Here is a 112,756-nt window from a genome sequence, read left to right as displayed (position 1 = left end):
CTCGTCCTGCCGGCCGCCGCCGGACTGCTCGGCGGTTGCTCCGACGGGACACGGCCCGAGGGGACGTCCGCGAAGGGTTCGCCGGCCGCCGACGCGACCGCGGCGCTGCGCAAGCGGGCCGCCCGGGACAGCGCGGCACTGCTCGCGCAGTACGACGCCACCGTCGCGGCGCACCCGGACCTCGCGCAGCGACTGCAGCCGCTGCGGGCCGAAGTGGCCCGCCACGCCCAGGCGTTCGGCACGTCGGCACGGGCGGCGTCACCGTCCGCCGCGCCCTCGTCGTCGTCCTCGCCGATGTCCTCCCCGTCGCCGTCGGCCTCGCCGTCCGTCCCCGCAGGGGCCGCAGCCGCGTTGTCCGCGCTGGCGGCGGCCGAACGCATGCTCGCGGACGCCCGGGCGACCGCGCTCCTGGACGCGCCGCCCGAACTCGCCCGCCTGCTCGCCTCGGTGGCCGCCTGCGGCGCCGGGCACGTCCTGCTGCTCAAGGAGCACTGACCCGACCCATGGCACAGCAAGCGCTGCTCAAGGCCGTCCAGGCCGCACTCTCCGCCGAGCACGCCGCCGTGTACGGCTACGGCATCGTCGGCGCCCGCGTCGGCGGCGAACTCGGCGAGCAGGCCCAGCAGGCGTACGACGCGCACCGCGCCCGCCGCGACTCGCTGCGCCGCACCGTCGGCGACCTCGGCGGCGAACCCGTCGCCGCCGAACCCGCGTACGCCCTGCCCTTCGACGTGCCGGACGGCAAAGCGGCCGTGCGTCTCGCCGCGGAACTGGAGGACCGGGTCGCCGGGGTCTACGCGGACCTCGTGCGCGCCGCCGACGCCGATCTGCGCCGCGGGGCGGCCGACGCGCTGCGCGAGGCGGCGGTCCGCGCCGTGCGCTGGCGCGGGGGGAGCGTAGCCTTCCCGGGGCTGGCCGAACGCGCGCGGACGGCAGCGGAGAAGGTTTAGCACCAGGAGGGACGTACCCACGCATGGCCTCGGCACCACAGCCCCAGCACCTGGAACCGCCCGAGCGGCTGGTCCGCACGGTCAGCGCCTGGGAGGGCGAGGCGGGCCGCACCTGGCTCGCCGGCCTCCCCGAGCGCGTCGCGGACCACCTCGCGCGCTGGGAGCTGACGCCGGAACGGGTGCTCTCCCCCGGCGGCCAGATCAGCATGGTCGTCCTCGTACGGCAGGCCGACGACACCCCCGCGACCCTCAAGGTCGGCCTCGTCACCGACGAGACCCGGCACGAGCACGCCGCGCTCGCCCGCTGGGACGGCCGTGGCGCGGTCCGCCTGCTGCAGGCCGACCCCGACGCGGGGGCGCTCCTCCTGGAACGCCTGCACAGCGACGTGTCGCTGCGCTCGCTGCCCGAGCAGAAGGCGATGCTCGAGGCGTGCGCCACCCTGCAGCGGCTCTGGGTCCCCCCGGGCGAGGGGCACCCCTTCGTGCCGGTCGCCGAGCACACGGCGCGCCTGGCGGCACTGCTGCGGGAGCGGCGCGAGCAGCCATACGTCCCGGAGGAGGCCCGGGCCCTGGTCGACGAGGCCCTCGCGGTCCGCGACGAACTGTGCGCGGCCGCCCCGGGCGAGGCCATGCTGCTGCACGGCGACTACCACCACGGGAACGTGCTCGCCGCGGACCGCGTGCCGTGGCTGGCCATCGACCCCAAGCCGGTCGCGGGCGAACCCGCGTACGACCTGGCCTGGCTCGTCCGCGACCGCCTCGAGACGCTGGTCGCCACGCCGGGGTCGCAGTCCGCGGCCCGGCGGAGGGTCGCCAAGCTCTCCGACTCCCTCGAGGTCGACCGGGACCGCGTCCGCGGGTGGGCCCTGTTCCGGGCCGTCGAGGCGGGCGTGTGGGCGTTCTCCGTGGGCGACCGTCAAGGCGGGGAACTGCTGCTGGAGTTCGCGGCCTGGCTTTAGTTCTTGCCGGGGGTGCGTTCTCTGGGGCCCGGTTGTCGTGTGCGACGCCGTCGTGGTTGCGGTTGGGGTTTCTCCCCCGCCCTCCCGCCCGATTGCCCGGCGCGGTCAGTGCGGGCCTGCGCACTGTTGGGTTGGGGTCGGGGTCGCGCCGGCGCACTCCCCCAGCCTTCGGCCGGGGGGACCCCCACAGCGCTCGCGGTTTACGTCCACATCGTTGCGTACCGGGTTCGCCGCTCGTCTCCCCCCGGCCTTCGGCCGGGGGAACCCCCCATGGGCGCACCCCGCCACACCCCCTCCCGTTGTGTGGGCGCATGACGGCCGGTGGGGGGGGTGAGTAAGGCACCTGCGGCAACCCCGGACCGCCTCCTAACCCACCACCGGCCGTTAGTCGCCCCAACCGGCAGGAGGGGGTGTGGCGGGGTGCCCCCACAGGCGACGAGCGGAGCACGCGGCGCCCAATGACGTAGACCAGCGCCGCGAGCGCGGAGGTGGGGGTCCCCCCGGCCGAAGGCTGGGGGCGTACCCCGGCGCAGCACCGACCCACAACGCACGCAGCGCCAGGCGGTCACTGACCACGCCGGGCAATCGGGAGGGCGGGCGGGGGACGCCCGCCGCAGGCGCAAACGAGCCGCACACGACAACGGGCCGCGAGGGGCCCCCCGCATCCGCTACGCGGATACGCGGGAGACCGCGTCCGCCACCGACAACTCCTCGCGCTCCCCGGTGCGGCGGTCCTTGACCTCGACGACCCCGTCCCCCGCGCCGCGCCCCACGACGAGGATCGTCGGCACCCCGAGCAGCTCCGCGTCGGTGAACTTCACGCCCGGCGAGACGCCCGCGCGGTCGTCGACGATGACCCTGACCCCGGCCGCGTGCAGCTTCTCCGCGACCTCGAGGGCCAGTTCCGTCTGCAGCGCCTTGCCCGCCGCCACGATGTGGACGTCCGCCGGGGCGACCTCGCGCGGCCAGCACAGGCCCTGCCCGTCGGCGGTCTGCTCGGCGAGCGCGGCGACGGCGCGGGAGACGCCGATGCCGTAGGAGCCCATGGTGACCCGGACCGGCTTGCCGTTCTGGCCCAGGACGTCGAGCTCGAAGGCGTCGGCGTACTTGCGGCCGAGCTGGAAGATGTGGCCGATCTCGATGGCCCGGTCCAGCTTGAGGCCGGCGCCGCAGCGCGGGCAGGGGTCGCCGGGCTCGACGGTGACGACGTCCAGGTACTCGTCGACCTCGAAGTCGCGGCCGCAAACGACGTTGCGGGCGTGCGTGTCGGGCTTGTTGGCGCCGGTGACCCAGGCGGTGCCGGGGGCGACGCGGGGGTCGGCGAGGTAGCGGACGCCGGTGAGGCCCTGCGGGCCGACGTAGCCGCGGACGAGGTCGGGGCGGCCGGTGAAGTCCTCGGCGGTGACGAGTTCGACCTCGGCGGGGGCGAGGTGCTCGGCGAGCTTGCCGAGGTCGACCTCGCGGTCGCCGGGGACGCCGACGGCGACGATCTCGCCGTCGACCTTGACCAGCAGGTTCTTCAGGGTCGCCGAGGCCGGCACCCCCAGGTGCGCCGCGAGGGTCTCGATGGTGGGGGTGTCGGGGGTGTCCACCTCCTCGACGGCCGGATGGTCCGCACCCTCGACCGGGGGCACCACGGTGGTGACGGCCTCGGTGTTGGCCGCGTAGTCGCACGCGGGGCAGTCCACGAAGGTGTCCTCACCGGCCGCGGCGGGGGCGAGGAACTCCTCGGAGGCCGAGCCCCCCATCGCGCCGGAGACGGCCGAGACGATGCGGAAGTCGAAGCCGAGCCGCGAGAAGATCTTGATGTAGGCCTCGCGGTGCAGCCGGTAGGCCTCGGCCAGGCCCTCGTCGGTGGTGTCGAAGGAGTAGGAGTCCTTCATCTGGAACTCGCGGCCGCGCAGCACGCCGGACCGGGGCCGGGCCTCGTCGCGGTACTTGGTCTGGATCTGGTAGAGGATCACCGGCAGGTCCTTGTAGGACGCGCACTGGTCCTTGACGACCTGGGTGAAGATCTCCTCGTGCGTGGGCCCGAGCACGTACTCCGCGCCCTTGCGGTCGCGGAGCTGGAAGAGCAGGTCGCCGTATTCTCCGGCGCGCCCGGTGAGCTCGTAGTTCTCCCGCGGGAGCAGGGCGGGCAGCAGGACCTCCTGGCCGCCGATGGCGTCCATCTCCTCGCGGACGACGCGTGCGACGTTCTCCAGCACCCGCTTGCCGAGCGGCAGCCAGGTCCACACCCCCGCCGATGAGCGGCGGACGTATCCGGCCCGGACCAGCAGCTTGTGGCTCGCGGTCTCGGCGTCGGCCGGGTCGTCGCGCAGCGTCTTGAGCATCAGCCGGGACATGCGCAGGACCATGGGGGCTCTCCAGGGGGTTTCGTACCGTTGCGCCGAGGATATCGAGCCGTGGTGCGCTCCCGGAAACGCGTTATCGCACGAGCGGCAGGCGGGCGCCCATGACGGCGTACGGGCTGGCCGCGCTGGGGAAGTGCACGGGCCGGGCCAGATCGGTGTAGCCGAGGGCGCGGTAGAGCCGCCGGGCCCGGCTCTCGGTGTCGATGGCGGACAGGATGCTGCGGGGCTCGTCGGCGCCGTCGGTGATGGTGGTGATGAGGGCGCGCCCGATGCCGCGGCCCTGGAAGCCGGGGTGGACGTGCAGCTCGGTGATGGTGAAGGAGTCGTCGAGCCACTCGTCGGTGCCGGTGCGCCGCAGGTAGGGCTCGACGACCGTGGACCACCAGTGGATCCGGCTGTTGGGCATGCCGTACACGAAGCCGGTGAGCCGTCCGTCGGGGGTGAGCGCGCCGAGCGCGCGGACGCCGGGAAAGCACAGGTGCCGCAGCACGATCTGCCGGCGGATGGCGACCTCCTCCGCGCCCAGCCCGAAGGCGACCGCCTGGACGGCCAGTGCCTCGTCCACCCGTGCCGCCAGGTCGATCGGCTCGACCGCCACGTCCTCCATGGGCGGCGACACTACTAGAACAGGACGCTCATGAAGGCGCCGACCTCGGTGAAGCCCACCCGGCGGTACGCGGCCCGGGCGGGCGCGTTGAAGTCGTTGACGTAGAGACTGGCCACGGGGGCCACGTCGCGCAGCGCGTAGTGCAGGACGGCGGCCATGCCGGTCTCGGACAGGCGGCGGCCGCGGTACTCGGGGGCGACCCAGACGCCCTGGATCTGGCAGGCGTGCCGGGTGACGGCGCCGATCTCCGCCTTGAAGACGACCCTGCCGTCCTCGATGCGGGCGAACGCGCGGCCGGCGCCGACGAGTTCGGCGACGCGGGCCTGGTAGAGCAGTCCGCCGTCGCCGGCGAGCGGGGAGACGCCGACCTCCTCGGTGAACATGGCGACGCAGGCCGGCATGATCACGTCCATCTCGTCGCGCCGGACCCGCCGCACGTACGGGTCGGGCTCGACCTGCGCGGGCAGCGCGCGGGTGACCATCAGCGGCTGGTGGGAGCGGACCTCGCGGGCCGGGCCCCAGCTGGGTTCGAGCAGCGACCACAGCGCGGAGGTGGGGGCGGTGGGGCCGACGATGGAGGAGCAGCGGCGTCCGGCGCGCAGCGCCCGCTCGGCGAAGGCGCGCACGGCCTCGGGGCCGGCGCAGATCGGGACGAGGTTGGCGCCGGCGTAGCAGAGCGCCTCGACGCGGCCTCCGGAGTACCAGCCCCACATCTCGCCGCCGAGGCGCCAGGGGTCGAGTCCGGCGACGGCGACCCGGGAGGCGACGAACGCGTTGGACACCGGATCACGGTCGAGCACCGCGAGGGCGGCGTCGAGTTCGCCTGGCTCCATGACCTTGGTCGTCGTGGTCGTCAACACGTGGGGCGCCTCACCGTACGGGCCGCAGCGGTCGGGGGAAGTCCCCGAACCTTACCTCGGGAACGTGTGTTCCGCCCGTGCCCGCCCGTATCCCGGACCGCGGGGGCCCGGGACGCGGGAGGGGATGGTGGGTCAGCTGACGGAGACGGAGGGCTCGCCGGAGGCGATGCCGTCGGCCTCCATCTGCTCGGCGAGCTTCATGGCCTCCTCGATGAGGGTCTCCACGATCTTCGACTCCGGCACGGTCTTGATGACCTCGCCCTTGACGAAGATCTGCCCCTTGCCGTTGCCCGAGGCCACCCCCAGGTCCGCCTCGCGCGCCTCGCCCGGACCGTTGACGACACAGCCCATCACCGCGACCCGCAGCGGGACCTCCATGCCCTCCAGGCCCGCCGTCACCTGGTCCGCCAGCTTGTACACGTCCACCTGCGCACGACCGCACGACGGGCACGAGACGATCTCCAGCCGCCGCTGCCGCAGGTTCAGCGACTCCAGGATCTGGATGCCGACCTTGACCTCCTCCGCCGGAGGAGCCGACAGCGACACCCGGATCGTGTCCCCGATGCCCTCGCTCAGCAGCGCACCGAACGCCACCGCCGACTTGATCGTGCCCTGGAACGCCGGACCCGCCTCGGTCACCCCGAGGTGCAGCGGATAGTCGCACTGCGCCGCCAGCAGGCGGTACGCGTTGACCATCACCACCGGGTCGTTGTGCTTCACCGAGATCTTGATGTCCCGGAAGCCGTGCTCCTCGAACAGCGAGCACTCCCACAGCGCCGACTCCACCAGCGCCTCCGGGGTGGCCTTGCCGTACTTCTCCAGCAGCCGCTTGTCCAGCGACCCGGCGTTCACCCCGATCCGGATCGGAGTGCCGGCGTCGGAGGCCGCCTTGGCGATCTCCTTCACCTTGTCGTCGAACTGGCGGATGTTGCCCGGGTTCACCCGCACCGCCGCACAGCCCGCGTCGATCGCCGCGAACACGTACTTCGGCTGGAAGTGGATGTCCGCGATCACCGGGATCTGCGACTTCCTCGCGATGGTGGCGAGGGCGTCGGCGTCGTCCTGCGAGGGGCAGGCGACCCGGACGATCTGGCAGCCGGAGGCGGTGAGCTCGGCGATCTGCTGCAGCGTGGCGCCGATGTCCGCGGTGACGGTGGTGGTCATGGACTGGACGGAGACCGGTGCGTCGCCGCCGACGGCCACGGATCCGACCTGGATCTGGCGGCTCTTGCGTCGGTCGGCGAGCTTGATCGGAACGGACGGCATCCCGAGCGAAATCGCGGTCATGTGCGTGGCATCCCCAAAGTACGCGGATCGAGGTCCCGGCGGCGTGGGCGGGCTCCGGTCAACGAGACTACGTCACCCCACCCACGCCTCCGACATCGCGCCTAGGTCAAACGCACCGGATTGATGAGATCCGCGGCCATGACCAGCGCCGTGAAGCAGATGAAGATGCCGGCGACCACGTAGGCGACGGGCATCAGCTTCGCCACGTCGAAGGGTCCGGGGTCGGCCCGGCGGAAGACCTTGGCGATGTTGCGGCGGACGGACTCCCACAGGGCGCCCGCGATGTGCCCGCCGTCGAGCGGGAGCAGCGGGAGCATGTTGAACAGGAAGAGGGCCAGGTTGACCCCGGCGAGCAGGCCCACCATCGTGGCGATCTTCTGCGTGGCCGGCAGCGGCAGCGAGAAGATGTCGCCGCCGAGACGGGCCGCGCCGATCATGCCGACCGGGGAGTCGGGCTGGCGCTCGGCGCCGCTGAAGACCGCGTTCCACAGTCCGGGGATCTTGCCCGGGAGCGCCGCGAGGGACCGGACGCCGTCCTCGGCCGTGGTGGCCATGTGGTCGAGCGACTGATCGAAGTCCAGCTTCACCACGCCGTCCGCCGGTGTGAAACCGAGGAACCCGGCCTGGACGTACTGGTCCTTGACGATGCCGCCGTGCCCGTCGGTCTTGACGACCTTGTTGGCGATCAGGTTCGCGTGCAGGTTGATGGTCTTGCCGTCGCGCACCACGGTGATCGTCGCGGGACCGATGGTCTTGCGGATCTCCTTCTGCAGCACCGTCCACTGGCTGTCGTCGACCTTCACCCCGTTGAAGGCCACGATCCGGTCGCGCTGCTGCAGACCGGCCGCCTTGGCGGGAGCGGCCGGGTAGTCGCCGTGGACGCAGGGGTCCTTGGCCTTGAGGGCCTTGGTGTCGGAAGCGGGGACGACGCATTCCGAGACCGAGCCGACGGTCGTCGTCTGGGTCGGGATGCCGAAGCCCATGAAGAGCGCCAGGAAGAGCCCGAAGGCCAGGATGAGGTTCATGAACGGGCCGGCGAACATGACGATCACGCGCTTCCAGGGCTTGCGCGTGTAGAACATCCGGGTCTCGTCGCCCGGCTTCAGCTCCTCGTACGCCGCGGAGCGGGCGTCCTCGATCATCCCGCGGAAGGGCGACGTGGACCGGGCCGCGATCCGGCCGTCGTCGCCGGGCGGGAACATCCCGATCATGCGGATGTAGCCGCCCAGCGGGATCGCCTTGATGCCGTACTCGGTCTCACCCTTGTGGCGGGACCAGATCGTCGGCCCGAAGCCGACCATGTACTGCGGCACGCGGATCTTGAACAGCTTGGCCGTGGAGAGGTGGCCGAGCTCGTGCCAGGCGATGGAGACCAGGAGGCCGACCGCGAAGACGGCGATCCCCAGTGCCCACATAAGTCCCGTCATACGTGTGCCGCCTCCGTCGTCGCCTGTTCCGCAGCCAGTTCCCGGGCGCGGGCCCGCGCCCACTTCTCCGCCTCGAGGACGTCCTCCACGGTCAGGGAGGTTCCCCTGCCGGGAGTGCCGTGCTCCTCGACCACCCGTGCGACGGTGTCCACGATGCCCGTGAAGGGCAGCGTGCCCGCGAGGAACGCGGCCACGCACTCCTCGTTGGCCGCGTTGAACACCGCGGGGGCGGTACCCCCGAGGCTACCGACGTGGCGGGCGAGCGCCACCGCCGGGAACGCCTCGTCGTCCAGCGGGAAGAACGTCCACGTGGCCGCCTTCGTCCAGTCGCACCCGGGCGCGGCGTCGGGCACCCGCTCGGGCCAGCCGAGGCCCAGCGAGATCGGCATCCGCATGTCGGGCGGGCTGACCTGGGCCAGCGTGGAGCCGTCAGTGAATTCCACCATCGAGTGGATATACGACTGCGGGTGGACGACCACCTCAATGCGGTCGAAGGGAATGTCGAAGAGCAGGTGGGCCTCGATGACCTCCAGGCCCTTGTTCACCAGGGTCGCCGAGTTGATCGTCACCACCGGGCCCATGTCCCAGGTGGGGTGGGCCAGCGCCTGCTCGGGGGTGACCCCGGCCAGCTCGCCCTTGTCCCGGCCGCGGAAGGGGCCGCCGGAGGCGGTCACGACGAGCTTGCGGACCTCGGTGCGCGAGCCGCCCATGAGGGCCTGGAAGAGCGCGGAGTGCTCGGAGTCGACGGGCACGATCTGGCCCGGCTTGGCCACGGCCTTCACCAGGGGGCCGCCGACGATCAGCGACTCCTTGTTGGCGAGGATCAGGATCCGCCCCGCCTCCAGGGCGGCCAGCGTCGGGCGCAGCCCGATCGAACCGGTGATGCCGTTGAGGACGGAGTGGCACGGCCGGCCGGCCAGCTCGGTCGCGGCCTCCGGGCCGACCAGGACCTCCGGCAGGGGCTCGGCGCCGTAGCGCTCGGCCAGCGCCTCCCGCAGCGGGCCTTCCGCGTTCACGTCCGCGACGGCGACCGCGGAGACGCCCAGCTGCAGCGCCTGGTCGGCGAGGAGCCCGACCCGGCCGCCGGCGGCGGACAGGGCCACCACGCGGAAGCGGTCGGGGTTGCGCAGGACGACGTCGATGGCCTGGGTGCCGATCGATCCGGTCGAACCCAGGATCACGATGGTGCGGGGGCCGTCGTGGGCGGCGGTGGCCGCGTCCGGTCCGGGCAGCCGCAGATGCGGGTCGGCGAGAGAGTCCGTCATCCCCCCATTGTGTCCGGTCGCCGGCACGGCGGGGGCACCGCCTCCGGGAAGGCGGTGCCCTGTGCGCGGGGGACGCGTCCCCGGTCCGGTCAGCGGATCGGCCGGTGGACGTTCTCCTTGTGCGAGGCGCCCGGGGTGGTGTCGGCGATCCACGGGCCGTCGCTGGAGGGGTCGACGATGCCGGACTCCAGCCAGGTGTAGGCGCCGCCGAGGACCCCGTCGACGACCTTGCGGTCGATGGCGTCGGTGTTGGTCCACAGGCGGCCGAAGAGCTCCTCGACGCGGATCCGCGACTGGCGGCAGAAGGCGTCGGCGAGCTGGTAGGCCTCGCGCCCGTTCTCGCCCCGGGTGCGGAGCATCTCGGCGCGGACGCAGGCGGCGCTCATGGCGAACAGTTCGGCGCCGATGTCGACGACGCGGCCCAGGAAGCCCTGCTTGGTCTCCATCCGGCCCTGCCAGCGCGACATGGCGTAGAAGGTGGAGCGGGCGAGCTTGCGGGCGCCCCGTTCGACGTAGCGCAGGTGGGCGGCGAGGTCGGGGTGGCCCGCCGGGTGGAACGCGGAGTACGCGCCGGGGATCTGGCCGGGGCCGGCCACCAGCTTCGGCAGCCAGCGGGCGTAGAAGCCGCCGGCCTTCATGCCGGCCTTGGCCTTGTCGCCGAGCGCCTTGTCGGGGTCGATGAGGTCCCCGGCGACCGACAGGTGGGCGTCGACGGCCTCGCGGGCGATCAGCAGGTGCATGATCTCCGTGGAGCCCTCGAAGATCCGGTTGATCCGCAGGTCGCGCAGCAACTGCTCGGCCGGGACGCCCCGTTCGCCGCGGGCGGCGAGGGACTCGGCGGTCTCGAAGCCGCGGCCGCCGCGGATCTGGACCAGTTCGTCGGCCATGGTCCAGCTCATCTCGGAGGCGATGAGTTTGGCCAGCGCGCCCTCGATGCGGATGTCGTTGCGGTCCTCGTCGGCCATCTGGCTGGACAGCTCCATGACGGCCTCGAGGGCGAAGGTGGTCGCCGCGATGAAGGAGATCTTCGCGCCGACGGCCTCGTGGCGGGCGACCGGCCTGCCCCACTGCTCGCGGGCGGCCGACCACTCACGGGCGATCTTCAGGCACCACTTGCCGGCCGCGACGCAGGACGCGGGCAGCGAGAGGCGGCCGGTGTTGAGGGTGGTGAGGGCGATCTTCAGCCCGGCGCCCTCGGGACCGATGCGGTTCTCGGCGGGGACGCGTACCCGGTGGAAGCGGGTGACGCCGTTCTCGATGCCGCGCAGCCCCATGAAGGAGTTGCGGTTCTCGACGGTGATGCCCTCGGAACCGGCCTCGACGACGAAGGCGGTGATGCCGCCCTTGTGGCCCTCGCTCTTCGGCACCCGCGCCATGACGACCAGCAGGTCGGCGACCACGCCGTTGGTCGTCCACAGCTTCACGCCGTCCAGGACGTAGGAGTCCCCGTCGGGTACGGCCGTGGTCGCCAGGCGCGCGGGGTCGGACCCCACGTCGGGCTCGGTGAGCAGGAAGGCCGAGATGTCGGTGCGGGCGCAGCGCGGCAGGAACCGCTCCTTCTGCTCCGGGGTCCCGAACATCTTCAGCGGCTGGGGCACCCCGATCGACTGGTGCGCGGAGAGCAGCACGCCGATGGCGGGGCTGGCGGAGCCCACGAGGGCCAGCGCCTTGTTGTAGTACACCTGGGTGAGGCCGAGGCCGCCGTACTTGGGGTCGATCTTCATGCCGAGGGCACCGAGCTCCTTCAACCCGGTGATGACCTCGTCGGGGATCCTCGCCTCACGCTCGATCAGTGCCCCGTCCACCTTCGTCTCGACGAAGTCGCGCAGCTTGGCCAGGAACTCCTCGCCGCGCTGGACCTGCTCGGTCGACGGTGTGGGGTGGGGATGGATCAGGTCGAGCCGGAAGCGGCCCAGGAACAGTTCCTTGGCGAAGCTCGGCTTTCGCCATTCCTGTTCGCGGGCGGCCTCTGCGACCTGGCGCGCTTCGCGTTCGGAAACGGTGGGGCGGGCGGATGCTGCGGACATGGGGGCGTCACCTCGCGTCGGTTACCGACCGGTGCTACTTGTTCGTTAGTACCCCGGTTCCGGCATGGTCACCAGCCCTCGCGCACGGGGCGCGGCGGGCCGGCGGCCTTTTCGACGGCGTTTCAGGCCGACGCGAGCAGCTTCCGCGGCCGCGTGGTGTCCGGGGCGGGGCCGCCCTCGGTGACGGGGCCGGTGAGGTCGGGGACGGCCGAACCGAACTCCGCCTCGCCGGTGCCGTCGGCCGGCACCGGCCGCAGACCCTGACCCCACGTCACTTCCCGGTGGGCCGGGCCGGATTCAGCGAGGGCGAGGCCTGCGGCGCCCGCGTGCAGCGCGCCCCCGGACAGCCCCTGAGCAGGGCCGGGAGGCGGCCCCGGCCGGCGGCGTCGGGCAGGGCCACGACGGTCGGCTCGGTGTCCGCGGCCGACCGCGCGACCCGCAGCGGCGCGGCGTTCTCGGCGGGCACCGGACGCACCGCCGGATCCGCGAGGGCGCTCCACTCCACTCGGGTGAACGCCGGGCTCTCGGGGCTGGGGGGTGGGTGGCCCCCTCCGGGGCGATCGGCAGCCGGCGCCGCATATGGCGTCCCCATGCCGACGCGCGTACGGCGCGGCCGGGGCGCACCGCACATGCGCCCCGGCCGCTGGAAGGGGTGGCTCGTCCTGCCGTGAGGACTACAGAGCGAGACCGGTCAGGACCAGGACCCGCTCGTAGGTGTAGTCGTCCATGGCGTACCTGACGCCCTCGCGGCCCACGCCGGAGTCCTTGACGCCGCCGTAGGGCATCTGGTCGGCCCGGTAGGAGGGGGCGTCGCCGATGATGACGCCGCCGACCTCCAGCTCGCGGTGGGCGCGGAAGGCGGTCTGCAGGTCGTGGGTGAACACCCCGCTCTGCAGACCGAACTTGGAGTCGTTGACCGCCGCGAAGGCCTCGTCGGCGCCGTCCACCTGGTGCAGGGACAGGACGGGGCCGAAGACCTCCTCGGTGGCGATGATCGCGTCCGCCGGAAGGTCGGCGAGCACGGTCGGCTCGTAGGCGGCGCCGTCGCGCCGGCCGCCGGTCAGCAGCTTGGCGCCCTTGCCCAGCGCGTCCTCGACCCACGACTCCACGCGCTCGGCGGCCTTCTCGTCGACGAGCGGGCCGACGTCGGTGGCGTCGTCCGAGGGGTCGCCGGTGACCTGGGCGCGGACCTTGGCGACGACCTTCTCCACCAGCCGGTCGTACACGGACGCGTCGGCGATGACCCGCTGGACGGAGATGCAGGACTGGCCGCCCTGGTAGTTGGAGAAGGTGGCGATGCGGTTCGCCGCCCACTCCAGGTCCTCCTCGGAGGACCAGTCGGCCAGGACGACGGCGGCGGCGTTGCCGCCCAGCTCCAGGGTGGTGTGCTTGCGCGGCACCGAGTCCATGATCTGGTAGCCGACCCGGTCGGAGCCGGTGAAGGAGATGACCGGCAGCCGCTCGTCCCGGACGAGGGCGGGCATGCGGTCGTTCGGGACGGTGAGCACGCTCCACGAACCGGCCGGCAGGTCGGTCTCGGCCAGGATCTCGCCCAGGAGGAGCGCGGAGAGCGGGGTCGCCGGGGCCGGCTTCAGAATGATCGGCGTGCCGACCGCGATCGCCGGGGCGACCTTGTGGGCCACCAGGTTCAGCGGGAAGTTGAACGGCGCGATGCCGAGCACGCTGCCGCGCGGGAAGCGCCGGGTCAGCGCGAGGCGGCCCACGCCGCCCGCGTCGGTGTCCAGGCGCTGGGCCTCGCCGCTGTTGAAGCGGCGCGCCTCCTCCGCCGCCCAGCGGAAGACGGACACGGCACGGCCGACCTCGCCGCGGGCCCACTTGACCGGCTTGCCGTTCTCCGCGGTGATCAGCCGGGCGATCTCCTCGGAGCGCTCTGCCAGCCGCTTCGACACGTGGTCCAGGGCCGCGGCCCGCACGTGGGCGGGGGTCGCGGCGAACTCCGCCTCGACCGCCTTGGCGGCGGCCACGGCCTCCTCCACCTGGGAGGGGGTCGGCACGCCGACGGAGGCCACGACGCTGCCGTCGTACGGGTTCACGACATCGAAGGTGTCCTCGCCGGTGGCGGAGCGGCCGGCGAGCCAGAAGGCGGTGGGGGTGCTCATGCGCACCACGGTAGGGCGGGCGGCACCCGGCCGGTCTTGTCCAGTGCGTCCTGCGGATCCCGCCCTGTGCGACGTTTTGGCAGACCGTGTCAGCCGCCGGACTTGAGGGCCAGCCACAGCTCCATGCGGACGTCCGGGTCGTCCAGCGAGCGCCCGAGGATCTCCTCCACCCGCCGCATCCGGTAGCGCAGCGTGTGCCGGTGGACCCCGAGGTCAGCCGCGGCGGCGTCCCACTGCCCGTGCCGGGACAGCCACGCCCGCAGGGACGCGACCAGGTCACCGCGGGCGGTCGCGTCGTGCTCGCGCAGCGGCCGCAACAGGCCGTCGGAGAAGGCCCGGACCGCCTCGTCGCCCAGCAGCGGCAGCACCGAGCCGGAACCGACCTCGTCGTGCTCGACGAGACTGCGGCCCCGCCGCCGGGCGACCGCCAGCGCGCGCTCGGCCTGCTCGTGCGCGCCCGGGACACCCGCGGCACCCACCGCGGCGGACAGCCCGGCCACCAGGTCGTCGCTCCCGTCGACCGCCGCCACGCAGGCCGGCATCACCGCGCCGTCCGCGGCCGCGAGCACCGTCAACCGGTCCTCGTCCCGCACCGCCAGCACGGGCTCCGCGGCCCGCATCCCGGCCGCCTCCACCCGCTCGGCCAGCAGCCCCACGGCGTCCCCCGCGGCCTCCGCACGCTCCGCGACCAGCACGCGCACGGGGGCGTCGAAGAGCCCGCCGTACGGCCGGCCGGCCACGGTGCGGGCGTGCTCGGGCTCGCCGGCCAGCAGCATCCGCAGCAGCGCGGCGCCCAGGCGCTGCTCGGTGTCCTGCAGCGCGCGGGACTGCTCCAGCGACAGCGTCAGCAGCGCGACGGCGGCATGCACGAGGTAGCGGTCCGAGGTGTCCAGCCGCTCCTCCGTGCCGACCGCGAGGAAACCGCGGGGGCGCCGGCCGGTGCCCAGCGACTGCAGCTCCACGCGGTCCTCCGTACCGGCCGGGCCCGCGACCGCCGCACTGGCCGGGGCGGGCCTGCCGCGCAGCCGCTCCACCTCCCCGGCGAGCCGCGCCGCCCGCCGCCCGGCCCACTCCGGCGCCGCGGCCACCACGGCGCCCGAGGCGTCGTACAGCGCCGCCCAGCCGTTCAGGTGCGCCGCCAGCCGCGACAGCAGCGCCGTCGTCCCGTCCGGAGCGAGCGCCGCCCGGGTCAGCTCCCGCTGCGCCTCGAACCCCGCGGTCACCGCCTTGTACCGGTCGGCGGCGAGCTCCGCGGAGACGGCCTTGCTGATCGCGATGAACGGGGTCTTGTGCGGCACCTCCAGCAACGGCAGCCGGTGCGCGGCCGCCGCGTCCACGAGCGCCTGCGGCACGGTGTCATGGCTCAGCCCCACGCCGAACCCGAGGCCCACGACGCCGGCGCCGGCCAGGCGCGCCACGTACTGGCCGAGCGCCTCGGGCGAGCCGACGTCCAGCTTGAGGCCCGTGGTGAGCAGCAGCTCGCCGCCCTCCAGGTACGGCGCCGGGTCGTCCAGCTCGCTGGTGTGCACCCAGCGGACGGCGGCCTCCCCCAGGCGGTCGCCTCCGGCGAGGACGGCCAGCTTCAGGGCGGGGTTCCGCAGCAGCGAGGCGAGCGTGGGGGGCACGGGCTTTTTCTCCATCTCGGAGTGCGTTCACATCCGATTCTGCCTCACCGTATACCTGCGGTGCGGTGCCGTCTTCGTGTGCGGCGCCGCGGTTGTTGCTGTTGCGGTTTCTCCCCCACCCGCCCTCCCGATTGCCCGGCGCGGTCAGTGCGGGCCTGCGCTCCGTTGGTGTGGGGTCGGTGCCGCGCCGGGGTACGCCCCCAGCCTTCGGCCGGGGGGACCCCCACCTCGGGGCTCGCGGTTTACGCCTACATCGTTCGGCGCGGGTTCGCCGCTCGTCCCCTGCGGGGGCACCCCGCCACACCCCCTTCGGTCGTGTAGGCGACTAACGGCCGGACGGGGTGAGAAGGCGGTCCGGGGTTGCCGCAAGTGCCCCACTCACCGCCCACCGGCCGTCATGCGCCCCAACCGGCGTGAGGGGGTGTGGCGGGGTGCGCCCGGAAGCGACGAGCGGAGCACGCGGTGCCCAACGATGTAGGCGTAAACCGCGAGCGCTGAGGACGTGCGCCGGCGCGGCCCCGACCCAGGCACACGTTGCGCAGGCCCGCACTGACCGCGCCGGGCAATCGGGAGGGCGGCGGGGGATGCCCGCCGCAGGCGCAACGCACCCGCACACGAACGACGGGCCGTACCGCGAACCCCGGTCTGCGAAGCGCAACGCACCCGCACAGAAACCGCTCAGGCGCGCAGATCGACCAGCACCGGAGGCGCGTGCTCCCCGTCGACCGCGGTGAGGGAGACGACCGCGTGCCCCGCAGGGACCGCGTGCGCGAGCTCGGACGCGGACCAGCGCTCGCGCTCGACCCGGCGTACCGTCACCGACTCCGCCGTGACCGCCTTCCCGGTCACCAGGCGCCGCACGGCATGCAGCACCCGCGTGAGCGGCTCGTCCGCGACGATCTGGCGGTTCGTGACGTCGTGGACGTCCACCCATTCCTTGCCCCACACCTCGGCGAACCGTGCGCCGTCCCAGGCCGTGAGGCCGGCCAGGGCGGCCCGGCAGCCGACGGCGCCGAGCAGGGCACCGCGGAGCGCTTCGGGGACGTCGTCCAGCGTGCGCAGCGTGAGCACCGCGCCGGCGTTGGCGGAGCGCATGCGCTGCAGGCCGCGCACGGATTCCGCGGTCACCGTGTGGGAGGCGTCGTCGAGGACGAGGCAGGCGAACAGGGAGCGGTCCTGCCGGGCCGTGGCGCACTCGGCGAACTGGGCGAGGACGAGCCGCGCCAGCATCCGGGAGACCTCGGCGTGGCCCCGCTCCGGGAGGTCGATGCGGACCCGGAGCGGGTGCTCCAGGCCCCGCAGCGAGAACGGGTGGCTGCCGCCGGTGGTGTCGAAGAACCCGGCGAACGCGGGCCGGTCGAGCAGCGCGATGCGGTCGGCGAGCAGGGGGCCCGCGTCGCCGGGCCGGGCGGACTGACGTTCCCGTGCGTCGAGTTCGCGCAGCTGGCCCAGGGCGGCGCCGCCGCGGGCCTGCAGGGCGGAGCGGAGCGCGGCCAGGGCCGAGGGGGTGCCGTCGAGGAGTTCGCGCAGCTCGGGGACGGAGGGGAAGCGGCCGTGGGCGGCGTGGAAGGGCCCGAGGAGCTGGGCGAGTGCGGTGGCGGCGCGGCGGCTGTCGCCGCCGGGCAGCGCGGCGGCGAGGTCGCCGACGAGGGCCTCGGAGAGGAAGCCCGCGGCCTCGTCGGGGTCGGAGGTGCCGCCGTACAGGTCGAGGTCGTACGCGGAGTCGGGATGGCCGATCTTGACGACGACGTCGAAGGACTCGTCCGGTGCGAGCCGTGCCCCCTCGGTGCCGACCACGACCACGGCCGCCCGCCCGGCGAGGGCCTGCAGGCACATCAGCTCCAGCGCGGGCCGCGCCAGGCGCACGGTCTTGCCGGAGCCGGGCGGTCCGACGGCCAGGAGGGACGTGCCGAGCACGGACGGGTCGAGGGCGTAGCCGGCGCCGCGGTGGGAGCGGGGGTTGCGCTCGTCGTCGGGGGCGGCGCCGATGCGGACCTGGCCGGCGAGCAGGTCGTGCCGGGCGGCGCGGGCGGGCAGGTCGCGGGCGCCGGACGGGTGGGCGCAGGCGGCGGCCCCGTACCGCAGGACGGTGTCGGTGAAGGCGGTCAGCCGGCCGGGCTCGGAGCGCACGGACTGCCAGGCACGGGACAGGCGGGCGAAGTCGACGTCGTTCATCAGCCCGGAGCGCGCGTCCTCGGCGAGCCGGTCCGCGGCGTCGGCGGCGCCGCCCTGGCGGAGGGCGGGGAAGGCGGCCGGGTCCTGGGCGGGGTCGGCGGGTTCGCGGCCGGCGGCCGCGGCCTCCTCCTCGCGGGACCGCCGGAGCGGGGTGGTGATGAAGCGGCGCCACAGTTCGGCCCAGCGGCCGATGCGGGCGAAGAAGACCAGCAGGGCGCCGCCGATGAGCGCGTAGTAGAGGTACGAGGCCCACAGGTAGGCGGTCTGGTTGCCGCCCGCCCGGCGCCAGGAGTCGGGGGTCAGGGCGAGCAGCGGCCACAGCCAGTAGCTGCCGAGGTAGCCGTTCCACAGCAGGGACCACAGCAGCCAGCCGCCGAGGAAGGAGATCAGGGCGCCGGCGACGAGCTGGCGGCCCGGCACGGCGTCCGGGTCGGCGGCGGGGCGGGGGCGGTGCCCGAGGCGCCACACACCGGGGGCGGCGGCCGGGCGCGGGGCCCGCAGCCAGGAGAGGAGGCCCGACCCGTCCGGCGTGGCGGCCGGTGCGGACTCCGCCGGGGCGTGCCACGGGGCGCCGCCGGGGCGGACCCCCGGCAGCGGGGGCGGTCCGGGTGGCAACGGGGGCGTGGCCGGGGCCGCGTCCTGGCCGGCGTCGCGCCAGGTGCGGGTGTCCCGCTCGCCGCGTGAAGGGTCGGCGGGACCCGGCCGGGCACCGGGGACGGGCGGCGGTCCGGCGTGCGCGGGCGGGGCGCCCGGCATCGGCCGGGCACCGGGTACCGGCGGCGTGCCCGGTTGCGGGCCGGGGCCTCCGGGCGGAGAGGCCGCGGGCTTCTCGTGCGTACCGTCGCGTTCCATCGCGTGTGCCACCCCTCGCAGGTCCGCACTCAATGTAGTCGAGCGGCCACCGCAGTCTGAAGGATCTTGGCACGCTCATGTCCGTCACGTCGAAGAGGCGTTCCGCAGTGCGCCCTATCGGAGTGTGCGGGGCTCCGCCGTACGGGCTTAGCCTGCGAGGAAAGACCACGGTTCGAAGGAGTACGTCCGCCATGACCGATCTGGCCCAGGAGCGTCGACTCGTCACCCCGATCCCCGGCCCCAAGTCGCAGGAGCTGCTGGCGCGCAAGACGGCGGCGGTCGCGAGCGGTGTCGGCGTGACCTTGCCCGTCTTCGTCACCCGCGCCGGCGGCGGCGTCCTGGAGGACGTGGACGGCAACTCCCTGATCGACTTCGGCTCCGGCATCGCGGTGACCTCGGTCGGCAACAGCGCCGAGGCGGTCGTGCGCCGCGCGTCGGCGCAGCTGGCCGACTTCACCCACACCTGTTTCATGGTGACGCCGTACGAGGGCTACGTGGAGGTCGCCGAGGCACTCAACGAGCTGACCCCGGGCGACCACGAGAAGCGCACCGCGCTGTTCAACTCCGGTGCCGAGGCCGTCGAGAACGCGGTGAAGATCGCCCGCGCGTACACCAAGCGCCAGGCCGTCGTCGTCTTCGACCACGGCTACCACGGCCGCACCAACCTGACGATGGCGCTGACGGCGAAGAACATGCCGTACAAGCACTCGTTCGGCCCGTTCGCGCCCGAGGTCTACCGCATGCCGCTGGCCTACCCCTACCGCTGGCTGACCGGCGCGGAGAACTGCGCGGAGGAGGCCGCGGCCCAGGCGATCGACATGATCACCAAGCAGGTCGGGGCCGAGAACGTGGCCGCGATCGTGATCGAGCCGATCCAGGGCGAGGGCGGCTTCATCGAGCCGGCCAAGGGCTTCCTGCCGAAGCTGGTGGAGTTCGCCCGGGCGAACGGCATCGTCTTCGTCGCGGACGAGATCCAGACCGGCTTCTGCCGCACCGGCCAGTGGTTCGCCTGCGAGGACGAGGGCATCGTCCCGGACCTGATCACCACCGCCAAGGGCATCGCCGGCGGTCTGCCGCTGGCCGCGGTGACCGGCCGCGCCGAGATCATGGACGCCGCGCACTCCGGCGGTCTGGGCGGCACCTACGGCGGCAACCCGGTGGCGTGCGCCGGTGCGCTCGGCGCCATCGAGACGATGAAGGAGCAGGACCTCAACGCCAAGGCCCGCCGCATCGGCGAGATCATGCTCGGCCGGCTGCGCGGCATGCAGGAGAAGTTCGAGGTCATCGGTGAGGTCCGCGGCCGCGGCGCCATGATCGCGATCGAGCTGGTGGAGCCGGGCGGCAAGAACCCCAACGCCGCGGCGACCGCCGCCGTGGCCAAGGCCTGCCACGCCGAGGGCCTGGTGGTCCTGACCTGTGGCACCTACGGGAATGTGCTGCGCTTCCTGCCGCCGCTGGTCATCGGGGAGGACCTGCTGAACGAGGGCCTGGACATCATCGAGGGCGCTCTCGCCCGGCTGTGACCAGGTGCTTCGCCTGCGACCGAGCGTGTACGACACACAGCGTGAAGAAGGTGTGCGGGCCTGATGGCGGGAGGGTGCAACCCCTGCCGGTCGACCCCCCCGGTGACGTACGGTTTCCGCAGATGGATGCAACACCCCGTCTGCGGAAGTCCGCGGGCGACACTTTGCCGGTGACCCCCCATCATCGGCACAGCAGTGCCCTCGCGCACAGCGCCGAAGCCGAAGGCTCCGGCAATCCTCGCCGATCGGTCGGCCGCTTGCCCCAAACCCCCCGGGGCGGGCGGTACGGCGATCGTTCTGGCCGCCCCGGAACTCTCCCCCCTGTTCCGGGGCGGCCAACTTCTCTGGTGGCCGTGGTGTGCACGGCGCTCTTCGGACTGCTGACCTGGCAGGAAGCACTACGAGGGCGCCTGGTGGCCGTGGACGGGCCGGTGCGTGCCACCCTTGCGGGTTCCTCCCCCCACCCCGCGGACCGCTCGGCCGTGGCACGGTTCCTGGCCGACCTGGGCAACTGGCAGGTCGCCGTGCCCGTACTGCTGCTTGCGATGGTCTGCACCACCTGGTGCGCCCACCGGTACCGACGGCCCCGCCCCTGGCTGCCGCCGCTGGCGTACGCGCTGGTGATGGTCGTGGCGCCGCTGCTGGTCGCCCTGGTGAAGCCGCTGGTCGGCCGCGCCGACCCCGGTTCGCCGGCCCTCTCCCCGGGCTATCCCGGGTTCTACCCCTCCGGCCACACGGCCACGGCGGCCGCCGCGTACGGCGGCGCCGTGCTCCTGCTGCTGCCGTGTCTGGTACGCACAGCGGCACGGCGGCTGCTGGTCGCGGCCGCCGTGCTGCTCAACGGTGCGGTGGGCGTCGCCCTGGTCCGCTGCGGCTACCACTGGCCGCTCGACGTGGTGGGGAGCTGGCTGCTGTGCGGCGCCCTGCTCGCGGGCGCCGCCCTGGCGGTCAGTTGTTGGTCGGGAAACCGAGGTTGATGCCGCCGTGGCTCGGGTCGAGCCACCGCTGGGTGACGGCCTTGCCGCGGGTGAAGAAGTGGACGCCGTCCGGGCCGTACGCGTGCGTGTCGCCGAACAGCGAGGCCTTCCAGCCGCCGAAGGAGTAGTACGCCACCGGCACCGGGATCGGCACGTTGATGCCGACCATGCCGACCTCGACGTCGTGCTGGAAGCGCCGGGCGGCGCCGCCGTCGTTGGTGAAGATGGCCGTGCCGTTGCCGTACGGGTTGGTGTTGATCAGCTCCAGGCCCTCGTCGTACGAGCCCACGCGGACCACGGACAGGACCGGGCCGAAGATCTCGTCGTTGTAGACGGACATGCCGGGCTTGACGTCGTCGAAGAGGGTCGGGCCGAGCCAGAAACCGTCCGCGGTGTCCTCGCCGGTGACGGCGTGCTTACGGCCGTCCACGGCAAGGGTCGCGCCGTCGGCGAGGCCCGCGTCGAGGTAGGACGTCACCTTGTCGCGGTGGGCGCCGGTGACCAGCGGGCCCATCTCGGAGGCGGCGTTGCAGCCGGGGCCGACCGTGAGCCCGGCCATCCGCTCCTTGATCTTCTCGACCAGCGTGTCGCCGATCGGGTCGACCGCGACCAGGACGGACACGGCCATGCAGCGCTCGCCGGCCGCGCCGAACCCGGCGTTGACGGCGGCGTCGGCCGCGAGGTCCAGGTCCGCGTCCGGCAGCACCAGCATGTGGTTCTTGGCGCCGCCCAGGGCCTGGACGCGCTTGCCGTAGCGGGTGCCGGTCTCGTAGACGTACCGGGCGATCGGGGTGGAGCCGACGAAGGACACGGACTTGACGTCCGGGTGCTCCAGGAGGCGGTCGACGGCGACCTTGTCGCCGTGCACGACGTTGAAGACGCCGTCCGGCAGCCCGGCCTGCTTCCACAGCCCGGCCATGAAGTTCGCGGCGGACGGGTCCTTCTCGGAGGGCTTGACGACGACGGTGTTGCCCGCGGCGATGGCGATGGGGAAGAACCACATCGGCACCATGGCCGGGAAGTTGAAGGGCGAGATGATCGCGACCGGCCCGAGCGGCTGGCGGATCGAGTAGACGTCGATGCCGGTCGAGGCCTGCTCGGTGAAGCCGCCCTTGATGAGCTGCGGGATGCCGCAGGCGTACTCGACGACCTCCAGGCCGCGGGCGATCTCGCCGAGCGCGTCGGAGTGCACCTTGCCGTGCTCGGAGACGATGATCGCCGCCAGCTCGTCGCGCTGGGCGTTGAGGAGCTCGCGGAAGGCGAAGAGCACCGAGGTGCGCTTGGCCACCGAGGCGTTCCGCCACTCCTTGAACGCGGCGGCGGCCGCACCGACGGCCTGGTCGACCTCGGAGATCGACGCGAAGTCCACCCGACCGGTCACGGCCCCGGTGGCGGGGTCGTACACGTCCCCGTGCCGCTCCGCGGTGCCGGTCCACGTCTGTCCGGCGATCCAGTGCGTGATGTGCTTGTCGGTCACGGCGGACCTTCCTCTCCTCGTCTCCTGCCAGTCTCGCCAGCGGGCAGGGCCCCCTCAAGCACCAAGGTGTCGGCGTCGGAGCCGGGAGCTTTACAGGTCGTACAGCTCGTCGGGGTGCTCCATGCCCTCCATGAGGTCCAGCCGGATGTCCTGCGCCCAGTCGAAGGCCCAGCGCTTGACGGCGGCGACGGCCGCGCCGTCCAGTCCCTGCGCCGCGTACGCCGCGTCGTCGGCCTCGACGAGCTTGTCGAGGCGGTCGGCGAGGAGGCGCGGCTGGAGGTCCTCGTCGAGGTGGACGGCCATCGTCAGCAACTCCCCCGGCGTGAACCAGGCGGTCAGGGCGTGGACGTCGACCAGGTCGCGCACGGTGGCGCGGTCGGCGACGGCGGCCACCTTCAGGGCGGCGCAGTCCTCCAGCGCCACCACCGGCACGGGCCCGGACAGGCCGAGGCCGACACGGACCGGGGGACGGGAGAGCGGCTGCTTGGCGACGTGGACCGTGTGGCCGGCGTCGCCCGGCGAGGTGACCCCGAGGTGGGCGGCCAGCGGTGTGCCGGGCAGCGCGACCACCTCGTAACCGGCCCCGGCGTACGCGGCCGCGAGCGCGGCACCGATGTCGCCGGCCGGTGTGGAGCTGAAGGTCACCAGGTCGAGGTGGCGGGACGGGCGGCGGTCGAAGCCGTGCGCGATCAGCGCGAGACCGCCCGCCACGGCGAGGCCGTGGCGCCCGCAGACGGGCAGCGCGGTCTCGACGAGGTGCGCGAGGCCGGGCGTGAGGTCCATGTCAGCCTGCCGCGGCGGCAGGCGCGGGAGCGGGCGCGCGCCGTGGCGCACCCGGGTATCCGGGGCCGCTCCGGGGCCGGCCGCGTTCCGTGCGGATCATGGCACCAGTGTCGCGCACGGGGGCGTACGGGTGTCGGGCCCCCGGGCGCGCGATCACTCGCCCGGATCACGGCCGCGCCGTCCCGCCAGGTGGGCCGCCGCCTCGTGCATGGCCAGCTCCAGGACGCCGGGGTCCGTGAGGTTGCCGGTGCCGTCCGGCGGCACGAGCCAGCGGACTCCGCCCGTGGCGCGGCCGGGGTAGGGGACCACGATCCAGGTGCCGGGGCCCGCGGTGCGGACCCCGGTGCCAATCCAGCGGGCGGCGGTGCCCGGGGGCACGAAGTAGCCCATGCGGGAGTCGCCGAAGTCGGCCAGGACCGGGCCCGGGCGGTCGACGAGACGGGTGAGGACGTCGAGCGTCGGGTAGCCCAGTTCGCCGGTGAGGATGAGGACGTCCCACAGCCGCCCGGCGGGCAGGAGCGTCACCCCGAGGGGGTGCCGCTCCCATTCCCACCGGGTGGCGTCGGGATCGGGTGCCACGGAAACCAGCCATTCGACCGCGCCCCGCGCGTCTGTGCCCACCATGCCGGTTCCTCCGTTCCGTGTGTGCGCTGTCGTGCTGTCACGCGGAGAGAGGAGGCCGGGCCCGGATCATTACGCGGGTTTCACCACGCCCGATGGGGTGATCCGGTCCACAGGGTGCGCAGGGGGTGCCGCAGGGGCGGTCAGCTGTCGAAGCCGAGGCCGAGCCGGTCCATCGTCTTGAGCCACAGGTTGCGCCGGCCGGCGTTGCGGTCGGCCCGGTCCAGCGACCACTTGGTGAGGCCGATGCCCGCCCATGCCAGGGGCTCGGGCGGGAAGGGCAGCGGCTTGGTGCGGACCATGCGCAGTGCGGTGCGCTCGGTGCGCTCGCCGGAGAGCAGGTCGAGCATGACGTCCCCGCCGAAGCGGGTGGCGCCGACGCCGAGGCCGGTGTAGCCGGCGGCGTAGGCGACCTTCCCGTCGTGGGCGGTGCCGTAGAAGGCGGAGAAGCGCGAGCAGGTGTCGATCGCGCCGCCCCACGCATGGCTGAAGCGCACGCCCTCCAGCTGCGGGAAGCAGCGGAAGAAGTGGCCGGCGAGCTTCAGGTACGTCTGCGGGCGTTCGTCGCGGGCGGTGTCCAGGCGGCCGCCGTACGGGTAGATGGCGTCGTAGCCGCCCCACAGGACGCGGTTGTCGGCGGTGAGCCGGAAGTAGTGGAACTGGTTGGCGCTGTCGCCGAGCCCCTGGCGCTTCTTCCAGCCGATCGCGCCGAGCTGCTGCGGCGTCAGCGGCTCGGTCACCAGCGCGTAGTCGTACACGGGGACGATGTAGGGACGCACCCGGCGCACCAGCGAGGGGAAGACGTTGGTGCCGAGCGCGACGTGCCGGGCGAAGACCCGCCCGTACGGGGTGCGCACGGCCATGCCGGAGCCGTTGCGGGCGAGCTGGGTGGCGCGGGTGTGCTCGTAGACGCGTACGCCCAGCTCCTCGCAGGCCCGCCGCAGGCCCCAGGCGAGCTTCGCCGGGTGCAGCATGGCGACGCCCCTGCGGTCCCACAGCCCGCCGGCGAAGGTCGGCGAGTCGACCTCGGCACGGACCTGGTCACGGTCGAGCAGCTCCAGTTCGACGCCGTGCCGGGCGGCCTCCTCGGCGGAGGCCTGGAGGTCGTCGAGCTGGTAGGGCTCGGTGGCGACGTCGATCTCCCCGGAGCGTTCGAAGTCGCAGTCGATGGAGTAGCGGTCCACCGCCTCCTCGATGCCGTCGAGGTTGCGGTTGCCCAGCTCCTCCAGTCGCCCGAACTCCTCGGGCCAGCGGGCGAGTCCGTTGGCCAGGCCGTGGGTGAGGCTGGCGGCGCAGAAGCCCCCGTTGCGGCCGGACGCCGCCCAGCCCACCTCCTTGCCCTCGATCAGGACGACGTCACGCCGCGGGTCGCGCTCCTTGGCGAGCAACGCGGTCCACAGCCCGGTGTAGCCGCCGCCGACCACCAGCAGGTCGCAGTGCTCGTCGCCGACGAGGGCGGAGCCGGCCTGCGGCCTGCCGGGGTCCTCCAGCCAGAACGGTGTCGGCTGCGCGTCGGCGAGCGAACGGGCTGGATCCATGGGGTCTCACACCTTTGCGGATGCGGTCGGCGGATTAACTATGGGCTTTCCTGCGGCGGCTGAGCAGCTGTCCGACGACGACGCACAGCACCGCCACGACGAACATCAGCGTGCCGATGACGTTCACCTGGACGGGCAGGCCCTTCTGGGCCGCGCCCCAGACGAACATCGGGAAGGTCACGGTGGCCGGGCCGGCGTTGAACTGCGTGATGATGAAGTCGTCGATGGAGATCGCGAAGCTGAGCAGCGCTCCCGCCGCGATGCCGGGCGCGGCGATCGGGAAGGTGATCCGCCAGAAGGTCTGCCACGGGGTGGCGTACAGGTCCTGGGCGGCCTGCTCCAGTCGCGGGTCCATGCTCATCACGCGCGCCTTGACCGCCGTCACGACGAAGCTGAGGCAGAACATGATGTGCGCGATGAGGATGGTCCAGAAGCCGAACTGGATGCGCATGTTGAGGAAGAGGGTGCCGAGCGAGGCGCCCATGACGATCTCGGGCATCGCCATCGGCAGCCAGATCAGGCCGGTCACCGGGCCGCGGCCGCGGAAGCGGTAGCGGCCGAGCGCGAAGGCGACCATGGTGCCGAGGATCGTGGCGCCGATGGTGGCGAGTACGGCGATCTCCAGGGACAGCGACACCGAGTCGCACATGTCGCCGACACCGCAGGGGTTGGCCCAGGCGTCGAGCGAGAAGTGGTTCCAGGAGTAGTTGAAGCGGCCCTTGGGCTGGTTGAAGGAGAAGATCAGGACGATCACGTTGGGGATCGTCATGTAGGCGAGTGCGGCCGCGGCGGCGAAGACCACGAGGCGCCGTCGCACCCAGTTCAGCACGGGCATCAGACCAGTTCCTCCGTCCCCGCCTTGCGGATGTAGACGGACACGATCACCAGGATCGCGGCCATGAGCATGAAGGACAGCGCGGCGGCGGTCGGGTAGTCGAGCACCGTGAGGAACTTGGACTGGATGACGTTGCCGATCATCTGCTCGCTGGGGCTGCCCAGCAACTCGGCGTTGATGTAGTCGCCGGAGGCGGGGATGAAGGTGAGCAGCGTGCCGGCCACGACGCCGGGGAGCGAGATCGGGAAGGTCACCTTGCGGAAGGTGGTGAAGGGCCGGGCGTACAGGTCGCCCGCCGCCTCGTGCAGCCGCGGGTCGATGCGCTCCAGCGAGCTGTAGAGCGGCAGGATCATGAAGGGCAGGAAGTTGTACGTCAGACCGCACACCACCGCGAGCGGTGTGGCGAGCACGCGGTCGTCGGCGGTGATGCCCAGGGACGCGGTGACGCTGAGGATGTGCAGCTTGTCCAGCACGGTGACGACGTAGCCGTCGTCCGCGAGGATCGTCTTCCAGGCCAGGGTGCGGATCAGGAAGCTGGTGAAGAACGGCGCAATGACCATGACCAGCAGCACGTTCCGCCAGCGGCCCGCCTTGAAGGCGATGGTGTACGCCAGCGGGTAGCCGATCGCCAGGCACAGCACGGTGGCGATGCCGGCGTAGATCAGCGAGCGCAGGTAGAAGACGTCGTATTCCTTGAACGCGTCCCAGTAGGTCGCGAAGTGCCAGGTGACGCGGTAGCCGGTCTCCAGGGAGCCGGTCTGCACCGAGGTCGAGGCCTGGTAGACCATCGGGGCGGCGAAGAAGACCAGCAGCCACAGGATGCCGGGCAGCAGCAGCCAGTAGGGGACGAGTCTGCGCCGCCGGGCGGCGGCGCCGGCCGGGACCGGCGGGGTCTCCTCCGGCGCCCCGGCGGGGGCGGTGGACAGGGCGGCCATTACGCGTTGACCTCCCCGGCCTCGATGTCCTGCGCGGCGTCGAGACCGAAGGTGTGCGCGGGGCTCCAGTGCAGCACCACCTCGGCGCCGGGGACGAGACGGCCGTCGCGCTCGACGTTCTGCGCGAAGACGGCCAGCTCCGGGCACCAGGGGCTGTTGACGACGTACTGGGTGGAGACGCCGATGAAGCTGGCGTCGACGATCCGCCCGGTGATCTTGTTGCGGCCCTCGGGGACCTCGGCCGCGTCGTCGGCGTGGACGATGGAGATCTTCTCGGGACGCACCCCGGCGAGGAGCTTGTCGCCCGCCTGCACGGAGGGGGCGCACCGTGCGGTGGGCATCGCCAGACGGCCGTCGCCGACGCTGAGCAGCAGGTCGTCGCCGCTGGTACCGGCGACCTCGGCCTCGATGAGGTTGGACTGGCCGAGGAAGTTGGCGACGAAGGTGGTGCTGGGGTTCTCGTACAGGTCGGTGGGCGCGCCGAGCTGCTCGATGCGGCCCGCGTTCATCACGGCGATGGTGTCGGCCATGGTCATGGCCTCTTCCTGGTCGTGCGTGACGTGCACGAAGGTGATGCCGACCTCGGTCTGGATGCGCTTGAGCTCCAGCTGCATCTGGCGGCGCAGCTTCAGGTCCAGGGCGCCCAGCGGCTCGTCGAGGAGCAGCACCTTGGGGTGGTTGATCAGGGCACGGGCGACGGCGACGCGCTGCTGCTGGCCGCCGGAGAGCTGGTGGGGCTTGCGGCGGGCGAGATGACCCAGCTCGACGAGGTCGAGCATGTCCCCGACCTGGCCCTTGACGGACTTGATGCCGCGGCGGCGCAGGCCGAAGGCGACGTTCTCGTAGATGTCGAGGTGCGGGAAGAGCGCGTAGTTCTGGAAGACCGTGTTGACCGGGCGCTTGTACGGCGGCAGACCGGTGACGTCCTGGTCGCCGATGCGGACGGTGCCGCTGCTGGGGTCCTCCAGACCGGCGATCATGCGCAGCGTGGTGGTCTTGCCGCAGCCGGAGGCGCCCAGGAGGGCGAAGAAGGAGCCCTCGGGGATGGTGAGGTCGAGCGGGTGGACGGCCGTGAAGTCGCCGTAGTCCTTGCCGATGCCGGTGAGGGTCACGGCGCCGCCCGCGGAGGCGGGGTCCTTGCCGCCGGCCGGCTCGGTGAGCGGTGCGGTCTGCTGGGTCATGTCGTCAGATCCCTAACTGCGGTGGCCGGTCAGGCGCCGATGAGCTTGGCGAACTTGTCCTCGAAGGCGGTCTCCTCCTTGGAGGAGAGCGACCGGAAGGGATGGGCCTTCGCCTTCATCTCCGCGTTGGGAATGATCAGCGGGTTGGTGGCCACGTCCTTGTCGATCTTGAGGAGTTCCTCGTAGACGCCCGTGCAGGGCGTGATGTAGTTGACCCATGCCGCGAGCTCGGCGGCGATCGCGGGCTGGTAGTACCAGTCCATGAGCCGCTCGGCGTTCTTGCGGTGCTTGGAACCCGCCGGGACCAGCATGTTGTCGGTGGAGTAGATGTAGCCGGCGGGCGGGATCACGAACTTGATCTCGGGGTTGTCGGCCTGGAGCTGGACCAGGTCGCCGGCCCAGGCGACGCAGGCGGCGATGTTCCCCGAGGCGAGGCCGTCGGTGTACTCGTTGCCGGTGAACTGGCGGATCTGCTTGTTGTCCACGGCCTTCTGGACGCGGGCCACGGCCGCGTCGAAGTCGTCCGCGGTGAAGGACTCCGGCCGCTTGCCCATGTCGAGCAGGGTCATGCCTATGGTGTCGCGCATCTCGCTGAGCATGGCGACGCGGCCCTTGAGGTCGGGGTCGTCCAGCAGCTGGGAGACGCTGCCGACCTTCTTCCCCTTGGTCGCCTTCTCGTTGTAGGCGATGACGGTGGCGATGCCCTGCCAGGGGTAGGAGTGGGCGCGTCCGGGGTCCCAGTCGGGGTTGCGGAAACGTTGCTCCAGATTGGTGAACGCGTTCGGCAGGTAGGTGGGGTCCAGCGGCTGGGCCCAGCCCAGACGGATCATCCGGGCGGCCATCCAGTCGGTGAGGACGACCAGGTCGCGGCCGGTGGACTGGCCCGCGGCGAGCTGTGGTTTGATCTTGGCGAAGAACTCGACGTTGTCGGTGATGTCGTCGCTGTACTTGACCTTGATCCCGGTCTTCTTCTCGAAGGCCTCCAGGGTCGGCATGTGCTTCTCGTCGTCGCTCATGTCGATGTAGAGCTGCCAGTTCGAGAAGACCAGCGACTTGTCCTTGTCGGACAGGTCGTCGCTCTTCACACCGCCCTGGTTGTTGGTGGCGGCCGGGATGCCGCAGGCGGACAGCGCCCCGGCACCCGCGACGCCGAGCCCCGCGCCGAGCACCCGGCGCCGGCTGACGGATGCCCTCCCGTTGGTCAGGCTGCGTTCCCACGCTTTGCGTACGGGCTCGGACAGGCCCTCGAACATCTCCATTGCGGTGCGGCCTCCAGGGGCGGTGGTGCGTGGGACGGACGGGCTAGCGGGCCGGTGGGGGCGGTCCCGGAGGGGCCGGCGGCCGAGGGGTCAGCGGTCGCCGAAGATCGTGCGGTGCCAGTCCTTCCTGGCGACCGCGGTGTTGTCGTACATCACATGCTTGACCTGCGTGTACTCCTCCAGGGAGTACGCCGACATGTCCTTGCCGTACCCGGAGGCCCGGTAGCCCCCGTGCGGCATCTCGCTGATGATCGGGATGTGGTCGTTGACCCAGACGCACCCCGCCTTGATCTCACGGGTGGCACGGCCCGCACGGAAGACGTCACGGGTCCACGCGGACGCGGCCAGACCGTACGGCGTGTCGTTGGCCAGGGCCAGACCTTCATCATCGCCGTCGAACGGCAGCACGACCAGTACCGGCCCGAAGATCTCGGACTGGACGATCTCGCTGTCCTGCGCGGCGCCGGTGACCAGCGTGGGCCGGTAGAAGGCACCCGCCGACGCGGGGGCCTGCCCGCCGGTGACGACCGTGGCGTAGGAGCGGGCGCGCTCCACGAAGCCGGCGACACGGTCGCGCTGGGCGTGGGAGATCAGCGGGCCGAGGTCGGTCTTGGCGTCGAAGGGATCGCCCACGCGGATGCCGGAGAAGAGGTCGGCGACCCCGGCGACGAAGGCGTCGTAGAGCGGGCGCTGCACGTAGGCGCGGGTCGCTGCGGTGCAGTCCTGGCCGGTGTTGATCAGGGCACCGGCGACCGCGCCGTGGACGGCCGCCTCCAGGTCGGCGTCGTCGAACACGACGAAGGGCGCCTTGCCGCCGAGTTCCAGGTGGAGCCGCTTGACGGTGGCGGTGGCGATCTCCGCGACGCGCTTGCCGACCGCGGTGGAGCCGGTGAAGGAGGTCATGGCGACGTCCGGGTGCCCCACCAGGTGCTCGCCCGCCTCCTTGCCGGCGCCGGTGACGATGTTGACCACGCCCGGCGGGATGCCCGCCTCGGTCGCCGCCTGGGCGAACATCAGCGAGGTCAGCGGGGTCAGCTCGGCCGGCTTGAGCACGATGGTGTTGCCCGCGGCGATCGCCGGGAGGACCTTCCAGGCGGCCATCTGCAGCGGGTAGTTCCACGGAGCGATGGAGCCCACGACGCCGACGGGCTCGCGCCGCACGTAGGAGGTGTGGTCGCCGGAGTACTCCCCCGCCGCCTTGCCCTCCAGGTGGCGGGCGGCGCCCGCGAAGAAGGCGGTGTTGTCGACGGTGCCCGGGACGTCGAACTCGGTGGTCAGCCGGAGCGGCTTGCCGCACTGCAGCGACTCGGCGTACGCGAACTCGGCGGCCTGCGCGGCCAGGACGCCGGCGAAGCGGTGCATGGCGTCGGAGCGCGCACCGGGGGTGGCGCCGGCCCAGCCGGGCAGCGCCTGCGCGGCGGCGTCGACGGCGGCGTCCACGTCGGCGGTGCCGGCCAGTTCACAGGAGTACACGGTCTCGCCGGTGGCCGGGTCGACCACTGGATGCCGCCGGCCCGAGGTGCCGGGGCGCAAGGTTCCGCCGATGTACTGGGCCCCCTCGGCGAAACGCTCCCTCACATCGAACTCGCCGTTCGCGCTGAGGTCCATCGTCTTCTCCTCGCACTCGGCTCGGCGGCGTGGCCAAAGCCTTGATTGGTGGACGATCCTGACAGAGTAGGCTCGCCCCAACAAGTGATTCCGTTGTTGCCTTTTGGTTACGCGACGAATTCTGTGTTCACCTGACGGACCGCACCAGATCGTCACCGTGGACGATGCCGGGCACCACGTACACCGGGCAACCGACACATCGCATGCCGTGCGTCGGGGGCCTTTACACCTTGGAGCTACGGTGGCACGACGTTCCGCCCCGTTTCGCCCCGGAGGTCACCGTGTTCCCCACCGTCGCCGAGGTCCTGGAACTGGACGTGCTCAGGCGGGGTTCGCCGCAGGTGGTCGCCGGCTCCGGCGGACTGCAGCGCCCGGTGCGCTGGGTGCACATCAGCGAGCTGGCCGACATCGCGGGCATGCTCCACGGGGGCGAGCTGGTCCTCACCACGGGCGTGATGCTGCCCGACGACAAGGAGTCCCTGGCCCGCTACATCGACGGCCTCGCCGACGTCGGCGCGGCGGGTCTCGTCGTCGAACTGGGCCGGCGCTACGCGGACGCCCTCCCCCGCCCCCTGGTCCGGGCCGCGGAACGGCGCGGACTGCCGCTGGTGGCACTCCGTACCGAGGTGCGCTTCGTGGCGGTGACCGAGGCCGTGCACGCCCACGTCGTCGACGCCCAGCTGACCGAGCTGCGGGCGTCGGAGGCGGTGCACCAGATCTTCAACGAGCTGTCCGTCGAGGGCGCGGAGCCCGAGGAGGTCGTGCGCGAGGTGGCCCGGATGGCGGGCGCGCCCGTGGTGCTGGAGAACCTCTCCCACCAGGTGCTCGCCTTCGACCCGGCCGGCCAGGACCCCGAAGCCCTGCTCGACGGCTGGGAGCGGCGCAGCCGCGGCGTCCACCCGGCCGGGCGCACCGGCCACGACCCGCGCACCGGCTGGACGGTCACCGGCGTGGGGGCGCGCGGCCGCGACTGGGGCAGGCTGGTGATCGTCGGCGAGCCCGCGCCCGACGAGGAGCCGGAACCGGGCGAGGAGCCGGAACCGGGCGAACGCCCGCACCGGCACAGCGTGCTGCTGGAGCGGGGGGCGGCCACCCTCGCGCTCAACCGGCTGCTGGAGCGCGACCGGGAGTCCTTGGAACGGCAGACCCACCGCACCCTGCTCTCCGGCATCCTCACCCACGCCCTGACCGTCTCCGACGTGGCGCTGCGCGCCCGCGCCCTGGGCGTGCCGCTGGAGGGCCGGCGGCTGGTCGGCGTCATGCTGCGGCTGCGCGGCGGACCGGCCTCGGCCGCCCTGGAGGCGCAGGCCCGGCTGCGGGACTTCACCGAGACCGCCGCCCAGGCCGTGCGCGAGCGGGGCCTGACCGCGCTCACCGGCACCCTCGACGACGGCGGTGTCGGCGTGCTGGTCTCCCTCGGCCCGTCCGACCACGAGCACACCGCACTGGAGGACTTCGCCGCCGCCCTCACCCGGCTGACCGAGCCCGCCCCCGACGGCGGCCCCGCCTTCGTCATGGCGGCCGGCTCCTCCGTCGGCTCCTTGCGCGACGCCCGCCGCACCCTGCTGGAGGCGGCACAGGTCGCGGACGCCGCGATGCACGGCGGCCGCAATGAAGGAGGCAGGGCGCAGCCGTCCGAGAAGAGGGTGATGGCGGGCGGCGGGCGGGCGTACTACCGGCTGCCGGACGTCCGGCTGCGCGGCCTGCTGCACCTCCTGCGCGACGACGCGCGGCTGCAGACGTACGTCGAGCGCGAACTCGGCCCGCTGCTCTCGTACGACGCCGAGCACGGCACGGACCTCGTCCGGATCCTCACCGTCTACCTGGACGCCGGCCGCAACAAGTCGGCCGCGGCGGACGCCGCGCACCTGTCGCGGCCCTCCTTCTACGACCGGCTGCACCGGGTCGAGCGCGTCCTCGGCATCGACCTGGACCAGGTCGAGTCCTGCCTCTCGCTGCACGTGGCCCTGCTGGCGCTGGACGCGGTACGGCGCTGAGGCGACCCCGCGGCGCCCCCGTTACGGGACGTCCAGGTGCCAGTAGGTGTAGTCGTAGTCGAATCCGGGGGCGACCTCGACCTGGAAGGTGCCGTCCTCGTCGTCCTTGGGCACGAGTACGGTGATCTCCCTCGTCGCGCGCTCCCCCGGCGACAGTTCGTCGGGCAGGCCCACACCGGCGGTCAGGTCGGTCAGGCTCTCGTCCTCGAAGTCGTCCGCGTAGGCCGAGACCTCGCTCTCGCCCAGGTCGGCGGTCGTGTCGCCGGTGTTCTCCAACTCGACGGAGAACGTGACGGCGATGCCGCCGTCGAGCTGGCTCTCCGGGAGGACGATATCCCGGTGGACGTCCGACAGCGTGACGTGGACCCCGTCGTCGTAGAGCGCGGTGCCGTCGACGTCCAGCGGCGCCGCCCAGTCGCCGTTCCGGGAGGTGATGAGGTCGTCGCCGGACCCGTCGAACCAGCCGTCGTCGATCCCGCTGAACACCAGGGCGATCATCGCGACCGACAGGCCGATGGAGACGATCCCGAGGATGAGGCCGGTCAACGCCTGCGGCCGGTTGGTCGCCTCGCCGCGCCGGGCGATCCGCAGGCCGACGATGCCGCAGACGACGGCCGCGATGCCGAGCGGGAGGCCGAGGAAGGCCCCGAAGCAGGAGACGGCCAGGACGGCGCCCACGATGCCCATGATCATCGCCGTCAGGCCGGCGCCGTTGCGGGCGACGGGCGGCGCCCATCCGCCGTAGGGGCCCACCGCGTAGCCGGGCTGGGCGGGGTAGCCCGGGTGGGAGGGGTAGCCCGGGTGGGAGGGGTAGCCCGGGTGGGCGGGGTAGCCGGGCTGGGCCGGGTAGCCGGGGTACGCGGGGTACTCAGGCTGAGTGGGGTGGCCCGGGTAACCGGGGTAGCCGGGGTGGTAGCCCGGGTACGTGGCGTGGGGCGGTTGCGGCGGCACGGCCGCCGCAGCGTCCGGGGCCGGCGGGGCCCAGGGATCGCGCGGCTGCTGCTCCGGCCCGGGCGCGGGTGCGTCCACGGGTACCGGGCGCTTGGTCAGCGTCACGTGCTCCTGCGGCGCCTGCGGTACCGGCGGCACGGGCGGCGCCCAGGGGTTGTGCCCGGCCGGCCCACCCGGCTGCCCGTAACCGGGGGCGACCGGCACCGGCGGCGCCCACGGATCCCGCGGCCCGGGCACCTCCGCGGGCGGCGCGCCGGCAGGCTCGTCCGGGGCGACCGGAGCATCGGCCGCGCCTACTACGGCATGCGAGCCGTCACCGGGCTCGGCGTCGGCGACCGGAGCATCGGCAGGCGTCACGGCCTCCGCAGGAGTCGCGCTTCCCGGCACCCGCGCGCTCTCGACGTCGGGAGCCGCCGCGGCATCCCCGCCCGAGGCGGCGCCGGGCTCGGCATCGGCGACCGGCGCGTCAGCGGGAGTCGCGTCCTCCGCAGCAGTCACGGTTCCGGGCACCTCCGTGCCCTCGACGCCGCCGGCCACCGCGTCGCCCGCCTCGGCGTCCCCGCCCGGGGCGGTGCCGGATGCGGCGTCCGTGGGCGCCGCGGGCGCCGGGGCGGGCAGCTCGAAGTCGGGTGCGGGCCGTGCGTCCGCCGGGGCCGCCGAGGACGACGGGGCCGCCGCTCCGGGGGTGTCGCCCGCGGCGTCGCGCGGCGTCGGGTGCTCGGGCTCGTGGGACATCGCTGCCTTCCTGCTGACTACGTCGGGCAATGCTATGGCCTGCGAAGACGCCGGACGGAGGCAATTTCGCGTTTACGATGGCGGTTGCCGCCGACCCCGCAGGAGGATCGCCCCATGTCCGACACCGCGTCAGCCCTCGACGCCTTCATCGCGGGACTCCCGAAGGCCGAGCTCCACGTGCACCACGTCGGCTCGGCCTCACCCCGCATCGTGGCGGAGCTGGCCGCGCGGCACCCGGATTCCAAGGTGCCCACCGACCCCGCCGCCCTTGCCGAGTACTTCAGCTTCCGGGACTTCGCCCACTTCATCGAGGTCTACCTGTCCGTGGTCGACCTGATCCGCGACGCGGAGGACGTGCGTCTGCTGACGTACGAGGTCGCCCGCGACATGGTGCGCCAGAACATCCGCTACGCCGAGCTGACCGTCACCCCGTACAGCTCGGTCCGCCGCGGCATCCCGGACAAGGCGTTCGTGGAGGCCATCGAGGACGCGCGCAAGGCGGCCGAGGCGGAGCTCGGCATCGTGCTGCGCTGGTGCTTCGACATCCCCGGCGAGGCCGGGCTGGCCTCCGCCGAGGAGACCGCGCGCATCGCCACCGAACTGCAGCCGGACGGGCTGGTCAGCTTCGGCCTGGGCGGACCCGAGATCGGTGTGCCGCGCCCGCAGTTCAAGCCGTACTTCGACCGCGCCCGCGCCGTCGGCCTGCACAGCGTGCCGCACGCGGGCGAGACCACCGGCCCGCAGACGATCTGGGACGCCCTGGGCGACCTGGGCGCCGAGCGCATCGGCCACGGCACCAGCGCCACCCAGGACCCGCGCCTGCTGGACCACCTGGCCGAGCACCGCATCCCGCTGGAGGTCTGCCCGACCTCCAACATCGCCACCCGCGCCGTCGCCACGCTCGACGAGCACCCCGTCAAGGAGATGGTGGCCGCGGGCCTGCTCGTCACCATCAACAGCGACGACCCGCCGATGTTCGGCACCGACCTCAACACCGAGTACGCGGTGGCCGCGCGGCTGTTGCAGCTCGACGAGGGCGGGCTGGCCCAGCTCGCCAGGAACGCCGTCGAGGCCTCGTTCCTCGACACCCCCGGCAAGGCGAAGCTCACCGCCGAGATCGACTCCTACCTGGCGGGATGGCAGCGCTAGCGGTCGCCCACCGCGGCGACCCGTACCGTCACCGCGAGAACACCCTGCCCTCGCTGCGCAGCGCGCTGCGCGCGGGGGCGGACGCGGTGGAGATGGACGTACGGCTGAGCCGCGACGGCGTGCCGGTGCTGCTCCACGACCCCACGCTGAAGCGACTGTGGGGCGTGGACTCCGCCGTCGCCGGCCTTGCGGCGGACCGGCTGCCGCCGGGCGTGCCGACCCTCCACGAGGCGCTGGCCGCCGTGGACGGCTGCCGGGCCCTGGTCGACCTCACCCTGCCGGAGTCCGCGGGCCCTGTGCTGTCCGCGGTCCGGGACGCGGGCGCCGGGGACCGTACGTACTACTGCGGGGAGGCGGCCGCCGTGCTGGCGGTGCGGGACCACGACCCGGCCGCCGAGATCGCGCTGACCTGGAAGACCTCGGCGCCGGTGCCGCCGCTGCTGCTGTCGGAGTTGCGCCCGCGCTGGATCAACCTGCGCTTCGGGCTGGTGCGCGCGCCCCTGGTGGAGTGGGCGCGCGGCGAAGGCCTGCTGGTCGGCGCGTGGACGGTGGACCTGCGCCGGACGATGCGACGGCTGGAGCGGCTCGGCGTGGACGCCGTCACGAGCAACCGCATCGACGTGCTGCGCGCGGAGTTCGGCGGCCGGTGAGCTTCTCCCGCCCGGCCGCGGTCTCCTCGCCGTACGGTCCCGGACCCGGGCGACCGCCGGTCCGTCAGGCGACGGCCGGCTCGGCCGACACCGTGCCGGAGCGCTCCAGCCGCTTGATCATCCGCCGCAGGACCAGCAGCGGCACGATGCCGAGGACGCCGAAGGCCATGTCCACGGGCATCCACCACAGCGGCAGGCCGCGCAGCGGGACGCAGATCGCGGCGAGCGGGATGATCCCGACGCAGGCGATCATGGCCCACTCCACGATCCAGATGTTGCGCACCGGATCGCGCCAGACGCCGTAGAAGGCCACCGCGATCACCAGGTGCGCGAAGGCGAGCCAGTCCGTCCCGTACATCATGAACGGGTACTTCGCGTCGGTGGCGTCCAGCCCCTCCCGCACGTGGGAGATCCAGTCACCGACGGCTCCCGGCAGGCCCCAGCCGTCCACCCACCGCACCTCGTGCACGAGCGGGAACGCGGTGGCGCCGCTCAGCACCAGGCACCCGACGAAGACAACCAGCCATGCGCGTATGCGCTGTTCAAGGGCTCTTCGATACTCCATGGAGCGGAGCGTACGCGCGCATGCCACGGCCCCGGACACGGGGGCCGGTCCGGGGCCGTGGAGGGATCTCGCCCTGCGGCGTCAGCCGTCCAGGGACGTCATGACGTGCTTGATGCGGGTGTAGTCCTCGAAGCCGTAGGCGGACAGGTCCTTGCCGTAACCGGACTTCTTGAACCCGCCGTGCGGCATCTCGGCGACCAGCGGGATGTGGGTGTTGATCCACACGCAGCCGAAGTCGAGGCGCTTGGACATGCGCATCGCACGGGCGTGGTCCTTGGTCCACACCGAGGAGGCGAGGGCGTACTCGACGCCGTTCGCCCACTCCACGGCCTGGTCCTCGTCGGAGAAGGACTGGACGGTGATGACCGGGCCGAAGACCTCGTTCTGGATGATCTCGTCGTCCTGCTTGAGGCCGGAGACGACGGTCGGGGCGTAGAAGAAGCCCTGCTCGCCGACCCGGTGGCCGCCGGCCTCGACCTTGGCGTGCGCCGGGAGGCGCTCGATGAAGCCGGTGACCTGGGCGAGCTGGTTGGCGTTGTTCAGCGGGCCGTACAGCACGTCCTCGTCGTCCGGGGCGCCGGTCTTGGTGTCGGCGGCGGTCTTGGCGAGCTGGGCCACGAACTCGTCGTGGATCGACTCGTGGACCAGGACGCGGGTCGCGGCGGTGCAGTCCTGGCCGGCGTTGAAGTAGCCGGCGACGGCGATGTCCTCGACCGCCTTGGCGATGTCGGTGTCCTGGAACACCACCACCGGCGCCTTGCCGCCGAGCTCCAGGTGGACCCGCTTGACGTCCTTGGCGGCGCTGGCCGCCACCTGCATGCCGGCCCGGACCGAACCGGTGATGGAGGCCATCGCGGGGGTCTCGTGCTCGACCATCAGGCGGCCCGTCTCGCGGTCGCCGCAGACGACGTTGAAGACGCCCTTGGGCAGGATCCCGCCGATGATCTCGGCGATCAGCACGGTGGAGGCCGGGGTGGTGTCCGAGGGCTTCAGCACGACCGTGTTCCCCGCGGCGATCGCCGGGGCGAACTTCCACACGGCCATCATCATCGGATAGTTCCACGGGGCGACCTGGGCGCAGACGCCGACCGGCTCCCGGCGGATGATCGAGGTCATGCCCTCCATGTACTCGCCGGCCGAGCGGCCCTCGAGCATGCGGGCGGCACCCGCGAAGAAGCGGATCTGGTCGACCATCGGAGGGATCTCCTCGCTGGCTGTCAGCCCGATCGGCTTGCCGGTGTTCTCGCTCTCGACGGCCACGAGCTCGTCCGCCCGCGCCTCGAAGGCGTCGGCGATCTTCAGCAGCGCCTTCTGGCGCTCGGAGGGCGTCGTGTCGCGCCAGGCGGGGAAGGCGGCCGCCGCGGCGGCCATGGCCGCGTCGACATCGGCGGCGGCGGAGAGCGGGGCGGTCGCGTAGACCTCGCCGGTGGCGGGGTTCACCACGTCGGTGGTGCGCCCGTCGGCGGCGTCGCGGAATTCTCCGTTGATGTGGTTGCGCAAGGTACGGAGCTCGCTCACTGCACCTCTCCCTGTTCCTGTCCGATGTGTGAGACGGACCCAGCCTACCTGCAGCACTGCCGTATTCGACATAGCCGAAACTCCGAAACAATGGATTCCGTGAGTTTCGAGCCCCGAAACCACGGATTTCATTGATCGGGGCTTGCGTGACGGCTGACCTCTCGTGCAGAGTGGGGTGCGTGGCCACTCGTACTCCGGATCACAGGGGCGCCAACGGTGCCTTCGTGATCGATTCCGTCTCCAAGGCGATCATCGAACAGCTCCAGGAGGACGGCAGGCGTCCGTACGCCGCCATCGGCAAGGCCGTGGGCCTGTCGGAGGCGGCCGTACGGCAGCGCGTCCAGAAGCTGCTCGACCAGGGCGTCATGCAGATCGTCGCCGTCACCGACCCGCTCACCGTGGGGTTCCGGCGGCAGGCGATGGTCGGCATCAACGTCGAGGGCGACATCGAACCCGTCGCCGACGCCCTCGCGGAGATGACGGAGGTCGAGTACGTCGTCGTGACCGCGGGCTCCTTCGACCTGCTGATCGAGATCGTCTGCGAGGACGACGAGCATCTCCTGGAGACGATCAACAAGCGGATCCGCACGCTGCCCGGCGTGCGGTCCACCGAGAGCTTCGTCTACCTCAAGCTCCGGAAGCAGACCTACACCTGGGGAACCAGATAGCCATGAGCGCGGACCTTTCCAAGACCGCGTACGACCACCTGTGGATGCACTTCACCCGCATGTCGTCGTACGAGAACGCCCCTGTGCCGACCATCGTGCGCGGCGAGGGCACGTACATCTACGACGACAAGGGCAAGCGGTACATCGACGGCCTCGCGGGGCTGTTCGTGGTCAACGCCGGCCACGGCCGCGTGGAGCTCGCCGAGACCGCCTACAAGCAGGCCCAGGAGCTCGCCTTCTTCCCGGTGTGGAGCTACGCCCACCCCAAGGCCGTCGAGCTCGCCGAGCGCCTGGCCGACTACGCCCCCGGCGACCTCAACAAGGTCTTCTTCACCACCGGCGGCGGCGAGGCGGTCGAGACCGCCTGGAAGCTCGCCAAGCAGTACTTCAAGCTCAAGGGCAAGCCGACCAAGTACAAGGTCATCTCACGCGCCGTCGCCTACCACGGCACCCCGCAGGGAGCCCTGTCCATCACCGGCCTGCCGGGCCTGAAGGCCCCCTTCGAGCCGCTGGTCCCCGGCGCGCACAAGGTGCCCAACACCAACATCTACCGCACCCCGCTCTTCGGCGACGACCCCGAGGCCTTCGGCCGCTGGGCCGCCGACCAGATCGAGCAGGAGATCCTCTTCGAGGGCCCCGACACCGTCGCGGCCGTCTTCCTCGAGCCGGTGCAGAACGCCGGCGGCTGCTTCCCGCCCCCGCCCGGGTACTTCCAGCGGGTCCGCGAGATCTGCGACCAGTACGACGTGCTGCTCGTCTCCGACGAGGTCATCTGCGCCTTCGGCCGCCTGGGCACCATGTTCGGCTGCGACAAGTTCGGCTACGTCCCGGACATGATCACCTGCGCCAAGGGCATGACCTCCGGCTACTCCCCCATCGGCGCGTGCATCATCTCCGACCGCATCGCCGAGCCCTTCTACAAGGGCGACAACACCTTCCTCCACGGCTACACCTTCGGCGGCCACCCGGTCTCGTCGGCGGTCGCCCTGGCCAACTTCGACATCTTCGAGCGCGAGCAGCTCAACCAGCACGTGCTCGACAACGAGGGCGCCTTCCGCGCCACCCTGGAGAAGCTCCACGACCTGCCGATCGTCGGCGACGTCCGCGGGAACGGCTACTTCTACGGCATCGAACTGGTGAAGGACAAGGCCACCAAGGAGACCTTCACCGACGAGGAGACCGAGCGCGTCCTGTACGGCTTCCTCAGCAAGGCGCTCTTCGAGAACGGCCTCTACTGCCGCGCCGACGACCGCGGGGACCCGGTCGTGCAGCTCGCGCCGCCGCTGATCGCCGACCAGTCGACCTTCGACGAGATCGAGGGCGTCCTGCGCACCGTCCTCACGGAGGCCTGGACCAAGCTCTGACGGTCCCCGCCGGACCACGGGATCCAGCGGCCGGGGCCGCCCTCCGTCGACGGAGGGCGGCCCCGGCGGCCCGTCAGGCCCCGCTCACTTCAGGGCGACCCGGTCCCCGCCCCCCGCGACGGGCGCGACGGTCGTGGTGCCGCCGAAGGCCCACCGCCAGAAGCCGACCGCCTTGGCGGTCGTGCTGGTCTTCACGTTGCCCTTGGCATCCGTGCGGGCGTACGTGACCGTCGTATAGGTGGCGCTTCCGGACCTGCGGAACTGCAGCCTCACCAACTGGTCATGTTGGCGCCCGAAGTGCCCTCGAGGAAGACGGAGAAGCCGCTTCCCAGCCCCGTGAGTTCGGCGTCGACGGTGGCCGGGGCTCCGGAGACGCCCGCGATCTCGGTGACGACCGGCACGGTGACGGTCGTGGAGCCGCCGGCCCCCATGACGATGGGCTTGCCGTTGTTGATGGTCGTGCCGACGATCGCGATCCTGGCCGCGTGGGCCGGTGGTGCGAGCAGCAGACCACCTGCGACCGCTCCTGCCACGAGCAGGGCGGCATTGCGTATGGATGTCGATGAACCCCCACGGATCTCACACCGTGCCGGAGGCACGGCGGCCGCATCCTGCCACAGCCACACGTCGCGCAAGTGAACGGATGGTCTTCCAGACGAACCTCGCTCCCGCTACGCCGCACGGGTGGGCGCGCGCCGGAAACGCGCCCCCGTAACCGTGGTCCCGGGCCGTGGGGCGCGTACGGTGCCGCAGTGACCCGGACTCCCCGCGTTCGTTAGAGGCCAACGTGAACCCACCCGACAACGACGTGCTGTGGGCCCGCGGCCTGCGCCACGCGCACGACCGCTCACCCGCTCTTCTCGGCGTGTCACTCGGCGTACGGGAGGGCGAGATCCTCGGCGTCCTCGGCCCGCACGGCGCCGGGAAGACCACCCTGCTGCGCTGCCTGTCCGGCGAACTGCTCCCCGAGCAGGGCGAGGTGTGGTTCAACAGTTCCCCCGTGCACACCCTGGGCATGACCGCCCGCGAGCGGCTGCGCCGTGAGCGCTTCGGCTGGATCGACAGCAGCCCGCAACTGCTCCCCGAACTGACCGTCCGGGAGAACGCCGCGCTGCCGCTGCTGCTGTGCGGCGTCCCGTATCGCACGGCGCGCGCCGCCGCGCAGGAGTGGCTGGACCGGCTGGACATCGGCGGGGCCGCCCGCAAGCGTCCCGGCCGGCTGCTGCAGGCCGAGCGGCAGCGGGTGGCGATCGCCCGCGCCCTGGTCAACCGGCCCTCCGTGGTCTTCGCCGACGAACCGACCGCGCCGCTGCACCGCGCGGACCGCGCCCAGGTGCTGCGCATGCTGACCAGCGCCGCCCGCTCGCACGGCATCACCGTGGTGCTCGCCTCCAACGAACCCGAGGTCGTCTCCCTCGCCGACCGGGTGGTCACCCTCGTCGACGGGCGCTTCGTGGCCGGCATGCCGCACCAGGATCGGGAGGACGCCGACTCGTGCTCAGCCTCCGTGTAGCCCTCGGCTCCCGTCCGGAGGTGCTGCTGCGCCGGCTGCTGGTCGTCGCCGCGGCCGCCGGCACGGGGTTCCTGCTGCTCGCCGTCCTCGGGCACGCCCTCGCGCACCCCGAGGACGCCCCGGACGGCCTGGTCCGGCTGCTCTGGTGCGCCGTGCCGTTCGCCGCCACCGTCCACCTGTCGGTTCTCGTGGCCCGTACGGAGCCGAGCGGACGGCTGCACGCGGGCCTGGCCTCGGCCGGGCTCGGGCGGCACGGGCTGCCCCTGCTGGCCGCGGCGAGCTCCGCCCTGAACTGCGGCCTGGGCGTCCTGATCGCACTCCTGGGCTTCCTCTTCCTCCGTGGTGAGCTGCCCGGCCCGCACCTCGGTGGTGCCGCCGAGGCGCTGGGCGCGGACCGTGAACTCCCGTTCGCGGGCGCGTTGACCCTGCTGGCCTCACTGCCGCTGGCCGCCGCCGTCTCGGCCGCGGTCGTGCTGCGGCCACGGCGCTCCCGTGGGGACGAGGCCGCCGTCCGCGACGGCGGGGTGCCGTCCGGCCTGCCGTGGGGGGCCGCGCTCGTGGCGATCGGCCTCGCCGTGCAGATCTCCTCGGCCGGGGGCGCCGGCGCCCCGGGGCCCGACGGCGCGCTCCCGCTGCCCGGCGGTCTCGGCCATGCCGCCCCGGCCGTCGTCGGCGGCTGGCTGCTGACGGCCACGGGCATGGTGCTGGCCATGCCGGGCCTCGTCCACCTGTGCGGACGGCTGCTGGCGGCGTACCGGCCGGGTGCCCTGCGGCTCCTCGCGGGCCGCGCCCTCCAGGAGGAGGCGACGCTGGTGGGCCGCCCGCTGGGCGCGCTGTGCGCGGTGGCCGCCACCGCCCTCGCCGGCAGCGACCGGTTCGGCGCCGTGGCGCACCCCGTCGGACCGCTCACCGTGCTGGGCGCCGTCCTCGTCGTCCTGTCGGCGGTCGCGACCGCCCTCACCGCGACCGTGGACGCCAAGCGCGCCCGCCGTCCGGCCACCGCCGCCCTCAGCCGGCTCGGCACGCCCGCCGCGCTGCTGCGCAACGCAGCCGCCGTGCGCGCCCTCGCGGTCCTCGGCGTCGTGCTCCCGCTGACCCTGCTCATCGCCCACCTGGGCACACTGCCGCTGCCGTAGCGCCGCCCGGAGCCCCGCGGCGGCGGCCCCCGCCGCGGGCGCTAGGGTGGCGGGCGTGCTGACGCCGAACGATCCGAACGATCACGAGATAGAGACCCTCGAGGAGTTCGACCGCGTCGCCGCGTCGGGCTCGCTGCGCGGACACCGCGTCCAGTCGCTCGACCTGACGACCCGTACGCCCGCCCTGATGTCCGCCGACACGACCGAGGCCGTGTTCCTGGGTTGCCCGATGGAGCCGGAGGCGGCCGCCCACGTCCGCGCCGGCGGCGCCATGGTCTTCCCGCCGGTCCCGGACCTGCCCTTCGACCCGTACCGGGGCTCCCTCTACGGCCCCGACGCACTGTACGAGGGCCTTGACGACGGCGGCTACGAGGCGACGCCGGACGCCCGCGGCTACCAGTGGTTCCTGCGCACCCGGGGCAGCGGCGACATCTACGCGTCGATGCTCCGCAGCATCCACGACGACGCCGTCTCCGACGCCTTCGACGAACTCGTCTCGGACGCCCGCGTCGTGGGCGTCATGGGCGGTCATGCCATGGAGCGCGGCACCGAGGCGTACGCGGGCGCCGCCCGCCTCGGCCGTGCACTGGCCCGCGAGGGCCTGAGCGTGGCCACGGGCGGCGGGCCCGGCGCCATGGAGGCGGCCAACCTCGGCGCCTACGCCGCGCCCTTCGCCGACGCGATGCTCGTCGAGGCCCTGGAGACGGTGGCCAAGGTCCCCTCCTTCCGCCCGTCCGTCACGGACTGGGCGCGCACCGCCTTCGACGTGCGCGACCGCTGGCCCGGCGGCGGCGCCTCCATCGGCGTGCCGACGTGGTTCTACGGCCACGAGCCGCCGAACGCCTTCGCCGCGCACATCGCCAAGTACTTCGCCAACGCCACCCGCGAGGACGGCCTGCTGGCCCGCTGCACCGCCGGGGTCGTCTTCCTGCCGGGCGCCGCGGGCACCGTCCAGGAGATCTTCGACAACACCACGCCGAACTACTACGAGTCCAACGGCGCCCCCCGCCCCATGGTGCTGGTCGACCGGGACCACTGGACCCGGCGCCTGCCGGCGTGGCCCCTTCTCCAGGCTCTGGCGGAAGGCCGCTCCATGGAGCAGCGCATCGTGCTCGTCGACTCCGTCGAGGACGCCCCGGAGGCCCTGGCACGCCTGACGCGAAGTCAGAGCCGGTAGCACCCGCGGGCCCGGAGCCGTCTCGTAGGCGCCCACGCTCTCCAGGCCGTGCCGGTGCGGGACGGCCGGTACGAACACCCCGCCGGCCAGGAGCAGCAGCGCCGAAGCCACCGTCGTCGCCGCCGAGATGTCACGTCGTGCGCGCTCCATGAGTTGCCCCCCAGGGCGGGGCGACCCACCCGGGCCGCGGAAGGTCGCTCGGCGGCGGAAGGCTGCCGCAGCCCCTACCCGCCCAGGACCACGACCTCGTCCGCCGTGAAGGAGACGCCGACCGTGTCGCCCTCGGCGGGGGCGTCCCGCAGGGCGCAGCCGGCCTCCAGCGAGGGGCCCTCCTCGGGGCGCAGGAGGAGGGTGACCTGGTCGCCGCGGAAGGTACGCGCGAGCACGTCGCAGCGCAGCCCGTCGGCGGCCGGGACGAGCCGTACCCCGGCGGGCCGGACGAGCAGCCGCCCGGCGCCCTGCGGGGAGCCCGGGGGGACGGGGACCTTGCCCCAGGCGGTGTCGGCGGCGTCGCCGGTGACGGTGGCGGCCACCACGTTGTCGAAGCCGAGGAAGCGGGCGACGAACTCGGAGGCGGGCCGCTGCCACACCTCCAGCGGGGTGCCGGCCTGCTCGACCCGGCCGTCGCGCATGACGACGACGCGGTCGGCCAGCGCGAAGGCCTCGCTCTGGTCGTGCGTGACGGCCAGCACCGTGGTGCCCAGCCGCCGGAAGAGCCCGCGCAACTCGACGACCAGGCGCTCGCGCAGGCTCCGGTCGAGCTGGCCGAGCGGCTCGTCGAGCATGAGCAGCCGCGGTCCGGGTGCCAGGGCCCTGGCCAGGGCGACGCGCTGCTGCTCGCCGCCGGACAGGGACGCGACGGCGCGCCGCTGCGCGCCGGGCAGGCCCACGAGCTCCAGCAACTCCTCGACCGTGCGCTCCCGTTCGGTGCGCCCCGCGCCGCGCATGCGCAGACCGAAGTCAACGTTCCCGGCGACGTCACGCTGCGGGAAGAGCTGGTGGTCCTGGAACATCAGGCCCACGCCACGCCGGTGCACGGGAACCCCCTGCTGGTCGCGGCCGGCCAGCAGGACGCGCCCGGCGTCCAGCGGCTGCAGCCCGGCGACGACCCGCAGCAGCGTCGACTTCCCGCTGCCGCTGGGCCCGAGCACGCAGACCGTCTCGTGCTCGGCGACCTCCAGGCCGACGGCGTCCAGGGCGGTGTGGCCGCCGAAGCGCACGGTGGCGCCGTCCAGTCGCAGCAGGGTCATCAGAACTCCCCGGACCTGTCGATGCGGATACGTTCCAGCGCCAGCAGCGCCCCCGCGCACACCAGCATCAGCACGGTGCTGAGCGCCATCGCCTGGCCGTAGTTGAGCTCCCCGGCCCGCCCGAGGAAGCGGGCGACCGCGACCGGGAGGGTGGGGTTGTCGGGGCGGGCGATGAAGACGGTGGCGCCGAACTCGCCCAGGGACACGGCGAAGGCGAAGCCCGCGGCCACCAGCAGCGCCCGCCGCACCAGCGGGAGGTCGACCTCGCGCCACACCCGCAGCGGGGAGGCGCCGAGCACCGCCGCCGCCTCGCGCAGCCGGTCGTCCACGGCACGCAGCACCGGCAGCATGGTGCGCACCACGAAGGGCACGCCGACCAGTGCCTGCGCAAGCGGCACGAGGATCCACGAGGAGCGCAGGTCCAGCGGCGGCTCGTCGAGGGTGATGAGGAAGCCGAAGCCGATGGTCACCGCCGAGGTGCCGAGCGGCAGCATGAGCAGGGCGTCGAAGCCCCGCACGAGGCGCCCGGCCCGCCGGGTGAGGGCGGCCGCGGCCAGCCCGCCGACGACCAGGGCGATCGCGGTGGCGGCGGCCGCGTACTGCAGCGAGTTCCAGACCGCGGCGACGGGCGCCACCAGGAAGGTCCCGCCGCTGCCGGCCACCGAGCCCAGCGCCCGGTAGTAGCCGAGGCCGTAGCCGTCCGGTCCGTGCATCGAGCGCTCGGCCAGCACACCCAGCGGCAGCAGGATCAGCAGCGCGGCCACACCGAGCGCGCCCGCGAGCAGCCCCCACTCGCCGGCGCCCCGCGGCCGGCGCGCGGTGCGGGCCGGATCCACCAGCCGCAGCGCGCTCTCCCTGCGCCGTACCGTCCCGGCGTGCACGGCGAGGATCACCGCGACGGCGGCGAACTGGACAATCGTCAGCACGGCCGCCGTCGGCAGGTCCAGCAACTGCGCGGTCTCGCGGTAGATCTCCACCTCCAGGGTGGAGAAGGTGGGCCCGCCGAGGATCTGGATCACGCCGAAGGAGGTGAAGGTGAAGAGGAAGACCATCAGCGCGGCCGCGGCGACCGCGGGGGCCAGGGCGGGCAGCGTCACCCTGCGCCAGGCCGCGAGGCGTCCCGCGCCGAGGACCCGCGCGGCCTCCTCCTGCCGGGGGTCCAGCTGGGCCCACAGCCCGCCCACGGTCCGTACGACCACGGCGTAGTTGAAGAAGGCGTGCGCGAGGAGGATCGCCCAGACCGTGGTGTCCAGGCGCACGCCCCACAGTTCGTCGAGCAGCCCGCCGCGCCCCAGCAGCGCGAGGAAGGCCGAGCCGACGACCACCGTCGGCAGCACGAACGGCACGGTCACCACCGCGCGCAGCACCTGCTTGCCGGGGAAGTCGAAGCGGGCGAAGACGTACGCGCCGGGCAGCGCGATCGCCAGGGTGAGCGCGGTGGAGGCGGCCGCCTGCCAGCAGGTGAACCACAGCACGTGCAGGATGTCGGGCTCGCCCAGCGCCTGCGCGAACCGGCCGAACCGCCACCGCCCGCCCTCGCGGAGCCCGCGGGCGACGATGGCGGCGACCGGGTAGCCGAAGAACAGCCCGAAGAACGCGACCGGCACGGCGATCAGGCCCAGCCGTACGGCGAGCGGCCGGACGCCCGCCGCCCCGGCGCGCGTCCCCTCGGCGGTCTTCGTTACTTCAGCACGAGCGAGGACCACGACTTGACCCACTGCTCCCGGTTCCCGGCGATCTTCTCCGGGGCGACGGTGGCCGGTTCGCTGATGACCGGCGCGTACTTGGTGAAGACCTCGGGCAGCTTCGCGTCGTCGCGGACGGGATTGACGAACATGTTGAGCGGCATGTCCTCCTGGAAGGCGCGGCTCAGCAGGAAGTCGACGAGCGCCTTGCCGCCCTCGGTGTTCTTGGCGCCCTTCAGCAGGCCGGCGAACTCCACCTGCCGGAAGCAGGTGCCCCTCGCGACACCGGTCGGCCCCTGCTCGGGCTGCGTCTTCAGACCGAGCACCTCGGCGGGCGGGCTGGAGGCGTACGAGACGACCAGCGGCTTGTCGCCCTTGCCGCCGCCGGCGCCGGAGAAGGTGTCGTAGTACGCCTGCTCCCAGCCGTCGACGACCTGGACGCCGTTGGCCTTGAGCTTCTTCCAGTAGTCCTCCCAGCCCCCGTCGCCGTACTTCGCGGTGGTGGCGAGGAGGAAGGCCAGACCCGGGGAGGAGGTGGCGGCGTTCTCGGTGACCAGCAGGTCCTTGTACTCGGGCTTGACGAGGTCGTCGAAGCTCTCCGGCACGGGAAGCTTGTGCTCGGTGAAGTACTTCCGGTCGTAGTTGACGCAGACGTCGCCAAAGTCGATCGGGGTGACGCGGTGCTCCGCGGCGTCCAGCTGCAGTGCGGCGGGCACCTTGTCGAGGTCCTTGGCCTGGTACGGCTCGAACAGGTCGTTGTCGAGGGCCCGGGACAGCAGCGTGTTGTCGACGCCGAAGAAGACGTCGCCCTGCGGGTTGCCCTTGGACAGCACGGCCTGGTTGACCGCGGCGCCGGCGTCGCCGCCGCGCAGCACCTTGACGGTGTAGCCGGTCTGCTTCGTGAACTCCTTCAGCACGCCCTTCGACGCGGCGAAGGTGTCGTGGCTGACGAGGGTGACGGTCTTGGAGGCGGTGCCGCCCTTGCCCTTGGCGGTGTCCCCGCCGTCGCTGCCGCAGGCGGCGAGCGCGGTCGCGCCGAGCGCGACGACGAGGACGGTGCCGGCCGCACGCCGACGGATGGTGCTCATGTGGTGACTCCCTACGCCGGTATGACCCGGATCAGGTCCGAGGGTCTGCGGCCGTGCCGCACTCTCAGCGCTTTCCGCGCTCCCCTGTCGGATGTTCTTTTGTGTGCTGTGCGTGGCGTCGCGGCGCACGGCCGCAAACGACCGTCACCCTAGCAAGCGCAGATCAGCGCTCGGAAGCCGCCAGCTGCCCGCAGGCGCCGTCGATCTCCTGCCCCCGGGTGTCCCGGACGGTCACCGGCACGCCGTGCGCCTCAAGCGCCGCGACGAACGCCCGCTCGTCCTCGGGCCGCGAGGCCGTCCACTTCGAGCCGGGGGTCGGGTTGAGCGGGATCAGGTTGACGTGCACGCGGCGACGCTTGAGCAGCCGGCCCAGCAGGTCCGCCCGCCACGCCTGGTCGTTGATGTCCCGGATCAGCGCGTACTCGATCGAGATCCGGCGCCCTGACACGTCCGCGTAGTGCCACGCGGCGTCCAGCACCTCGCGCACCTTCCAGCGGGTGTTCACCGGCACCAGGGTGTCGCGCAGCTCGTCGTCGGGCGCGTGCAGCGACACCGCGAGACGGCACTTGAAGCCCTCGTCGGCAAAGCGCAGCATCGCCGGGACCAGGCCCACCGTCGACACGGTGATGCCCCGCTGGGACAGCCCCAGCCCGTCCGGCTCCGGATCGGTCAGCCGGCGGATGGCGCCGACGACACGCTTGTAGTTCGCGAGCGGCTCGCCCATGCCCATGAACACGATGTTCGACAGCCGCGCCGGGCCGCCCGGGATCTCCCCGTCCCGCAGCGAGCGCATGCCCGCCACGATCTGGTGCACGATCTCCCCGGTCGACAGGTTCCGGTCCAGCCCGGCCTGGCCGGTGGCGCAGAACGGGCAGTTCATGCCGCAGCCCGCCTGGGAGCTGATGCACATCGTCACCCGGTCCGGGTAGCGCATCAGCACCGACTCGACCAGGGTGCCGTCGAACAGCCGCCACAGCGTCTTGCGCGTGGTGTCGTTGTCCGTGCTGCTGTGCCGCACCACCGACATCAGGTCCGGCAGCAGCCCCTCCGCCAGCTTCCCCCGCGCCGCCGCCGGGATGTCCGTCCACGCGGCGGGGTCATCGGCGTAGCGCGCGAAGTAGTGCTGCGACAGCTGCTTGGCGCGGAACGGCTTCTCCCCCAGCTCCGCGACCGCCTCCCGGCGCTCCTCGGGCGAAAGATCGGCAAGGTGCCGCGGCGGCTTCTTGACTCCGCGCGGCGCGACGAATGTGAGTTCTCCGGGTGCAGGCATGGTTCATCCAGTGTCGCAGATCGATCCGGCGCCCCCAGGTCGGATGGGTGAGGCCCCCGTCACCCTCCAGCGCCCTCTGTTGTCGCCGGCCGACCTTGCACGGCCCGGAGACGGCCCAGCCTTGCGCGCCCATCGCCGGGGAGCACCTGCATCGGGAGGCGCGAGTGAGCCTTTTCGAGCTACCTGACATCCACACCTCCCCCTAGCAGGTGCAACGGGCGTCTCTTCGCCCCCCAGTTGGCACCAAATCCGCATCGTTGATGACACTTGCCCACCACGGCGGTCCGACGTTGGACCGGCTCCCCTCTGGCGTGTTTGGGCTGTCCGGGGAGACAAGGTCAGTCCGCGCTCCCTACCCCTCCCAGTGCTCGGCGTAGAACGTGGGCTCGCTGACGGCGGCGTCTCCAGCCCTCACCGTGTCCAGGGCCAGGTTGACCCCGGACGGGGTCATCGCACCGCTGGGGCTGAAGCACAGGCCCAGGTCGTGGTCCTCGACATGCCGGAGGATGGCCGCTCCGAGAGAGGAGGGCGCCGCACCGACCAGGGGGATGTCGGCATACAGGACCTGCGGCCCGGTGCGCCCGTACGCGGTCACGGCGCCCAGCCGCGGAACGCCGTCCGGGTTCGTCCAGTAGTGCGCGCTCACACCGGCATTCTCGAAGCGGTCCTCGTGCAGATTCCACAGCCCGTCCGTGGCGTAGAGCCAGAAGGGGAAGTAGCCGATCCGACCCGCCGGGACCTCGCCGCCCAGGGCGTCCGCCACCTGGGGCGGGCTCATCCCGAAGCGGAGCGGGCCCACCCGCTCCAGCGGCACCCAGTCCCAATGCGGACGGTCACGTCCGGGGGTCACCGGCCAGGCCCCGGGGTTTCGTCCCCGGCCGGTGACGTCGCGCCAGTGCATCACCGGCGTTGTCGCGTAGGGGTCGTGCGCGAGCTCGGGCCCGACGAGCAGCACTGAGGTGATCACCCTGTCCTTCTGCACCGGATAGCCCTCGGCGGACAGCTCGCCATCGGGTTCGGTGCCCATGGACACCCCCCAGGCCGCGATCTCCGGGTCCCCACTCCAGTTCACCCGCACCGCGGCCTCTTCCCGGCGGGCAAGGTCGTGGATCTCAGCACGCACCTCGGACGGAACTCGACCGATCAGTTCCACCTCACCGACCCGGACCAGGGGGCCTTGGAAAGCGTTGACGGCCACGGCGACCAGGCTCGTCCCTCGCGCGTACATGCAGTTCAGGCCCATCCCCGGGTACTCAACCCGCAACGTGCCATCGGCCGCGACCCAGGTGGCGCCGTCGCGCGGCCCGCCCAGGGCGGCCTTCACCTCGCCGGAATCCATCCCAAACCGCAGTGGCCCCACCCCGACCAGTGGATCAAGCACCCACTGCTCCCGACGCTCCGGCGTCCCATTCCACCAGCCCACCCCAGCCCCCTTTCACCACTGCGGGGCACGCCCCGCCGATCATGAATGGGAGCCTAAAGGCCACAGTGACACCCCTGTCTGCGGCTGTTCGGCTTGAGTGGCGGACAGGCCGCAGGCTCCGGCTTGTCGGCGTCCTGCTCGGTTTGGTGGCAACCGGCTCGACCAAATACCGTCGTTCGCGCGTTCGAATATGGCGGCGTACGTACGGGTTGGCCACTGCAATGGCTTCGTAGGCACGAGGGAGGGGAGCGGTGAGCGACCGCAGTGTTATCCAGTGGACTGAGGCGACCTGGAACCCGACGACGGAATGCGACCGGGTGTCAACTGGCTGTGATCAGGACTATGCTCTCACCCTGGCCAAGTCCGCTAGGGGGTGTACCCCTGGTCGCGCATGAGCTGCTGGGCGGCAGTCCACCACAGCCCTTCACCGCCGACCGTGACTGACGCGGGTTTCTCCGTCCCGAGGTTTGCGATGTGGTCTGCGTACTCCTGGCGGGCGTCGGTCAGGCTCAACGAGCCGTTCGGTCCGCCCCACACCTCGTCCGCGTTGAGGTCGTCCTGGCCGTCGTCCTCCCATCCGCACTCCTCGCAGATCTCCCAGCGGCACCGCGACTCCAGGGTCAGCAGGTGACAGCAAGGGCAGGCATATGGCCCCTCACCGGGCGGACATGCCTCCAGCAGTTCTTGTGGTGTCATCACGTCGCGAGCGTGGCATGGATCGGGAGCTTGGAGAAGGGATCGCAGTCTCAGGCCCCGAAACGCAAAGCGATCCGGAGGTGTTGGTCGTCTTTGTGCGACCTCGGACGGCCGATCCCTAGACCTCCGTCAGCCGGGCCCTCTCGCCAGTTCGGCCCTACACGATTCCGACGCCTCGCCGTCAGGCCTCGGCCACGACCGGCGGAAGCGGTTCCATGGCGGCCGGCGGGGCTTGAACAAGACCGCTTGGCATCATGCCCGTATGCACTTTGATCTCCTCCCGCCGCTCGGCGTCGGTCCGCTGCAGATCGGCATGCCCCGGGAAGCAGCGAATGCGGCGCTGGACTCGCTCCGCGATCACTCTGCACTCTCCGAGTCCGACCGCCCAGGGCAACACATCTTTCGCCCCAGCGGCCTCATGATCAGCATGGAGTGCATGCAGGGCACCCTGCAGGCCATCGAGTTGGGGAGACCCCTGGCGCAGACCGACCGAGTGACGTTCCGAGACCTGGACGTCTTCGCGCTCCCTGCACGCGAAGTAATCGAGCACATGCGCGAGTACGCCACCGTTGACCCGGATCCGGACGATCCGGCGTCCTTCCTTGCTCCTGACCTGCTCCTGGGCTTCTGGCGCCCATTCGCTGCCGACGATGAGCCAGAAGAGGAGCAGGGTTACTACTTCAGCTCCGTGCTCTTGGCGAAACCCGGCTACTACGACACCCCCGCCCAGGCGGCGGAGCGAAGCAAACAGAACCAGTAGCGGACCGGGTCGTCCATGCCGGGAGCCAGAGCAGTTTCACCTCTCCTTGATCGACTCGTCCCATCTCTGGTCGGCGACCGAGGAACGCGGCCAGGCGTGCCGTTCAGTCGCCTGAGTGGCCCCAGAGGTAGATCTCCTGAGGGACGCCCTCGTCGTCGTGCAGCACTGCGCACCGTCCGACCCACCGCGACCGGGGGAAGACGTCGAAATCCTTGACGTGTGCACGGCCGTCACAGGTTCCACGGTGCTGTACTCCGGGGTCTCGTCAGGCCCTATGACCCGGAAGATGTCCAGGATCGAGTGCGTGCCGGCCTCCTGGACCAGCTCGTCGGCCAGCCCCTTCCCGTTTCCCTTGGACCGCGGAAGCCAGCACCCGGCTCCGACATTCAGGCCCAGGTGGGAACCCGGACGGTAGCGTATGCGTCATGTCCGGTGCTCTCGACGTGGCGGTGGCGCTGCGAGGCGGGGTGACCAGCCGCTCCCAGGCCTGGGACTTCGTGCGCCTGTTCGCCGACGAGTGGACGGGACGCCCCTTGCGTCCCGAGGACGGCTGCACCGCCGCCGAACTGGATGCCGCCGAGGCCGAATTGGGCTTCGAGCTTCCCGCCGCCCTGCGGGAGGGCTACGCGCTGCTCGGCCGCCGCGACGACCTGACCAGGCAGCAGGATCCACTGGTCCCGCCGATGGGTCTGCATGTGGACGACGGCTTCGGCGGCGTCCTCGTCTTCCGCGCAGAGAACCAGGACTGCGCGTCATGGGGCATCCCACTGGACCGGGTCGAGCAGGACGATCCGCCCGTGGTGGTGGAGTCGCACGAGGGGTGGGTCCCGTTCCTCGACCGCATGTCCGTGGCCTGGGTGGAGCTGGTGCTGAGCGAGTCGCTGCTCGGGGCAGGAAGCCTTTACGGCGCCTGCGAGTTGCCGGACGCTCTCCTGCCGAACCTCGCGGCGCGCTACACGCGGGTCGACCTGCCCGACCACCCGATGTGGGCCGCCACGGAGGACTCACCCCTGCGCTGGTACGCGGCCCCGGGCCGCCTGCTGCGCCGCGACGGGGTGCTCGACCGGTGCTGGCTCCACGCGCACGGACGCACGACCGGGGATCTCAAGCGGATCCGCGACGACCTGCCGGCCCGATGGGAAGCCTGACCGCTGGTTCCGTGATCGTGCCGTCAGCGGCCCCGGCCGCCGCGTTCGCGGCAGCTCAGTGCTTGAAGACGTCGACCCCGCCGGGCTCGGCCTCCAGTGACCGGCGGTCGAAGACCAGCATGCCGAGGAAGAACAGCCCGCCGAGGACGAGCAGGCCCACCACGATCACCAGGGGCACCAGCGCCTCGCGCGGTGTCACCAGGGCGATGAGCGCGACGACCGTCCAAGCCAGGGCGGCGAGGGCGACAGGCAGCTCGAGGCGTCCCAGGTCGAAGGCGCCCTTGCGGCGGCCCAGGCGCCGGCGTACCGCCAGGTAGAGGACGATCGTCGAGCCGTAGATGAGCGCCGGGAGGATCGTCGACGCCGTGATGAGCTCCAGCAGTGCGGCGCCCGGCAGCGCCACCATCAGGACGACCCCCATGGCGAGGATGAGCACGGTGGCCGGGATCGGGGTGTGCGTAAGCGGGTTGACCCGTCGCATGATCCGGTGCGCGGGGAAGCGCCCGTCGCGCGACATCGCGAAGATGATCCGCGAGCACGCCACCATCACCACCATCCCCGCCCCGAAGAAGGCGAAGGTGATCGCGACCAGCAGCGTCCGTTCCGTCACCGGGCCGAGCTGGTCCCGCATGATCGTGGCGACCGGGGAGCCGTCGCGGCTGATCCGCGGAATGTCCTCGATGGCCACGGTGAGCGTGATCAGGAAGAGCATGCCCAGCAGCCCCGCCGCCACGACCGAACCGACGATCGCTCGGGGGACGCTGCGGTAGGGGTCCTTGGCCTCCTCGGCGAGGTTCGCCGCGGAGTCGAAGCCGACGAGCGTGGCCAGGCCCATGATCATCGCGATCATGAGCCCGCCGCCGACGGTGAAGTAGTGCGGGGCGCCCTCGGTGATGCCGCGCGACGTGAGGTTGCCGACCGCGCCGTTCCCCGTGACCGCCGCGGCGACGACGAGCGCGACCGCCATCACCACGACGAGCGCCAGCTCCAGCCCGACCGCCGCGCTGTTGACCAGGCTGACGAGGCGGGTGGACGCCACCGCGAGCACGGCCTGGACGAGCAGCACCACGAGCGTGATGACGCGGGCCGTGTCCTCGTCCGGCCTCATGCCGGCGAGCGGCATGAACGCCTGGCTCGCGAGGGCGTTGTCGATGGCGACCACGGCGATCGACAGGTAGCAGAACGTCAGCCAGCCGAATCCCCACCCTACCTTCGGGTTCGCCAGCCGTGAGGCCCACTGGTACGAGGAGCCGCTGAGGGCGATGCGTCCCGCGAGCTGAGCCACCACCAGGGCCACCAGGGACTGCCCGACCGCGACGAGGATCCACAGCCAGATGCCGACGGGGCCCGCGTTCTGCAGCACGTCGTCGTAGGTGGAGAAGATGCCGACGGCCACGGAGATGAACGCGAACGAGATCGCGAAGACCTGGAAGGAGCCGAGGGTACGTTTCAGTTCCTGCCGGTATCCCCCCTCCTCGACCGACCTCTCGCCGGCCGACTCGTCCGTCGGGGCTTCCGCCACCTCAGCCACCTCGTCCTCGCTCGGGATCCTTCCGGGCCACACCCGTTTTCCACATATATGTCATGAATGCTTCCTGGCCTGCACCTTGAGGCTCCCGGGGCCGCCCGCACCCCGCGAACGTTGGCCAGTGCTGTACGGCTCACGCACGGTCAGGGTCTGTCCAGGCGCGGGGCGTCGATCGGGTGAGCGCGGCCCGGCGGCCGGGAACGGGCTGCGCCACTGGGATGACCTTGGCGCCGGACGCCGGTGGGCGCGGGTACGGATCCCGTCGACAGGGGCCCGAGCCGTGCCGGAAGGCCCTCCGGTTCGGTGCCGGCCAGAGATCGACGAGGAGTGTCTCCATGCGTCCTGCAGACAGGACCCCTCCGCCCTCCAGGCGGTCCCTTCGACGGTTCGGACGGCTCGTCGGCACGGTGGTGCCGGCGGCCCTGATCGCCACCGCGATATCCGCGACCTCCCTGACGACGGCTCAGGCCGCCGACACGAACGACGCGGCCTCGCCCGGGTCGCCGGCGTCGAACTTCCCGTGGCCCGATCCATATGACGACTACCCGTACCCCGACGGAGATCTCGACCCCGGTCCCGGTCCCGGACTCGGCATCGGTCCCGGACTCGGCCTCAGCCCTCTGCTCGGCTCCGGTTCTCTCCTCGACACCGACCCCCTCCTCGGCCCCGGTCGCGGGCCCCTCCTCGACACCACCGGCAACGGCCCGGTCCTCGACCCGGCCGGTCCCCTCCTCGGCCCCGGGCGCGGGCCCTTCCTGGCCCCCTACCCCGGCCCCGGCAGGCTCTCGGGGTGTGACATCGACTCCACCGGCGTGGCCAACACGACCAACCGCGACTTCTCCGTCGCCGTGATCCGCGGCCGGACGTTCATCGGTCAGCGCGACACCGTCCCGGTGGGCGGCACCTACACCTGGCAGGACCTCAGTGCGCTCCCCGGGTACCCCGGCACCGGGGTGTGCGGCGCGAGCGTGAGCACCTCCTCGGTATCGGAACTGTCGGTCAAGGTCATCACCTTCCGCGGGGACGTGGCGGAGAGCCGCTGCACCATCACCGGTGCCCTGCCGGTCTGCAGTGCCTGGAGCCCGCTGCCGGGCACCTTCCAGCCGCCCCCGGTCGCCATCCCCTGACCGGCCCGGGTCGACGGCCCGTCGCAGTGTGCGCCCGCCGAACGACGGGCACCGGTGTGGCCGGTCGTACGAGAGGCCGTCAGCCCAGGGTGGGTCCCGCCTGTGAGGCGGCGGACGGGAACCGGCCGCGCACCTGACGGGCCAGGCGGCCGTCACGCCCGGCCATGGGTAGGAACCACGTCGATGTGGCCCGAACCGGAACGGAATTCCCTCCGGTCCGGCTCGGGCCCGATGTCGACGAGGAGTCTCCCCATGAGTGCTGCAGACAGGACCGCGCCGCCCTCCGGGCGGCTCTCGCGGTGGTACGGACGGCTCACCGGCATGGTCGTGTCCGCGGCCCTCGCCGCCACCGCGGTGTCGGCCGGCGCCCTCGCCCCGGCCCAGGCCGCGGGCAAGGGCCGGGAGCCCGCGGCCGATCCGGCCGCGATACGTGAGTGGAACGCCATCGCCACGGACGTCATCGGCACCAGCCTGGGCCCGACCCGGCCCTCGGGGCAGGCCGTCGTCTGGCACGGGTTCGTCTCGGTCGCCGTCTACAACGCCGTGGTCGGCATCGAGGGCCGCTACGCACCCTACAAGTGGCACGCCCGCGGGCCCGCCGGCGCGTCGCCGGAGGCGGCGGCAGTGACCGCCGCACACCACGTCCTGCTCTCCGACTTCCCCGCGTCCCGCACATTGCTCGACACCGCGTACGCCGATTCGCTCGCCCGGATCCCCGACGGCAACGCCAAGCGGCAGGGTGTGGCCTTCGGGGCGCGCGCCGCCGACCGCGTCATCCAACTACGGCAAGGCGACGGCCGGTTCGCGGCGGTGGACTTCACCACCCCGCCGACTCCGGGCGTCTGGCGGCCCACGCTGCCCGGGAACCTCCCGTTCATCGACACCTGGCTCGCCCGGCTGCGGCCGCTGCTGCTCGCCTCACCGTCCCAGTTCCGGCCCGGGCCGCCGCCCGCCCTGACCTCGGCCCGCTACGCCCGGGACGTGAACGAGGTGAGGACCATGGGCGCACGGACGGGCTCGCCCCGCACCGCGCCGCAGACCGAGACCGCCCTGTTCTTCGGGGGCAACCTGGCCGTGCAGCTCCAGGCCGCGTTCCGCGACCACAGCGCCCGCCACGGCCTGGACATCGCCGACACGGCCCGGCTGTTCGCCGCGGCGAACTCCGCCGCGACCGACGCCGTCATCACCGCGTGGGACGCCAAGCTCCACTACGGATCCTGGCGGCCGATCACGGCCGTCCAACTGGCCGGAACCGACGGCAACCCGGCGACCGAGCCGGATCCGCTGTGGCAGCCGCTGCTCGTCACGCCACCTCACCCCGACCACATCAGCGGGCACGCCGCGGTCGCCGGCGCCGTGGCCCAGACCCTGACGGGGCTCCTCGGCACGACTCGCATCGACCTCACCTTCACGTCCGACGCCACGGGCACCACACGGCACTACGACGACGCCGTGCAGCTCAACCAGGACATGATCGACGCCCGTGTGTGGGCCGGCATCCACACCCGGACGGCAGACACCGCAGGCTGCCTCGCGGGAGCCCGCGTCGGCCTCTGGGCCCTCACGCACTACTTCCAGCCCCTCCGCCCGGCGCACCCCGACGCCTCCCGGCCGATCCCGCGCACATGCCCGGAGACCGAGACGAGCTGACCCGCTCCCACCGTCGCGTGCCCTCCCGCCCGGCACCCGGGGAGGGCACGCGGTCGCGAGCGCGCCGGGCCGGCCCGGTCAGTCCCACCAGAAGCCCCACATCTGCTTGCCCAGGAGCTCGTGGGCCGCGAAGGTACGCAGGGTGTCGTGATCACCCGCCTGGGTGATGGTGTCCGGCGAGAAGGCGAAGTGCTCCGCCGCCACGGCGAGCGCCTCGGCCATGGTGGTCGGCGGTGCGGCCACCGAGGCGACCAGGCGTTCACGGTCGAGCGCCAGCAGGCGTATGCCGAAGCGGTCCTCCCACGACCGCAGCACCGTGCACAGCTCCTCGACGTCGGACGACCACAGGTCCGGCAGCCCGCGCTCGTCGGCGAGGGAGGGTACGTCCGCGCTGCGGGACACCCCACGCGTCGCCCTCGCTTACCTCCTCGTCGTCCGCCAGCTCGGCGAGGACCTTGGCGGCGAGTTCGTCGGGATCGGTCCGAGGGCCGGCCGGGGGCGCCGCCGACCCCGGCCACCGGGGCCCGAAGGGCGCGATCAGTTCCTCGAACAGCTCGGGTTCGCCGAAGGCCTCGACGACCATCGCCCGGCCCGGATGATCCTGCCCTGCCTCGGCGAGTGCCTCCTCGGCGTACTCCTCCCACCGCTCACCGAGGATCTGTTCCACCGTCCGGTGACCGCTCATCACTTCCCCCGCTCTCCCCGCCCTGGACACGCGCACGCGCCGACGGCCTCCCTTCCGGAGCGACGGCACGTACACAGTGTGCGCGCAGGGTGTGACAATGCCGTTGCCGGAACCGTGGATTCCGCCACAGCCCGGGTGATCTTGCGTGGGTGGACCCGGCGGATGGCCGTCCTGCTCCGAGCGGTTCGGGGCGCCGGACCGGCTCGGGCGGGTGCCGCGCAGCGACTTGACTGACCGTCACGTCGGGCCACTCGGGACGCGGACGCGGTCCTGGATCTCACGGGGTGCGCTCCGATTCCGGGTGGCAGATCTCGCACGGCGCGACGTCCGGCATGCCGAGGGCGACCTCGAACTCCTGGCGGTTCAGCCGCCCACCCCCGGGCACGCGGCAGTCGTCGCGATGAAGGACGCCCCGCCCCGCACCGCCGCGCGGATCGGGCACGCTCTGCAGCCGCCAGGCGGAGGTGCGACCGCGCTTCCCGCCCCGAGTCCGCGGAACGGCGTCATCTCCGGCCTCCGCCCCGGCCGCCACCAGGGAACCGGATTCCGCCTCCTGGATCTTGGCGTCGACTGCGGCGATCTGCATCTGCAGATAGAGGCGTATCACCCGCAGGCGCTGCGGATCCGGAGGAAGCTCGTACACACGTTCGAGTGTAAGCGGCGGACCGACCGCCGACCAGCGTCACGGGCCACCGCACCGTGCGACCGACGTCACGACGAGCGGCGACAGCGCAGGTCAGGGAGGGGTGTCGGGCGCAGCGGCAGACCGCCGCACGCAGGGCCGGCTTCCCGGCCCGGCCGGGCTGCGCCAGGATGGGCCGGTGAACACGATCATCAGCGCCGCGGAGCTCGCCACCGCCCTGCGCGACGGTACCGCCCCCGTGCTCCTGGACGTCCGCTACGAGCGCGGAGGCCCGTCCGGGCACGCGGCGTACGAGGCAGGTCACATCGCGGGCGCGGTGTACGTCGACCTGGAGGCGGAACTCGTCGGGCCGGCGGGCCCGGCCGGCCGGCATCCACTGCCGGACGCCGGGGTGTTCGCGGCGGCGATGCGGCGGGCCGGGGTGCGCAGGGGCAGCCGGGTCGTCGTCCACGACGGCGGCCAGGGCTGGGCCGCGGCACGGGCCTGGTGGACGCTGCGATGGGCGGGCCACGACGACGTACGCGTGCTGGACGGCGGACTGCCCGCCTGGACGGCCGGCGGCGGCGGACTGACCACACAGGCCACCGCACCGGACCCCGGCGACTTCGAGGCCGTACCGGGCGCGCTGCCGGTGCTGAGCGCCGACGACGCTGCGGCGCTGGCCCGTACGGGGGTGCTGCTGGACGCGCGGGCGGCCGAGCGCTACCGGGGCGAGGTCGAGCCGCTGGATCCGGTGGGCGGTCACATCCCGGGGGCCGTGTCGGCTCCGACGTCCGGGAACGTCACCGCCGACGGCACCTTCCGTCCCGCCCGCGAACTGGCCGGCCGTTTCGCCGCCCTGGGGGTCACGGCGGACGGCGGCAGGGTCGGCGTGTACTGCGGTTCGGGGGTCTCGGCCGCGCAGCAGGTGCTGGCCCTGGCCGTCGCAGGGATCGACGCCGCGCTGTACGTCGGCTCGTGGAGCGAGTGGAGCGCGGACCCCGCCCGGCCCGTGGCGACGGGGTCGCAGCCGGGCTGAGCTGCTGACGGCCGGCTTGCGGGGGTCAGCCCGAGCCGACGAAGACGACCAGCAGCAGCCACACCACGGGGGCGGTCGGCAGCAGCGAGTCGAGGCGGTCCATGATGCCGCCGTGGCCGGGCAGCAGCTTGCCCATGTCCTTGATGCCGAGGTCCCGTTTGATCATGGACTCGCCGAGGTCGCCGAGGGTCGCGCTGGCGGCCACCGCGAGGCCCAGCAGCAGACCCTGCCACCACCGGCCGTCGTCGATCAGGAACTGCATGGACAGGGCCCCCGCCGCCATCGCGAAGGCGATCGCGCCGACCAGGCCCTCACGGGTCTTGCCGGGGCTGATGCGGGGAGCGAGCTTGTGCGTGCCGAAGCGCCAACCGACGGCGTAGGCACCGGTGTCGCTGATCACCGTGAGCAGCAGGAAGACGAAGACCCGCCACGGGCCGTCGCCCGCCGCGAGCATCATCACCACGAACGTGGCAAGGAACGGCACGTAGAAGGCGGCGAACACGCCCGCCGTGACGTCGCGGAGGTAGTTCTCCGGAGGCTCCGTCATGCGCCACACCAGTACGGCGAGCGCGGTGAGCGCCATCGCCACCCACGCGCCCTCGGCACCGCGCACGTAGCCCGCGACGACCATGGCGGCGCCGCCGACGGCGAGCGGCACCAGGGGAGCCCGGATCTCCTTGCGCTCGGCCAGGCGCGAGGTGAGCTCCCACAGGCCCACCACGACCGCTGCGGCGACGACGCCCACGAAGACAGCCTTGACGATGAAGAGCGAGGCGATGATGACGACCCCGAGGCCGACACCCACGCCTATCGCGGCGCGCAGGTTGCGCCCCGCGCTCTTCTTCGCCCGGCCGCCGTTCCCACCCGCTGCCGAGGGCTGCGGCACGGAACGGTCGGGCCGGGCGGAGTGCCGCTCCGGTTCGGGGGCGTCGTCGCGGAACAAGGGGCCGCCCATCCGGGTGGCCCCTTCATCCTCGCCTCCCCAGGAACCGGCATGTGGCGAGGGCCCCCAAGAAGAGTCGTTCACGGAGTTTCGCCTCGCGTTTTCGTCCGGTCCGGGTCGGTCGGATGGGTGGGTGGGTGGGTGGGTGGATGAGTCGCTCAGCCGCGGGCCTGCGGCGCCGAGGGTCCGGTCCGGCGGTGTGCCGGATCAGACCTCCAGCAGCTCGGCTTCCTTGTGCTTGAGCAGCTCGTCGACCTGCGCCACGTACTTGTGGGTCGTGTCGTCGAGCTCCTTCTCCGCGCGGCGCACCTCGTCCTCGCCCGTCTCGCCGTCCTTGACGAGCTTGTCGAGGGTCTCCTTGGCCTTGCGGCGCACGCTGCGGATCGAGATCCGCGCGTCCTCCGCCTTGCCGCGGGCGACCTTGATGTACTCCTTGCGCCGCTCCTCGGTGAGCTGCGGGAAGACCACCCGGATGATACGGCCGTCGTTGGTCGGGTTGACGCCCAGGTCCGAATCCCGGATCGCCTGCTCGATGTTGCGCAGCGCCGAGTTGTCGAACGGGGTGATCACGGCCATCCGCGCCTCGGGCACCGCGAAGGAGGCGAGCTGGTTGATCGGGGTCGGGGCACCGTAGTAGTCCGCCACGATCTTGTTGAACATCGCCGGGTGGGCGCGGCCGGTGCGGATCGCGGCGAAGTCCTCCTTGGCGACGACGACGGCCTTCTCCATCTTCTCCTCGGCTTCGAGGAGGGTCTCTTCAATCACCATGTGCTCCTGGTATTCAGAAGGCAGAGCCTCGGCCCTTGCGCGCGTCTTTCCTGCACGGTGTCCGACCGGCAGCGTCTTGTCCATCCCCGTTCCGGGCGGATCGCAGGCCGGATTGCGGCCGGCGCCGTCCGTCAGCGGGCGCCCGTGTCGTTGACGAGCGTGCCGATCTTCTCACCCTTCACGGCCCGCGCGATGTTGCCCTCCGCGAGCAGCTCGAAGACGAGGATCGGGAGCTTGTTGTCCTGGCACAGCGTGATCGCCGTCAGGTCCGCGACGCGCAGGTCGCGGGCGATGACGTCGGCGTACTCCAGGGCGTCGAACATCACCGCGTCGGGGTTCGAGCGGGGGTCGGCGTCGTAGACCCCGTCGACCCCGTTCTTGCCCATCAGCAGCGCCTCGGCGTGGATCTCCAGGGCGCGCTGCGCGGCGGTGGTGTCGGTGGAGAAGTACGGCATGCCCATACCGGCGCCGAAGATCACCACGCGGCCCTTCTCCAGGTGGCGCACGGCGCGCAGCGGGATGTAGGGCTCGGCGACCTGGCCCATGGTGATCGCCGTCTGCACCCGCGACTGGATGCCCTCCTTCTCCAGGAAGTCCTGGAGGGCGAGGCAGTTCATGACCGTGCCGAGCATGCCCATGTAGTCGGAGCGGGCCCGGTCCATGCCGCGCTGCTGGAGTTCGGCACCGCGGAAGAAGTTGCCTCCGCCGATGACGACGGCGATCTCGTAGCCATCGCGGACGACGGCGGCGATCTCGCGGGCCATCGTGTGCACGACGTCGGGGTCGACTCCGAGTCCCCCTCCGCCGGCGAAGGCCTCGCCGGAGAGCTTGAGCAGGTACCGGCCCTTGTGGGTGCTGCCGGTGGCGGTGGGTGCCTTGTCGGCGTCCTGTTCCATGGAGATCTCCTCGTGCACGTACGAAGAAGGCCATTGCCGAGGGTCCGTGATGGTTCCCTGTGGGCAATGGCCTCCTCGTCACAACTGCGGCCTGCCGGTGAGCGGCCGGCTGCGTACGACCCTAGCGGGGCCGTCGGTCAATCGCTTGCGCGGTGGTCGCTCAGACGCCGACGCGGAAGCGGGCGAAGCGCTTGAGCGAGACGCCGGCCTCGTCCAGGACCTTCTGGACGGTCTTCTTGTTGTCCTTGGCGAAGGCCTGCTCGAGAACGACGTTCTCCTTGAAGAAGCCGTTGACGCGACCCTCGACGATCTTCGTCAGGGCGGCCTCGGGCTTGCCCTCCTCGCGGGCGGTGGCCTCGGCGACGCGACGCTCGTTCTCGACGGTCTCGGCGGGCACCTCCTCGCGGGACAGGAAGGTGGGGGCGAAGGCGGCGATGTGCTGCGCGACGTCCTTGGCGACCTGGGCGTCGGCCTTGTCCAGCTCGACCAGGACACCGACCTGCGGGGGCAGGTCCGGGCTGGTGCGGTGCAGGTAGGAGGCGACGTAGCCGTCGGTGAACTGGGCGAAGCGGTCCAGGACGATCTTCTCGCCGAGGGTGGCGTTGGCCTCGTCGACGAAGGCCTGGACGGTCTGGCCGTCCTTGATCTCGGAGGCGAGCAGCGCCTCCAGGTCGGCCGGCTTGCTGGCGGCGACGTGGGCGGCGAGGGCGTCGGCGGCGGCGATGAACTTGTCGCCCTTGGCGACGAAGTCGGTCTCGCACTTGAGCTCGACGAGGACACCCTCGCTGTTGTCACCGGCGATCAGGGACACGACGGCGCCGTTGGAGGCGGAGCGGCCCTCGCGCTTGGTGACGCCCTTCTGGCCCTTGACGCGGAGGATCTCGACGGCCTTGTCCAGGTCGCCCTCGGCCTCCTCGAGCGCCTTCTTGCAGTCCATCATGCCCGCGGCGGTCAGCTCGCGGAGCTTCTTGACGTCGGCGGCGGTGAAGTTCGCCATGGTCTGTCAGTCTCTTCTCGGAAGTCGGTGGATCCGGTGAGCGGTGGTTCTACGGACGAACGGCGGGGGCCGGAGCCCCCGCCGTCCTCACACGCATCGGAAGGCGGGCTGAGGCTCAGGCCTGCTCGGCGTCGGCGGCGGGCGCCTCGGCGGTCTCGGCAGCCGGCGCGGCCTCGGCGGCGGGCGCCTCAGCGGCCTCGGCGGCAGGCGCCTCAGCGGCCTCGGCAGCCGGAGCAGCCTCGGCGGCGGTCTCCTCGGCCTTCGCCTTGTCGCCCTCGAGCAGCTCGCGCTCCCAGGCGGCCAGCGGCTCGCCCTCGGCCTTGTCACCGGCGGTGGCGGCACCGGAGCGGGCGATGAGGCCCTCGGCGACGGCGTCGGCGATCACACGGGTCAGCAGGGTGACGGAGCGGATCGCGTCGTCGTTGCCCGGGATCTTGTAGTCGACCTCGTCGGGGTCGCAGTTGGTGTCGAGGATCGCGACGACCGGGATGCGGAGCTTGCGCGCCTCACCGACGGCGATGTGCTCCTTCTTGGTGTCCACGATCCAGACGGCGCTCGGCACCTTCTGCATCTCGCGGATGCCGCCCAGGGTCTTCTCCAGCTTCTCCTTCTCACGGGAGAGGACCAGGAGCTCCTTCTTGGTGAGGCCGGAGGCGGCCACGTCCTCGAAGTCGATCTCCTCGAGCTCCTTCAGGCGCTGCAGGCGCTTGTAGACGGTCGAGAAGTTGGTGAGCATGCCGCCCAGCCAGCGCTGGTTCACGTAGGGCATGCCGACGCGGGTCGCCTGCTCGGCGATGGCCTCCTGGGCCTGCTTCTTCGTACCGACGAAGAGGATGGTGCCGCCGTGTGCGACGGTCTCCTTGACGAACTCGTAGGCGCGGTCGATGTACGACAGCGACTGGAGCAGGTCGATGATGTAGATGCCGTTGCGCTCGGTGAAGATGAAGCGCTTCATCTTCGGGTTCCAGCGGCGGGTCTGGTGCCCGAAGTGGACGCCGCTCTCCAGCAGCTCCCGCATCGTGACGACGGCCATGGCCGTACTCCTAGGGGTACTCGGTTTTCGCGGTCGCCGGACGGCGGCCGCGCCTGACGCCCCGAACGCGCCGTGCCACGAGGGACCGAGGAGCGCGTCCACCGCTCGCTGTAGGGCGGTGGCGGGGCGTGCGAAGTCGACCCGGTGACCCGGATCGCCATGGAAAGTGTACGGGACCGCCGGAGCGGCGGGCGACAGCGTGCCTGGGGGCGGGGGCCGTACGAGGTTGTCCACAGGCCGCTTCCATGATCATCCGGCGACGGCGGAACACGTCACCGTTGGACCATGAGGACATACGCGGTGGTGGTGTTGGCGGTACTGACGTGGCTCGGGGGGCTCGTGCACCCGGTGGGGGCCGCTGCCCGGACGCCGGTCGTCCCGGCCGGCGGGGGCACGGACCGGGCCTGGCCGGTGGATCCGTCCGGCGGGGGCCGGCGACCGGTCGTGGAGCGGGGGTTCGATCCGCCCGCAGTGCCGTGGGCGGCGGGGCACCGCGGGGTGGACCTGCGCGCGGGGCCCGGCGCACCGGTGCGCGCGGCGGCGCCCGGCAGGGTGTCGTACGCCGGTCAGGTGGCGGGGCGCGGGGTCGTGGCGATCGAGCTCGCCGGCGGGCTGCGCATCACGTACCAGCCGGTGCGGGCCTCGGTCGCGGTGGGCGACGAGGTCGGAGCGGGGCAGGAGGTGGGGGTGCTCTCGGAAGGCCCGTGGCACTGCCCCGGCGGCTGCCTGCACTGGGGGCTGCTGCGCGGGGAGGTCTACCTCGACCCGCTGTCGCTGCTGCCGGACGGGATGCTGCGCGGCGGGCCATCGCGACTCCTGCCGGTCTTCGGGGTGCCCTTGCCGGAAGGGGTGGCCGGAACGGTGGCCGGTGCGATCGAGGCGTTCGGGAAGGTCCCGCCGGTCAGCCCAGGACGCCGCGCAGGGCCATGGTGACGGCCGCGTCGGCGATGGCGTCCGGCTCCTCGGCGGCGCCGAGCTCGATCCGGCGGACCGCGGAGTCGACGATGCCCTGGAGCAGCATCGCGGTGAGCCTCGGCTCATGGTGGCCGAGCCCGGCGAGCGCCTCGACGACCATGGCGACCAGACCACCGTGGGCGGCGCGGATCTTCTCACGGGCGCCCGAGTCGAGTTCGCCCGCGGAGATCGCGACCACGGCCCGGTGCCGGCGGTCACCGACGAGCGTGAGCTGGCTGCGGACGTACGCCTCGATCTTGGCTTCGGCGGTGGGGGCGGCCTCCATGGCCGCCTCGACCTCGGCCGCCCAGACGGGGAAGTCGACGGCGCACAGCTCCTCGACGACTGCGGCCCGGGAGCGGAAGTACTCGTAGACGGAGGACCGGGCGAGCCCGGTGCGCTCCGCGAGGGCGGGGAAGGTCAGGGCCTCCGTCCCGCCTTCGGAGAGCAGACTGCGCGCGGCGTCCAGCAGGGCGTCACGCTGCATCGACCGGTGCTCGGCCACCGAGGCCGCTCGAATCTTGGGCACCTCACCACTGTACGGAAGCGGCGCTGTCATCGGGCGCACCCGTGGGCAAAGCGGCGTCAACGGCCGACGTCGGCCAGTTTCGCGCGCAATTGCAGAACGGATTTGGTGTGGATCTGGCTGACCCTGCTCTCGGTGACCCCGAGCACCTGGCCGATCTCCGCGAGGGTGAGCCCCTCGTAGTAGTAGAGGGTGACCACGGTCTTCTCGCGCTCGGGCAGCGTGTTGACGGCGCGGGCCAGCAGGCGGCGCAGCTCGCGGTCCTCGGCGACCTCGACGGGGTTGTCGGCGCCGGTGTCCTCCAGGGTGTCGACCAGGGTGAGCCGGTCGCCGCCGTCGGTGCCCGCGTGGAGCAGTTCCTCCAGGGCGACGACGTTGGCCAGGGAGAGCTGGCTGAAGACACCGTGCAGCTCCTCCAGGGCGATGCCCATCTCGGCGGCGACCTCGGACTCGGTCGGGGTGCGCCGCAGGGAGGCCTCGAGGGTGGCGTAGGCGCGCTCCACCGCGCGGGCCTTCTGGCGCACCGAGCGCGGGATCCAGTCCAGGGCGCGCAGCTCGTCGATCATGGCCCCGCGGATCCTGGTGATCGCGTAGGTCTCGAACTTGATCGCGCGCTCTGGGTCGAACTTCTCGATGGCGTCGATGAGCCCGAAGACCCCGGAGGAGACGAAGTCCGCCTGTTCCACGTTGGCCGGCAGGCCGACGCTCACGCGTCCCGCGACGTACTTCACCAGGGGTGAGTAGTGCAGGATCAGCTGCTCGCGCAGGCGTGCGTCCCCCGTGGACTTGTAGGTCCGCCACAGCGCGTCGAGCGAGGTGGGGGCGGGCGGCCGGGGGTTTCCGGTGACGGCGGTCGCCGCCGTGCTGCCTTCGTGCCCGGGAGTGTGCCGGTGCATGCGTCGATCTGAGCCGTTCTGCGTGACCTGAGGGACGGGCGGGACTCGAACCTCCTTGAGCGTAGCGTGACCATACCGTCGCTCAGGGCGACGTTCGGGCGTCCCCATAACCTCGCCATCCAGGGGGTCCCAGGTCAAGAACCGTCCTGTCACCTGATGGTGTGTTCACCGGGAGAGCGTGTCGGCTTGGCCACCTCCCTCTGCCGTGGGAGCCGTGGGAGCCGCCTCACGGCCTTGCGACAACTTCCAGCGCGGGCCGTCCCGTTCGACGAAACCGAGGGCGTGCAGCTCATGGAGCCTGGTCAGGGTGTCGTCGGGGGTGCTCGCGGCGGCGACCGCGAGCTCCGCTACGCCGGCCCCGCCCCGGGCGGGCAGGGCCTCCAGGACCCGGGCGGCCGCGGACGGGAGCAGATCCCGCGGCAGGACCGGCCCGCGGCGCTCGGGCGCGAGGTCCTCGCCGATGCGGCCGACGAGTTCGATGACGTCGGCGGCGCCGGTGACCAGGACCCCCTCGGCGCGCAGCAGCTCGTGGACCCCTTGGGACAGCGCCGAGGTGCAGGGTCCCGGCACGCCCATGACGAAACGGCCCAGCTTGCGGGCCCGGCGGGCGGTGATCAGGGAGCCGCTGCGGTACTGGGCCTCGATGACGACGGTGCCCCGGGTGAGGGCGGCGATCACGCGGTTGCGGAGCACGAAGCGGCTGCGGGTGGGATGCGATCCGGGTGGCAATTCACCGATGAGCAGCCCCTGTTCGGCGATGCGTCCGATCAACTCGGCATGACCCGGCGGATACGGCACGTCCACTCCGGAGGCGACGACCCCCACGGTCGCCCCCGTCACGGACAGCGCTCCCCGGTGCGCGGCGCCGTCGACGCCGTAGGCGGCCCCGGAGACGGTGACCCAGCCGGCCTCCGCCAGGTCGGCGCCGAGGGACGCCGCCATGTGGGAGCCGTAGTCGGTGCAGGCGCGGGCGCCTACGACGGCGACCGACCGCAGCGCCCACATCCGCAGCGAGGCCCCGCCGCGCACCCACAGTCCGTACGGGCGCTCGCCGCCCAGGTCGTCGAGCTGCCGCGGCCAGTCCGGGTCACCGGGGCACACGAAACGGGCCCCCATGGCCCGGGCCGCCGTCAGATCCCGCTCCGGCCGGGTCCGGCGGGCCCGCAGGGCGTATCCGGCCGCCCGCTGCTCGCCCGCCCCGGGCAGCTCTTCACCGGCGGTGAGGGCCCGTACGGTCTCGACGGGGCCGAGCTCCCGCAGCCAGGCGTCGACGAGTCCGTCGCCGGGATCGGCGATCCGCGTCACGGCAGCGCGGGCCAGACGCTCCTCGGGCGTCGGTGGCGGCTCCTCCTCCAAGTCCGGCCCGGCGTCCCCGTCCGTGCCCGTGCCGGGCGGCATCTGCGTCATCGCGCGGCCCCCGTCGCCGCCGCCATGCCGCGGCGCACACCGGTGCGCAGCTCCAGGGCGCGCTCCATGTCGACGCCGTCGGGCCGGTCACGGCCCGCGAGGTCGGCGACCGTCCAGGCCACGCGCAGGACCCGGTCGAGTCCCCGCGCGGTGAGGAGCCCGCGCTCCATGTCCCGCTCCGCGGAGCGCAGGGCTCCGGGCGCCATGGCCCAGCGGGTGCGCAACTCATGGCCGGGGACCTCGCTGTTGAGCCGCCACGGGGTGTCCGCGTACCGGGCGGCGGCGCGCTCGCGGGCCTCCCGCACCCGCGTGGCGACCACCGCGGTGGACTCCGCGGAGCCGGCGCCCCCGATCAGCTCGGAGCGGCTGACGGCTTCCACCTCGACCCGCACATCAACCCTGTCCAGGAGGGGCCCCGAGAGCCGCCCCTGGTAGCGGCGGATCATGCTCGGCGTGCAGTCGCACGTCCCGCCGGGTGAGCCGTACCGCCCGCAGGGACAGGGGTTGGCGGCGAGGACGAGCAGGAATCGCGCGGGAAGGCGGACGACTCCGGCCGCCCTGGCGATCACCACGTGGCCGGACTCCAGGGGCTGACGCAGCGCGTCGAGGGCCTGACCATTGAATTCGGGTGCTTCGTCCAGAAAAAGCACACCTTTGTGGGAGAGCGAGACGGCACCCGGCCGCGGCAGCCCGTTTCCGCCGCCGACCAGGGACTGCATGGTCGCCGAGTGGTGCGGCGCGCAGTACGGCGGCTGGTCCACCATGTGCCGGCCCGGCGGCAGCATCCCGGCGACCGAGTGGACGGCGGTGACCTCCACCGCCTCCTGCCGGGTGAGCGGCGGCAGCAGCCCGGGCAGCCGCTCGGCCAGCATCGTCTTGCCAGCGCCCGGCGGCCCCTTCAGATAGATGTGGTGACCGCCGGCGGCCGCGACCTCCAGGGCGGTCCTGGCGGTGCCCTGCCCTGCGACCTCGGCCAGATCCGGGGTGCCGGTGTCGGCGAGCCCCGTGCCGTGGCCGGCGCCCGGCAGGGTCAGGCCGGCCAGCATCGGGTCCGGCCTCCCGTCGGCGGGCTCCTCGTCCTCCTCCGGGGCGAGCTCGTCGTTGAGCAGTGCGATCAGCTGCCGCAGGCTGCGGACCCCGAGCACGGAGACCCCCGGTACGAGCGAGGCCTCGGCGACCGTGCGCTCGGGGACCACGACGTGGCGGTACCCGGCGTCGGCGGCGGCGAGGACCGCGGGCAGCACCCCGCGGACCGGGCGGACCCGGCCGTCGAGGCCGAGCTCGCCGATCATCATCAGGTCGGCGATGTCGCGCGGGGCGACGCGGTCGTTCGCGGCGAGGACGGCGCACGCGACCGCCAGGTCGAAGCCGCTGCCACCCTTGGGGACGGAGGCCGGGCTGAGGCCGACGGTGAGCTTCTTCTGCGGCCAGGTCTCGCCACTGTTCACGATGGCGGCGCGGACCCGGTCGCGGCTCTCGCTCAGGCTCTTGTCCGGCAGCCCCACCAGCGTGAACGCCGCCACCCCCGCCTCCAGGTCCGCCTGGACCTCGACGACGACGCCCTCCACACCCAGCAGCGCCACCGAACACGTCCGGGCGAAGCCCATCACTCCACCCCCCGCACGTGCTCGACGCGGGCGGCGCCCCGGGGCGGCAGCACCACACCGACCACGTCGATCCGCACCCCGCCCGGCGGCGGTCCGCCGTGGTCGGCGAGCCAGCATTCGGCGAGCAGCCGCAGCCGCTCCGCCTTGCGCGGGGTGACGGCGGCCATCGGGTGCTCACCGCAGGACTCCGCGCGCGACTTCACCTCGCACACCACGAGCGCGTCGCCGTCCGCCGCCACGATGTCGATCTCGCCGTGCCGTTCGCGGTGCCTGCACCGCCAGTTCCGCTCCAGCACGGTCATCCCGGCCTCGGTCAGAGACCGTGCCGCCAGTTCCTCGCCGTAGCGTCCGAAAGCTCCTCGGGCGTTCATCGGTACCACCTCCGTCACTCACTGTGAGGGAAGTGGTGCCCGAGAGATGATCTTGATCGGGGCCTGTGGACAACCCGCCGGCCCCGGCCGGCTCAGCCGTTGAAGCCGGAGTCGTCCGAGGGCAGGTCGAGGTCCGCCTTGTTCAGCTCCTCGATGTTCACGTCCTTGAACGTCAGCACGCGCACCTGCTTCACGAAGCGCGCCGGCCGGTACATGTCCCACACCCACGCGTCGGCCATGGAGACCTCGAAGAACACCTCGCCCTGGACCGAGTGCACCTGCATCTCGTAGTCGTTGGTGAGGTAGAAACGACGCTCCGTCTCGATCACGTACTTGAACAGGCCGACGACATCCCGGTACTCCCTGTAGAGCTTCAGCTCCATCTCGGTCTCGTACTTCTCGAGGTCCTCGGCGCTCATGGCATGTTCCCCTTCAGCCGTACGTCCCCCCATTGTGCGTCAGTCACGCTCCGTCCCCAGGTGAATCGGGGACAATGGGGGACCTTCGTCGAGCAATGCGCGCAGCAGCTCGGCGAGCCTGGTCGGGTACACCGTCTCATGCGAGGCGAGCAGTTCCTCACAGGTCCACCATCGCAGGCCGTCGACGCTGCGCTGCTCCAGCTCGGTGAGACCGGCCGTGTGCACCCGGACGTCGTCGGTGCGGGCCAGGTAGTACCACTCGTCCTGCTCCCAGCGCCGGCCGTCGAAGTCGAAGGCGCACGAGCGCTCCCACAGCACCGGCCCGAGCAGGGCCGTGGTGATCCCGGTCTCCTCCGCGAGCTCGCGGCGCGCCGCGACGTCCAGGCTCTCGCCCTCCTCGACACCGCCGCCCGGGGTGAACCACCAGGTGACGGACGGGTCGTCCGGCTCGTACCCGTGGAGCAGCAGGATCCGGTCGGAGGGGTCCAGGAGGACGACCCGGGCCGCGCGCCGTCGCATCGTTATCGCGCCGCCCTCCGCCGCCGGGCCCGGTCCGCAACCGGGCCGTAGGCCGCACCAGCGAAGATCAGGACCACGCCGGCCGCGAGCGCCACGCCCACCGTGCGCAGCGGCCCGGGGCCGGAGGGCCCGTCGCCCGGCAGTGCGGCGAACGCGCCGGTCCTGGCGACCACGCCCGCGCGGCCGAGCGGCCAGGCCACACCGTCGACCCGCGCGGACACCGTGCTGCGCGGCACGGAGCCGTTGTCGGCGTCGCCGAGGCGGAAGCGGGAGTCCTCGGACGTCGCCCGGTTGTCGCCCATCATGAACAGGTTGTCCCGGGGAACGGTGGCCGAGAAGGAGGTCGGCGACGCCGGGCCCTCGGGGTCGAGCCGGAACGGCTCGTCGACCGGCTTGCCGTCGACCGTGAGCCGTCCCTGCTTGTCGCAGCAGGCCACCTTGTCACCGCCGACCGCCACGACCCGCTTCACCATGGGGACGTCGCCCCACAGCGGGTCGGTGAAGACCACGATGTCCCCGCGCCGCACATCGGAGCCGTCGATCCGCTGGGCGAGGATCTTGTCGCCCGCGTCGACGGTCGGGGTCATGGATCCGGTGGGGACGGTGTACGGCTGGTAGACCAGCGCACCCCAGACGAAACCGCCGAGGAACAGCACGCAGCCGAGGGCGACGGCCAGACCGGAGACTATCCGTCCGGTCCGCCCGCCGCCCTGTTCGCCTGCTCGCCCCGTCGCCGTCCGCGTGCCCGTGCGTGTGCTCGTGCTCATGCGTCCGCACCCTACCCGGCGGTACGGACCGAGGGCAGCCCTCTCACCCGGCCCGGTTGATCAGACGGCGCCGCCGCCACAGCACCAGCGGGACCGCACCGGCCAGTCCGCCCGCGGCCGGCAGACCCGCGGCCGGCAGACCTGCGGCCGCCGCGTTGATGCCGGGCTGGTCGAAGGTGCTGGGCACGGGGAGGGTGGACCAGTTGCTGATCGGCCAGGCCACGACGACCGCGCGGCCGACGACCTCGTCCACGGAGACCGTGCCGTTGCCCGGCAGGTTCTGGTGGTAACGGGAGTCCAGGGAGTCCTGCCGGTGGTCGCCCATCACCCAGATGCGGCCGTCCGGGACCTTGATCGGGCCGAAGGGACGGTCACCGCAGGGGGTGTTCCCCGGGTAGATGTACGGCTCGTCCAGCGCCTTGCCGTTCACCTTGACCGGGCCGGTGCCCTTGCACTCCACCGTGTCCCCGCCGACCGCGATGACCCGCTTGATCAGGTCCTTCTCCTCCGCGGACGGCATGAGGCCGACGAAGCTCAGACCCTTCTGGATCGCGTTCGTCACCGGGTTGGTGTCCACCGGGACGGTCTCGCCGAGCCAGCCGCCCGGGTCGTGGAAGACGACGACCTCGCCGCGCTCGGGCTCGGAGCCGAACCAGGGCGTGAGCTTGTCGACCAGGACCCGGTCGCCGATCCTCAGGGTGTTCTCCATCGACGCCGAGGGGATGGAGAACGCCTGCAGCAGGAAGGTCTTGATCAGCCAGGCCAGCGCGAGCGCGATGACGATCAGCAGCGGCAGTTCCTTCCAGAACGAACGTTGCTGCTGCTTCTTGCCCGCGTCGCCGTCACGGCCCTTCGTGTCACTCGCCTCTTCGGAGGTTTCCGCGCCCGCGTCCGGGCCTTTCTTTCCGAGCGGCGCCTCGCCGTCGCCCGCCGAGCCGCCCGACGTGGGGTCCCGATCCTCCGGCTCTCCGCGTCCGGACCTTGCGCCGACCACCAGGTCCCCCACATCCACTCCTTACTCCGCTTGCTGCGCGCTGCCGCCCGCGCCATATGCGGCGCAAGCCCACCACCCCCATAACGAGCGGGAGTTCCGCAGGAGTCGGGAGCGGGGTCATTCCTTGCCGATTGTTGGATGTTGCCACTCCCGGGCCCGCCCTCGCGGCAGACGCGCCCGAACCCCCCGGCGCGGCGACGCCGGAGTACGTCGCCGGTTCCTTCAGCCCCGCCCAGTGCCCCATCGGCCAGGCCACGGCGAAGGCCCTGCCCACCACCAGGTTCTCCGGCACGGTGCCGTCGCCGGCGTCCTTGAGGTGGAAGCGGGAGTCCGCGGAGTTGGACCGGTGGTCACCCATCACGAAGAGCCGGTTCGGCGGGACCTTGACCGTGAACTTGATCTCCGACGGCGGATTGCCCGGATGGATGTAGGGCTCGTCCAGCGGGGTCCCGTTGACGGTGATCTTCCCCTGGGCGTCGCAGCACTTCACCGTGTCGCCGCCGACCGCGACCACCCGCTTGATCAGGTCCTGCTCGTCCGCGGACGGCAGCAGCCCGATGAAGGTGAAGAACTCCTTGACCTGCTTCACGACCACCGGGTCCTCGCCGGACTGGGCCTGCTCGCCCTCCAGCCAGTTGCCGGGGTCCTTGAACACCACCACGTCGCCGCGCTGCGGCCGGGAGCCGAACCACGGTGTGAGCTTGTCGACGACGACGCGGTCCCCGATCCTGATCGTCTGCTCCATCGAGCCCGACGGGATGACGAAGGCCTGCAGCAGGAAGGTCTTGAGCACCAGCGCGATCAGCAGCGCGACCCCGATGAGCAGGGGTATCTCCCTGGCCGCGGAACGACGCCGCCTGCGCTTGACCTTCCGCGCCAGCTTGCGCCGCTCGGCCCGGCCGCCGCCCCTGCGCGGGCCCGCCGGCTCCTCTCCCAGGTACTCGGCACGGCTCGGCTGGCCGGCGTTCGCCCGCCCGCGGCTACCCATGGGCGCCGTCCAGGGAGCGGCGGCGGCCCAGCGGCCAGAAGGTCGCCTCGGCCCGGCCGATCACCTTGTCCACTGGAACGGTGCCCCCTCCGGGGTCGCCCAGATGGTCACGGGAATCGCGGCTGTCGGCACGGTGGTCACCCATCACCCACAGCCTCCCCTTCGGAACCTCGATGTCGAACGCTACCCGGGACGGCGTGTCCCCGGGGTAAAGATAGGTCTCGTCCAGCGGGCGCCCGTTGACGGTGATCCTGCCCCGCTCGTCGCAGCAGGTCACCCGGTCCCCACCGACACCGATGACCCGCTTGACGTAGTCGCTCCCGCCGGAGTCCTGGACGAACGATCCCTCGCCGTCGAACACCACGACATCGCCTCTGGCGGGCGCCTCGCCGAAACGGTACGCCAGTTTGTTGACCAGCACGCGGTCCCCTGCCCGCAGGGTGTTCTCCATCGACCCGCTGGGGATCTCGAAGGGCTGGGCCACGAAGACGTTGACCAGCGCGACCACGGCGGCGGCCGCCACGGCGAGCAGCGCATACCGCTGTGTACGTACGCCGAAGCGCGACCGCTCATCCCGCTGTTCGGCGGGATCGGCGCGGTCGCGCTCCGGGAGGTGTACCTCTGTGTCCATCAGGCGCAGAGCCTATAGGGCCCCGCATGTGCCGGGCGGACTCAGTTGTCGCGCTTCTCCTTGATCTTCGCGGCCTTGCCGCGCAGCTCACGGAGGTAGTACAGCTTGGCGCGACGCACGTCACCGCGGGTCACGAGCTCGATCTTCTCGAAGATCGGGCTGTGCACCGGGAAGGTACGCTCGACGCCGACGCTGAAGGAGACCTTGCGGACCGTGAAGGTCTCACGGACGCCGGCGCCCTGGCGACGGATGACAACGCCCTTGAACTGCTGGATACGGGAGCGGTTGCCCTCGATCACGCGGACGTGGACGTTGACGGTGTCACCGGGGCGGAAGGCCGGGACGTCGCTGCGCAGCGACGCGGCGTCGACGGAGTCGAGCAGGTGGGACATGTTCGTCTGCTTTCTTCGCCCATGCCACAGGTCATCGGCGGGAGTAGTGGTGGTGATCCGACCGCCTCCGCGTCGGACGGGCGTCATGTCCCCCTGTGGCAGGGGCGCACGCCGGACGCAAGGCAGCAGCCGCCTATTCTTCCACGGACTCCGGGAGTCGCCCAAATCGGCCGTCCTCGCCCTGCACCCAGCCGAGGGCCGCGAGCATCGCGCGGTCCTTCTTGTCCAGGGCCGCCGGGTCGCAACGCTCGATCAGGTCGGGGCGGTTCTGCGTCGTACGGCGGAAGGCCTCGTCGCGGCGCCAGCGGGCGACCTTGCCGTGGTGGCCGCTGAGCAGCACCTCCGGCACTCCGCGGTCGCGCCAGACCGGGGGCTTGGTGAAGACCGGGCCCTCCAGCAGGTCGGCCATGGCACCGGGGGCGAAGGAGTCGTCGCGGTGCGACTCGGCGTTGCCCAGCACGCCCGGCAGGAGCCGGGCCACGGCCTCCACCATCACCAGCACCGGGGCCTCGCCGCCGGCCAGGACGTAGTCGCCGATGGAGACCTCGCGGACGTCCAGCCGCTCGCCGTACTCCTCGATGACCCGCCGGTCGATGCCCTCGTACCGGGCCGGGGTGAAGACCAGCCAGGGCTTCGCGGACAGCTCGACCGCGAGCTCCTGGGTGAAGGGGCGGCCGCTCGGGGTGGGGACCACCAGCACGGGATCGCCCTCCCCCGACTCCAGGACCGTGTCCAGGGCCTCGCCCCACGGCTCGGGCTTCATGACCATGCCCGGGCCACCGCCGTACGGGGTGTCGTCGACCGTGTTGTGCCGGTCGTGGGTCCACCGGCGCAGGTCGTGGACGCGCACGTCCAGCTGACCGCGCGCCCGGGCCTTGCCGACCAGGGAGACGTTCAGCGGCTCCAGGTACTCGGGGAAGATCGTGACGACGTCGATGCGCATGGGCCTACTGCTCCGCCTCGGCCTCGTCCAGCAGGCCGGGCGGGGGCGTGATGACCGCGCGCTGCTGCTCCAGGTCGATCTCGGGGACGATCTCGGCGACGAAGGGCACCATGACCTCGCTGCCGTCCGGCCGTTCGACGACCAGCAGGTCGTGGTACGGCAGGTGGGAGATCTCCTTGATCCGGCCGACCTCGGTCCCGTCGGCGGTGACCACGTCGAGGTCGACCAGCTGGTGGTCGTAGAACTCCTCGGGGTCCTCCGGCGTCTCGTCCGGGTCGACGTCGGCGATCAGCAGGACGTTGCGCAGCGCCTCGGCACCGGTGCGGTCCTTCACGCCGGCGAAGCGCAGCATCAGCCGGCCGCTGTGCACCCGGCCCGTCTCGACGGTGAGCGGGCCGGCCGACGCCGGGTCCGTGACGAGCACGGCGCCCGGGGCGAGCCGCAGTTCCGGCTCGTCGGTGCGCACCTCCACCGAGACCTCGCCCTTGATGCCATGGGCGCGACCGATGCGTCCCACTACCAGCTGCACTTGATCGCGCTCCTGTGCTCACGTGTCGGATACGGCCACGGGCCGGGGGCGGCCCAAGTGCCACCCCCGGCCCGTGCCGGTGCTGCGTACCTCAGCGGACGTGGTCCACGTCGACGAGGTCGACGCGGACACCGCGTCCGCCGATCGCGCCCACGACCGTGCGCAGGGCGCGGGCGGTGCGGCCGTTGCGGCCGATCACCTTGCCGAGGTCGTCGGGGTGCACCCGGACCTCCAGGACCTTCCCCCGACGCAGGGTGCGCTCGGCGACCTGCACGTCGTCGGGGTTGTCGACGATCCCCTTGACCAGGTGTTCGAGGGCCTCCTCGAGCACGATCAGGCCTCGGTCGACTCGGCCGCCTCGGCGGCCTCGTCCTTCTTGTCGGACTTCTTCGCCTTCTGGGTGATGGCCTCGCCCTTGGACCCGTCACCGGCGTCCTTGGCGGCGGCCTCGAAGAGGGCGCGCTTGTCGGCCTTGGGCTCGGCGACCAGGAGCGGGGCCGGGGCCGGCTCGCCCTTGTACTTCTGCCAGTCGCCGGTCTTCTTCAGGATGGCGAGCACGGGCTCGGTCGGCTGCGCGCCGACACCCAGCCAGTACGCGACGCGCTCGGCGTTGACCTCGATGCGCGACGGGTTCTGCACGGGGTGGTACAGACCGATCTCCTCGATGGCCCGGCCGTCACGGCGGGTACGGGAGTCGGCGACGACGATGCGGTAGTGAGGCGAACGGATCTTGCCCAGACGCTTCAGCTTGATCTTGACTGCCACGGGAGTGGGTTCTCCTGGAGTTGACGTGGTTGGGCAGGCCGGACCACCACGTGGGGTTGTGGAGCCGGTTGCCCGACGGACGCGTCAGCCGAAGGAGAGAGGGGTCCTGCACGGCTGCCGAGTGCTCAGCTGACCATTCTGCCATACGGCGGGCATGCCGCCGCACGCCGGTGACCCCACCGGCGCCGTCCCCCGTACGGTGCCGCCCCCATGCGCGGCGGGCGCTCACGCGACCGCCGCGGCCTCCGGAATCCGGAACGGCGTACCGCACGCCCCGCAGACGATCGGCGCCTGCGCGAGGACGGACGGCACGACCCGGACGTTGCGCCCGCAGTCGCAGACCGCCTTCGCCCGTACGCCTCCGCCCGAGGACCCGTGCCGGGCGGCGGGCCCGCGGAAACTGCGGGCGGTGTCGGCGGCGGTCGCCACGGTGTGCGCTCTGAGCGCGCGCTGCAGGCGGTCGATCGTCGCCCGGTAGCGCTTCTTGGTGTCCGGGCGCAGCTGGACCAGGGAGAAGCCGCTGCTGGGGTGCGGCTCCTCGGAGTGGTCCAGGCCGAGCTCGTCGGCGATGGCCAGGAATCGACGGTTGTGGTAGCGACCTGCCCGCGAGGTGTCCCGGACGCCGCGCGCGGCGGCGACTCCGTGGACGGCCTCGTGCAGCAGGCGCTCGAAGGAGAGCTCCGTGCCGCACGCGGACGAGGACTCTCCGATCAGGGACTCGGGGGCGGCCAGGTCGGGCAGTTCGGGATGGTGCCGTTGAATGTCGGCCCATGCGACTGCCAGCTCGGCGGCGAGGACTGGTGGTGTCGTGCTCACGTCGTGACAACGAGCCGGGGGCGCCCTGTGTTCCGATACCGGGCCATCCCAAATATTTTGCACGTACTAGTCAGTTCCGGATGATGCGTACGGCTGAGGGCGGGTGCGGAGGACAGTGGAGAAGTCACGCACCCGCCTCAAGCGTGGACGTACTGCCGATTACGTACGTCGCTTTTCAGTCAGTTGACGGTCAGTATGCCCGCGCGACGATCGCCGCGGTACCCGGCGCGTCGTCCGTTTCCGGAACCTGCCCGTCCTCGGTCAGCAGGCAGCGCACGGACACGCCCTGCTCGGCCAGCCTGGCCTCGCCCTCCGGGCCGAGGTCGGCCCAGGGGATGCGGGCCCAGCCGGTGGCCGCGGCCTCGGCGGCCTCGGCGATCGTCTTGACGTCCACGGTGCGGGACTCGCGGCGCTCGCGGGACTGGCGCAGCAGCGTGGCCTGGTCCTCCTCCAGCACCTTGGGCACCAGCGCGGTCAGCTCGTCGATCGCCACCGGCTCCTTGCCCCCGGGGATGCGGCGGGCGAGCATCGCGGTGCCGTTCTCCAGGTCGCGCGGGCCGACCTCCACGCGGACGGGGACGCCCTTGAGCTCCCAGTCCACGGCGCGTCGGCCGAACGGGGTGTCGGTGCGCACGTCGACCTGGACGCGCACGCCGGCGGCCTTGAGCCGGTCGCCGATCTCGCGGACCTTGGCGACGACCGCGTCGTCGCCCTTGATCGCCAGGATGACGGCCTGCACCGGCGCCAGCCGCGGCGGCACGCGCAGTCCGTTGTCGTCGCCGTGGGACATGATCAGGCCGCCGACCATGCGGGTCGACACGCCCCAGGAGGTCTGCCAGACCAGCTCCTGCTGCCCCTCCTTCGACAGGTAGGAGGTGTTGAAGGCCTTGGCGAAGTTGGTGCCCAGCTCGTGGCTGGTGCCCAGCTGCAGCGCCTTGCCGTCGCCCATCATGCCCTCGAGGGTGAGGGTGTTGATGGCGCCGGCGAAGCGCTCGCGGGCGGTCTTGCGGCCGAGGACCACGTCGATGCCGAGGACGTCGGTCATGAAGTCCCCGTACACGTCGCGGTGGATCATCGCGGCGTAGTCGCGGGCGTCCTCGTAGGTGGCGTGCGCGGTGTGGCCCTCCTGCCACAGGAACTCACTCGTACGGAGGAAGAGCCGCGAGCGCATCTCCCAACGGACCACGTTGGCCCACTGGTTGATGAGCAGGGGCAGGTCGCGGTAGCTCTGCACCCACTTGGAGAAGTACTCGTTGATGATCGTCTCGGAGGTGGGCCGGACGACGACCGGCTCCTCCAGCTCCTTGCCGCCGCCGTGGGTGACCACGGCCAGCTCCGGCGCGAAGCCCTCGACGTGCTCGGCCTCCCGGGTCAGGTAGGACTGCGGGATGAAGAGCGGGAAGTACGCGTTCTGGGCGCCCGCCTCCTTGATCCGCGCGTCCATCTCCTGCTGCATCCGCTCCCACAGCGAGTACCCGTACGGCCGGATGACCATGGTGCCGCGCACCGGGCCGTTGTCGGCCAGCTCGGCCTTGTTGATCAGGTCCTGGTACCAGCGCGGGAAGTCGTCCGCCTGGGGTGTGAGTACGGGAGCCTTTGCCATGCCGCAGATGGTACGGGGACAGCGGCACCGGACGTGAATCGGCGGGGTCGGGAATCGGCCCAATCCTCACCTTCAAACCTCTGGACTACGGCCCGGAAGGGGAGTTGGCTGGCTCCGGGGGCATGCGCGGCGTGACGATGACGGTGCGCGGCGTAACCGGGGGGCGTACGAGGAAGGCTTTCGGCGAGACGGCGACGCGGCTGATTGGGGCGCTCGATGACACCTACGCTCGCACGGCACCCACGAACACACCGGACCGACGGCAGGGCGCGTGACTGGGCGGAGATCCAGGAGCGGATGCTCGTACCGCTCTACGAGGCGGTGCACGAGCGGTTGGAGGTCGGCCCCCGCACCCGGCTGCTCGGCCTCGGGTGCGGATCGGGACTCGCGCTGCTCATGGCCTCGGCCCGGGGCGCGGCGGTCACGGGGTGCGATCCGGACGAACGGCGCCTCGAACTGGCCCGGCAGCGGCTGCTGCCCGAGCAGCAGTGGGGCGCACCGGCACGGTCGCGCGGCGGGCGCACCCGGCTCGTGGCGGGCGGGCCGGAGGAGGTCCCCGTACCGGAGGGGGCACCGTTCACGATGATCACCGCCCTCGACCCGGGGACGGCGCCGGCGGCGCTGGTCCCGGCGCTCGGCGCCGCGGCGGGCCTGGCCGAGCGGGGCGCCCCGGTCGTGCTGGCCGGCTGGGGGCCGCCCGAGCGCTGCGCCACCGGGCGGGTGCTGCGGGTCGCGGCCCGGCTGGCCGAGCCGCGCGGCACCACCCCCGCGGTCCGGCTCAGCGGCCGTGACGACCTGGAGGAGCTGGCGCGGGAGGCGGGGCTGCGTCCGGACGGCTCGGGGCGGGTGTCCTGCCCGTTCGGCTACCCCGACATGGACAGCGCGGTGCGCGGCCTGGTGTCGACCGGGCTCTTCGACGCCGCCGTGGCGGCCACCGACGAGGACCAGGTGCGCAAGGAGCTGCGCGAGGCGCTGCACGCGTACCGGCGCGGCGACGGCACGGTCCGGATGGAGAACGTGTTCCGTTACCTGGTGGCCCGGGTGTAACCGGCAACGTTCCCGCGCGACCGCAGGGCGGCTACTCCACGGCCTTCGCGAGCCGTGGGATGCCCGCCGCCTCGTAGGCCTCGTCCTCCTCCAGCGTCTCGGCCTCCAGCAGCCGCTCCGCGAGGGCGTCCAGTTGCTCGCGGTGCCGGCCCAGCAGCCGGCAGGCCGTCCCGTAGCACTCGTCCACGATCCTGCGCATCTCGGCGTCGATCACGTCGAGGGTGGCGGGGGCGGCGGACAGTCCGTAGGGCTGCTGGGAGTCGGCCGGGATCGCCGAGAGCGGGCCGACCTTCTCGCTCATGCCCCAGCGGCCGACCATGCCCCGGACGACGTTGGTGACCTGCTCCAGGTCGTTCTCGGCACCGGTGGTGATCACCCCGAAGACGACGTGCTCGGCGGCCATGCCGCCGAGCGCGCCGATGATCCGGCCGCGCAGGTACTCCTCGGTGTACGCGTAGCGGTCGGAGTCGGGGGTGGAGAGGGTGACGCCGAGGGCGCGGCCGCGCGGGACGATGGTGATCTTGCGTACGGGGTCGGCGCCCGGGTGCAGCATGCCGAGCAGGGCGTGCCCGGACTCGTGGTAGGCGGTACGGCGGCGCTCCTCGATGGGGATCACGAGCGGGCGGGCCGCGCCCAGCTGCACCTTCTCCAGGGCGTCGGAGAGCTCGCCCTGCCCGACGGCGCCCTTGCCGCGCTTGACGGCGAGCAGCGCGGCCTCGTTGGCGAGGTTGGCCAGTTCGGCGCCCGTCATCCCCGGCGTCGCACGGGCCACGGCGGTCAGGTCGATGCCGCCCTCCAGGGGTACCTGGCGCAGGTGGATGCGGAGGATCGCCTCGCGGCCCGTACGGTCGGGCGGGCTGACGTGGACGACGCGGTCGAAGCGGCCCGGCCGGGTCAGGGCGGGGTCGAGGACGTCGGGCCGGTTGGTGGCGGCTGTGACGACGACGCCCTCGGAGCCGGAGAAGCCGTCCATCTCGGTGAGGATCTGGTTGAGGGTCTGCTCCCGCTCGTCGTGGCCGCCGATGCCGCCCGCGGCGCCGCGGGCACGGCCGATGGTGTCGATCTCGTCGATGAAGATGATCGCCGGGGCGACCTTGCGGGCCTCGGCGAACAGCTCGCGCACCCGGCCGGCGCCGACGCCGACGATCATCTCGATGAACTCGGAGGCGGAGGCGGAGAAGAACGGCACGTCGGCCTCGCCGGCCACGGCCCGGGCGAGCAGGGTCTTGCCGGTGCCGGGCGGCCCGGCGAGCAGCACGCCGCGCGGCATCCGCGCCCCGAGCGCCCGGTAGGCCTGCGGGCGCTTGAGGAAGTCGACGACCTCGTTGAGCTCGGCCTCCACCTCGTCGATGCCCGCCACGTCGGCGAAGGTGGTGCGGCGGCCCGCCTCCGGGACGACCGGCGTCGGCGGGGCCCTGCGGCCGAGGCCGCCCAGGCCGCCGAGCCCGCCCGCGAGCTTGCTCATCCGGCGGGAGACGTAGAGCCAGAGCAGGACCAGCAGCAGCACCGGGGCGAGCGAGAGCAGCAGGTTGTAGAGCAGGCCGCGCTGCTGGACCACGGGTTCGGCGGTGACGGTGACCTTGTTCTTCGTCAGGGTCGCCCACAGGTCGTCGTCGGCGAAGACCGGCCGCTGGGTCTTGAACTGCATGTACGTGCCCTCGTCCGCCCCCGGCACGTCCTGCTTCTTCTTGAGCTGCCCCTCGATGGAGTCGCCCTTGGAGTAGATCTTCGAGATGTTGTCCGTGGCCAGCTGCCGGTTGAACTCGGTGTACGAGATCGTGGTCGGCCGGGACCCGGTGAAGAACGAGAGCACCAGGTCGGTGATGAGGAAGACGACGAGCGCCGTCAGGATCATGCCGCCCCAGCCGCCCATGCGGCGCCGTCGCCGGGTGGGCGGCGAGGCTGGCGCGCCCTCCGTCCGCCATGGGTCGTCCGGATTCTGCCGGGGCGGTACGGGATTGCCCATATCCCGACAATAAGGACAGTGCCGCTCCGGCGCCCCTCAGACCCCCGGCCACTCCTCGGCGGTGAGCGCGAAGCGCTCGTGGTCGCGCCAGGCGTCGTTCAGGTAGAGCATCCGGGGCGTGAAGCCCTCGTGGCGGAAACCGAGGCGCCTGGCCATGGCGACGGACCGTTCGTTCTCCGGCTGCACGTTGATCTCCAGCCGGTGCAGGCCCAGGCCCCGCGGTTCGGGGGCGAAGCAGCGGTCGACGACCAGCCGCAGGCCCTCGCTCATCCGCCCGGTCCCGGCGAAGGGCACGTAGCTGTCGTAGCCCAGGCTGCCGTTGCGGAAGCGCCCCATCACGATGTTGGCCACGTTGCACTTGCCGACGATCCCGCCGCTCTCCTCGTCGAGGATCAGGAACGTCCGCAGCACCGGCCCCTGGCGCCGCAGCAGTTCGGGCAGCCCGTCCGGTTCGACCGGGTTCCACCGGCCGACGTGCTCGGCGGAGCGCAGCACCGCCTCCCGGTAGGCGGGGGCGTCGGCCGGCTCCGGGGGACGGATGTGTACGCGCATGGGTCCATGATGCACGCGCGGCGGCGGCGTCCCCTGCGCAGGGGGCGCCGCCGCCGTACGGACACGGACCTGGGTCAGCCCATGAACTTCTTGAACTCGTCGGGCAGTTCGAAGTTCTGGCCCTCCTGGCCGGCCGGCAGGCCGAAGGCGCCACCGGCCTGCTGCTGCTCGCGACGGGCGGCGTCGGCCCTCTCCTGCTCGGCGCGCTTGAGCGGGTTGCCGCTCTGCCGCTTGCCCTTGGCCTTCTTCTGCTGCTTCTTCTGACGTGCGCCGCCGCCCATGCCCGGCATGCCGGGCATCCCCGGGATACCGCCCTGGGCCATCCGCGACATCATCTTGCGGGCCTCGAAGAACCGCTCCACCAGGCTCTTCACGGCGCTGACGTCCACACCGGAACCGCGGGCGATGCGGGCGCGACGGGAGCCGTTGATGATCGTGGGGTCCTGGCGCTCACCCGGGGTCATCGACTTGATGATCGCGGCCGTGCGGTCCACGTCACGCTCGTCGAGGTTGTTGATCTGGTCCTTGATCTGGCCCATGCCCGGGAGCATGCCGAGCAGCTTGGAGATCGAGCCCATCTTGCGGACCTGCTCCATCTGCTGGAGGAAGTCGTCGAGGGTGAACTCCTTGGGACCCTTGGCCAGCTTCTCGGCCATCTTCTGGGCCTCGGCCTGGCTGAAGGTCTGCTCGGCCTTCTCGATCAGGCTGAGGACGTCACCCATGCCCAGGATGCGCGAGGCCATCCGGTCGGGGTGGAAGGCGTCGAAGTCGTCCAGCTTCTCGCCGTTGGAGGCGAACATGATCTGGCGGCCGGTGACGTGCGCGATGGAGAGCGCCGCACCACCGCGGGCGTCGCCGTCGAGCTTGGAGAGCACCACGCCGTCGAAGCCGACGCCGTCGCGGAAGGCCTCGGCGGTGTTGACCGCGTCCTGGCCGATCATGGCGTCGACGACGAAGAGGATCTCGTCGGGCTGCACGGCGTCGCGGATGTCCGCGGCCTGCTGCATCATCTCGGCGTCGATGCCGAGGCGGCCGGCGGTGTCGACGATGACGACGTCGTACTGCTTGGTGCGGGCGTGGTCGAGGGAGTCCTTGGCCACCTGGACCGGATCGCCCACGCCGTTGCCGGGCTCCGGCGCGAAGACCGCGACGCCGGCCCGCTCCGCGACGACCTGGAGCTGGTTGACGGCGTTGGGACGCTGGAGGTCCGCGGCGACCAGCAGCGGGGCGTGGCCCTGGCCCTGCAGCCAGCGGCCGAGCTTGCCGGCCAGCGTCGTCTTGCCCGCACCCTGCAGACCGGCGAGCATGATCACGGTCGGCGGCTGCTTGGCGAACCGCAGCCGGCGGGTCTCACCGCCGAGGATGCCGACGAGCTCGTCGTTGACGATCTTGATGACCTGCTGGGCGGGGTTCAGCGCCTGGGAGACCTCGGCCCCGGTCGCCCGCTCCTTGACCTGCTTGATGAAGGCGCGCACCACCGGCAGCGCGACGTCCGCCTCCAGCAGCGCGATGCGGATCTCGCGCGCGGTGGCGTCGATGTCCGCCTCGGAAAGGCGGCCCTTGCCCCGGAGGTTCTTGAACGTCGCTGCGAGGCGGTCGGAAAGGGTGTCGAACACGTCGGTCGCGGATCCTCAGGTCGGGGGCGGGTGATAGGTCGTCCTCAAGGGTATCCGCCCGGGCCGCGAATGGTCTCCACCGCGTCAGCGCAGGGCCCGCTCCACCTCGTCGGCGACCTCGGCCGCCCGTACGTCGGGAAGCGGATCGCCCCCGGTGTCCGTGACGTAGAACGCGTCGACCGCGTTGGCGCCGAGCGTACTGATCCGGGCGGACCTGACGTTCACGCCGGTGGACTCCAGGGCCCGGCCGATGCGGTGCAGCAGCCCCGGGGCGTCGTGGGCGCGGACCTCGATGACGGTCGCGGCGCTGGAGCTGCCGGGGGCGACGGTGACGCGGGGCGGAGGGGGCGTGACCCCGCGACGGCGGGGGTACGCCGACTCCCGCTCCGCCAGCCGTGCCTCGATGTCGAGGGAGCCCGCGAAGGCCCGGGCGAAGTCGTTGCGCAGCCGTGCCGCCTCGGGCAGCGAGCCGTACTCGGCGGCCACCCGCCAGCGCAGGAGGGTCACCGGGCCCTGGTGGATGGGGTCGACCGCGCGCAGGTCGGCGGCCCGGACGGTGAGCCGGTGCAGGGCGAGCACGCCCGCCGCCGCCGCCAGCAGCCCGGGCCGGTCGGGGACGGCGAGCAGCAGCTCCACGCCGACGGGCTCGGGTTCGCCGTCCGCGGTCCGCGGGACCCCGTCGGGGTCGGGCTCGGCATGGGCGTGCAGCGCGATGACCGGGCCCCCGGTGCGCGCCGCCTCGACCGCCAGACGCTCCTCCTCCGCGGTGGGCTCGGGGTCGGCGGGTGCGGGCACCGCCCCGCTCACCAGCACGGCGGCGACCCGCTTGACCAGGTCGCCGACGAGTGAGGACCGCCATGCGCTCCAGGCGGCCGGACCGGTGGCGAGGGCGTCCGCCTCGGTCAGCGCGTGGAGCAGCTCCAGCGTCTCGGAGTCGCGGACGGCCTCGGCGACGCTCTGCACGGTGGCGGGGTCGTCCAGGTCGCGCCGGGTCGCGGTCTCGATCAGCAGCAGGTGGTGGCGGACCAGCAGGGCCAGCGTCTCCACGTCGGCGCGGCCGAAGCCGAAGCGGGCCGCGACGTCCCGGGCGATGACCTCGCCGGCCTCGGAGTGGTCGCCGGGCCAGCCCTTGCCGATGTCGTGCAGCAGGGCGGCGATGAGCAGCAGGTCGGGGCGGCCCACCCGGCGGGTCAGGCGCGAGGCGCGCACCGCGCACTCGATGAGGTGCCGGTCGACGGTCCAGATGTGCACGGCGTTGCGCTGCGGGCGGCAGCGGACCCGTTCCCAGTCGGGGAGCAGCCGCGTGATCATGCCCGCGGCCTCCAGTGCCTCCCACACCTGGACGGTGGACTCCCCCGCGCCGAGCAGCGTCACAAGCTGTTCGCGGGCCTCGGCGGGCCACGGCACCGGCAGCGGCCGGGTGGCCTGGGCCACGCTCAGCCGGCGGACCGCGTGCAGCGACAGCGGTACACCGTGCTCGGCGGCGGCCGCGGCGGCGCGCAGCGGCAGCACCGGGTCGCGCTCGGGCCTGGCCGTGAGCGCGAGGACGGCCTCGCCCTCGTGCTCCACGACGCCGTCGGCCAGCGGGGTGCGCTCGGGCGCGTTCGTGCTCTGCTCCGGGCGGGAGCGCCCGAGCAGCCCGCGGCGGCGGGGCCGCATCTGGCGGGAGCGCAGGACCCGGCCGACCTCGCGCCAGGTGACGTCGAAGGCGTAGCCGACGGTCCGGGCGGCCTCGTACACCTGGCGCAGCAGTGCATCGGCGTCGAGCAGGCCGAGTGCGCCGGCCACCTGGTCCTGCTCCTGCAGGGCCAGCCGGTCGGTGGCGCGGCCGGTCACCAGGTGGAGGGCGTCCCGGGCGTCGAGCAGCCGGGTCCGGGCGTCCTCCAGGCCCTCGCGGGGGGCGTCGGCGAGCCAGGAGGCGGCGACGGCGCGCAGGGCTGTGGCGTCGCGCAGCCCACCGCGGGCCTCCTTGAGGTCGGGCTCCAGCAGGTACGAGAGCTCCCCGTGGCGTTCGGCGCGCTCCAGGCACAGCTCGTGGAGCGCGGGGAGCCGCTTGGGCGCCTGGTTGCGCCAGTCGGCGAGGACCGCGGTGCGCAGGGAGGCCGTGAGGGCGGCGTCGCCCGCGATGTGGCGGGCGTCGAGGAGGCCGAGCTGGACCTTGAGGTCCTCGGCGGCGGTCTTGCGGGCCTCGGCGGGGGTGCGGACGGAGTGGTCGAGGGCGACGCCCAGGTCCCAGACCGGGTACCAGATCCCGTCGGCGAGGCCGGCGACGTCCGCGGGCCCTGCGGAGCCGTCGTGGAGCAGCAGCAGGTCGAGGTCGCTGCGCGGGGAGAGCTCCCCCCTGCCGTAGCCGCCGACGGCGACCAGCGACCAGCCCCGCGCCCCGGTACGGTCGGCCGCGCCGCGGGCGAGGTCGGCGAGCCAGGCGTCGGTCAGGGAGGCGAGCGCCTTGCGCCGCGGCGGCCCGGACGGGCCCTCGCCGTTCAGGAGGGCCAGCCGGGCCGCCGCATAGCCTGCAGGGGCGTGTCCGTCGTGGGCTTTCGCGTCGACGTTCTCCGTCACACTGTCTCCAGTCGCAGGCCGTGCGGTGGAACTGCTCGGGTTCGGTGGTGCGAAAGGGCGCGGCCGGAGTCCCGGCCGCGCCCCCGCGTCCTCAGAGCGCGTCCGGGCCGCGCTCCCCGGTCCGGACCCGTACGGCGGTCTCGACCGGGATGCTCCAGACCTTGCCGTCACCGATCTTGCCGGTACGGGCGGCCTTGACGATGACCTCGATCAGCTGGTCGGCGTCGCCGTCCTCGACGAGCACCTCGATGCGGATCTTGGGCACCAGGTCCACGGTGTACTCGGCACCACGGTAGACCTCGGTGTGGCCCCGCTGGCGGCCGTAGCCACTGGCCTCGGTGACCGTCAGGCCCTGGACGCCGAAGGCCTGCAGCGCCTCCTTGATCTCGTCCAGCCGGTGCGGCTTCACGACCGCGGTGATGAGCTTCACGCGTCCACCTTCTTCGACGGGGCGTCGGTCACCTGGGTGCCGCTGCCACTGCTGCTGTCCAGGGAGGAGAGGGCGGAGCGGACCGCGCCGGCCACGCCCGCGAAGTCGTAGCCGGTCTCCGCGTGCTCGGCCTGGTCGATGCCCGCGACCTCGGTGTCCTCGCTGACGGTGAATCCGATCACCAGGTCGATGAGCTTGGCAAGGATCGCCGAGGCGATGAGCGAGTAGAACAGGACCACGCCGACGCCCAGGAACTGCTTCCACAGCTGGTCGAAGCCGCCGCCGTAGAAGACGCCCTTGGCGGTCTGGCCGACCCCGCCGGTGGCGAAGAAGCCGATGAGCAGGGAGCCGACGATGCCGCCGACCATGTGGACGCCGACCACGTCGAGGGAGTCGTCGTAGCCGAACTTGTACTTCAGGCCGACCGCGGCGGCGCAGGCCACACCGGCGATGACTCCGACCGCGATCGCGCCGAGCGGGCTGACCGAGCCGCAGGCCGGGGTGATGGCGACCAGACCGGCGACCGCGCCGGAGGCGGCGCCCAGCGTGGTGAAGGAGCCGTGCTTGATCTTCTCGTAGGCGAGCCAGCCGAGCATCGCGGAGGCGGTGGCGACCTGGGTGTTGGTGAAGGCCACGGCCGCGACGCCGTCGGAGGCGAGCCAGGAGCCGGCGTTGAACCCGAACCAGCCGAACCACAGCAGGCCGGCGCCGAGCATGACCAGCGGCAGGTTGTGCGGGCGGAACGGGTCCTTCTTGAAGCCCACGCGCTTGCGGATGACGAGGATCACGCCGAGCGCCGCGGCACCGGCGTTGATGTGCACCGCCGTACCGCCGGCGAAGTCGATCACGCCGCGGGTGAAGAGGAAGCCGTCCGACGCCCAGACCATGTGGGCGACCGGGAAGTACACGACCGTCGCCCACAGGGCCACGAAGAGCGACCAGGCGGTGAACTTCACCCGGTCCGCCAGGGCGCCGCTGATCAGGGCGGGCGTGATGATCGCGAACATCAGCTGGAAGACGGCGAAGACGTAGACCGGGATGGTGTAGCCGTCCCACAGCTGGGAGATCCCGATGTTGCGCATGCCGGCCCAGTCGAAGCCGCCGAAGAAGGCGTTGCCGGAGTCGAATGCGACGGTGAACCCGTAGAGCGTCCACAGCACGGTGACGATGCCGATGGCGATGAAGCTCATCATCAGCATGTTCAGCACGCTCTTGACCCGCACCATGCCGCCGTAGAAGAAGGCGAGACCGGGGGTCATCACGAGCACCAGCGCTGCGCTCAGCAGCATGAACGCCGTGCTACCGCTGTCGAGCGTGGGCGTATCTGCGGCAAGCGTCAAGAAGCCTGCTGCCATCGGCGTCTCCTCGTCATCCGAACGGCCCGTGCGGGAAGCGGGCTCGATGGGCCGGTTTTCGCCATGAGGTTGTCCCAGCCGGGTTTCCGTCGACGCCATCGGGTGTTTCGGAACCGTGACGAAGAAGTCGTCCGTGTTACGTCGGGATGAACCGCCACCCCAGCGGGCGCCGCCATGACGACGCCGTCACGACTCCGTGACCCCTCGGGCGGGCCGACGAGCTGTATACGTGCCGCGCGGGCCGGGGTGTACAAACCTCGCCACGCCGTCGAACGGACGGGTCGGTGGACGAGGACCGGCCGCGGCGGGCCACCCGGTTGACCTGGCATGGGGGAGCCGAGTCGGGCTGTCGGGATGGCCGGCCGCGGCCGGGGTTCGGGGTGGACCGCCGGGTCAGGCGGTCCCGGCGACCTCGGGGAGGTCGGACGCCAGGCGCTCGCTGAGCTGGGCGACCTCGGCGATCCTGCCGTAGTCACGCAGCGCGGTGTCGGCGGTCTTGCGGATGCGGGTGTTCACCCGCTCGGAGCGCACGTGCTTGGCGACGTCGATGGCCTGGACGGTGAGGCCGGCGGCCTCCTCCGGGCTCCGCTGGAGCAGGTGCACGGTGGCCATGCCGATCAGGTTGAGGGCGTAGGCACGCTGGTGGACGGTGTCCTGGGAGAAGAGCTCGACGGCCCGCTGCATCACCGGGTGGGCCAGCGAGGCGTACGTGGGGCTGCGGCCGGCCACGTACGCCAGGTCACGGTAGGAGTGGGCGTTCTCGGCGTTGAGCTCGGCCTCGTTGAAGAAGCTGATCCAGTCCGGGTCCTCGGTGGGGCGGGAGTCGGTGTAGGAGTCCTCGGCCATCCGCACGGCGCGGTGGCACTTGCTGACCTGGCCCATGTTGGCGTAGGCGCGGGCCTCCATCGCGTACAGCATCGCCTGGGTGGTGGCGGTCGCGCTGTCCCTGCTGCCGTACTGCGCCAGGTGGATGAGTTCCAGTGCGTCGTCGGGCCGGTCCAGGTGGATCATCTGGCGGCTCATGCTGGACAGGACGAAGGCACCCAGCGGGCGGTCGTCCGCCTCCTTGGCCGCGTGCAGGGCCAGGACCAGGTACTTCTGCGCCGTGGGATGCAGGCCGACGTCGTACGACATCCAGCCGGCGAGCGCGGCGAGCTCGGCGGTGACGCGGTAGAGCCGCTTGGCGACGGACTGCGGATGGGACTCCTGGAGCAGGTCGGTGACCTCGTGCAACTGGCCCACCACGGCCTTGCGGCGCAGGCCGCCGCCGCACTGGTTGTCCCACTGGCGGAACATCACCGTGGTGGCCTCCAGCAGCTCCAGCTCGGGCTCGGAGAGCCGGACTCTGCCCCCGGGCTCGCGCGGCGGCGGGACGTCGGCGCCGGACGCGGGGGTGGGCACCAGCCAGCGCTGCATCGGCTCGACGAGGGCGGGGCCGGCGGCCAGCGCCAGGGAGGTCCCGAGGAAGCCGCGGCGGCCGAGCATCAGGTCGCTGCGGGAGAACTCGTTGATCAGCTGGACCGTCTGCGGCCCGGCCCACGGCAGGTCCACGCCGGTCGCGGCGGGCGGCTGGTGGGCGGGGCGCAGACCGAGGTCCTCCACCGGGACGGCGGTGCCGAAGCGTTCGGAGAACAGCTCGGACAGGATGCGCGGGATGGGTTCGCGCGGCTGTTCGCCGTCCAGCCAGCGGCGCACCCGTGAGGTGTCCGTGCTGACGTGCAGCGCGCCCATCTGGCGTGCCCTGCGGTTCACCTGACGGGCGAGTTCGCCCTTGGACCAGCCGCTGCGCACAAACCAAGAGGTCAACTGCGCGTTGGGCTGCTTGTCCTGTGTGCCGCCCACCGTGACGCCCCCATTCCGTCGCCCAACACCTCCGGGGATGAGGGCCGTTGCCTGCCTGGCCCCCATGTGCCTCAGTGTCCTACGAGTCTTGCCTCCGGCATACCCGCCGGCCCGCACACTTCCGGGGCTTGCAAACCGAAAGTAATCCTACGATCACCCATCCGGCGATGCCTCCAGCGAAAACGCCACCATTCGCCACCCCTTCGAATGAACTACATGTGCACACGGCGCGATTCACTTGACACATGCCGATCAGGCACGGGCGTAACCATCGGCAACTGCGACCCGTTGGGGGTGTCATGGGCTTCACGATCGGCAGCATGCGGGAGATGCGACACATCCGCTCCGGCGCGCGCCGCCGGACGCACGCCTCGGCGTGCACCACCGTGGCGGAGTACACCGGGTTGTGCGGATGGGCGGTGGCGCCGGGTGCGCGCGCCACGCGCGGGGGCGGGCAGTGCTCCTGCGGTGACCCGGGGTGCAAGGCACCGGGCGCCCACGCGCTGGAGTTCGCCGGCGAGGTGCCGGCCGGGGCCACCCTCGAGGAGGCCGTGGCCGCCTGGGAGCGCGTGCCGGGCGCGGCGCTGATGCTCCCCGTGGGACGCGCCTTCGACGTGATCGACGTGGCGGAACGATCCGGCGTACGCGCCCTGGTGCGCCTGGAACGCATGGGGCTGCGTCTCGGCCCGGTCATCGCCACCCCGGACGGCCGGGCGCAGTTCTTCGTCGCGCCGGGGGCCGCCGCCGAGCTCCCGCACCTGCTGTACCGCATGGGCTGGGACGACGCCGACCTCGACCTGCGCTGCCTCGGGCCGGGCGACCACGTGACCGCCCCGCCCTCCGACCTCGGCGGCCTCGGCCCGGTCCGCTGGCTGCGGCCGCCGGCACTGGACGCCGCCCGCCAGCCGCCGGAGGCCCGGCTGCTGCTCGGCACGCTGGCGTACGTCTGCCACCGGGACCGCGCGTACGCGTGAACGACGAGCAAGGGGCGCACTCGGAGGAGTGCGCCCCTTGTCCACGTGTCCGCTCGTCCCCGGACGCCGCCGGCTACGAGCCGATCAGCGCGTCCACGAAGGCCTCGGGCTCGAACGGGGCGAGGTCGTCCGCCCCCTCGCCCAGGCCGATCAGCTTGACCGGAACGCCCAGCTCGCGCTGGACGGCGACGACGATGCCGCCCTTGGCCGTGCCGTCGAGCTTGGTGAGCACGATGCCGGTGATGTCGACGACCTCGGCGAAGACCCGGGCCTGCACCAGTCCGTTCTGACCCGTCGTGGCGTCCAGGACCAGCAGGACCTCGTCCACCGGGCCGTGCTTCTCCACGACGCGCTTGACCTTGCCGAGCTCGTCCATCAGGCCGGTCTTGGTGTGCAGCCGGCCCGCGGTGTCGATGAGCACGACGTCCGCACCCTCGGCGATGCCCTCCTTCACCGCGTCGAAGGCGACCGACGCCGGGTCGCCGCCCTCGGGACCGCGCACGGTCCGGGCGCCGACCCGCTCGCCCCAGGTCTGCAGCTGGTCCGCGGCGGCGGCGCGGAAGGTGTCGGCGGCGCCCAGCACGACGCTGCGGCCGTCGGCCACCAGGACCCGGGCGAGCTTGCCGGTGGTGGTGGTCTTGCCGGTGCCGTTGACGCCGACGACCATCAGCACGGCCGGCTGGTCGGCCCCGTCCCCGTTCGGCAGCCCGTCCGTGTGGAGCGTGCGGTCCAGATCCGTGCCGATCAGGGTCAGCAGTTCCTCGCGCAGCAGCTGCCGCAGGTCGGCGGGGGTGCGGGTGCCGAGCACCTTCACCCGGGTGCGCAGCCGCTCCACGAGTTCCTGGGTGGGCACGACCCCGACGTCCGCGGTGAGCAGGGTGTCCTCGACCTCCTCCCACGTGTCCTCGTCGAGGTGCTCGCGCGCGAGCAGCGTGAGCAGCCCCTTGCCGAGCGCGTTCTGCGAGCGCGAGAGCCGGGAGCGCAGCCGCACCAGACGGCCGGCGGTGGGCTCGGGCCGCTCGATCTCGGGGGCGGCCGGGCGCTCCTCGACGAGGACGCCGCCGGCGGAGGCGTCTTCCGACTCGGGGAGCTCGACCTCTTCGATGGTCCGGCGGGGTTCGTCCCGCGGGGCCTCCGCCTCGTCGCCGATCTGCGGTTCGGCGGGGGGCGCGGTGATCGTCGGCTGCTCGGTGGGCGGTGCGGGGGGCAGCTGCTTCCTGCGGCGGCTGCCCACCACCAGCCCGCCGGCCGCCAGGATCACGACCAGGGCGATGACTACGGCAAGAATGACGGTTTCCATAACCCGTCCAGTATCGGTCACGCGGCGGGCCCTCCCGGGAGCCACCCGGCGGGGGTCCACGAGTCTGTTCATCTGACGGTTCGTCAGCTAACGTCGGCGCATGCCCGCCACTGTCGTACGTTTCAACCTCGTCGACCCCGCGGCCGCGCCCGGGGCGCTGAGCCACCGCTACCGGGCGGCCCTGGAGATGGCCGCGTACGCCGACGAGCACGGCGTCGCCACCCTCCAGACCGAGGAGCACCACGGCTCCCCCGACGGCTGGCTGCCCTCACCCCTGACCTTCGCGGGGGCGGTCCTCGGCGCGACCCGCCGGATCGCGGTCACCGTCTCCGCGCTGATCGGACCGCTGTACGACCCGCTGCGGCTGGCGGAGGACCTCGCGGTGCTCGACCACGTCGGCGGCGGCCGGCTGGTCACCGTCGCCGGCATCGGCTACCGCCCGGAGGAGTACGCGGCCCTCGGGGTGGACTGGCACCGGCGCGGCGCCCTCCAGGACGAGCTGCTGGAGACGCTGCTCACGGCGTGGACCGGTGAGCCCTTCGTCTTCCGCGGCCGGACCGTCCGGGTCACGCCCCGCCCCCACAGCTCCCCGCACCCGCTGCTGATCGTCGGCGGCAGCTCGCGCGCTGCGGCGCGCCGGGCGGCGCGGTTCGGCCTGCCGTTCTTCCCCAGCGCCCACCTCCCGGAGCTGGAGACGTACTACCGGGAGCAGCTCGCCGAGCACGGCACCGAGGGCTGGTGCCTGATGCCCCCGCCGCAGGTGCCGCTGCTCCACCTGTCCGAGGACCCCGACCGCACCTGGGCCGAGTACGGGCGGCACCTGTTCCACGAGGCCGCCACCTACGCCTCCTGGCAGTCCGCCGGCATCCGCTCGGCGGTGCGCTCCAGCGCGGCCTCCCCGGAGGAACTGCGCCGCGAAGGCGTCTACCGCGTGGTCACCCCCGACGAGTGCGTCGCCTTCGCGGAGGCGAGCACCGACCCGGCCGCCGCCCTCGTGCTGCACCCGTTGTGCGGGGGCATGCCGGTCGAGGAGGGCTGGCGGAGCCTGCACCTGTTCGCCGAGCAGGTGCTGCCCCGGCTGAAGGACTGACCGGGCCCGGCCGCGAGCGGCCCGGCGCACGGCGCCGCCCCCGGGCCCGGAGGGGCACCACGGGGGCGGCGCGGCGGGAGCGGGTGGGGCCGGTCAGCCCATCTCCTCCAGGGTCTTGCCCTTCGTCTCCGGGACGAACCTGACGACGAAGGGGACGGAGAGCGCGGCGAAGGCCGTGTAGATCACGTAGGTCAGCGACAGGTTCCAGTCCGACAGGCTGGGGAAGCTGGCGGTGATCACCCAGTTGGCGACCCACTGCGCGCAGGCGGCGACGCCGAGCGCGGCGGCGCGGATCCGGTTCGGGAACATCTCGCCGAGGAAGACCCACACCACGACGCCCCACGACAGGGCGAAGAAGAGCACGAAGGCGTGCGCTCCGATGAGTGCCACGGCGCCCTCGGTGCCGGGGAGGCTGATGTGGCCGCCGGTGCCGGTCTTGTGGGAGAAGGCCCAGGCGACCAGGCCCAGCGAGACCGCCATGCCGACGGAACCGATGAGGGCGAGCGGCTTGCGGCCGATCCGGTCGACGAACAGCATCGCGATCACGGTGCCGATGATGTTGATGATCGACGTGGTGAAGGAGTAGAAGAACGAGCTGCTCGGGTCGACGCCCACGGACTGCCAGAGGGTGGCCGAGTAGTAGAAGATCACGTTGATGCCGACGAGCTGCTGGAACACCGACAGCCCGATGCCGACCCACACGATCGGGGCGAAGCCGAAGCGCCCGCCGAGCAGGTCCTTGAAGCGGGAGCGGTGCTCGCTGCGCATGTGCTCGCGGATCTCGGCGACCCGTGCGGCCGTGTCGGTGTGCTCGCCCTCGACGTCGCGCAGCACCTTCTCGGCGTCGGCGGTCCGGCCGGCGGAGATCAGGAAGCGGGGCGACTCGGGGATCGCGAAGGACAGCAGGCCGTACAGGACGGCGGGCACGACCATCACGCCGAGCATGACCTGCCACGCCTCGACGCCCAGCAGGTCGCCGCGCTGGTCGCCGTCGGCGGCCTGGAGCAGGCCCCAGTTGACGAGCTGGGAGACGGCGATGCCGATCACGATCGCGGCCTGCTGGAAGGAGCCGAGCCGGCCGCGGTACGCGGCGGGCGCGACCTCGGCGATGTAGGCGGGGCCGATCACCGACGCCATGCCGATGGCGAAGCCGCCGACCACGCGCCACAGCGCCAGGTCCCAGAGGCTGAAGGGAAGGGCGGAGCCCACGGCGCTGACCGTGAAGAGCGCGGCGGCGATCCGCATGACGCGGATGCGCCCGATGCGGTCGGCGACGCGGCCCGCGGTGGCGGCGCCGATCGCACAGCCGATCAGCGCGATGGCGACGACCTGGGCGAGCGCGGCCGAGCCGATGTCGTACTTCCCGCGGATGCCCTCGACGGCGCCGTTGATGACGGAGCTGTCGTAGCCGAAGAGGAAGCCGCCCATGGCGGCGGCCGCGGTGATGAAGATGACGTGCCCGAGGTGGTCGGCATGGCCGCCGGAGCGGCCGGCCGCCTGGGACTTCGGTGCGGTGGTGGTCACTGGTGAATCTCCCGGACTCTGCATTGAGCCCTCAGGTGGGGGGCAGGAGCAACGAGTGCCGGGACTCCCCAAGTCACCATCACTCGAACGCTAAAACAACATTGCAGACCTTATTCCTACAATCTTCAAAGTCAAACCCGCCTATTTTGACGCAACAGAGCAGAGGATCCCCCAGGGATCCACTGCATTCGTTCACAACGTGAAGTCAGTCCTTGAGGCGCTGACTGATGACCTTCGACACGCCGTCGCCCTGCATGGACACGCCGTACAGTGCGTCGGCGACCTCCATGGTCCGCTTCTGGTGGGTGATGACGATCAGCTGCGAGCTCTCCTGCAGCTCACGCATGATGCGGATGAGGCGCTGCAGGTTGGTGTCGTCCAGCGCGGCCTCGACCTCGTCCATCACGTAGAACGGGCTCGGCCGGGCCTTGAAGATCGACACCAGCAGCGCCACGGCGGTCAGCGAGCGCTCGCCGCCCGACAGCAGCGACAGCCGCTTGACCTTCTTGCCCGGCGGCCGGGCCTCCACCTCCACACCGGTGGTGAGCATGTTCTCGGGGTCGGTGAGGATCAGCCGGCCCTCGCCGCCGGGGAAGAGCCGGGAGAACACGCCCTCGAACTCGCGCGCCGTGTCGTGGTACGCGGAGGTGAAGACCTGCTCGACCCGCTCGTCCACCTCCTTCACCACCTGGAGCAGGTCGGCCCGGGTCTTCCTCAGGTCCTCCAGCTGTTCCGAGAGGAACTTGTGCCGCTCCTCCAGCGCCGCGAACTCCTCCAGCGCCAGCGGGTTGACCTTGCCCAGCTGCTGGTACGCCCTCTCCGCCGCCTTCAGCCGCTTCTCCTGCTCGCCCCGGTGGTACGGGCGCGGCGCGTTGCGCGGGTGCTCCGGGTCCTCCGGCAGCACCTCGCCCTCGGCGGGCGGGGACGGCGGCACGAGCTGGTCCGGCCCGTACTCCGCGACCAGGCCCTCGGGCTCGACGCCGTACTCCTCCAGGGCCTTGCCCTCCAGCTGCTCGACCCGCATCCGCTTCTCGGCGCCCAACACCTCGCCCTTGTGGACGGAGTCGGTCAGCCGGTCCCGTTCGGACTTCAGCTCCCGGCCCTGGCGGCGCGCGGTGTCCAGCTCCGCCTCGCGCTCGGCCTTGGCGCGCTCGGCCGCGCCGCGTTCCTCGTCCGCGCGCCCCAGCGAGACCTGGACGCAGGCCAGCAGGCCGTGCGCGCCCTTCAGCACCGCCGAGGCGACCTGCGCCTCGTACTCCAGACGTGCCTTGCGCCGGGCGGCCCGCTGCCTGGCCTCGCGCTCGGCGCGGGCGGCGCGGTCCAGGCCGTCGGCGCGGCCGGCCAGGCCCTTGACCCGCTCCTCGTGGGTACGTACCTGGAGCCGCGCCTCCATCTCGGTCTGCCGGGCGTTGGCGCCGTCGGCGGCCAGCCGGTCCCGCACGGAGGTGTCCGGCTCCTCCTCGGCAGGGGCGGCCTCCGCCTCGCTCAGCCGGAAGGAGAGCTCCTCGAACTCCTCTATGGCGGCCGCCAGGGACTCCTCGGCGCGGCCCACGGCGGCGGCAGAACGTTCCGCCTCCCCCGCCGCGGCGCGTGCCTGGCCGCCCAGCCGGCCCAGCTGCTGCGCCACAGCCGACTTCTCCTTCTCCGCGGCCCGCCGACGCTGCGTCAGCTCGTCGACCACCCGGGCGGCAGCCGACCGGCGTTCCTTGGCCGCGGCCTGCTCGTGCGCGAGCGCCTCGCAGCGCCCGGCCAGTGCCTCCAGCTCCGCGGCGGCCTCGTCGACGGCGGCCTGCACCTCCAGCAGGCTGGGGGCACCGGCAGAGCCGCCGTGGGCGAAGTGGGCGCCGAGGACATCGCCTTCGGCGGTCACCGCGGTCAACCGCGGGTGGGCGGCGACCAGTGACTCGGCGTCGGCGAGGCTCTCCACGACGACGTAGTCCCGCAGCAGACGGCGCACGGCCGGGAGCAGTTCGTCGGGGCCGCCGACGAGCGAGGCCGCCGCACGCGCGCCCGGGGGCACCGCGGCGGTCTCCTGCGGGGCGGCGTCACCGGCGAGGAGCAGCGTCGCGCGTCCCGCGTCGTCCTTGCGCAGCAGCCGCAGCGCCTCGGCGGCGGCGGACGGGCCCGAGACGGCGACGGCGTCGGCGGCGGCGCCCAGCGCGGCCGCGACCGGCACCTCGTGGCCCGGGGCGACGGTGAGGAGTTCGGCGGCGGGGCCGAGCAGCCCGGCCAGGCGGTCGCCCGCGGCGAGCAGGGCACCGGTGCCGTCCTTGCGGCGCAGGCCGAGGGCGAGTGCGTCGTGGCGCGCGGCGAGGGCGGCCCGCCGGCGTTCGGCGGTGGTGGCGGCCTCGCGGGCGGCGGAGTGGGCCTCGTCGGCGCCGGCCTGCTCGTCCTTGGCCGCTTCGAGGCGCTCGTCGAGCTCGGAGTCGTCGGCGTCCAGGTCCTCGACCCGGGCGCGGAGTTCCTCGTACTCCTCCTGCGCGGACTCGGCACGCTCGCGCGCCTCGTCGCGGGCGGCGGTCAGCCGGCCGATCTCGGCTTCGGCGGACCCGGCCTTGGAGCGGGCGGCGTTGACCTGACCCTGCAGGCGGGCCAGACCCTCGCGACGGTCGGCGATGGCGCGGGCGGCGGCCTTGAGCGCCTTGTCCTCGTCCGCGAGGCGGCGTTCCAGCTCGGCCCGGTGGTCGACCGTGTCGTCCAGGGCGCGCTGGGCGGCCTCCAGGGCGTCGGTGAGTTCCGCCTCCTGTTCGCGGATGCGGGCGGCCTCGCGCTCCATGTCCTCCGGATCGCGGCCGCGCCGCTCCTCGGCGGGCTGCGCGGTGGCATGACGTACGCGCTGCTCGGCCAGGCCGATGGTGCCGCGCACCCGCTCGGCCAGTTGCGACAGCCCGTACCAAGTGGCCCGGGCGTCGGCGAGCCGCGGCGCGAGGGCCCTGACCTGCTCCTCCAGCCGCGCCTCGCGTTGTACGGCGGCCGCCAGCTCCGCCTCGACGGCGTCGCGGCGCTCCTTGAGCGCGGCCTCGTCGGCGACCTCGGCGTGCAACGCCTTCCGCAGGGTGACCAGGTCATCGGCGAGCAGTCGCAGCCGGGCGTCGCGCAGGTCGGCCTGGATGACCACCGCCCGGCGGGCGACTTGTGCCTGCCGGCCCAGCGGTTTGAGCTGACGGCGCAGCTCACCGGTCAGGTCCTGGACGCGGGCCAGGTTCGCCTGCATGGCGTCCAGCTTGCGCAGCGCCTTTTCCTTGCGCTTGCGGTGCTTGAGGACCCCGGCCGCCTCCTCGATGAAGGCGCGGCGGCCCATCGGATCGGCGTGCAGCACCGAATCCAGTTGCCCCTGGCCGACGATGACGTGCATTTCGCGGCCGATACCGGAGTCGGAGAGCAGTTCCTGGATGTCCAGCAACCGGCAGGTGTCACCGTTGATCTGGTATTCGCTGCCGCCGTTGCGGAACATGATCCGCGTGATGGTGACCTCGGCGTAATCGATCGGGAGGGCACCGTCGCTGTTGTCGATCGTGAGCGACACCTCGGCCCGGCCGAGCGGCGGCCGTCCCGTCGTGCCGGCGAAGATGACGTCCTCCATCTTGCCGCCGCGCAGCGACTTGGCGCCCTGTTCGCCCATGACCCAGGACAGCGCGTCCACGACGTTGGACTTGCCGGAACCGTTCGGGCCGACGACACAGGTGATTCCGGGTTCGAATCGCAGGGTCGTCGCCGAGGCGAATGACTTGAACCCGCGCAGGGTCAGGCTCTTGAGGTGCACGCCGCTGGACTCTACCTCCCGCTCCCGGTTTCACCGAGGAATGCGGGGGGCACATGCAATGCAAGGGCGGAGATCATGGGAGGGCTAACGGGGCGGCAAACGACGAAGGGACGCCGGGGCGTCCCTTGCACATTCCCAAACGGAGTCGTTTCCCCTGACCGGCCGAAAGGCCGGGTCAGGCGAGAACCGGCTCCGCGTGAGGTACGTCGACGAGCTCGTGCGAGGCAGCGGCCAGCGCATCGTTCTCGGCCTGGATCCGTACGAGCTCGGTTTCCAGGTCCTGGACACGCTGCTGCAGCCTTCGCATCTCGGCGAGGAGTCGAGGGTCGGGGCCGCCGACGTAACCGAGAAGCGCCTTTGCCATGATGGATGGTCCTCCACGCTGAGTGACCGACCGGGGAGCGGTGTGGGTCGTGAGTGAGGGGTTATAGGCACCCGCGCCGTGTGCGCCGAAGCTGCCCTTTGCCATGCCTACAGCTGCGGTGCGCGGGGCTTCCAGCGTCTCACCAAATAGTTAGACGGTCAACACGATCACAGCCCGGGCGTCGGGTGCGCCTAAGAAAACACGGCGCGAGAGGGCGCCGCGGGCGTCCCGCGTGGCGTGGAGGACAGGGCCGTCGACCGCTCCCCGAAGATCACCGCGTCCTCGATGTCGGCAGCCTCGCACGCGGTGCGCGAAATGGCAACCTCCTTGTCGCTCTTGCCACGTGAGATTGCCGTTGATCTGTCACCTCACCCCTCACCTGCGAGGACGGGGCGGTGTGCGGGTCGGTGGGTCAGCGGATCGCGAAGCCGTCGTAACCGCCGCGCGGCTCGCCCCAGATTTCGGTGACGCCGTCGACGCGTCCGGGCGTGTCGCCGGTCCGCAGCCAGTCGAGCAGACCGTCGCAGCGCGACCGCTCACCTTCGGCCACGATCTGCACGCGGCCGTCCGAGAGATTGCTCACATACCCGTCGAGTCCGCCGATCTCCAGTGCGTTCACGCGCGTCCACCAGCGGAAACCCACTTGGTGCACTCGGCCCCGCACCCAGGCGGTGAGTCGGACAGCGTCGTTCATGAAAGCACGCTAACCCCTCAGTTGCCCAGGGTTCACACCTGCCCCGCCTGTCTTTCGGTACAGTCGCGCCGCAACAGGACTCACCCGTTCGGGTGAACACCGTCGACATAAAGGACTGCACCGGATGGGCCGCCACAGCCGTAAAGCCTTTGAGCCGGCGCCGTTCTCGGAGGAGGCGCCGCGCCACCGCGGGCAGAGCAGCAGGGCCCGGCGGCGCAAGCAGAACCCGGTGCGCACCGGGCTGCTGGCCTCGTCCGCCGCGCTGGCCGTGGGTGCGATCGGCGTCTCCAGCGGGCTGCTGCCCTCGCCGGACGGCTCCGGCGGGTTCTCGTACCACGACGACGCTCCCGGCCAGGTCCAGGCCGCCGGGCTGCCGAACACCGCGAGCCCCCAGGACGTCGGCGCCATCCCCGCCGACCGGGACACCTCCGCACCCGCCAGCCGCGGCAACGCCCGTACGACCGCGCCCCCCGCCGCCCCGTCGGCACCGGCGACCACCGCGACGCCGACCCCCTCCGCCTCCACCTCCGCCCCTGACGACGGCGCTGCGACCCCCACCGCTCCGCAGCCCTCCGCGTCCTCCGCGCCGGCCACCGTCCCCTCCCCGCCCGCGGCCACCCTCGTGCCGGGCGGCGACGAGGCGCAGGACGGCGACCAGAGCGTCGCCGAGGTCTCCGTCCTCGCCCTGGTGAACACCGTCCGGGCCACCGCCGGCTGCCGGCCGCTGCGCGACGACAAGAAGCTCTCCGAGCTCGCCTCCGACTTCAGCGCCGACATGGCCGCCCGGGCCTTCTTCGACCACACCGACCCCGACGGCGACGACCCCTGGGACCGGGCCGCGCAGGCCGGCGTAAAGGACCTCGGCGGCGAGAACATCGCCCGCGGCCAGGCCACGGCCCAGGAGGTCATGGACGCGTGGATGAACAGCGAGGGGCACCGCGCCAACATCCTCAACTGCGACTACAAGACGATCGGTGTCGGCGCCGTCTTCGGCGACGGCGGCCCCTGGTGGACGCAGGACTTCGGCTACTGAGCCGGCCACCGGCCGTCGGCGCTGCGTTGAGCGCCGACGGCTCCGGGCACGTACAGGTGGGCGTGGTCGAGAAGGACACGCCGCCGGAGGGCGGCCCGGCAGCCTCCCGGAGCAGGTGGCGCCCGGGGTTCGGGCCGGTGTGCGTCCTGCCCTAAGGAGCGGTGAGTGCCGCCTCGATCGAGGAGCCGTGGCGCTCCAGCCAGGCCTCGCGGCGTTTGATCTGGTCGCCGACCCCCTCGTGCCACATGCGGGCCCAGCCGCCGCCCTCGGTCTCGGCCATCCGCTTCATGGAGAACCACGCGCGGCGGGTCCGGAGCACGGCGACCTCCAGCAGGCGGCCGCGGTCAATGCCGGACAGGCCGTACGCGTCGGCGAGGAGGCGGCAGCGCCGGGGGACGTCCACGTCGCGCAACTGGGGGTCGGCGTCGGCGGGGTCGCCGATGGGGGCCCAGTAGAGCATCGCGTTGTGGATCTCCTCGACCCTGGGAACCGGCCTGGCCAGGTCGAAGTCGATGAGCGCGGCGGCCCGGCCGGCCCGGAAGACGATGTTGTCCGGCGTGAAGTCCATGTGCCCGATCACCTCGGCGGGATGCGCGGGCGCGGGAGGCATGTCCGGGTCCGGCGCGGGACCGGCCGGGGCCTGGACGCCGTCGGGTGGGGTGAAGCCGGCTACCGCGTCGTCGTAGGCGCGGACCAGGCGGCCGACCGAGACGAGGCGGCCCTCGTCGGCGATCCAGGCGGGCCGCGGCCGTCCGGCGACCTCCCCCGCCACGTAGGTCAGCACCTCCCGGCCGGCGGTGTCGATGCCGAGGAGGCGCGGCGCGCCGGGGAATCCGACGTCCTCCAGGTGACGGAGCAGGGCGTGCACCAGGGGGCTGTGGGCGCCGGTCGGACGGCGGACGGTGTCGCCGACGCGGACGACGCCCTCGGTCACGTCACCGCCGATCAGGGGGATCTCCGGCTGCGGCTCGGCGGTCTCGGCGTAGGTGGCGGCGGGGGCGGGCGGAGCGGGCGGAGCGGGCGGAGCGGGCGGGCCGTCGGGAAGCATCCGCCCATTGTGCGCCGTACGGCCCCGGCCACGCCGGGGGTTCGGGGCCGTAACTCACCGAGGGGAAGCGCAACCCCACGGGTGGCGCTGTGGACGAGTACGCTCACGCCCATGGAGACGTCCGTTCGGGCCGGCGACGCCACCGGCGGCAGCGGTGGTGCCGGGGCGGCGAACCCGGAGTACGACGTGTTCGCCCGCTCGTGCCCGTCGCGCCCCACGCTGGAGCACGTGACCGGCCGCTGGGGCTCGCTGACGCTGGGCGCGCTGGTCGACGGGGCACTGCGGTTCAACGAGCTTCGCCGCCGCGTCGACGGGGTGAGCGAGAAGATGCTCTCCCAGACCCTGCACGCGCTCGAACGGGACGGGCTGGTGCACCGCGAGGCGCAGCCCACCAACCCGCCGCGGGTCGACTACAGCCTCACACCGCTGGGCCGGGACACGGCCGAGCGGCTGCTCGCCCTGATCGGGCTCGTGGAGTCGCGGATGCCGGAGGTGCTGGCGGCGCAGCGGCGCTACGACGGGCGGACGGTGACGGCGGACGTGCCGCCCGGACCGCGCGGCGGTCGCTGACAGCGCGGGCAGAAGTAGCTCGACCGGTTCATCCAGGGACGGCGGCGGATCGGGGTGCCGCAGCGGCGGCAGGGCTCGTCCTCGCGGCCGTAGGCGTCCAGGGAGCGGTCGAAGTAGCCGGACTCCCCGTTGACGTTGACGTACAGGCTGTCGAAGCTCGTGCCGCCGGCGGCGAGGGCGTCGGTCATGACCTCGCGGATGTGGGTGAGCAGTTCGGTGGTGACCGGGCGGGTCAGGGTCGCGGTCGGCCGCTCGTAGTGCAGCCTGGTGCGCCACAGCGCCTCGTCCGCGTAGATGTTGCCTACCCCGCTGATCAGCGATTGGTCGAGCAGCGCCCGCTTGATCGTGGTGCGGCGGCGGCGCAGCGCGGTGTGGAAGGCCGCGTCGTCGAAGCGGGCGTCGAGCGGGTCACGGGCGATGTGCGACAGGGGGACCGGCAGCCGCTCGGGGTCGCCGGGCACGCACTCGTGCAGCGACAGGCCGCCGAAGGTGCGCTGGTCGACGAAGCGCAGCTCCGTGCCGAGGTCGTCCTCGAAGCGGATCCGGATCCGCAGGTGGGTCTCGGCGGGCGCGTCCTCGGGCTGGACGAGCAGCTGGCCGCTCATGCCCAGGTGCCCGAGGAGCGCGAGCGGGGAGTCCTGGAGCGGCAGCCACAGGTACTTGCCGCGGCGCAGGGCGGGACCGAAGGTCTGCGCCGCCAGCCGGTCGGCGAAGTCCGCGCCGCCGGCGAGGTGGCGGCGCACGGCGCGGGCGTGCAGCACCTCGGCCCGGGCGACGGTGCGGCCGCTGACCCAGCGGTCCAGACCGCGGCGTACGACTTCGACCTCGGGCAGCTCCGGCACGCGGCGCGCTCCTCTCGGAAGGCGGTTCCCCGCCCGGGGAACCGGAAGGCCCGCCCGGTCGGCCTCGGGGGCCGGCCGGACGGGCCTGACGGGTTCAGCTCGCGACAGTGCCGTTCGCCTCGCGCTTGGCGCGGATCCCGCGCCAGGCGGCCTCGGCGGCCTGCTGCTCTGCTTCCTTCTTGCTGCGGCCGGTGCCGGTGCCGTACTCGACACCACCGACGCGGGCGGCAGCCGTGAAGGTCTTCTCGTGGTCCGGTCCGGTCTCGGAGACCACGTACTCCGGGACACCGAGGCCCTCGCCCGCGGTGAGTTCCTGGAGGCTGGTCTTCCAGTCCAGTCCCGCCCCGAGGTTGGAGGACTTCTCGATCAGTGGGTCGAAGAGCCGGTGCACCAGCTCCGACGCGGCGTCCAGGCCCTGGTCCAGGTAGACCGCCCCGATCACCGCCTCGAGGGTGTCCGCGAGGATCGACGCCTTGTCCCGGCCTCCCGTGCCCTCCTCGCCCCGGCCGAGGCGGACGAAGCTGCCCAGGTCGAGGCCACGGCCGACGTCGGCCAGGGCTCGGGAGTTGACCACCGCGGCCCGCAGCTTGGCGAGCGTGCCCTCCGGGAGGTCCGGGTGGGTGCGGTAGAGCGTGTCCGTGACCACCAGGCCGAGCACGGAGTCCCCGAGGAACTCCAGGCGCTCGTTGGTGGGCAGACCGCCGTTCTCGTACGCGTACGAGCGATGGGTCAGCGCACGCACCAGAAGGGCGGGTTCGAGTGTGTACCCGAGCCGCCCTTCCAGAACCGCGGGGGACGAGGCTGCCTTACCGGCGTCCGTCGACGTTGCGCCGTCTGACGACATGGAGCCCCTCACCCGCCGATCAGACCTCGAGGACCTGACGACGGTTGTAGGTGCCGCAGCTCGGGCACGCGATGTGCTGCTGCTTCGGCTCGTGGCAGCGCTCGCACGCCACCAGGCTCACGGGCGCAGCCTTCCACTGCGAACGGCGGTGGCGCGTGTTGCTGCGCGACATCTTCCGCTTGGGAACAGCCACGGCTACTTCTCCTGGTTCTCGTCGGCGCCGTCCTCGGCACCGCTCAGCTGGATTTCCTGCAGGGCCGCCCAACGGATGTCGGTGACCTCGTGGTGGTGGTCCGGGTCGTCCGCCAGCCGCGCCCCGCAATCGGAGCACAGACCGGGACAGTCGTCCTGGCACACCGGCTGCAGCGGCAGTTCGAGAACCACCGCGTCGCGCAGCACGGGCTCGAGGTCGAACAAGTCGCCCTCGAGGAAGAGAGTGTCCTCCTCCTCGGCGTCGTCACCGGCGTCGGCGGCACCGTGGTGCCCACCGGTCCGGGTGTCGGCGTCGGGGTAGGAGTACAACTCCTGGAACTCCGTCTCGAGCTCACGCTCGAGCGGCTCCAGACACCTTACGCACTCCCCCGAGAGCGGTGCGCGGGCGGTGCCCGTGACGAGCACCCCCTCCATCACCGACTCCAGGCGGAGGTCCAGCTCGATCTCCGTGCCCTCGCGGACACCGATGACCTCGATGCCCATGTCCTTGGGGGCCGGCACCGAGCGGGAGACCTTCTTCATCGCCCCAGGACGACGACCCAGCTCGTGCGTGTCGAACACGAGCGGGTTGCGGTGGTCGAGGCGGGTGTTCAGGGCTCCTGCTTTCTTCGGTTCGGCGCGTGCCCGTCGCCACGACGGCGGGCACGCCAAAGCGCCGGGGATCACACGGCTGAGGGATCAGGATACCGGTCCCCCGGGCTCAGCCCAAACCGCGCTCCTGCTCCAGCTCACGCAGCCGGTTCAGGTCGATCATGCTGGTGTCGAAGAAGCTCGTCTCGTCGAGCGCCGCGCCCTGCCCCTGCTGGTGCTGCTGCGGGACGTACTGCTGCTGCTCGTAACCGCTCTGCTGCGGCTGCTGCCAGCCGTAGTTCGGGTCGTAGTAGGCCTGCTGCGGCTGGGCGGCGTACGGGTCGGCGTACTGGCCCTGCTGCTGGTACGGGTCCGGCTGCTGGACCTGCTGCTGGTACGGGTCCGGCTGCTGGTAGCCGTAGTCGGGCTGCTGGACCGCGTTCGGGTCGTACTGGTAGTCGCCGGGGGCCACGGGGGCGGCCAGGCCCGCGAGGTACTCGGCGTCGGACTGCCCGGGGACCTGGCCCTCGGGGTCCGCGTCGTGGGCGCCCAGTTCGTCCATGGGGCGGTGGCCGGTCAGCTTCAGGCGGCCCCGTCCGACGGCCTCCAGGGTCTTGCTGAGCACCGCCTCGAAGGCGCCCAGCTTGGCGTCCACGTACTCGTCCGCGCGGCGGCGCAGCGTCTCGGGGTCCCCGCTGCGCTCCGGCGCGTCGTCCTCGTCCGCGTACGGGTAGCCGTTCTCGTCGAGGGCCGGGCCGTGGCCCAGCAGCTTCTCGCGCCCGCGGTCCACCGAGCCGATGGTCTTGGTCAGCACGACCTCGAAGTTGGCGAGCTTGCTGTCGACGTAGTCGTCGGCCTCGGCCCGGATCTCGGTGGCCTCGCGCTGCGCCTCCGTGACGATGCGCTCGGCCTCCTGCTGCGAGCGGCGGGCGATCTCGGTGTCGGAGATCAGCGAACCGCGTTCCGCGTGCGCGGCGCCGATGATCCGGCCGGCCTCGGCCCGGGCCTCCTCGACCATCTGCTCCCGCCCGCCCAGCAGCTGCTGGGCCTGGGAGAGCGAGTCGGGCAGCGCCGACCGTACGTCTTCGAGCATGGCGAGCAACTCGGCACGGTTGACCACGCAGGAGGCCGACATCGGCATGGACCGGGCGGCCTCCACGGCGGCCACGATCTCGTCGAGCTTCTTCTGGACGTCCACGTTCCAGACTCTACTGCTGCGCGAGCTTCTTCTTGAGGGCCTCCAGCACGACGGGGGGCAGCAAGTGCGCGACGTCGCCGCCCCATTGCGCCACCTCCTTGACGAGGCTGGAGGACAGGAAGCTGTAGGTGGGGTTGGTGGGGACGAACAGGGTCTCCACGCCGGACAGCCCGTTGTTCATCTGGGCCATCTGCAGCTCGTAGTCGAAGTCGCTGACCGCGCGCAGGCCCTTCACGATGGCGGGGATGTCGCGCTGCTTGCAGAAGTCCACCAGCAGGCCGTGGAAGGCCTCCACGCGCACGTTGCCGTACCCGGCGGTGACCTCCTCGATGAGGGCGATGCGCTCCTCGATCGAGAAGAGGCCCTTCTTCGACTTGTTGATCATCACGGCCACGTAGACCTCGTCGTACAGGCGCGAGGCTCGGGCGATGATGTCGAGGTGTCCATTGGTGACGGGGTCGAAGGACCCCGGACAGACTGCGCGGCGCAACGGTGACTCCTCGCTCTGAGGGTTCTGCGGGTGGTTCATGACGCGTCGGTGACGTCGGCGGCGCGACCGTACCAAAGCGTCCCTTCGCCGTACCGCCGGGCCCTGATCCCTTCGTACCCCTCGGGCCAGCGGAATTCCCCGCCTCGGGTGCTCCTCTCCACGGTGGCGACGGCGTCCGCGTCGAGCCAGCCCTGCGTACGGAGTGTGAGCAGGATCTCGCGCAGCTCGTCGTCGGTGACGGCGTACGGCGGGTCCAGGAACACCAGGTCGTACGGCTCCGCGGGAGGCGGTCCCGCGACGACCTTCTCGGCCTTTCCGGCCCGCACCTCGGCGCCGGGCAGCCCGAGGGCGCGGACGTTCTCCCGGATGACGCGGGCGGCGCGGGGGTCGGACTCGACCAGCAGCACGTGCGCCGCGCCACGTGAGAGCGCCTCCAGGCCGACGGCGCCCGATCCCCCGTACAGGTCGATGACCCGCGCCCCGTGCAGAACGCCGCGCAGCGACTCCCAGGTGGAGAACAGCCCCTCCTTCGCCCGGTCGGAGGTGGGTCGGGTTCCGTTGCCCGGCGGCACGGCCAGGCGACGGCCACCGGCGGCTCCGGCGATCACGCGGGTCATCTGCGGCTCATTCGTCTCGTGGGCGGGGGGGAACGGCGCCGTCGCGGCGCCGCTCCCCCACGATACGTAGGTCAGTCCCGGCCCTGCTCTTCCACGGCCCCGACGAGCGCCGGCGAGGCGTAGCGCGACCAGGACAGGCAGCCGTCGGGCGGGCAGTGCTCGGGGCGGCGCGGGTCGTGACCGAGCTCACGCAGCTTCGTCCGGACGGAGTCGGGCGTACGGCCGAAGCGCGCGGCCACGCGGGCGATGGACTCGCCGTCGTGGAACCGGCGGACCAGTTCCTCCTCGTGCTGCGGCACCCAGGGCGCGCCGTGCCCCGGGAACAGCTCGCGCAGCACGTCACGGTCGGGTATGGGCTCGGCCACGTCGGCCACGAGGGCGAGGGCGCGCAGGGCGCGGTTGAGGGCGATGCGCAGGGACGGGACGTCGGTCAGCGGCAGCGTGAGCGTGCCGGAGGCGAGGAGGGTGTCCGGGTCGTCCTCGGACCAGCCGGCCAGGGTCAGGGTGACGGTGGTGTCGTCGTCGCTGGAGAGCTCGATCCGGAAGACCTTCTCACCGAGCGGCAGTTCGTTGAGGTGACGGAACGACATGAAATCAGCCCCCAAAGGTCCAACTACGCCTATTCCCGAGCGGATCGGCGCGGACTGTGTCCATTCTCCCAGGGGGCACTGACAATGACGGTCCGTCAGCCCTTGTCGAGGTACTGCTCGCGGTCCGCGTCGACCAGGCTCTCCAGCGCGCTGCGCAGGTCCGGCTGACCCTCCAGTCCGGGGTCCGCGGCGACCAGCGAGGTGGCCTCCTCCCGGGCCGCCGCGATCACGTCCTCGTCGTCGATCACCGTCAGCATGCGCAGCGACGAACGCGTCCCGGACTGGGCCTGCCCGAGGACGTCGCCCTCACGCCGCTGTTCCAGGTCGATGCGGGAGAGCTCGAAGCCGTCCAGCGTCCCGGCCACGGCGTCCAGCCGGGCGCGGGCCGAGGTCGCCTCCGGCATCTCGGACACCAGCAGGCACAGACCGGCCGCCGCACCACGCCCGACCCGGCCGCGCAACTGGTGCAGCTGCGAGACGCCGAAGCGGTCCGCGTCCATGATCACCATGGCGGTGGCGTTCGGCACGTTGACGCCGACCTCGATCACCGTGGTCGCCACCAGCACGTCGACATCGCCGGCGGCGAAGCGGCGCATCACGTCGTCCTTCGCCTCCGCCTGCATCCGCCCGTGCAGCACCTCCACGCGCAGCCCCGCCAGCGGCCCCTTGGCCAGCTGCTCGGCGATCTCCAGCACCGCCAGCGGCGGCCGCCGCTCCGCCTCGTCCTCCGCGGACTTCTTCTTCGGGTCCGGCTCCTCGTCGCCGATCCGCGGGCACACCACGTACGCCTGGTGCCCGTTCTCGACCTCCTCGCGCACCCGCTCCCAGGCGCGCGACAGGAAGTGCGGCTTGTCCTTCGCCGGCACGACGTGCGTGGCGATCGGCGAACGCCCGGCCGGCAACTGGTCCAGCACGGAGGTCTCCAGGTCGCCGAAGACCGTCATCGCGACGGTGCGCGGGATCGGCGTCGCCGTCATCACCAGCAGGTGCGGCGGCTGCTTGGCCTTGCCCCGCAGCGCGTCGCGCTGCTCGACACCGAAGCGGTGCTGCTCGTCGACCACGACCAGCCCCAGGTCGTGGAACCCCACCTTGTCCTCGATCAGCGCGTGCGTGCCCACGACGATCCCGGCCTCGCCGGTCACCAGGTCAAGCAGCGCCTGGCGGCGGGCGGCGGCCCCCATGGAACCGGTCAGCAGCACGACCTTCGTGCCCAGGTCCGAGCCGCCGAGCATCCCGCCCTCGGCGAGGTCGCCCATCATCTCCGTGATCGACCGGTGGTGCTGCTGCGCCAGCACCTCCGTCGGCGCCAGCATCGCGGCCTGGCCGCCCGTGTCGACCACGCCGAGCATGGCGCGCAGCGCCACCATCGTCTTGCCGGAACCCACCTCGCCCTGGAGCAGCCGGTGCATCGGGTGGTCCGTCGCCAGGTCCGCGAAGATCTCGGCCGACACCTGCTCCTGGCCCTCGGTGAGCGTGAACGGCAGCCGCGCGTCGAAGGCCTTCAGCAGTCCGTCCTCCGCCGGCACGCGCGGCACGGCGGGCAGCGCGTCCTCCGCCGCCCGGCGCCGCGCGAGGGCCACCTGCAGTACGAACGCCTCGTCCCACTTCAGGCGCTCCTTGGCGATCATGATGTCGGCCTTGGACCGCGGGCGGTGGATCTTCTCCAGCGCCTCCGGCAGCGCCACGAGCCCGCGCGACTCCCGCAGCGCGGCGGGCAGCGGCTCGCCCGTGCCGGACCACTGCGTGGCGCCGAGGGAGGTCAGCACGGTGTCGACGGTCTTCGCGATCGTCCACGAATTGACCTGCTTGCACGCCGGGTAGATCGGGATCAGCCGGGCGGCGAAGGCGTCCACGGCCTCCTTGCCGTCCTCGGCGTCCAGCAACTGGTACTCGGGGTGCGCCAGCTGCAGGGCCCGGTTGAACACGGACACCTTGCCGGCGAACATGCCGCGGCGGCCCGGGAGGAGGTCGTGCTCCGGCTTGAACACCCCCCGGCCGAAGAAGACCAGGGTCAGCGAGCCGCTGCCGTCCGTGACGACCACCTCGAGGCGCGACTTGCCCGGGCCGTAGGTCTTCTTCGTCGCCTTGGCGACGCGCGCGACGACGGTGACGTGCTCGTCCAGTGGGAGGTCGGACAGGCGCGTCAGCTCGCCGCGTTCCGCGTAGCGGCGTGGGTAGTGGTGCAGCAGGTCGCCGACGGTGCGCAGGTCGAGATGGTCGGCGAACACCTTTGCGGTGCGGCCGCCGACGGATTTTGCGAGCGGTTCGTCAAGGGCAGCAGACATCGCGTCCATCTTTGCGCACGGGGCCGACAAAGTTTGTGTTGCGGCCCGGGGTGCTGCGGCTGCGCCGGGCTGCCCGGGTGGTCGTGTACGGGTGCGTTGCGCCTGCGGCGGGCGGTTTCCCCGCCCTCCCTCCCTCCCCCGGCCGAAGGCCGGGGGAGGGAGGGAGGGCGGGGAAACCCCAACAGCAACCACAACGGCGCCGCACGCGGCGACGCGGGGGCGGCTACTCGACGCCGATGAGGAGGGGGCACGTTTCCTGGCCGCCGTCGTAGACGACCGTGTCGACCGCGAGGTGGCTGTCACGGACGTGCGCCTCGAGCCGGTCCGCCAGGTCCGCGGGCGCGTCGGACCCGATGACGAGCGTGACCATCTCCCCGCCCGCGGCGAGCATGCGGTCCAGGACGATGATCCCGGTCTCGACGAGGTTGCCGCCGATCACCGCGACGTCCCCGTCGATGAGGCCGAGGACGTCCCCGGCCTGGCAGACGCCGGCCATGGTCCAGGACTGGGCCTCCGCGACGGCGAGCTCGGCGTAGCGCGTGGCGCCGGCCGCGGAGGTCATGGCGACGACGTCCTCGTCAAAGCGCCGGGTGGGCTCGTGGACGGCGAGGGCGGCGATGCCCTGCACCGCGGACCGGGTGGGGATGAGCGCCACGCGGACGCCCTCCGTGCGCGCCTGTTCGGCCGCGGCGCCCACCGCGTGCCGCAGTTCGACGTCGTTGGGCAGCAGGACGACCTCGCGGGCGTGCGCACGGCGGATGGCCTCCGCGATGTCGCCGCTCGCGGGCGGCTCCCCGGGCCGTACGGCGACCACGGTGGCCCCGGCCTGGGTGCACAGCTCCGCGAGGCCGTCGCCGCGCACCACCGCGACCACGGCCCGGAGCGTGCGCTCGCCCCGCCCGCCGGTGGCCCCGCGGCGGCCCTGCTCGAGCGCGCGGGCCTGGTCGCCGAAGTGCGTCACCTTGATGCGGTAC

The 112,756-nt window shown here is 72.3% G+C and carries 106 protein-coding genes and 1 riboswitch (2 of these 107 cut by a window edge); of the genes, 25 read left to right on the top strand and 81 right to left on the bottom strand.

The window, feature by feature from the left end; translation table 11 throughout:
* The 3 genes in view from PV410_RS18415 to PV410_RS18405 are tightly spaced (at most 23 nt apart) and all read left to right on the top strand, a layout consistent with a single transcriptional unit that may run on beyond the window.
* On the top strand, nt 1-495 hold the 3' portion of the coding sequence (locus PV410_RS18415) for a hypothetical protein (RefSeq protein ID WP_500325783.1). The gene continues 66 nt to the left of window position 1, outside the view; the window shows 495 of its 561 coding nt (coding positions 67-561); the start codon falls outside the window, past its left edge; it ends in the stop codon at nt 493-495.
* 8 nt (nt 496-503) lie between these two features.
* Nucleotides 504-950, top strand: a complete 447-nt coding sequence (locus PV410_RS18410) for a ferritin-like domain-containing protein (RefSeq protein ID WP_499514308.1) — start codon at nt 504-506, stop codon at nt 948-950.
* Nucleotides 951-973: 23 nt separating this feature from the next.
* Complete coding sequence (locus tag PV410_RS18405) at nt 974-1,909, top strand: aminoglycoside phosphotransferase family protein (RefSeq protein ID WP_500325781.1); 936 nt, start codon at nt 974-976, stop codon at nt 1,907-1,909.
* Between the two features lie 668 nt (nt 1,910-2,577).
* Here PV410_RS18405 and PV410_RS18400 read toward each other — a convergent pair.
* The 12 genes from PV410_RS18400 to PV410_RS18345 form a co-directional block, all read right to left on the bottom strand.
* The gene (locus PV410_RS18400; RefSeq protein ID WP_500325779.1) at nt 2,578-4,266 is read right to left on the bottom strand and encodes a proline--tRNA ligase; all 1,689 of its coding nucleotides are present in this window, start codon (nt 4,264-4,266) and stop codon (nt 2,578-2,580) included.
* Nucleotides 4,267-4,336: 70 nt separating this feature from the next.
* On the bottom strand, nt 4,337-4,870 hold the full coding sequence (locus PV410_RS18395) for a GNAT family N-acetyltransferase (RefSeq protein WP_500325777.1): 534 nt from the start codon (nt 4,868-4,870) through the stop codon (nt 4,337-4,339).
* 14 nt (nt 4,871-4,884) lie between these two features.
* Nucleotides 4,885-5,730, bottom strand: coding sequence for a GNAT family N-acetyltransferase (locus PV410_RS18390; RefSeq protein WP_499514304.1), 846 nt, complete (start codon nt 5,728-5,730; stop codon nt 4,885-4,887).
* A 132-nt stretch (nt 5,731-5,862) separates the two neighbouring features.
* Nucleotides 5,863-7,017: a flavodoxin-dependent (E)-4-hydroxy-3-methylbut-2-enyl-diphosphate synthase gene (ispG, locus tag PV410_RS18385; RefSeq protein ID WP_500325775.1), complete on the bottom strand. Its 1,155-nt coding sequence runs from the start codon at nt 7,015-7,017 to the stop codon at nt 5,863-5,865.
* 101 nt (nt 7,018-7,118) lie between these two features.
* Entirely contained in the window at nt 7,119-8,444 is a 1,326-nt protein-coding gene (locus tag PV410_RS18380) for a M50 family metallopeptidase (protein WP_499514303.1), read from the bottom strand.
* Nucleotides 8,441-9,709, bottom strand: coding sequence for a 1-deoxy-D-xylulose-5-phosphate reductoisomerase (gene dxr / locus PV410_RS18375; protein WP_500325773.1), 1,269 nt, complete (start codon nt 9,707-9,709; stop codon nt 8,441-8,443). Before dxr ends, PV410_RS18380 begins: the two co-directional genes overlap by 4 nt.
* An 89-nt stretch (nt 9,710-9,798) precedes the next feature.
* Nucleotides 9,799-11,736 (bottom strand): acyl-CoA dehydrogenase family protein, encoded by a 1,938-nt coding sequence (locus tag PV410_RS18370; RefSeq protein WP_499514301.1) that lies wholly within the window; start codon nt 11,734-11,736, stop codon nt 9,799-9,801.
* Nucleotides 11,737-11,858: 122 nt separating this feature from the next.
* Nucleotides 11,859-11,984 carry a hypothetical protein gene (locus tag PV410_RS18365; protein WP_500325771.1) on the bottom strand — a complete coding sequence of 42 codons (126 nt, stop codon included), beginning with the start codon at nt 11,982-11,984 and terminating at the stop codon, nt 11,859-11,861.
* Between the two features lie 23 nt (nt 11,985-12,007).
* Nucleotides 12,008-12,202: a hypothetical protein gene (locus tag PV410_RS18360; protein WP_500325769.1), complete on the bottom strand. Its 195-nt coding sequence runs from the start codon at nt 12,200-12,202 to the stop codon at nt 12,008-12,010.
* Nucleotides 12,203-12,410: 208 nt separating this feature from the next.
* A complete protein-coding gene (locus tag PV410_RS18355; RefSeq protein ID WP_500325768.1) occupies nt 12,411-13,856 on the bottom strand; it encodes an aldehyde dehydrogenase family protein in 1,446 nt (481 codons plus the stop codon).
* 89 nt (nt 13,857-13,945) lie between these two features.
* Nucleotides 13,946-15,481, bottom strand: coding sequence for a PucR family transcriptional regulator (locus PV410_RS18350; protein ID WP_500325766.1), 1,536 nt, complete (start codon nt 15,479-15,481; stop codon nt 13,946-13,948).
* A gap of 678 nt (nt 15,482-16,159) precedes the next feature.
* Complete coding sequence (locus PV410_RS18345) at nt 16,160-18,412, bottom strand: ATP-binding protein (RefSeq protein WP_500325764.1); 2,253 nt, start codon at nt 18,410-18,412, stop codon at nt 16,160-16,162.
* 287 nt (nt 18,413-18,699) lie between these two features.
* Between PV410_RS18345 and gabT the strand changes: the two genes are divergently transcribed.
* Together gabT and PV410_RS18335 are read left to right on the top strand one after the other, a co-directional pair.
* Entirely contained in the window at nt 18,700-20,031 is a 1,332-nt protein-coding gene (gabT, locus tag PV410_RS18340) for a 4-aminobutyrate--2-oxoglutarate transaminase (protein WP_499514297.1), read from the top strand.
* A 353-nt stretch (nt 20,032-20,384) separates the two neighbouring features.
* Complete coding sequence (locus tag PV410_RS18335) at nt 20,385-21,008, top strand: phosphatase PAP2 family protein (RefSeq protein ID WP_500325762.1); 624 nt, start codon at nt 20,385-20,387, stop codon at nt 21,006-21,008.
* On the opposite strand, the gene PV410_RS18330 is transcribed toward PV410_RS18335, so the two are convergent.
* From PV410_RS18330 to PV410_RS18290, 9 genes are all read right to left on the bottom strand, one after another.
* Complete coding sequence (locus tag PV410_RS18330) at nt 20,980-22,485, bottom strand: CoA-acylating methylmalonate-semialdehyde dehydrogenase (RefSeq protein WP_500325760.1); 1,506 nt, start codon at nt 22,483-22,485, stop codon at nt 20,980-20,982. The genes PV410_RS18335 and PV410_RS18330 overlap by 29 nt on opposite strands.
* Before the next feature lie 90 nt (nt 22,486-22,575).
* Complete coding sequence (locus PV410_RS18325; RefSeq protein ID WP_500325758.1) at nt 22,576-23,268, bottom strand: nucleotidyl transferase AbiEii/AbiGii toxin family protein; 693 nt, start codon at nt 23,266-23,268, stop codon at nt 22,576-22,578.
* 153 nt (nt 23,269-23,421) lie between these two features.
* Entirely contained in the window at nt 23,422-23,892 is a 471-nt protein-coding gene (locus PV410_RS18320) for a hypothetical protein (RefSeq protein ID WP_499514293.1), read from the bottom strand.
* Nucleotides 23,893-24,032: 140 nt separating this feature from the next.
* The gene (locus PV410_RS18315; protein WP_500325756.1) at nt 24,033-25,427 is read right to left on the bottom strand and encodes an NAD(P)/FAD-dependent oxidoreductase; all 1,395 of its coding nucleotides are present in this window, start codon (nt 25,425-25,427) and stop codon (nt 24,033-24,035) included.
* 34 nt (nt 25,428-25,461) lie between these two features.
* Nucleotides 25,462-26,262, bottom strand: a complete 801-nt coding sequence (locus PV410_RS18310; protein WP_500325754.1) for an ABC transporter permease — start codon at nt 26,260-26,262, stop codon at nt 25,462-25,464.
* Complete coding sequence (locus PV410_RS18305) at nt 26,262-27,197, bottom strand: ABC transporter permease (RefSeq protein WP_500325752.1); 936 nt, start codon at nt 27,195-27,197, stop codon at nt 26,262-26,264. Before PV410_RS18305 ends, PV410_RS18310 begins: the two co-directional genes overlap by 1 nt.
* Entirely contained in the window at nt 27,197-28,378 is a 1,182-nt protein-coding gene (locus PV410_RS18300) for an ABC transporter ATP-binding protein (RefSeq protein ID WP_500325750.1), read from the bottom strand. The genes PV410_RS18305 and PV410_RS18300 overlap by 1 nt, the downstream gene beginning before the upstream one ends.
* A gap of 29 nt (nt 28,379-28,407) precedes the next feature.
* Entirely contained in the window at nt 28,408-29,637 is a 1,230-nt protein-coding gene (locus tag PV410_RS18295) for a polyamine ABC transporter substrate-binding protein (RefSeq protein WP_500325749.1), read from the bottom strand.
* 90 nt (nt 29,638-29,727) lie between these two features.
* Nucleotides 29,728-31,245 carry a gamma-aminobutyraldehyde dehydrogenase gene (locus tag PV410_RS18290; protein WP_500325748.1) on the bottom strand — a complete coding sequence of 506 codons (1,518 nt, stop codon included), beginning with the start codon at nt 31,243-31,245 and terminating at the stop codon, nt 29,728-29,730.
* A 281-nt stretch (nt 31,246-31,526) separates the two neighbouring features.
* Here PV410_RS18290 and PV410_RS18285 point away from each other — a divergent pair, with 281 nt between their 5' ends.
* A complete protein-coding gene (locus PV410_RS18285) occupies nt 31,527-33,242 on the top strand; it encodes a PucR family transcriptional regulator (protein ID WP_500325746.1) in 1,716 nt (571 codons plus the stop codon).
* A gap of 21 nt (nt 33,243-33,263) precedes the next feature.
* On the opposite strand, the gene PV410_RS18280 is transcribed toward PV410_RS18285, so the two are convergent.
* The gene (locus PV410_RS18280) at nt 33,264-34,928 is read right to left on the bottom strand and encodes a DUF4190 domain-containing protein (protein ID WP_500325745.1); all 1,665 of its coding nucleotides are present in this window, start codon (nt 34,926-34,928) and stop codon (nt 33,264-33,266) included.
* A 114-nt stretch (nt 34,929-35,042) separates the two neighbouring features.
* Here PV410_RS18280 and PV410_RS18275 point away from each other — a divergent pair, with 114 nt between their 5' ends.
* Both PV410_RS18275 and PV410_RS18270 read left to right on the top strand, forming a co-directional pair.
* A complete protein-coding gene (locus PV410_RS18275) occupies nt 35,043-36,077 on the top strand; it encodes an adenosine deaminase (RefSeq protein ID WP_500325743.1) in 1,035 nt (344 codons plus the stop codon).
* Complete coding sequence (locus PV410_RS18270; RefSeq protein ID WP_500325742.1) at nt 36,065-36,727, top strand: glycerophosphodiester phosphodiesterase; 663 nt, start codon at nt 36,065-36,067, stop codon at nt 36,725-36,727. Before PV410_RS18275 ends, PV410_RS18270 begins: the two co-directional genes overlap by 13 nt.
* Nucleotides 36,728-36,791: 64 nt before the next feature.
* On the opposite strand, the gene PV410_RS18265 is transcribed toward PV410_RS18270, so the two are convergent.
* Together PV410_RS18265 and PV410_RS18260 are read right to left on the bottom strand one after the other, a co-directional pair.
* On the bottom strand, nt 36,792-37,292 hold the full coding sequence (locus PV410_RS18265; protein ID WP_500325740.1) for a hypothetical protein: 501 nt from the start codon (nt 37,290-37,292) through the stop codon (nt 36,792-36,794).
* Nucleotides 37,293-37,373: 81 nt separating this feature from the next.
* Complete coding sequence (locus tag PV410_RS18260; protein ID WP_499514281.1) at nt 37,374-38,810, bottom strand: gamma-aminobutyraldehyde dehydrogenase; 1,437 nt, start codon at nt 38,808-38,810, stop codon at nt 37,374-37,376.
* A gap of 224 nt (nt 38,811-39,034) precedes the next feature.
* Between PV410_RS18260 and PV410_RS18255 the strand changes: the two genes are divergently transcribed.
* Nucleotides 39,035-39,478: an Lrp/AsnC family transcriptional regulator gene (locus PV410_RS18255; RefSeq protein ID WP_500325738.1), complete on the top strand. Its 444-nt coding sequence runs from the start codon at nt 39,035-39,037 to the stop codon at nt 39,476-39,478.
* A gap of 2 nt (nt 39,479-39,480) precedes the next feature.
* Nucleotides 39,481-40,842, top strand: a complete 1,362-nt coding sequence (locus tag PV410_RS18250) for an aspartate aminotransferase family protein (protein WP_500325737.1) — start codon at nt 39,481-39,483, stop codon at nt 40,840-40,842.
* A gap of 84 nt (nt 40,843-40,926) precedes the next feature.
* Here PV410_RS18250 and PV410_RS18245 read toward each other — a convergent pair whose 3' ends face one another.
* Nucleotides 40,927-41,118, bottom strand: coding sequence for a hypothetical protein (locus PV410_RS18245; RefSeq protein WP_500325736.1), 192 nt, complete (start codon nt 41,116-41,118; stop codon nt 40,927-40,929).
* Complete coding sequence (locus PV410_RS18240) at nt 41,112-41,375, bottom strand: hypothetical protein (protein WP_500325734.1); 264 nt, start codon at nt 41,373-41,375, stop codon at nt 41,112-41,114. The genes PV410_RS18245 and PV410_RS18240 overlap by 7 nt, the downstream gene beginning before the upstream one ends.
* Nucleotides 41,376-41,629: 254 nt before the next feature.
* Here PV410_RS18240 and PV410_RS18235 point away from each other — a divergent pair, with 254 nt between their 5' ends.
* From PV410_RS18235 to PV410_RS18225, 3 genes are read left to right on the top strand one after another with little or no spacing between them, the layout of a single operon-like run.
* Nucleotides 41,630-42,355, top strand: a complete 726-nt coding sequence (locus tag PV410_RS18235) for an ABC transporter ATP-binding protein (protein ID WP_500325732.1) — start codon at nt 41,630-41,632, stop codon at nt 42,353-42,355.
* Entirely contained in the window at nt 42,337-43,491 is a 1,155-nt protein-coding gene (locus PV410_RS18230) for a hypothetical protein (RefSeq protein WP_500325731.1), read from the top strand. The genes PV410_RS18235 and PV410_RS18230 overlap by 19 nt, the downstream gene beginning before the upstream one ends.
* Nucleotides 43,492-43,537: 46 nt before the next feature.
* Nucleotides 43,538-44,668, top strand: a complete 1,131-nt coding sequence (locus tag PV410_RS18225; protein WP_500325729.1) for an LOG family protein — start codon at nt 43,538-43,540, stop codon at nt 44,666-44,668.
* A 224-nt stretch (nt 44,669-44,892) separates the two neighbouring features.
* Here PV410_RS18225 and PV410_RS18220 read toward each other — a convergent pair whose 3' ends face one another.
* The 5 genes from PV410_RS18220 to PV410_RS18200 form a co-directional block, all read right to left on the bottom strand.
* Nucleotides 44,893-45,918: an ABC transporter ATP-binding protein gene (locus PV410_RS18220; protein ID WP_500325728.1), complete on the bottom strand. Its 1,026-nt coding sequence runs from the start codon at nt 45,916-45,918 to the stop codon at nt 44,893-44,895.
* Nucleotides 45,918-47,531, bottom strand: coding sequence for an ABC transporter permease (locus PV410_RS18215; protein WP_500325868.1), 1,614 nt, complete (start codon nt 47,529-47,531; stop codon nt 45,918-45,920). The genes PV410_RS18220 and PV410_RS18215 overlap by 1 nt, the downstream gene beginning before the upstream one ends.
* Nucleotides 47,532-47,599: 68 nt before the next feature.
* On the bottom strand, nt 47,600-48,691 hold the full coding sequence (locus PV410_RS18210; protein ID WP_500325726.1) for a thiamine ABC transporter substrate-binding protein: 1,092 nt from the start codon (nt 48,689-48,691) through the stop codon (nt 47,600-47,602).
* Nucleotides 48,683-48,787, bottom strand: a riboswitch (TPP riboswitch). (Overlaps the previous gene by 9 nt.)
* A gap of 67 nt (nt 48,788-48,854) precedes the next feature.
* A complete protein-coding gene (gene rlmN / locus PV410_RS18205) occupies nt 48,855-49,961 on the bottom strand; it encodes a dual-specificity RNA methyltransferase RlmN (protein ID WP_500325724.1) in 1,107 nt (368 codons plus the stop codon).
* A gap of 352 nt (nt 49,962-50,313) precedes the next feature.
* A complete protein-coding gene (locus PV410_RS18200; protein ID WP_500325723.1) occupies nt 50,314-51,300 on the bottom strand; it encodes a hypothetical protein in 987 nt (328 codons plus the stop codon).
* A 335-nt stretch (nt 51,301-51,635) separates the two neighbouring features.
* On the opposite strand from PV410_RS18200, the gene PV410_RS18195 reads away from it, so the two are divergent.
* Nucleotides 51,636-51,779, top strand: coding sequence for a DUF5131 family protein (locus PV410_RS18195; protein ID WP_500325721.1), 144 nt, complete (start codon nt 51,636-51,638; stop codon nt 51,777-51,779).
* Here the strand turns inward: PV410_RS18195 and PV410_RS18190 are convergent.
* Nucleotides 51,751-52,080, bottom strand: a complete 330-nt coding sequence (locus PV410_RS18190; RefSeq protein ID WP_500325866.1) for a CPCC family cysteine-rich protein — start codon at nt 52,078-52,080, stop codon at nt 51,751-51,753. The genes PV410_RS18195 and PV410_RS18190 overlap by 29 nt on opposite strands.
* A gap of 262 nt (nt 52,081-52,342) precedes the next feature.
* Between PV410_RS18190 and PV410_RS18185 the strand changes: the two genes are divergently transcribed.
* Together PV410_RS18185 and PV410_RS18180 are read left to right on the top strand one after the other, a co-directional pair.
* Entirely contained in the window at nt 52,343-52,840 is a 498-nt protein-coding gene (locus PV410_RS18185) for a hypothetical protein (protein ID WP_500325720.1), read from the top strand.
* Between the two features lie 425 nt (nt 52,841-53,265).
* Nucleotides 53,266-53,988, top strand: a complete 723-nt coding sequence (locus tag PV410_RS18180) for an SMI1/KNR4 family protein (protein ID WP_500325718.1) — start codon at nt 53,266-53,268, stop codon at nt 53,986-53,988.
* Between the two features lie 55 nt (nt 53,989-54,043).
* Here the strand turns inward: PV410_RS18180 and PV410_RS18175 are convergent, their stop codons facing one another.
* Entirely contained in the window at nt 54,044-55,510 is a 1,467-nt protein-coding gene (locus tag PV410_RS18175) for an APC family permease (RefSeq protein WP_500325716.1), read from the bottom strand.
* A 341-nt stretch (nt 55,511-55,851) separates the two neighbouring features.
* On the opposite strand from PV410_RS18175, the gene PV410_RS18170 reads away from it, so the two are divergent.
* A complete protein-coding gene (locus tag PV410_RS18170; RefSeq protein ID WP_500325714.1) occupies nt 55,852-56,643 on the top strand; it encodes a hypothetical protein in 792 nt (263 codons plus the stop codon).
* A gap of 252 nt (nt 56,644-56,895) precedes the next feature.
* A complete protein-coding gene (locus tag PV410_RS18165; RefSeq protein WP_500325712.1) occupies nt 56,896-58,293 on the top strand; it encodes a vanadium-dependent haloperoxidase in 1,398 nt (465 codons plus the stop codon).
* A gap of 78 nt (nt 58,294-58,371) precedes the next feature.
* Here the strand turns inward: PV410_RS18165 and PV410_RS18160 are convergent, their stop codons facing one another.
* Together PV410_RS18160 and PV410_RS18155 are read right to left on the bottom strand one after the other, a co-directional pair.
* Entirely contained in the window at nt 58,372-58,695 is a 324-nt protein-coding gene (locus PV410_RS18160) for a DUF4253 domain-containing protein (RefSeq protein WP_500325710.1), read from the bottom strand.
* 560 nt (nt 58,696-59,255) lie between these two features.
* Nucleotides 59,256-59,621 (bottom strand): DUF6233 domain-containing protein, encoded by a 366-nt coding sequence (locus tag PV410_RS18155; RefSeq protein WP_500325708.1) that lies wholly within the window; start codon nt 59,619-59,621, stop codon nt 59,256-59,258.
* A gap of 178 nt (nt 59,622-59,799) precedes the next feature.
* On the opposite strand from PV410_RS18155, the gene PV410_RS18150 reads away from it, so the two are divergent.
* The gene (locus PV410_RS18150) at nt 59,800-60,639 is read left to right on the top strand and encodes a sulfurtransferase (RefSeq protein ID WP_500325706.1); all 840 of its coding nucleotides are present in this window, start codon (nt 59,800-59,802) and stop codon (nt 60,637-60,639) included.
* A gap of 25 nt (nt 60,640-60,664) precedes the next feature.
* On the opposite strand, the gene PV410_RS18145 is transcribed toward PV410_RS18150, so the two are convergent.
* From PV410_RS18145 to rpsB, 5 genes are all read right to left on the bottom strand, one after another.
* The gene (locus PV410_RS18145) at nt 60,665-61,666 is read right to left on the bottom strand and encodes a phosphatidate cytidylyltransferase (protein ID WP_500325704.1); all 1,002 of its coding nucleotides are present in this window, start codon (nt 61,664-61,666) and stop codon (nt 60,665-60,667) included.
* Between the two features lie 123 nt (nt 61,667-61,789).
* On the bottom strand, nt 61,790-62,347 hold the full coding sequence (frr, locus tag PV410_RS18140) for a ribosome recycling factor (RefSeq protein ID WP_319140848.1): 558 nt from the start codon (nt 62,345-62,347) through the stop codon (nt 61,790-61,792).
* A 134-nt stretch (nt 62,348-62,481) separates the two neighbouring features.
* A complete protein-coding gene (gene pyrH / locus PV410_RS18135) occupies nt 62,482-63,246 on the bottom strand; it encodes a UMP kinase (protein ID WP_499514239.1) in 765 nt (254 codons plus the stop codon).
* A 160-nt stretch (nt 63,247-63,406) separates the two neighbouring features.
* Nucleotides 63,407-64,243, bottom strand: a complete 837-nt coding sequence (gene tsf, locus PV410_RS18130) for a translation elongation factor Ts (RefSeq protein ID WP_500325702.1) — start codon at nt 64,241-64,243, stop codon at nt 63,407-63,409.
* Nucleotides 64,244-64,358: 115 nt separating this feature from the next.
* Nucleotides 64,359-65,276, bottom strand: a complete 918-nt coding sequence (gene rpsB / locus PV410_RS18125; RefSeq protein WP_500325700.1) for a 30S ribosomal protein S2 — start codon at nt 65,274-65,276, stop codon at nt 64,359-64,361.
* Between the two features lie 285 nt (nt 65,277-65,561).
* On the opposite strand from rpsB, the gene PV410_RS18120 reads away from it, so the two are divergent.
* A complete protein-coding gene (locus tag PV410_RS18120) occupies nt 65,562-66,209 on the top strand; it encodes a murein hydrolase activator EnvC family protein (RefSeq protein WP_500325698.1) in 648 nt (215 codons plus the stop codon).
* Here PV410_RS18120 and PV410_RS18115 read toward each other — a convergent pair.
* The 18 genes from PV410_RS18115 to proS all read right to left on the bottom strand — a co-directional run bounded on the left by PV410_RS18115 (nt 66,178) and on the right by proS (nt 80,403).
* A complete protein-coding gene (locus tag PV410_RS18115; protein ID WP_500325864.1) occupies nt 66,178-66,735 on the bottom strand; it encodes a TetR/AcrR family transcriptional regulator in 558 nt (185 codons plus the stop codon). The two genes, PV410_RS18120 and PV410_RS18115, sit on opposite strands and share 32 nt — an antisense overlap.
* Nucleotides 66,736-66,815: 80 nt before the next feature.
* The gene (whiG, locus tag PV410_RS18110) at nt 66,816-67,652 is read right to left on the bottom strand and encodes an RNA polymerase sigma factor WhiG (RefSeq protein ID WP_500325696.1); all 837 of its coding nucleotides are present in this window, start codon (nt 67,650-67,652) and stop codon (nt 66,816-66,818) included.
* A 165-nt stretch (nt 67,653-67,817) separates the two neighbouring features.
* On the bottom strand, nt 67,818-69,059 hold the full coding sequence (dprA, locus tag PV410_RS18105) for a DNA-processing protein DprA (RefSeq protein WP_500325694.1): 1,242 nt from the start codon (nt 69,057-69,059) through the stop codon (nt 67,818-67,820).
* Nucleotides 69,056-70,666, bottom strand: a complete 1,611-nt coding sequence (locus PV410_RS18100) for a YifB family Mg chelatase-like AAA ATPase (protein ID WP_500325692.1) — start codon at nt 70,664-70,666, stop codon at nt 69,056-69,058. Before PV410_RS18100 ends, dprA begins: the two co-directional genes overlap by 4 nt.
* Nucleotides 70,666-71,037 (bottom strand): YraN family protein, encoded by a 372-nt coding sequence (locus tag PV410_RS18095; RefSeq protein ID WP_499514232.1) that lies wholly within the window; start codon nt 71,035-71,037, stop codon nt 70,666-70,668. The genes PV410_RS18100 and PV410_RS18095 overlap by 1 nt, the downstream gene beginning before the upstream one ends.
* Before the next feature lie 92 nt (nt 71,038-71,129).
* A complete protein-coding gene (locus tag PV410_RS18090) occupies nt 71,130-71,456 on the bottom strand; it encodes a DUF2469 domain-containing protein (RefSeq protein WP_018562949.1) in 327 nt (108 codons plus the stop codon).
* 39 nt (nt 71,457-71,495) lie between these two features.
* The gene (locus PV410_RS18085; protein WP_500325690.1) at nt 71,496-71,975 is read right to left on the bottom strand and encodes an NUDIX hydrolase; all 480 of its coding nucleotides are present in this window, start codon (nt 71,973-71,975) and stop codon (nt 71,496-71,498) included.
* 2 nt (nt 71,976-71,977) lie between these two features.
* A complete protein-coding gene (gene lepB / locus PV410_RS18080) occupies nt 71,978-72,742 on the bottom strand; it encodes a signal peptidase I (RefSeq protein WP_500325688.1) in 765 nt (254 codons plus the stop codon).
* Between the two features lie 43 nt (nt 72,743-72,785).
* Nucleotides 72,786-73,538, bottom strand: a complete 753-nt coding sequence (gene lepB, locus PV410_RS18075) for a signal peptidase I (protein WP_500325863.1) — start codon at nt 73,536-73,538, stop codon at nt 72,786-72,788.
* Between the two features lie 61 nt (nt 73,539-73,599).
* Nucleotides 73,600-74,724, bottom strand: coding sequence for a signal peptidase I (gene lepB / locus PV410_RS18070; RefSeq protein ID WP_500325686.1), 1,125 nt, complete (start codon nt 74,722-74,724; stop codon nt 73,600-73,602).
* On the bottom strand, nt 74,717-75,355 hold the full coding sequence (gene lepB, locus PV410_RS18065) for a signal peptidase I (protein ID WP_500325684.1): 639 nt from the start codon (nt 75,353-75,355) through the stop codon (nt 74,717-74,719). Before lepB (PV410_RS18065) ends, lepB (PV410_RS18070) begins: the two co-directional genes overlap by 8 nt.
* A gap of 41 nt (nt 75,356-75,396) precedes the next feature.
* The gene (rplS, locus tag PV410_RS18060; RefSeq protein WP_105869103.1) at nt 75,397-75,747 is read right to left on the bottom strand and encodes a 50S ribosomal protein L19; all 351 of its coding nucleotides are present in this window, start codon (nt 75,745-75,747) and stop codon (nt 75,397-75,399) included.
* A 133-nt stretch (nt 75,748-75,880) separates the two neighbouring features.
* Complete coding sequence (trmD, locus tag PV410_RS18055; protein WP_500325682.1) at nt 75,881-76,690, bottom strand: tRNA (guanosine(37)-N1)-methyltransferase TrmD; 810 nt, start codon at nt 76,688-76,690, stop codon at nt 75,881-75,883.
* A gap of 4 nt (nt 76,691-76,694) precedes the next feature.
* On the bottom strand, nt 76,695-77,219 hold the full coding sequence (rimM, locus tag PV410_RS18050) for a ribosome maturation factor RimM (protein WP_500325681.1): 525 nt from the start codon (nt 77,217-77,219) through the stop codon (nt 76,695-76,697).
* Between the two features lie 91 nt (nt 77,220-77,310).
* A complete protein-coding gene (locus tag PV410_RS18045; protein WP_450395265.1) occupies nt 77,311-77,550 on the bottom strand; it encodes an RNA-binding protein in 240 nt (79 codons plus the stop codon).
* A gap of 2 nt (nt 77,551-77,552) precedes the next feature.
* Nucleotides 77,553-77,984, bottom strand: coding sequence for a 30S ribosomal protein S16 (gene rpsP / locus PV410_RS18040; protein WP_499514225.1), 432 nt, complete (start codon nt 77,982-77,984; stop codon nt 77,553-77,555).
* A gap of 225 nt (nt 77,985-78,209) precedes the next feature.
* A complete protein-coding gene (locus tag PV410_RS18035; RefSeq protein ID WP_500325678.1) occupies nt 78,210-78,800 on the bottom strand; it encodes a hypothetical protein in 591 nt (196 codons plus the stop codon).
* A 190-nt stretch (nt 78,801-78,990) separates the two neighbouring features.
* Complete coding sequence (gene proS / locus PV410_RS18030; protein ID WP_500325676.1) at nt 78,991-80,403, bottom strand: proline--tRNA ligase; 1,413 nt, start codon at nt 80,401-80,403, stop codon at nt 78,991-78,993.
* Nucleotides 80,404-80,619: 216 nt separating this feature from the next.
* Here proS and PV410_RS18025 point away from each other — a divergent pair, with 216 nt between their 5' ends.
* The gene (locus tag PV410_RS18025; protein WP_500325674.1) at nt 80,620-81,450 is read left to right on the top strand and encodes a class I SAM-dependent methyltransferase; all 831 of its coding nucleotides are present in this window, start codon (nt 80,620-80,622) and stop codon (nt 81,448-81,450) included.
* A 31-nt stretch (nt 81,451-81,481) separates the two neighbouring features.
* On the opposite strand, the gene ftsH is transcribed toward PV410_RS18025, so the two are convergent.
* The 7 genes from ftsH to nsdA form a co-directional block, all read right to left on the bottom strand.
* Nucleotides 81,482-83,416: an ATP-dependent metallopeptidase FtsH/Yme1/Tma family protein gene (gene ftsH / locus PV410_RS18020; protein ID WP_499514221.1), complete on the bottom strand. Its 1,935-nt coding sequence runs from the start codon at nt 83,414-83,416 to the stop codon at nt 81,482-81,484.
* Between the two features lie 36 nt (nt 83,417-83,452).
* On the bottom strand, nt 83,453-83,968 hold the full coding sequence (locus PV410_RS18015; protein ID WP_500325671.1) for a GNAT family N-acetyltransferase: 516 nt from the start codon (nt 83,966-83,968) through the stop codon (nt 83,453-83,455).
* 74 nt (nt 83,969-84,042) lie between these two features.
* Entirely contained in the window at nt 84,043-85,584 is a 1,542-nt protein-coding gene (gene ffh, locus PV410_RS18010; RefSeq protein WP_500325670.1) for a signal recognition particle protein, read from the bottom strand.
* Between the two features lie 84 nt (nt 85,585-85,668).
* Nucleotides 85,669-88,146, bottom strand: a complete 2,478-nt coding sequence (locus PV410_RS18005) for a [protein-PII] uridylyltransferase (RefSeq protein ID WP_500325668.1) — start codon at nt 88,144-88,146, stop codon at nt 85,669-85,671.
* Nucleotides 88,147-88,237: 91 nt separating this feature from the next.
* The gene (locus PV410_RS18000; protein ID WP_500325667.1) at nt 88,238-88,576 is read right to left on the bottom strand and encodes a P-II family nitrogen regulator; all 339 of its coding nucleotides are present in this window, start codon (nt 88,574-88,576) and stop codon (nt 88,238-88,240) included.
* Nucleotides 88,573-89,931 (bottom strand): ammonium transporter, encoded by a 1,359-nt coding sequence (locus PV410_RS17995; RefSeq protein WP_499514217.1) that lies wholly within the window; start codon nt 89,929-89,931, stop codon nt 88,573-88,575. Before PV410_RS17995 ends, PV410_RS18000 begins: the two co-directional genes overlap by 4 nt.
* Nucleotides 89,932-90,324: 393 nt before the next feature.
* The gene (gene nsdA, locus PV410_RS17990) at nt 90,325-91,839 is read right to left on the bottom strand and encodes a transcriptional repressor NsdA (protein ID WP_500325666.1); all 1,515 of its coding nucleotides are present in this window, start codon (nt 91,837-91,839) and stop codon (nt 90,325-90,327) included.
* A gap of 233 nt (nt 91,840-92,072) precedes the next feature.
* On the opposite strand from nsdA, the gene PV410_RS17985 reads away from it, so the two are divergent.
* A complete protein-coding gene (locus PV410_RS17985) occupies nt 92,073-92,747 on the top strand; it encodes a bifunctional DNA primase/polymerase (protein ID WP_499514215.1) in 675 nt (224 codons plus the stop codon).
* A gap of 73 nt (nt 92,748-92,820) precedes the next feature.
* Here the strand turns inward: PV410_RS17985 and ftsY are convergent, their stop codons facing one another.
* A complete protein-coding gene (gene ftsY, locus PV410_RS17980) occupies nt 92,821-94,047 on the bottom strand; it encodes a signal recognition particle-docking protein FtsY (RefSeq protein WP_500325664.1) in 1,227 nt (408 codons plus the stop codon).
* Between the two features lie 100 nt (nt 94,048-94,147).
* Between ftsY and PV410_RS17975 the strand changes: the two genes are divergently transcribed.
* Nucleotides 94,148-95,137, top strand: coding sequence for an LLM class flavin-dependent oxidoreductase (locus PV410_RS17975; protein WP_500325662.1), 990 nt, complete (start codon nt 94,148-94,150; stop codon nt 95,135-95,137).
* A gap of 93 nt (nt 95,138-95,230) precedes the next feature.
* Here PV410_RS17975 and PV410_RS17970 read toward each other — a convergent pair whose 3' ends face one another.
* The 4 genes from PV410_RS17970 to PV410_RS17955 form a co-directional block, all read right to left on the bottom strand.
* Entirely contained in the window at nt 95,231-96,685 is a 1,455-nt protein-coding gene (locus PV410_RS17970) for a sugar porter family MFS transporter (protein ID WP_500325660.1), read from the bottom strand.
* Between the two features lie 181 nt (nt 96,686-96,866).
* A complete protein-coding gene (gene smc / locus PV410_RS17965) occupies nt 96,867-100,424 on the bottom strand; it encodes a chromosome segregation protein SMC (protein ID WP_500325659.1) in 3,558 nt (1,185 codons plus the stop codon).
* Nucleotides 100,425-100,599: 175 nt separating this feature from the next.
* Nucleotides 100,600-100,788 carry a hypothetical protein gene (locus tag PV410_RS17960; RefSeq protein WP_319131640.1) on the bottom strand — a complete coding sequence of 63 codons (189 nt, stop codon included), beginning with the start codon at nt 100,786-100,788 and terminating at the stop codon, nt 100,600-100,602.
* A 412-nt stretch (nt 100,789-101,200) separates the two neighbouring features.
* Entirely contained in the window at nt 101,201-101,482 is a 282-nt protein-coding gene (locus PV410_RS17955; RefSeq protein WP_500325655.1) for an acylphosphatase, read from the bottom strand.
* 124 nt (nt 101,483-101,606) lie between these two features.
* Between PV410_RS17955 and PV410_RS17950 the strand changes: the two genes are divergently transcribed.
* Nucleotides 101,607-102,515, top strand: coding sequence for a CAP domain-containing protein (locus PV410_RS17950; protein WP_500325653.1), 909 nt, complete (start codon nt 101,607-101,609; stop codon nt 102,513-102,515).
* A gap of 151 nt (nt 102,516-102,666) precedes the next feature.
* Here the strand turns inward: PV410_RS17950 and PV410_RS17945 are convergent, their stop codons facing one another.
* Nucleotides 102,667-103,563 carry a phosphotransferase gene (locus PV410_RS17945; protein ID WP_500325652.1) on the bottom strand — a complete coding sequence of 299 codons (897 nt, stop codon included), beginning with the start codon at nt 103,561-103,563 and terminating at the stop codon, nt 102,667-102,669.
* A gap of 111 nt (nt 103,564-103,674) precedes the next feature.
* Between PV410_RS17945 and PV410_RS17940 the strand changes: the two genes are divergently transcribed.
* The gene (locus PV410_RS17940; protein WP_500325651.1) at nt 103,675-104,133 is read left to right on the top strand and encodes a winged helix-turn-helix transcriptional regulator; all 459 of its coding nucleotides are present in this window, start codon (nt 103,675-103,677) and stop codon (nt 104,131-104,133) included.
* Here PV410_RS17940 and mutM read toward each other — a convergent pair.
* The 10 genes from mutM to PV410_RS17890 all read right to left on the bottom strand — a co-directional run.
* The gene (gene mutM, locus PV410_RS17935) at nt 104,076-104,975 is read right to left on the bottom strand and encodes a bifunctional DNA-formamidopyrimidine glycosylase/DNA-(apurinic or apyrimidinic site) lyase (protein WP_500325649.1); all 900 of its coding nucleotides are present in this window, start codon (nt 104,973-104,975) and stop codon (nt 104,076-104,078) included. The two genes, PV410_RS17940 and mutM, sit on opposite strands and share 58 nt — an antisense overlap.
* Before the next feature lie 94 nt (nt 104,976-105,069).
* Nucleotides 105,070-105,819, bottom strand: coding sequence for a ribonuclease III (rnc, locus tag PV410_RS17930; protein ID WP_500325647.1), 750 nt, complete (start codon nt 105,817-105,819; stop codon nt 105,070-105,072).
* Nucleotides 105,820-105,838: 19 nt separating this feature from the next.
* On the bottom strand, nt 105,839-106,012 hold the full coding sequence (gene rpmF, locus PV410_RS17925; RefSeq protein WP_026251550.1) for a 50S ribosomal protein L32: 174 nt from the start codon (nt 106,010-106,012) through the stop codon (nt 105,839-105,841).
* A 2-nt stretch (nt 106,013-106,014) separates the two neighbouring features.
* Nucleotides 106,015-106,554 (bottom strand): YceD family protein, encoded by a 540-nt coding sequence (locus PV410_RS17920; RefSeq protein WP_500325645.1) that lies wholly within the window; start codon nt 106,552-106,554, stop codon nt 106,015-106,017.
* Nucleotides 106,555-106,732: 178 nt separating this feature from the next.
* Nucleotides 106,733-107,800, bottom strand: a complete 1,068-nt coding sequence (locus PV410_RS17915) for an ATP synthase subunit B family protein (RefSeq protein ID WP_500325643.1) — start codon at nt 107,798-107,800, stop codon at nt 106,733-106,735.
* Between the two features lie 10 nt (nt 107,801-107,810).
* Nucleotides 107,811-108,290, bottom strand: a complete 480-nt coding sequence (gene coaD, locus PV410_RS17910) for a pantetheine-phosphate adenylyltransferase (protein WP_499514202.1) — start codon at nt 108,288-108,290, stop codon at nt 107,811-107,813.
* Nucleotides 108,291-108,325: 35 nt separating this feature from the next.
* Nucleotides 108,326-108,907 (bottom strand): 16S rRNA (guanine(966)-N(2))-methyltransferase RsmD, encoded by a 582-nt coding sequence (gene rsmD / locus PV410_RS17905; RefSeq protein WP_500325641.1) that lies wholly within the window; start codon nt 108,905-108,907, stop codon nt 108,326-108,328.
* 71 nt (nt 108,908-108,978) lie between these two features.
* Nucleotides 108,979-109,497, bottom strand: a complete 519-nt coding sequence (locus PV410_RS17900; RefSeq protein WP_499514200.1) for a hypothetical protein — start codon at nt 109,495-109,497, stop codon at nt 108,979-108,981.
* A gap of 95 nt (nt 109,498-109,592) precedes the next feature.
* Nucleotides 109,593-111,791: an ATP-dependent DNA helicase RecG gene (recG, locus tag PV410_RS17895; protein ID WP_500325639.1), complete on the bottom strand. Its 2,199-nt coding sequence runs from the start codon at nt 111,789-111,791 to the stop codon at nt 109,593-109,595.
* A 214-nt stretch (nt 111,792-112,005) separates the two neighbouring features.
* Nucleotides 112,006-112,756: the 3' portion of a DAK2 domain-containing protein gene (locus PV410_RS17890; RefSeq protein WP_500325637.1), read on the bottom strand. It continues 923 nt past the right edge of the window; only the last 751 of its 1,674 coding nucleotides appear in the window; its start codon lies beyond the right edge, outside the window; the stop codon is at nt 112,006-112,008.

Origin of the sequence: Streptomyces sp. PA03-5A (genome assembly GCF_033792725.1) — a bacterium.
Lineage (GTDB): Bacteria > Actinomycetota > Actinomycetes > Streptomycetales > Streptomycetaceae > Actinacidiphila.
This window is presented reverse-complemented; position numbering and strand designations above follow the sequence as displayed.

What these genes read in the sequence shown, in the direction of transcription:
- lepB (WP_500325684.1), bottom strand. Translation starts at nt 75,355, where the DNA reads ATGGACACAGAGGTACACCTCCCGGAGCGCGACCGCGCCGATCCCGCC.
- ftsH (WP_499514221.1), bottom strand. Translation starts at nt 83,416, where the DNA reads ATGGGCAATCCCGTACCGCCCCGGCAGAATCCGGACGACCCATGGCGG.
- PV410_RS18310 (WP_500325754.1), bottom strand. Translation starts at nt 26,262, where the DNA reads ATGCCCGTGCTGAACTGGGTGCGACGGCGCCTCGTGGTCTTCGCCGCC.
- rnc (WP_500325647.1), bottom strand. Translation starts at nt 105,819, where the DNA reads ATGTCGTCAGACGGCGCAACGTCGACGGACGCCGGTAAGGCAGCCTCG.
- PV410_RS18270 (WP_500325742.1), top strand. Translation starts at nt 36,065, where the DNA reads ATGGCAGCGCTAGCGGTCGCCCACCGCGGCGACCCGTACCGTCACCGC.
- PV410_RS18085 (WP_500325690.1), bottom strand. Translation starts at nt 71,975, where the DNA reads ATGCGACGGCGCGCGGCCCGGGTCGTCCTCCTGGACCCCTCCGACCGG.
- pyrH (WP_499514239.1), bottom strand. Translation starts at nt 63,246, where the DNA reads ATGGAACAGGACGCCGACAAGGCACCCACCGCCACCGGCAGCACCCAC.
- rsmD (WP_500325641.1), bottom strand. Translation starts at nt 108,907, where the DNA reads ATGACCCGCGTGATCGCCGGAGCCGCCGGTGGCCGTCGCCTGGCCGTG.
- PV410_RS18025 (WP_500325674.1), top strand. Translation starts at nt 80,620, where the DNA reads ATGACACCTACGCTCGCACGGCACCCACGAACACACCGGACCGACGGC.
- gabT (WP_499514297.1), top strand. Translation starts at nt 18,700, where the DNA reads ATGACCGATCTGGCCCAGGAGCGTCGACTCGTCACCCCGATCCCCGGC.
- PV410_RS18320 (WP_499514293.1), bottom strand. Translation starts at nt 23,892, where the DNA reads ATGGTGGGCACAGACGCGCGGGGCGCGGTCGAATGGCTGGTTTCCGTG.
- PV410_RS18345 (WP_500325764.1), bottom strand. Translation starts at nt 18,412, where the DNA reads ATGCCGGGCGCCCCGCCCGCGCACGCCGGACCGCCGCCCGTCCCCGGT.
- PV410_RS18090 (WP_018562949.1), bottom strand. Translation starts at nt 71,456, where the DNA reads ATGAGCGCCGAGGACCTCGAGAAGTACGAGACCGAGATGGAGCTGAAG.
- PV410_RS18410 (WP_499514308.1), top strand. Translation starts at nt 504, where the DNA reads ATGGCACAGCAAGCGCTGCTCAAGGCCGTCCAGGCCGCACTCTCCGCC.
- PV410_RS18210 (WP_500325726.1), bottom strand. Translation starts at nt 48,691, where the DNA reads ATGAGCACCATCCGTCGGCGTGCGGCCGGCACCGTCCTCGTCGTCGCG.
- nsdA (WP_500325666.1), bottom strand. Translation starts at nt 91,839, where the DNA reads ATGGGGGCCAGGCAGGCAACGGCCCTCATCCCCGGAGGTGTTGGGCGA.
- trmD (WP_500325682.1), bottom strand. Translation starts at nt 76,690, where the DNA reads ATGCGCATCGACGTCGTCACGATCTTCCCCGAGTACCTGGAGCCGCTG.
- PV410_RS18315 (WP_500325756.1), bottom strand. Translation starts at nt 25,427, where the DNA reads ATGGATCCAGCCCGTTCGCTCGCCGACGCGCAGCCGACACCGTTCTGG.
- PV410_RS17950 (WP_500325653.1), top strand. Translation starts at nt 101,607, where the DNA reads ATGGGCCGCCACAGCCGTAAAGCCTTTGAGCCGGCGCCGTTCTCGGAG.
- PV410_RS18395 (WP_500325777.1), bottom strand. Translation starts at nt 4,870, where the DNA reads ATGGAGGACGTGGCGGTCGAGCCGATCGACCTGGCGGCACGGGTGGAC.
- whiG (WP_500325696.1), bottom strand. Translation starts at nt 67,652, where the DNA reads ATGCACCGGCACACTCCCGGGCACGAAGGCAGCACGGCGGCGACCGCC.
- PV410_RS17960 (WP_319131640.1), bottom strand. Translation starts at nt 100,788, where the DNA reads ATGGCAAAGGCGCTTCTCGGTTACGTCGGCGGCCCCGACCCTCGACTC.
- PV410_RS17995 (WP_499514217.1), bottom strand. Translation starts at nt 89,931, where the DNA reads ATGGCAGCAGGCTTCTTGACGCTTGCCGCAGATACGCCCACGCTCGAC.
- PV410_RS18300 (WP_500325750.1), bottom strand. Translation starts at nt 28,378, where the DNA reads ATGACCCAGCAGACCGCACCGCTCACCGAGCCGGCCGGCGGCAAGGAC.
- PV410_RS18290 (WP_500325748.1), bottom strand. Translation starts at nt 31,245, where the DNA reads ATGGACCTCAGCGCGAACGGCGAGTTCGATGTGAGGGAGCGTTTCGCC.
- PV410_RS18100 (WP_500325692.1), bottom strand. Translation starts at nt 70,666, where the DNA reads ATGGGCTTCGCCCGGACGTGTTCGGTGGCGCTGCTGGGTGTGGAGGGC.
- PV410_RS18370 (WP_499514301.1), bottom strand. Translation starts at nt 11,736, where the DNA reads ATGTCCGCAGCATCCGCCCGCCCCACCGTTTCCGAACGCGAAGCGCGC.
- PV410_RS17920 (WP_500325645.1), bottom strand. Translation starts at nt 106,554, where the DNA reads ATGAAGAAGGTCTCCCGCTCGGTGCCGGCCCCCAAGGACATGGGCATC.
- PV410_RS17975 (WP_500325662.1), top strand. Translation starts at nt 94,148, where the DNA reads ATGCCCGCCACTGTCGTACGTTTCAACCTCGTCGACCCCGCGGCCGCG.
- rpsB (WP_500325700.1), bottom strand. Translation starts at nt 65,276, where the DNA reads ATGGCCGTCGTCACGATGCGGGAGCTGCTGGAGAGCGGCGTCCACTTC.
- ispG (WP_500325775.1), bottom strand. Translation starts at nt 7,017, where the DNA reads ATGACCGCGATTTCGCTCGGGATGCCGTCCGTTCCGATCAAGCTCGCC.
- rlmN (WP_500325724.1), bottom strand. Translation starts at nt 49,961, where the DNA reads ATGCCTGCACCCGGAGAACTCACATTCGTCGCGCCGCGCGGAGTCAAG.
- PV410_RS17945 (WP_500325652.1), bottom strand. Translation starts at nt 103,563, where the DNA reads ATGCTTCCCGACGGCCCGCCCGCTCCGCCCGCTCCGCCCGCTCCGCCC.
- PV410_RS18185 (WP_500325720.1), top strand. Translation starts at nt 52,343, where the DNA reads ATGCACTTTGATCTCCTCCCGCCGCTCGGCGTCGGTCCGCTGCAGATC.
- lepB (WP_500325686.1), bottom strand. Translation starts at nt 74,724, where the DNA reads ATGGGTAGCCGCGGGCGGGCGAACGCCGGCCAGCCGAGCCGTGCCGAG.
- lepB (WP_500325688.1), bottom strand. Translation starts at nt 72,742, where the DNA reads ATGAGCACGAGCACACGCACGGGCACGCGGACGGCGACGGGGCGAGCA.
- PV410_RS18400 (WP_500325779.1), bottom strand. Translation starts at nt 4,266, where the DNA reads ATGGTCCTGCGCATGTCCCGGCTGATGCTCAAGACGCTGCGCGACGAC.
- PV410_RS18165 (WP_500325712.1), top strand. Translation starts at nt 56,896, where the DNA reads ATGAGTGCTGCAGACAGGACCGCGCCGCCCTCCGGGCGGCTCTCGCGG.
- PV410_RS18295 (WP_500325749.1), bottom strand. Translation starts at nt 29,637, where the DNA reads ATGGAGATGTTCGAGGGCCTGTCCGAGCCCGTACGCAAAGCGTGGGAA.
- PV410_RS18095 (WP_499514232.1), bottom strand. Translation starts at nt 71,037, where the DNA reads ATGAACGCCCGAGGAGCTTTCGGACGCTACGGCGAGGAACTGGCGGCA.
- PV410_RS18120 (WP_500325698.1), top strand. Translation starts at nt 65,562, where the DNA reads ATGAGGACATACGCGGTGGTGGTGTTGGCGGTACTGACGTGGCTCGGG.
- PV410_RS18015 (WP_500325671.1), bottom strand. Translation starts at nt 83,968, where the DNA reads ATGCGCGTACACATCCGTCCCCCGGAGCCGGCCGACGCCCCCGCCTAC.
- PV410_RS17900 (WP_499514200.1), bottom strand. Translation starts at nt 109,497, where the DNA reads ATGTCGTTCCGTCACCTCAACGAACTGCCGCTCGGTGAGAAGGTCTTC.
- PV410_RS18380 (WP_499514303.1), bottom strand. Translation starts at nt 8,444, where the DNA reads ATGACGGGACTTATGTGGGCACTGGGGATCGCCGTCTTCGCGGTCGGC.
- PV410_RS18200 (WP_500325723.1), bottom strand. Translation starts at nt 51,300, where the DNA reads ATGGATTCCGGCGAGGTGAAGGCCGCCCTGGGCGGGCCGCGCGACGGC.
- PV410_RS17940 (WP_500325651.1), top strand. Translation starts at nt 103,675, where the DNA reads ATGGAGACGTCCGTTCGGGCCGGCGACGCCACCGGCGGCAGCGGTGGT.
- PV410_RS18325 (WP_500325758.1), bottom strand. Translation starts at nt 23,268, where the DNA reads ATGGACCTCACGCCCGGCCTCGCGCACCTCGTCGAGACCGCGCTGCCC.
- PV410_RS17970 (WP_500325660.1), bottom strand. Translation starts at nt 96,685, where the DNA reads ATGCAGAGTCCGGGAGATTCACCAGTGACCACCACCGCACCGAAGTCC.
- PV410_RS18170 (WP_500325714.1), top strand. Translation starts at nt 55,852, where the DNA reads ATGCGTCCTGCAGACAGGACCCCTCCGCCCTCCAGGCGGTCCCTTCGA.
- PV410_RS18355 (WP_500325768.1), bottom strand. Translation starts at nt 13,856, where the DNA reads ATGAGCACCCCCACCGCCTTCTGGCTCGCCGGCCGCTCCGCCACCGGC.
- PV410_RS18250 (WP_500325737.1), top strand. Translation starts at nt 39,481, where the DNA reads ATGAGCGCGGACCTTTCCAAGACCGCGTACGACCACCTGTGGATGCAC.
- PV410_RS17985 (WP_499514215.1), top strand. Translation starts at nt 92,073, where the DNA reads ATGGGCTTCACGATCGGCAGCATGCGGGAGATGCGACACATCCGCTCC.
- PV410_RS18190 (WP_500325866.1), bottom strand. Translation starts at nt 52,080, where the DNA reads ATGACACCACAAGAACTGCTGGAGGCATGTCCGCCCGGTGAGGGGCCA.
- PV410_RS17955 (WP_500325655.1), bottom strand. Translation starts at nt 101,482, where the DNA reads ATGAACGACGCTGTCCGACTCACCGCCTGGGTGCGGGGCCGAGTGCAC.
- PV410_RS18405 (WP_500325781.1), top strand. Translation starts at nt 974, where the DNA reads ATGGCCTCGGCACCACAGCCCCAGCACCTGGAACCGCCCGAGCGGCTG.
- PV410_RS18220 (WP_500325728.1), bottom strand. Translation starts at nt 45,918, where the DNA reads ATGACCCTGCTGCGACTGGACGGCGCCACCGTGCGCTTCGGCGGCCAC.
- ftsY (WP_500325664.1), bottom strand. Translation starts at nt 94,047, where the DNA reads ATGGAAACCGTCATTCTTGCCGTAGTCATCGCCCTGGTCGTGATCCTG.
- dprA (WP_500325694.1), bottom strand. Translation starts at nt 69,059, where the DNA reads ATGACGCAGATGCCGCCCGGCACGGGCACGGACGGGGACGCCGGGCCG.
- PV410_RS18180 (WP_500325718.1), top strand. Translation starts at nt 53,266, where the DNA reads ATGTCCGGTGCTCTCGACGTGGCGGTGGCGCTGCGAGGCGGGGTGACC.
- recG (WP_500325639.1), bottom strand. Translation starts at nt 111,791, where the DNA reads ATGGACGCGATGTCTGCTGCCCTTGACGAACCGCTCGCAAAATCCGTC.
- PV410_RS18265 (WP_500325740.1), bottom strand. Translation starts at nt 37,292, where the DNA reads ATGGAGTATCGAAGAGCCCTTGAACAGCGCATACGCGCATGGCTGGTT.
- dxr (WP_500325773.1), bottom strand. Translation starts at nt 9,709, where the DNA reads ATGACGGACTCTCTCGCCGACCCGCATCTGCGGCTGCCCGGACCGGAC.
- proS (WP_500325676.1), bottom strand. Translation starts at nt 80,403, where the DNA reads ATGGCAAAGGCTCCCGTACTCACACCCCAGGCGGACGACTTCCCGCGC.
- PV410_RS18305 (WP_500325752.1), bottom strand. Translation starts at nt 27,197, where the DNA reads ATGGCCGCCCTGTCCACCGCCCCCGCCGGGGCGCCGGAGGAGACCCCG.
- tsf (WP_500325702.1), bottom strand. Translation starts at nt 64,243, where the DNA reads ATGGCGAACTTCACCGCCGCCGACGTCAAGAAGCTCCGCGAGCTGACC.
- PV410_RS18275 (WP_500325743.1), top strand. Translation starts at nt 35,043, where the DNA reads ATGTCCGACACCGCGTCAGCCCTCGACGCCTTCATCGCGGGACTCCCG.
- rplS (WP_105869103.1), bottom strand. Translation starts at nt 75,747, where the DNA reads ATGTCCCACCTGCTCGACTCCGTCGACGCCGCGTCGCTGCGCAGCGAC.
- PV410_RS18280 (WP_500325745.1), bottom strand. Translation starts at nt 34,928, where the DNA reads ATGTCCCACGAGCCCGAGCACCCGACGCCGCGCGACGCCGCGGGCGAC.